The organism is Mesorhizobium jarvisii, from assembly GCF_003601985.1.
In the GTDB taxonomy this organism is placed as follows: Bacteria; Pseudomonadota; Alphaproteobacteria; order Rhizobiales; family Rhizobiaceae; genus Mesorhizobium; species Mesorhizobium jarvisii.
Genome location: NZ_QZXA01000002.1, coordinates 284370 through 397723, shown reverse-complemented (window position 1 = coordinate 397723; position 113354 = coordinate 284370). Strand labels below are relative to the sequence as shown.

Genomic DNA, 113354 nt, shown 5'->3' with positions numbered 1-113354 from the left:
TGCGGCCTGCACACTCTGGATTCCTGCCGCATCGAAAAGGCTTTTCGGCATTTCGGCCACGACATCACTGACGAGGACAATGTGTTGGAAGCCGGCCTCGGCTTCGCTGTGAAGACCGCCAAGGGCGACTTCATCGGCCGCGATGCCGTGATGAAGAAGAAGGAAGCCGGATTGAACCGCCGGCTGATCCAATTCTGGCTGAAAGACCCACAACCCCTGCTCTTCCACAATGAAGCCATCCTGCGCGACGGCAAGATCGTCGGCCCGATCACCTCGGGCAATTACGGCCATCACCTCGGCGGCGCCATTGGGCTCGGCTATGTGCCGTGCCAGGGCGAGAGCGAGGCCGATGTGCTGGCCTCATCCTACGAGATCGAGATCGCCGGCGAGCGTTTTGCGGCGGAAGCCTCGCTGAAGCCGATGTATGACCCGAAGGCGGAACGGACGAAGATGTAGCGCCCTCTTCCTTCTCCCCGTTTCACGGGGAGAAGGTGGCCCGATAGGGTCGGATGAGGGCCGCGCCAGCGCCCCAGAATAAGGCAAACGTCCGCGCCGCCCCTCATCTGCCTGCCGGCATCTTCTCCCCGTTAAACGGGAAGAAGGACGCCTAATTCCTCAAAACCTTTCCAGCTTCATCCGCACCTTCGCCAGAAACGCTGCCCGCGTCTTTGGCGTCGAGGCGTCCATCAGATAATGCGCCAGGAAGAACGTCCTGCAGCGTCTCGCGCACAGCGCCCGCATGCCGCGCAACAAGGTCTTGCGTCCGGGCTGGCCGACGACGACGCTCCACCAGGTCGGCGCGCCGCAGGTGGTGATGACGCCGACCTTGGTGACATGCGTCATCAGCGATTTGATCCGCCCTTTGCCCACCGGCAGTTTGAAGGCGACGTCCGTCGCCCACACCCGGTCGAGCCAGCCCTTCAGCATTGCCGGCAGCCCGTACCACCACGTCGGATAGACGAACAGGATTGCTTCGGCCCAACCGAGCAGTTCGAAATGCGGTTTCAGCGCGGGATCCTGCGGCGCCTGATTGTTGTAAGAGCGCCGCTCGTCGCAGCCCATCACCGGGTCGAATTTCTCGGCATAGAGGTCGAGCAGCCGCACCTCCCAACCCTTGGCCTTGAGCACATCAAGAGCGGTGTCGCGGATCGCGGCGCAAAAGCTTTCCGGCACCGGATGGCAATAGACCACGAGGACCCGCATCAGAATGCATCCATGCTCGCCGCAACCTTCGTCATGAAGGATTTTCGCGTTTGGTCAGTCGACAGGTTCATCGCGTAGTGCGCGAGGTAGGTCACCGGCGCGCCGGGCTTTACGGTGGCGCGCAGCATGCGCTTGATCAGCCTGCGTGGCGGATCGCCCATCACAATGGCACGGAACCGGCTACCGCCATAGGTGGTGACGGCCGCGACCTTACGGATGTTGTGCAGCGACGGCTGCACCTTGCCGTCGACCAGCCTGAACGACACGCCGGGCAGGAAGACGCGGTCGAAAAAACCCTTGAGGATCGCCGGAAAGCCGTAGTTCCAGACCGGATAGGAAAGCACCAGCGCCTCGGCACGCAGCAGTCGCTCGACATAAGGCGCCGCCGGGTCCGCGGCGCCCCGCTGGTTGTGATAATCCAGCCTCTCCTGGCGCATCAGCCGCGGGTCGAAATCCTCGGCGTAGAGGTCGCAATCATCGACATCATGGCCCGCCGCCGTCAGCCGCTCGACGATCAACCGGTGCAGGCCGGCATTGAAGCTGGTCTCGACCGGGTGAGCGTAGAGGACAAGGATGTTCACGGGAGGACATCCCGCAGGTCAACGCCAAGCGACGCGTTCGTCATTGCATCACCCCGCCCTCTGCAGCCCCTTGAACAAGAAAGTGCGGCCCGAGCGATAATCATAGTCCGGATTTTCCCAGGCGATCATCTTGCCGGGATTGAGCAGACCTTGCGGGTCGGTCTCGCGCTTGAAGGCGAGTTGCACGGCATCCGTCTGCTTCATGCCACCCTCCTCCAGCGTGTAGCGATGCGGGTTGAAGATCGGGCAGCCATTTTTCTCATGCAGGCGAACGATCTCGTCGAGCCGCGCCTCGGTGGTGAATTTTACCAGCGGCAGGCCGAAACAGGTGATATTGCCGTCCAGCCGCACGAACTCGAGATGCGAAAACACTTCGCCGGGAAACATCGCGTCCATTTTCTCGACCAGCGCCAGCTGATTGGGAAACGGATAGAGCGACTGCAGATAGGTGATGTCGGGATCGACGCGCAGTCCCCTCAGCGTGGTGTGGTTCCAGGCCAGCTCATAGGCCGGCGGCAGACCCTTTTTCTCTTCGGGCGTCGCGGTCGCGGCGTTGAAGACCACCTCGCCGCCAGCGCGCCGGGTGAAGGCGAGGAACGCATCCAGCCCATGCTGCGCCACCATGACGACGCAAATGCTCTGGCCCTCCCTGAAAAACTTCTGGTGGCGCTTGAAATAAAGCTGCGGCACGGGCGCCGCGATCGGTGTGATCAGCTTGGTCAGGATGCCGTCCTGGCAGGCCAGCGCATTGCCGTAGCGCGCCGCGTCCATGAAGGCATCGAAGCCGACAATGACATCGATCCACTCATAGGCCGCCGTCAGCGGCATCTCGACTTCCGTGATGATGCCGTTGGTGCCGTAAGCGTGGGTCACCTTGTGCAGATCCTCGCCGGTGAGTTCGAGCGCCTTCGGCTCGGCCTCCATCGTCACCACGCGCAGGCGCAGCACATTGCCGAAATCGCGCAACCCGCCGAAATTGATCGAGCCGACGCCGCCAGAGCCGCCGGCGATGAAGCCGCCGATCGAGGCGGTGTTGTAGGTCGAGGGCGAGAGCCTGAGCTCCTGCCCGGAATGCGCGCGTGTAGCCTTGTCGATATCGGCCAGAATAGCACCAGGCCCCGTCACCACGCGCCCCGGCGCGATCGACTTGATCTCGTTCATCTCGGCAAGATTGAGCACCACGCCGCCCGACAATGGCATCGCCTGGCCGTAATTGCCGGTGCCGCTGCCGCGCGGCGTCACCGGCACGCCATGCCGGTGACAGGCGGCGAGCACGCGGATCAGCTCGGCCTCGGTCTTCGGCGTCACGATCAGGTCGCCGGTGACATGGTCGAGCTGCTGTTTCAGCACCGGGCTGTACCAGTAGAAATCGCGGCTCTTCTGCTGGACGATGGCCGGATTGTCGTCGAGTTTCAGCCCGTCGAGATCGCGTTTGAGCGCCGAAACGTCCATCATTCCACCATCAGTTCATCGAGTTCGGCATAGTCGGGCAATTGCCGCTCGATCGCGCGGCCGCCGCGCACGACGATGCGATCCGATTCGGGCCGCGACAGCAATTCCGTCCAGCTTCGACCTTTGAACAGGATGAAATCGGCATCGCCGCCGGCCGCAAGCGTGCCAAAACCATCGAGCCGCATCACCTTGGCCGGCGTGGCAGTGACCGCTTGCGGCCAGTCGGCGACCGGATGATCGAAATGCAGGATGCGCGTGGCCATGCGGTAGACCTCCAGCATGTCGAGATCGCCATAGGCGTAGAAGGGATCACGCGTGTTGTCGGAAGCGACGGCGACAGGAATGCCCCTCGCCTTCATCTCGTGCAGCAGCGTCACGCCACGCCAACGCGGCGTGGTCTGGTCCCCGCGCCGATCCTGCAGATAGAGATTGCACATCGGCAGCGACACCACCGCCAGTCCGGCCTTTGCCACCTTGTCCAGCGTGTCCAGCACCTCGAGGTCGGGCTGCCGCGCCAGCGAGCAGCAATGGCCGACGAGTATCTTGCCTTCGAAACCATTCCATAGTGCTGCCTCGGCGATCTTCTTCAGCGAGATCGCCGCAATGTCGTCGGTCTCATCGGCATGGAAATCGAGATCGAGTCCATGCTTGATCGCTTGCGCGAAGACATGATCGAGCAGTTCTTCCAGGTCCGGCACCATATAGGTGACGACGCCGAGCACGCCCTTGGCGGCGGCCACCCGTTTCGCCAGCCTGTCGAACCACTTCTTGTCGCGCACGCCCTCGATGCCGAGCAGGCACGCGCCCTGCAATTCGATGCGGCCGCGCCAGGCCTCGCGCATCGTCTCGAACACCGGCCAGGAGATTTCCTCCTGCGGCGCGACGCTGTCGAGATGGGTTCGCAGCGCTTTGGTGCCATGCGCATAGGCCGAGCGCAGCGAGAAATCCATGCGCTTGGCCAAATCCTCGGCACTCCAACGCGCGACGCGGTCGGCGCCCGCGGCATTGAGCGCACCCATGAAAGTGCCATCGGGATTGGGCTTTCGCGGCCAGATATGGCCCTTGTCGATGTGGGTGTGGCAGTCGACGAAGCACGGCAGCACGATACGACCGGCAAGATCGATAGCCTCCGTCGGTGCCTTCGATTTGCCATGCGCCGCAATGCTGGAGATCTTGCCGTCGGCAATAGCAATGTCGACCAGCGTGAAACCGTCATTGTCGTAAGTCGCGGCAAGACCCGACGTCAGTGACCGGTGAACGCGGGCATTGGCAAGCCGGTATGAAGCTGAGTCCGGAATCAAGGCACTACCGCTCCTGCTTCAGCGCGCTTTCGTGCCAGCGCCTGAGAATAAGATGCGAAATCAGTGACAGCACGAGGAAGATGAGAATGCCGGTCAGCGAGATCAGGAACAGCGCCGCGAACAGTCTTGGCGCGTTCAGCCGGTAGCCGGCCTCGATGATGCGCGAGGCGAGCCCCGACGACTGGCCGGTGGCGCCGGCGACGAACTCGGCCACCACGGCGCCGATCAGCGACAGGCCGCCGGCGATCTTCAACCCGCCGAGAAAATACGGCATCGCCGCCGGCAGCCTGAGATAGCGCAACTGCTGCCAGCGCGTCGCGCCATTGAGCTTGAACAGATCGCGCAGATTGCGGTCGACCGAATTCAGGCCGAGCGTGGTGTTGGACAGGATCGGGAAGAAGGCGACGATCCAGGCGCACAGCAGAAGCTTGGTCGTCTGGTTGTTCACATAGATGTTGATCAGCGGAAAGATCGCCACGATCGGCGTCACCTGCAGCACGATAGCGAACGGGAAGAACGACATCTCCACCCATTTCGATTGCGCGAACAGCACCGACAGGCCGACGCCGCCGATGACCGCCAAGGCCAGGCTGAGAAAGGTGATGCGCAAGGTGACCAGCAGCGAGGAGAACAGCAGGCCGGCATCGTTGTAGAGCGTCTGCAGCACCACGCCGGGGCGCGGCAGGATATATTGCGGGATCTCGTTCCACACGCAGATGCGGTCCCACAGCCAGATCGCCAGGATCATTATCGCCAGCGGCAGCAGCCAGCGGCCGACCCGCTCGAGCCGCTCCTGGCGCACACGGCGCGCTTCCTCGGGGTCGAGTTTCAACGTGCCGTCAATGACCGTCATGATGCGGGCCCGCTGTTGAATTGATGGCATTGACCAGCACGTCGGAGGCCTGACGGCAAAGGGCTGCATAGTCCGGCGAGGTGCGAAACGCCTCGTCGCGCGGATAGGCCGCCTCGATGGCGAGTTCGTCGAACACCCGGCCCGGCCGCGCCGCCATGACGACGACCCGGTTGGACAAAAACACGCTTTCGAAAACGCTGTGGGTGACGAAGACGACGGTGAAGCGTTCGTCCTGCCACAGCTCCAGAAGGTCGTTGTTGAGCTTGAAACGGGTGATCTCGTCGAGTGCCGCGAACGGTTCGTCCATCAGCAGCACGCGCGGCTTGGTCACCATGGCGCGCGCGATCGAGACGCGCATCTTCATGCCGCCCGACAGTTCGCGCGGCACGGCGTTCTCGAAGCCGGTCAGGTGAACCCGCGCCAGCATTTGCGTGATCGCCGGGGCGGCCTTGCCGCGGGAAACGCCTTTCAGCCTGAGCGGCAGCCAGACATTGTCGAAGACGCTGGCCCAGGGCAGCAGCGTCGGCTCCTGGAAAACGAAGCCGATATTGGCGCGGTCGAGCGAGCCGCCGCCGCGCCAGTCAAGCACGCCGGAGGTCGGCGTCGACAGGCCGGCGATCAGCCGTAGCGCCGTCGACTTGCCGCAACCGGACGGCCCGAGCAGGCTGAGGAAATCGCCTTCCCGGATCGTCAGGTCGACATTGCTCAGCGCCGTCACGCCGTTGGAAAACACCTTGCCGACGCCGCGCAGCGCCAGCAAGGTCGGAGCGACGTCCGATGCCGGCGCTCGCGCCACCTTTTCCCCTATCATGCTCAGGCTGGCCTATTTCTTCAGGTCGAGCCCGACGCCCTTGTTGACGAAGGCCAGCGTGTAGGCCTTCGTAATGTCGATGCCTTCCGGCGTAACCTTGGCTTTGACCATCTTGTCATAGAAACTCTTGATGCGCGCGTCGGTCATGGCGCCGATGCCGAGTTTCTCGGTATCACCGGAATCGGCAAGGCCGAACTTCTTCATCTGCTCGATCGAGAAAGCGATCTGCTCGTCGCTCATGTCAGGATTGTCTTTCTTGATCATGTCGTTGGCGGCCTTGTTGTCGCCGTAGAGGTACTTGTACCAGCCCTTGGCCGAGCCATCGACGAAGCACTGGACCACCTCCGGCTTCTTGTCGATCGTGTCCTGCATCACCTCGATCGTCGTCGAATACGTGTCCCAGCCATAGTCGGCGAGCAGAAACTGGTTCGGAACGAAGCCGCCTTCCTTCTTGACCGCGAACGGTTCCGAGGTGACGTAGCCCTGCTGGATCGACTTCTTGTTGGCGAGGAAGGGAGCGGTGTTGTAGGTGTAGGGCGCGCGCTTGGCGGCGTCGAAGCCGAGTGCGGTGACCATCCACTGGAAGAAGGTCTGCACGCCTTCGTCACCCAGTATGTACTGGTCGGCGTTCTTCAGGTCCTCCCATTTGTCCAGCCCCTCGCCGGGATGGGACATGATGACCTGTGGGTCCTTCTGGAAATCGGCCGCCACCACGCGCATCGGAATGCCTTGCTGGACGGCGTCGAAAGCCGACAGCAAGTTGCCGCCCATGTAGAAATCGATCTTGCCGGCAAGCAGCATCGGCCGGCCGCTGACCTGCGGTCCGCCCTGCATGATGGTGACATCGAGGCCGCAGGCGGCATAGGTGCCGTCCGCCACGGCCTGATAGTAACCGCCATGTTCCGGCTCGGCCAACCAGTTGGTGCCGAAGGTGACTTTTTCATTCGCCGCGGCCCCCAGCGTGCCGGCCGCCAGCAGGGCCGCCGCCGCTACCGAGATCTTCCGTTTTGCATACATCGACAACCACCCTCTGTTTGCTCCGGCGCCACGCGCCAGGCTCGACACCAAAGATTCAAGAAGCAAGACACATGCCACCGGCGGCTCGCGCCGGAACCCGCCCGCCTGCACCACAGCCATCTGCGAAAGCCGGAAAGGTCGTGCTGCACCGAAGGCATCGTGCCTATTTTTTGAACGCCTGTCCACAATCGCACCAGCGACATCCCAAGCCATCTTGAAGCTGTAGTGAATACGGCCTTAGGCTGACGGCATCCAGGAGATTGCCATGTTCAGATTCCTCACCCCGAAGTCGATCAAGCCACCCTTTGCCCGCTACAGCCACGGCGTCGAAGTGCCGGCGGGCAAGCGGCTGGTGCTGTGCTCGGGCCAGGTGGCGATCACGGCGGACGACCAGATTCCCGAGGACGCCGGCGCCCAGGCCGAACTCTGCTTCCGCAACATCGAGGCAATCCTCGGCGAGGCCGGGCTGGGGCTCGGGGACATCGTGCGCATCAACGCCTATGTCACCGACCGCGCCCATTTGCGCCCCTATATGGATGTCCGTGACCGGCTGTTTTCGAGCCCGGCGCCGGCCTCGACGCTGATGATCGTTTCCGGCTTTGCCCGTCCGCAATTCAAGGTCGAGGTCGAGGTCATCGCTGCCGGGTGATCGACAGCAGGCCTGTGCCGCGCTAGGTCTCACCGTTCATCGAAGAGGCATGACATGACCGCTGCAAAAAGACGCGTCTGGTGGGGCGACTACCGGACAACCGAATACGCCTCGATCGATCCGGAGGCGACGATCGCCGTTCTGCCGGTGGCCGCGATCGAGCAGCATGGACCGCATCTGCCTGTCTCGACCGACACCTCGATCATGAACGGCATGCTCGACACGGTGATCGCCCGCCTGCCCGACGATCTCGACATCCGCATCCTGCCGGTCCAGGCGGTGGGCAAGTCGAACGAGCACCTGCATGCGCCGGGCACGCTCACTCTGCCGGCAACGACGCTGGTCGAGGCCTGGACCGAGCTTGGCATGTCGATTGCGCGCGCCGGGGTGCGCAAACTCATCGTCGTCAATTCGCATGGCGGCAATGAAGAGATCATGGGCATCATCACGCGCGAATTGCGGGTACGCGAAAAGATGCTGGCGGTGAAGACGAGCTGGCAGCGCTTTGGCCGCCCGGCCGGCATGTACACCGAACTCGAGGACCGCCACGGCATCCATGGCGGCGATGTCGAGACCTCGCTGATGCTGCATTTCCGGCCGGACCTCGTCGACATGGCCAAGGCCGACAATTTCGTTTCCAATGTCGCCAAGGCCGAGAAGGAATTTTCGCTGCTGCGCCACACCGGCACCCACGCCTTCGCCTGGATCGCCACCGATCTCAACCCGAACGGCGTGGTCGGCGACGCCAGCATCGCCACGGCGGAAAAGGGCCGGCTGACGGCAGAGCATCAGGCCGACGGTTTCATCAGCCTGCTCAGGGATGTGCGCAAGGCGAAGCTCGCCGACTGGCTGAAATAGGCGCCTAAGTCACAATCGCGCCTTCGCAAAACACTCCCGCATCAGTAGTGTCTCAGTTTGAATTTCAGCGACGCTTTCGAGACTCGGCAGTCCGCCTTGAACTGAGACACTACCCCCGCATCTGAGATTTTGACAAACTTTGCCAAAATGGATCATACTGCGCGGGATATGGAGGCCGATATGGCAACAATGAACGTATCATTGCCTGATCCGATGAAGGATTGGGTTGAGGCGCAAACCGAAACGGGTCGCTACGCCAACGCGAGCGACTATGTCCGCGATTTGATCCGTCGGGATCAGGAGCGCAACGACAACATTGCCGCCATGCAACGCTTTGTCGATGACGGATTGAAGAGTGGCATCGGCAATCGATCCAGGGACGCGCTCTTTACTGAGGCAGTCAAGCGCGCTGGAAAGTCACCCGGCAACGGGTAATGGGATTTCGCCTTTCTTTAGCCGCGGAAGAGGACATCATCGGTATTGCCGAGCAAGGGGTGCGCCTGTTCGGTGCTGTGCAGGCTAGACAGTATCATGACGAGTTGTTCGCGATCTTTGATCTGATCGCTGCCAGTCCCCGAATGGTACGGGAGCGGCTTGAATTGTCGCCACCAATGCGTATCCATCCCTTCAAAGCCCATCTTGTCGTCTACCGGATAGAAGTCGACGGCGACGTGTTCATTGTGCGGGTACGCCACGGGCACGAAGATTGGGCGAATGAAGGCACTCGATAGTCCTACAGCGATGTATGGGCACCGCTAGCCCATGATCTTCAGCTCGAACGGCGTGCCTTCGAACGCGTCGGCGCCGCGCCCGATCGACTGGATCGCCTCGATCATCCGGCCATTGCGCTCCAGCAGCGCGTCGGCCACGGCAATGAGCCGCGGATTGGGCGTCGCCGAGGGCGACAGCGCCCGCAACGTCTGGGCCAGTTCGGCTTCGTCGCGTTTCGGCGCCAGTGCGGCGGCGATGATGTAGGCCGAAGCGGTCGAGCGGCTGATGCCGGCATAGCAATGCACGACCATCGGCTTCGCCCGATCCCAGCGGCGGGCGAAATCGAGCACGTCGCGGACATGCTCCTCGCCCGGCATGGTCATGCCGTCCTGCGCCACCACAATGTCGTGCATGACCAGATGCAGATGGTTTTCCCGGGCGATCGAGGCCGGTCGCACCACCTCGGTTCCGGCGGCGAGCAGCGACAGCATGCGGTCGGCGCCGGTCCTTGCCACCGTTTCCGCGACCTTTGCCAGCGAGCAGACATGGATCATTGTTTCGAGCCCTTCGATTGATCCTCGCGCCGCGACGCCCATTCGGCAAGAGCGGATTCGAGCCGCTGCCATTCCACCTCGCTCCCCGGCAGGCCGGCCCGCAACACAAACGGCCGGTCGTTGAAGTGGCGAAGCAGAATGCCCCTCTCGCCAAGCGCCGAAAACAGGCAGGCGGCATCCGGAAGGCTGATATAGCGGAACAGCGTGGTACCGCCCGCTACAGGCACGCCGAAACGGCCGAAGAGTGCGTCGAGCCGCGCCGCACCCTCGGCGAGTGATGCCCGCATTGCGTCCTGCCAGCCAATATCGGCAAGCGCGCGAATGCCGTATTCCAGCGCTGGGCCAGCGACGGCCCATGGCCCGAATTGCATTTCCAGCCGTTCGACGGTCGCGCTATCGGAAAGCGCGAAGCCAAGCCGCAGGCCGGCTAGCCCAAAGAATTTGCCGAACGAGCGCAGCACGACGAGGCCGCCTTGATCTGCATCTCCGGCGAGGCTGTGTTGGCGCGGCCCGACATCCATGAACGCCTCGTCGACGACCAGCAGCCCGCCTCTGGCGCGCAGCCCGGCGGCCAGTGCCAGCAGCCGGTCGCGCCCGATGACGCGCCCATCCGGGTTGTTCGGATTGACGATGACGGCAAGGTCGGCCTGCGCCAGCGCCGCAAAATCGCTGACTTCGCTCACCTGATGCCCCGCGATCGCCGCTGCGCGCGCATGTTCGGCATAGGTCGGCCCCAGCACCAGAGCCTCGCGGGGCCTGACCAGCGATGCCACGCGCGGCAGCAGGATCTGCGTGCCGGGCGCCGCGACGACATTGGCCGGCGACGGCGCGCCATAAGTGCTGGCCGCGATCTCCATCAGCTCACGCGCCCGTGCCTCTTCCGGCAATCGCCACAGCGAGGTGGCGGGCAGGTCGAAAAGCGGGTAGGAGTGCGGGTTGATACCGGTCGAAAGGTCGACGAAAGGCAGAGGAGCGTTGGGGAAAAGCGCCCTCGCCCTGCCAAGACTCCCACCATGGTCCACCGCTCCATCAAGAAGCTTCATGTCTGTCCTGATCGCTTTCCTGTCACTGGCCGTCGAATTTGTCCTGGGTTACCCGGACTGGCTCTTCCGCGCCATCGGCCATCCGGTGACGTGGTTCGGCAGGCTGATATCCTTTCTCGACTTGAGGCTCAACCGCGCCACCGATCCCGACGCGTTGCGTCGCCAACGTGGCGTCCAGGCGCTGCTGATCATCGTGCTGGTACCGGCGGTGATCGGCCTCTGCGTCCAGCTTGTCCTGCTCTGGTTCGTGCCCCTGGGGTTCTTCATCGCCGCGCTTCTGGCGACATCGCTGCTGTCGCAGAGGAGCCTCTACGAACATGTGGAGGCCGTGGCTGACTCGCTCGAATCGGGCGGCCTCGCAATGGGCCGTGTCGCCGTCTCGCGCATCGTCGGCCGCGATCCCGATGCGCTCGACCGTGCCGCCGTCTGCCGCGCGGCGATCGAGAGCCTGGCCGAGAATTTTTCCGACGGCATCGTCGCCCCCGCCTTCTGGACAGGTGTTGGCGGGCTCGCCGGCGGCGCTGCCTACAAGGCCGCCAACACCGCCGATTCGATGATCGGCCACCGCACCCCCCGCCACGAGGCTTTCGGCTGGGCGGCGGCGCGCTTCGACGACTGGATCAACCTGCCGGCATCGCGGCTGACGGCGCTGCTGATCGTGCTGGCGGCTTTCCTGGTCAAGGACGCCGATCCCCGCAATGCCTGGCAGGCGGTGCGGCGCGATGCCAAAAAGCACCGCTCTCCCAATGCCGGCTGGCCGGAAGCGGCCATGGCCGGCGCGCTTGGCCTGGCGCTTGCAGGCCCGCGCAGCTATGGCGGCATCGTGGTCGACGACGTCTTCATGGGCGAAGGCGGCCTCCGCGACGTCGACAGCGGCGACATCAGGCGGGCGCTGAAACTCTACCGCGTCGCCGATTATTTGCTGATCGCGTTGTTCGCCGTGGTTTCGGTCATCGCCGTTCTTGCGTTCTAGAACTCGATCCCCTGCTGCGCCTTCACGCCTGCCGAGAAGTGGTGTTTGGTCACGCCCATCTCGGTGACCAGATCGGCCGCCTCGACCAGCGCCGGCTTGGCGTTGCGGCCGGTGACGACGACATGCAGGCCCTCGCGGCGCGCCTTCAGCGCCGCAACCACCTTGTCGAGATCGAGATAATCGTAGCGCAGGGCGATGTTGAGCTCGTCAAGCACGACAAGGCTGATCGAGGGATCGGCGATCAACTCCAGTGCCTTGGCCCAGGCGGCCTCGGCGGCGGCGATGTCGCGCTTCAGATCCTGCGTCTCCCAGGTAAAGCCCTCGCCCATCGCATGCCAGACGACGCGGTCGCCGAAAGCGGCAAACGCATCCTTCTCGCCGGTGTGCCACTTGCCCTTGATGAACTGGACGACGCCGACGCGCTTGCCATAGCCGAGCATCCGCAGCGCCAGGCCGAAGGCGGCCGTGGTCTTGCCCTTGCCCGGACCGGTGTTGACGATCAGCAGTCCCTTTTCGACCGTCTTGCTCGCCACCTCGGCATCCTGCACCGCCTTGCGCTTGGCCATCTTGGCGCGATGGCGTTCTTCGTCCCGGTCCTCGGTGGGCTTGTTGTCGATGTCGGTCATGTCACTTCACCTTGAGCGGTAGCCCCGCCACCATCAGCAGCACCGTATCGGCGATCGCCGCGACCTGCTGGTTGAGCCGGCCGGCGTCATCGCGAAAACGGCGCGCCAGGGCATTGTCCGGCACGATGCCTTGCCCGACTTCGTTGGAGACTACGAACCAGGGGCCGCGCGGCCGCGACAGCACATCCGCCAGCCGCCGGCACTCGGCGCCGACGTCGTGATCGGCCAGCATGTGATTGGTCAGCCACAGCGTCAGGCAGTCGATGAGCACCGGCTGGTTGTCCGGCAAGGCCTCGAGCGCGCCGGCAAGGTCGAGCGGCGCGTCGATGGTCGTCCAGCCCTCGCCGCGCCGCGAGCGGTGCAGCGCGATGCGCTCGCGCATTTCGTCGTCATAGGCTTGCGCGGTGGCAATATAGGTCCACGGTGACGGCAACGCCGTCGCCAGGATTTCGGCATGCGCGCTCTTGCCGGAGCGCGCACCGCCGATGATGAAGGTCAGCTTGTTGCGATCAGGCAAAGCTGTCGCGCAGGCTGGTCGCCGTGCCAGTGAAGCGTCCGCGCACCACGCCGACGACGGCGCCGAGGACCAGCCAGAACACCAGATTGGTCAGCGTCACCGCCACCACGAACTGGTGGTGCAGGCCCTCCGGGATCGGCGTCTCGAAGCTGTCGGGCTGCGGCGCGCCGACAATGTGCGGAGCAACGATCAGCGCCACCGCAAGGATGGCCAGCGGTAGCGACTTGCGGAATGCGATCAGGCCGAGCCCGATAGCGGTCGCGATCACGGTTGCCACCCACCAGATCTGGCGCTGCGTCAGGTCGGCGGCCGGCATGGCCGGCAGTTCCGGAGGCAGGCCGAGACCGGGCGCCAGTGTGAAGATGGCAAAGCCGGCCAGACCCCAGAACACGCCCTGGCGCCAATTGCCGATGCCGCCGGCGAATTCCGAAACCGCGACCAGGATCAGCGCGAAGCCTATGCCGGTGACAACATTGGACACCACGTTGAAGGCAAAGCGCTCGAAGCCGTCGGCCGGTGCCCAGCCTTGGTCTTCGGCCGGAGCGGCGGCTGCGGCCGGTGCCGGGGTCGCGGCGCTCATCGAATTTGCCGCCGGTGCGGCCGAACTCATCGCGTTGCCACTGGCGGCCCCAGTCGGCGCCGCGGCATGGTCATGGCTATAGCCGCCTTCGGCCTGTTCGTAGACTTCCGCCTTGAGGATCAGCGGTACGGTGGCATAGGCCTGCATGCAGGCAAGAACGACGCCGGCCACGAGCCCTGCGATCGCCGCGATGAACACGACGTTGCGAAACAGATTCATGATGTCAGATCCTCGTCAGTGGCAGGGAAACGCCATCGAATGCCGGTTGTCATGACCGGCATTGTGGACCGCTTCGATATGCGAGAAGCCGACAAAGCCGATGATGAAGGTGCCGAGCAGTGCGGCGAGCGCCAGCTGCATGAAGCGCGACTGCGAGGAGACGGAGGCGCCGAGGGAGACGGAAGCGGTATTCATATCTTGTCCTTTCACCCTCCACCCGAGGGCCTGTCAGTTTTGCCGTCGTCGGCAGGTCTCCTGGCTCACGGATCAGCGCCCTTCCCCACCTTCCCGAAGACGAACCTTCAGTGGCATATGGAGAGGACTACCGCACACAGTTGCGGGGGCAGCCACGGCATTGGGCAAGAATTTCGCCCGCACCGCATTCCCTCTTGGCTCCAAAACGGAACCGACGACTGCATGACTATAGGGAAAATCGCGACACGCGGCAAACCAAATTCCGCCGGCAAACAGCGCGATTGCGCCATGCCGTTTCCAGGCACGAGAATTGACAATTCTTCCTGCCGGGTGTCGGCTGGCCGCTTCACAGGAAGCCAGCCATGCAGCCCACTGCCAGCGAGCGCGCCCCTTACAATGGCCTGACCCAGGCCGAACCGACCCTGCCCTCATCGGCCTATTGGGATGGTGAGAAGTACCAGCGCGACCTCGATGCCATTTGGTACAAGAACTGGCTGCTCATCTGCCGCGAGGCCGATCTGGCCCAGCCGCTGGCCTTCCGCCGATTCCGCATCGGCACGCAGGACATCGTCGTGCTGCGCGACGACACCGGCGCGCTGCGCGCCTTCCACAACACCTGCCGCCACCGCGGCTCGCAGCTTTGCCAGGAGAGCGAGGGCCGGCTGAAGGCGCGACTGATCACTTGCCCCTACCACGCCTGGTCCTATTCGCTGCGCGGCGACCTCGTGCGCGTGCCGTCGAAATCCTTGCCCGTTGGCTTCGACAAGGCCGACCATCCGCTCTACCGCGTCGCGCTCTCGGTGTGGCGCGGTTTCGTGTTCATCAATCTGCAGGATGATGCGGCGGGCTCAGCGCAGGCATCCTTCGACCCGGCCTCCGGCAATCTCGGCAACTGGCCGCTGGAAACGCTGGTATCAGGCCATGTGCTGCGCAAGGTAATGCACTGCAACTGGAAGATCTTTTGGGAAAACTTCAACGAGTGCCTGCACTGCCCGGGCGTCCACAAGGACCTCTCGCGGCTGGTGCCGATCTATGGCCGCGGGCTGATGAGCCGGCACGACGATCCCGAATGGACGCGCCATGCCGACAATGACGCACCGGAATTTTCCGGCGGCCTGCGCGCCGGCGCCGAGACCTGGTCGCGCGACGGCCAGGCGCACGGGCCGGTCTTCTCCGGATTGACGCCAGCCGAACGCGCCGCCGGCCAGACCTACGCCACCAGCCTGCCCTCGATGTTCATCGTCGGTCATGTCGACTATGTCAGGACCGTACGCCTGGTGCCGCTCGGCCCGGAAGAGACCGAACTTGTCGCCGAGTGGCTGTTCGCGCCCGAGGCGCTGGCCGCGACCGATATCGACAACATCGTCGCCTTCGGCACACAGGTGCTGGAAGAGGACGCCGCCATCTGCGAGGTCAACCAGAGGGGCCTGCGCTCGATGCGCCACCAGGCCGGCGTGCTCATGCCCGAGGAGTATGAACTGCACCGCTTCCACAACTGGGTGCGCGAGCGGCATGCGGCACTTTCACCGTGATCCTCACAGAGACTTCGGCAGGTAACGCCAGGTCACGAACCCGCAAACCGCCGCCAGCAGGCCGAGCGTGACGAACACCGAGCCCAGTCCGAAGAAGGCCAGCACCACCGAATAGACCAGCGGCGGCGTCAGCTCGGAAAAATCGAGATAGGTGCGGTAGACCGCCGCCATCTGCGCCCGCTCATAGGAGCGCACCGAACGCATGAAGGCGGTCGAGCCCAACGCATCGAGCGCTATGGTGAAAAAGGCGCCGCACAACAGGAAGGCGCCGGTGAGCAGCGGCACGGTTTCGCCGACCGTGCCCGCCGCCAGAAGCATCGCCGACATGGCGAAATAGGCAAATGTCATGGTGCGCCGGCCGCCAAAGCGTTTTCCGGCCTTGCCCCAGAAGATCGCCATGAACAAAAGCGCGTTGCCGGCCGAAACCAGCAGACCGCCGGCCAGCTTGCCCTCGCCGGTGATCACCATGAACAGTGGCCCATAGACGAAGAACGTCGTCCAGAAGCAGGAGCGACCGAAGGCGATCAGCCAGGCAAGCCTCAATCTGGGCTGCGCGACGAAGCGGCCGATATTGGCGAGCGGATTGGCCGGCCGTGTCTTGCCGGGCCGGATCGACGGGTTGTCGCCCAGCCGATAGGTCCAGAACAGTGCGAGCAGGGCCAGCGCGAACACCGCCACCGCACCATGCGCGGCGTAGATGCCGAATCGCGTGTAGAGGAAGATGCCGAGCGTCGGCCCACCGGTCCAGGCGAGCATCGACCACGCCATGCGCAGCGATTCGGCCTGCATGAAGTCGGTCTTGCGGATGTGGTCCATGATGTAGAGATTGAGCGTGATCGAAAGTGCACTGGCGCCCATCACCCGGCACAGCATGCCCGCCAATTGCCCGGCCAGCGTATGGGTGACGAAGAACAGCGAGCCGATGGCGAGCAGGCAGGCGCCTGCGGTGTAGACCCAGCGCCGGGCAAAACGGCGGATCAGCATCGGCATGAACAGGGTCACCGACAGGCCGAGCAGCGCCACGATGGTGTAGAGGATCGAGACGATCTGCTCGTTGTGCAGGATCTCGTAGGCCTGGATTGGGATGACGCTCGACACCGTGGCGCGAGCGAAGGATTCGACAGCATAGAGCGAGGCGAAGGTGCGCGCATCCGCGGCCCTGAGGGCCGGAAGCCAGATCGGATGGCGCACATGGGTGGACATTGCTTCCCCAAAGCAGAATCACCGGTCAAATCTGCCTTGGCCGTTCCCGGACGATTAAGAGGAAACCGACGCATAGGCCGTGAAAAGCGAAGTCGGTCAACGACTTCCCGGCGCTGGCCCAAGGTGTGTTGAGATTCAGGTCAGGCCGAGCCGAAAAATGGCGGTTTTCGAGAACTGGAGCGGAGCGGACATTCAGGTCCGTGAGCACCGGAAGCGCAGAAAGCCGCCGTTTGCAGGCCGGCATCACCTGAATATCGGCACACCTCAAAGCGTCGCTTGATCCGGTGCCCCGGCCTTCTTCTGTCCGGTCCAACCGTGATAGTTCTCACGCAGGGCTGAATCAGATCGCGAGACCATGACCATCCATACGCCGACCGCACCCGTTCCGGAGCCTTCGAAGCGCATCATCGCCATAGACATCGTGCGCGGCGTCGCGCTGCTGGCCATGGCGAGCTACCATTTCACCTGGGACCTGGAATTCTTCGGCTATACCGATCCAGGCCTCACCGCCTTCGGCTGGTGGAAGATCTACGCGCGCTGCATCGCTTCGACCTTCCTGTTCCTGGTCGGCGTCAGCCTCTACCTCGCGCATGGCCAGCAAATCCGCTGGAACGGTTTCTGGAAGCGTTTCGCCATGGTCGCCGGAGCGGCGATCGCCATTTCGGTGGTCACCCGCATCGCGACGCCGGACGGATTCATCTTCTTCGGCATCCTGCACGAGATCGCGCTCGCCAGCCTGCTCGGCCTCGCCTTCCTGCGGCTGCCGGCCCTGCTGACGCTTGTCGTTGCGGCGCTGGTCATCGCCGCGCCCGTCTATCTGCGCTTCGAAGCCCTGGACCATCCCTGGCTGTGGTGGATCGGCCTGTCGGCGATCAATCCACGCTCCAACGACTATGTGCCGCTGTTTCCATGGTTCGGCGCGGTGCTTGTCGGCATTGGGGTGGCGAAACTCGTTTCAGCCTCCGGCCTGCGAGCTCGCCTGGCGAGCCTCATGCCCGGCCGCCGGGCCAATCCGCTGGTCTTCATCGGCCGCCACAGCCTCGCTTTCTACCTGATCCACCAGCCGCTGCTGATCGGCTGCGTCTGGCTGTTCTCGCAAGTCATGCCGGCCCAGGTCGAAACCGTGCAGGTCAATTTCCTCAAAACCTGCCAGCGCTCATGCGAGCAGACGCGCAACGCGACCTTCTGTTCGAGCTATTGCGGTTGCATGCTGACGACGCTCGAGGGCGAGGCCGCGCTTGATCGGCTCGAGAACAACGACCAGACTGCGGAATTCCGAGCGCATCTGGGCGATCTGGCCGCCAGCTGCACGGGCCAGACCGAGGACAAGATGGACGAGGGAGGAACGCAATGACCGAAACCCAGCCGAAGCCGGGTGTGATACCGTGGCCGCCGGTGATCTACGTCGCGGCAATCGCCATCAGCGTGATCCTTGGCCTGCTCTATCCGCTGCCCTGGATCGGCGACCTCCTGGGCGACCTGCTGTTTGCGGCCGGCTGGGTGGCGCTGTTCGGCGTCGCGGCACTGTGGTTCACCGCCATCCGCACCATGGTCCGGGCCAGGACGACGCTCAACCCCAATGCGGTGCCGGACCACCTCGTCACCACAGGTCCATTCGGCATTACCCGCAACCCGATGTATCTGGCCAACACGCTGCTTTTGATCGGCGTCGCCTTTGTCACGGGGATCGTCTGGTTCCTGCCGCTGGCGTTCATCGCCGCCTTCGCCACGCAGAAGGTCGCCATCGAGCGTGAGGAAAAGATGCTGGCGGCGAAGTTCGGCAAGAAATACCGGGATTACGCAAAAAGGGTGCGGCGCTGGATCTGAGCGGCGTTACGTATTGACGCCGAGCTCCACCAGCCGCTCGACGCAGGATTCCTCGGCCTGGTCGAGCTCGGCCAGCGTCTCCTCGAGGTCGCGGCGCTTCTGGCGCAGATCCTCACGCTTTTCCTCGATGCGCTTGATCATCAGCTTCAGCTGTCCGACCTCGCCCGGCGGCTCCTTGTACATCTGGATGATTTCGCGGATCTCGTTGATAGAGAAACCGAGCCGCTTTCCGCGCATGATCTGCCGGATGAGATGGCGGTCGGACGGGCGAAACAGCCGCGTGCGACCCCGCCGCACCGGTTGCACCAGCCCCTCGTCTTCATAGAAACGCAGCGTCCGCGTCGACACGTCGAATTCGCGGGTCAGTTCGGTGATTGAATAATATTCCCGCATTGTCGCTCCATGCCCGAACCCCGGGCAACGCCACGCGGCGCTGCCTCCCGTCCCGAACCAAACCCTTGCCCGCCGGAATCGACATGGCCCCCGCGCGAGCCTCGCACGGCATTTACGTAAAAGTCAATTGAGGCTACCTGACGCCGAACCACCAGCTTGCAAGGCCGAGGAAGGCGAAAAAGCCGACGCAGTCGGTGACGGTGGTGACGAAAACCGCCGACGCCACGGCCGGATCGATCTTGAACCGGTCGAGCATGAGCGGGATCAGGATGCCGGCAAGGGCGGCCGCGAACATGTTGATGATCATCGCCGCGCCGATGATCCCGCCCAGATTGGGATCGCGAAACCACAGCGCCGCGACGATGCCGATCAGAACGGCAAAGACAATGCCGTTGATGAAGCCCACACCCATTTCGCGGCGGATGATGCGGGCGGCATTGTAGATATCGAGATCCTTCGTCGCCAGCGCCCGCACGGTGACGGTCATGGTCTGCGAACCGGCATTGCCGCCCATGCCGGCCACGATCGGCATCAGCACGGCGAGCGCCACGATCCGCTCGATCGTGTGGTCGAACAGCCCGATGACCGATGCCGCCAGAAATGCGGTGACAAGGTTTACCAGCAACCAGGGAACGCGCGAGCGCGAGGTTGCAAACACCGTGTCGGAGAGTTCCTCGTCGCCGACGCCGCCCATGCGCAGCAGATCTTCCTCGGCTTCCTGCTGGATGACGTCGACGACATCGTCGATGGTCAGCACGCCGACCAGCCGCTCGTTCTCGTCGACGACGGCGGCCGACAAAAGATCGTACTGCTCGAATTCCCGCGCCGCCTCTTCCTGATCCATGGTCGCCGGAATGGCGTGCCGCGTCTCATGCATGACATCCTCGACCTTGACAGCGCGCTTGGTGCGCAGGATCTGGTCGAGATCGATGGCGCCGACGAGCTTGAAGGTCGGGTCGATGACGAAGATCTGGCTGAAGCGGTCGGGTAGGTTCTTGTCCTCGCGCATGTAGTCGATGGTCTGGCCGATGGTCCAGAACGGCGGCACCGCGACGAACTCCGTCTGCATGCGCCGCCCGGCGGTCTCTTCCGGATAGTCGAGCGAGCGGCGCAGCCTGATCCGTTCGGTGAACGGCAGCTGCGACAGGATCTCGTCCTGGTCTTCCTTTTCAAGGTCTTCGAGAATGTAGACCGCGTCGTCGGAATCGAGTTCCTGCACCGCCTGTGCGATCTGCGCATTGGGCAGATGATCGACGATCTCCATGCGGATCGCTTCATCGACCTCGGTCAGCGCGGAGAAGTCGAAATCGGCGCCTAGCAGTTCGACCAGGGCTCGCCGCTGTTCGGGATGCAGCGCCTCGATCAGGTCGCCCAGTTCCGACTGGTGCAGATGGTCGACTTCATGCTTGAGGGTCGGCGTATCGCGGTCGGCGATCGCGGCGCCGATCTGCGCAAGGAAGGATGAAAGGACCGCACCGTCCTCGCCATAGATATCGGCGTAGGCGTCGTCAGCCGCCTTGGCGGAGATCGTCTGCTTGTCCTCCACCAGCGCCTCCCGCCATCCCGGAAAAATTGTGTCTCAGGTCTAGAGCATCGCAGCTTAAAGCGGAAACCGGTTTCACGGAAATCCGATGCATCTCGCCCGCAGACGCGATTCGGTTTGAGAACTTATCGCTCTAAGGCACGGAATATCAAACGAAACGCGCGCTCCACGCCACCCGGTGAGCATATCGCTGATGCCTGACCTGGCAATGCCTTTCCCGTCAGCAACCAGCCAATCCCGGCTTCAGACGGCGCGACAGCCGATGTCGCTGGGGAAAGAGCACCCCGGCGCGATTGGGGCAGAATTGTCATGACACGGGTCCAGGCCTGAAGCCTGGCCTTTGAGTTGCGGCACGACCAGCCCAGGACAAAGACGGCCCTTGAACAGCAAGCCCGGGAAAACGAGCAAGGCAATTGGCGACCGGCGCATGCGCATTGTCGTCGCCGAGCGCAACCCATTCGTCATATCGGCGCTGCGTGAAATGCTCGAATGCGACGGCCGTTTCGAATTGCTGAGCAGCGTTCAGAGCGGCAGGCAATTCCTGGATCTGGCGACGACGGGCGGGTTCGACGTCGCAATCATCGGCTGGAAGCTCGCCGACATGGACGGCGCGGATGTGCTGGCCGAGGTCCAGAGCCGCAAGCTCGACGTGCGCATCACCGTCTTTTCCAACGACCATGACATCGGCATCCTGAAGCAATGCGTGCGGCTGGGAGCGCAGGGTTACTGTTTCCAGTTCGACGATCCGGCGATTATCTTCGACACGATCCTGGCTGTCGCGCATGGCCGCATCTGCATCCCTTATATCGACATCAACAAGGTCAACGACACGCCGCTCGCGCAGCTCACGGTGCGTGAGCGCGAGCTGCTGGCGGTGCTTTCCGACGGCTGGACCAATCTGCAAATCGCCACGCGCACCGGCATTTCCGAGAACACGGTGAAGTACCACCTCAAGAATCTCTACGACAAGCTCGACGTCCGCAACCGGGCGATGGCCGTCGCGCTCTATGCGCGCGAGAGGCGTACCCAGAAGCAGCCTTTCGGGTAGGCCAACAGGGTAGGCTTTCCCCACCCGCGCGCGGCGAGATCTTACCCGCTGAGGTGTTGTTGGCTTTAGCCGTCGAAACGAAACTCCCCCCACCGCTTTGCTGGATCAGGAGGAGTTCGCACCATGGCCGGTTTCACCCATCTTTTCATTCCCGGACCGACCAACATCCCCGAACAGGTCCGGCAGGCGATGAACCTGCCGATGGAGGATATGCGCGCCGCGTCCTTCCCCGATCTCACTCTGCCGCTGTTCGAGGACATCAAAAAAGTCTTCAAGAACGAGACCGGCCGCGTCTTCATCTACCCGTCCTCGGGCACCGGCGCCTGGGAAGCGGCGATGACCAATGTGCTCAGCCCCGGCGACCGCGTACTGATGTCGCGCTTCGGCCAGTTCTCGCATCTGTGGGTCGACATGGCCGAGCGCCTCGGCCTCGAGGTCGATGCCATCGACTGCGAATGGGGCACCGGCGTGCCGCTCGAGCTCTATGCCGAGCGGCTGAAGGCGGACAAGGCGCACCGCATCAAGGCCGTCTTCTGCACGCAGAACGAGACGGCGACCGGCGTGACCAGCGATGTCGCTGGCTGCCGCGCCGCGCTCGACGATGCCAACCACCCTGCCCTGCTCTTCGTCGACGGTGTGTCGTCGATCGGCTCGATCGATTTCCGCCAGGAGGAATGGGGCGTCGACTGCGCCGTCAGCGGCTCACAGAAAGGTTTCATGCTGCCCGCCGGCCTCGGTTTCCTTTCGGTGAGCAAGAAGGCGCTCGTCGCTTCACGGACCGCCACCCATCGGCGCTGCTTCTTCTCCTTCGAGGACATGATCCGCGCCAACGATGCCGGCTATTTCCCCTACACGCCGGCGACGCAGCTCTTACGCGGCCTGCGCGCCTCGCTCGACCTGATCGCCGAGGAAGGGCTGGACAATATCTTCGCCCGCCATCATCGCCTGGCCGAAGGCGTGCGCAAGGCGGTCGACGCCTGGGGCCTGAAACTCTGCGCCAAGGCGCCGAAATGGCACTCCGATACGGTCAGCGCCATTCTGGTGCCGGAAGGCATCGACAGCGCCGACATCGTCAAGCGCGCCTACCGCACCTACCAGACCTCGCTCGGCGGCGGCCTCAACAAGGTGATGGGCAAGGTCTTCCGCATCGGCCATCTCGGCTGGCTGAACGAGGTGATGGTGCTCGCCTCGCTGTCGGCGGCCGAAATGGCGCTGCTCGATTGCGGCGTGCGGCTGGCGCCGGGCTCCGGCGTCGGCGCCGCCATCCAGCATTTCCGCGCCTCGGCCGCCGTGCCGGTCGCCGAAGCCGCCTGAGGGAAACCGACGATGAGCCACACCATCAACCATTTGAAGAAGCTGCGGCTGCAGCGCAGCGAGCTGGCGGTTCCCGGCTCCAGCCCGGAAATGATCGACAAGGCGGCCAACAGCGCCGCCGACTTCGTCTTCCTCGACATCGAGGATGCGGTCGCCCCGCCCGACAAGGAACGCGCCCGCAAGAACATCATCCAGGCACTCAACGACATCGACTGGCGCGCCAACGGCAAGACCGTCTCGGTGCGCATCAACGGGCTGGACACCCACTACATGTACCGCGACGTGGTCGACGTCATGGAACAGGCCGGCGACCGGCTCGACACGATCCTGGTGCCGAAGGTCGGCGTGCCGGCCGACCTCTATATGGTCGAAGCCATGGTCAACCAGATCGAGATGGCCAAGGGTTACAAGACCCGGGTCGGCCTCGAAGCGCTGATCGAGACCGCGCTCGGCATGGCCAATGTCGAGGCGATCGCCGCGACGCCAGGCCGGCTGGAAGCGATGCATTTCGGCGTCGCCGACTATGCGGCGAGCTGCAAGGCGCGCACCGTCAACATTGGCGGCCTCAACCCCGACTATCCCGGCGACCAGTGGCATTTCGCGCTGTCGCGCATGACGGTTGCCTGCCGCGCCTATGGCCTGCGCGCCATTGACGGGCCGTTCGGCGATTTCTCCGATCCGGAAGGTTACATCGCCGGCGCCAGGCGCGCCGCGGCGCTGGGCATCGAAGGCAAATGGGCGATCCATCCCTCGCAGATCGCGCTCGCCAACGACGTCTTCTCCCCGCCCGAAAAAGAGGTCACGCGCGCCAGGCGCATCCTTGAGGTGCTCAAGGAAGCCGAGGCTCAGGGCAAGGGAGCCGCCGCCCTCGACGGCAAGATGATCGACGCCGCGTCGGAACGCATGGCGAGGAACGTTCTGGTGGTCAACGAGGCCATCGAACGCGCCGGCCAACCCGCCACGCATTGACTGTTCAGGGAGGACAACAATGGACATCCACGAATATCAGGCCAAGGAACTGCTCGCCCGCCACGGCGTGCATGTGCCGCGCGGCGGGCTGGCCTACAGCCCCGAACAGGCGACCTATAGGGCGCGCGAGATCGGCGGCGGCAAATGGGTCTTGAAGGCGCAGGTTCATTCCGGCGCCCGCGGCAAGGCCGGCGGCATAAAACTGTGCGCTAATGACGAGGAGATATCGAGCGCCGCCGAAGCCATGCTCGGGCGCAAGCTGGTGACCCAGCAGACCGGACCGCGTGGCAAGCTGATCTCCCGGCTCTATCTCGAGGAAGCCGTCGACATCGCCCAGGAGCTCTATGTCGGCTTCGTGCTCGACCGCAAGGAAGAGCGCGTCATGATCGTGGCCTCGGCGGCCGGCGGCATGGAGATCGAGGATATTGTCGAGAAAGAACCCAATTCCATCCTGCGCACATCGGTCGACCCCGGCGTCGGCATGCAGCGCTTTCAGGCACGCGAGATCGCCTTCGGGCTCGGCCTCGATCACAATCTGATCGGCAAGGCGACCGAAACCATCTTCAGCTGCTACCAGGTGTTCCGCGACTACGACGCCTCGATGCTGGAGATCAATCCGCTGGTGGTGACGCGCGACGGCAATCTGATCGCGCTCGACGCCAAGATGTCGTTCGACGAGAACGCGCTGTTCCGGCGGCCTGAAATCTCCGAACTGCGCGACAAGAGCCAGGAAGACCCGCGCGAAACTTTCGCCAGCGACCGCGGCCTCTCCTATGTCGGCCTCGACGGCAATATCGGCTGCATCATCAATGGCGCGGGCCTGGCCATGGCGACGATGGACATGATCAAGATCGCCGGCGGCGAGCCGGCCAACTTCCTCGACATTGGCGGCGGCGCCTCGCCCGAGCGGGTGGCGAAATCCTTCCGCGCCGTGCTCGGCGACAAGAATGTCGAGACCATCCTGGTCAACATCTTCGCCGGCATCAACCGCTGCGACTGGGTCGCCGAGGGCGTTATCAAGGCGATCCGCGAGGTCGGCGTCACCGTGCCGCTGGTGGTGCGGCTCTCCGGCACCAAAGCCGAGGAAGGCCGCCGCATCCTGGCCGATTCCGGCGAGGCGGTGATAGTCGCCGACACGCTGGCAGAAGCCGCCGAAAAAGCCGTCGCCGCCTGGCGCGCGGCCGCCAAGAAAAAAGCAGCCTGAGAGAGGTCGAGAAAATGGCAATCCTGCTCAACCGCAGCACCCGCGTCATCGTCCAGGGTTTCACCGGCAAGATCGGCAGCTTCCATGCCGAGGACATGAAACGCTACGGCACCAAGCTGGTCGGCGGCGTCACCCCCGGCAAGGGCGGCCAGACGCATCTCGGCCTGCCCGTCTTTAACACGGTCAAGGGCGCCGTGCGCGAGACCCGCGCGGAGGCAAGCATCGTCTTCGTGCCGCCGCCCTTCGCCGCCGATTCGATCATGGAAGCCGCGGACGCCGGCATTAAACTGTGCATCTGCATCACCGACGGCATCCCCTCGCAGGACATGATGCAGGTCAAGCGCTATATGCGCCGCTACCGCTTCGAGGACCGCATGCGGCTGATCGGCCCGAACTGCGCCGGCATGATCACGCCGGGACAGGCGCTGATGGGCATCATGCCCGGCAACATCTACCTGCCCGGCCGCGTCGGCATTGTCGGCCGCTCCGGCACGCTCGGCTACGAGGCGGCCTCGCAGATGAAGGCGCTCGGCATCGGCGTGTCGACCAGCGTCGGCATCGGCGGCGACCCGATCAACGGCTCCTCCTTCAAGGACATGCTGAAACTGTTCGAGCAGGACGACGAGACCGACGCCGTGGTGATGATCGGCGAGATCGGCGGACCGCAGGAGGCGGAAGCCGCGATCTGGGCGCGTGACAACATGCGCAAGCCGCTGATCGCCTACATTGCCGGCCTCTCCGCCCCGAAAGGCCGCCGCATGGGCCACGCCGGCGCCATCATCTCGGCCTTCGGCGAGTCGGCGCAGGAGAAGGTCGAGATCCTGAAGGAGGCAGGCGTGATCATCGTGCCGACGCCGTCGTCGTTTGGCGAGGTGGTTGCGGATACACTGGCGCGGATGAAGAAGGCGGCGTGATTTCCGCGCCTCTCCACGCTGGGGGGCTCTCACATACGCCCGCGCGAGCCTCCCGGAGAGTCGGCGATCACCCTTGCCAGGCACCGCCCGCCGAGAATTGAAACCTCCAGCGCCGTGCCGGACGTGCCAAGCCCCAGCGGCAGCAGCGCCAACGCCATGTCATGGCCAAACGCGTGGGAGTAATCTGCCGCCGGAAGCGTCACCATGAGCTTAGTTTGCGCATTCGCGTAGCAAGGTTGTGATTTTCGCATCAAGATCGCGAGCGACGGCAAGAGCCTCCAAACTACCATAAGGGAGCAGACAACTCTCCATTTTGTCGTAGGAGACGTGCACGCCATCGGGACGTTCATCAACAAGGATTGTGACTGGAGCGTAAGATCCAGCATCGGGAACGTGCTTGACCATTTCTTTCATGATGAGTGGATTGCCCACCAGGAACCGCATGCTCTTGGGAGTCTCGGTTCCAGTTTCGCGGCGCAGAATGGCGCCCAAGTCGAATTCCGCGAAAAGCATGAGACCTGTGCGGCCCAGGCCGCTTTGCACAACGCGCTCCAAATCCGAGAAGGAATTTGCAGCCCCCGTCGCCTTGAAAAATTCGACAATGTCAGGTTGCCCGACCGCTGACTTGAGCGCGGCCACAACGGCGTCGAATGGTTTGGAACACGTCAGGCTGAAACGCTCAACCTCGACCTTTGCGATTGTCATTTCTTTCTCCGTAACAGCTCTCAAGAATAAAGGTGCGACCGATCGCGCCGGGATTATGCAGCGGCCGATTACGCTTCCAGGAAGGTCCGGACGTGGCTGACGAACAATTCGTGGTGCTGAAACAGGGCGCCGTGGCCGGAATCGGGATAGAGGACCAGCTGGGCGTTGCTTAGAGCCTTGAACATTGCATAGGCGTTGTCCGCCGGCAGCATGGTGTCGTGGCTGCCGCTGACCACAAGGGCGGGCTGGCGGATGGCGCGCAGAATGGCGTGCTCGGGATCAGGTGTGGCGCACCAGGTAATAAGCGCCTTGGCCTGCGGATCCGTCACCGCGCCGCCGTTGTCGGTGTCCCGATCCTCCTTACGCGCCTTCGCCCGCTTCAGGAAAGCCAGGCCGGCCGACTGGCTGGCGGACGACTTCGTGAAGAATAGTGGCAGGCGGACGTCCGGCGCGTCGGTTTGGGAAAACGCGTCCTGGAGAACCGTCAACAGATGCTCTTCTCCGCCTCTCGGAGCCGTGCCGACGAGGATGAGCTTGCGCACCAGCCGTCCGTGCTCGGCAGCGATCTGCTGGGCGACACAGCCGCCGAGGGAAAAGCCAAGAAGGTCGACTTCGGAGAGGCCGAGCAGTTTGATAAAAGCGACCGCGTCTTGGGCCATCGCCGCGATATTGTCGGGCGTTTGGCCTGTCGAGCGGCCGACCCCGGCGTTATCGAAAGCGATCACCGGTCGATCGGTGGCCAGGACATTCACGACGGCGGGGTCCCACGCGTCGATGTTGCCCGAGAAATGCTGCAGGAGAATCAGCGCAGTTCCGGTCGATGGGCCGAGGCGGCGATAGGCGAAGCGGATTCCGCCGCCTTCGATGTAACGGGTGGGCGCTGTTTCTAGCGTTGCGGCGTCCTGGCTCGAGGTGTCGAACTCAGTCATGTCATCCTCCGGATGCTTGGCACAGATAATCGAGTGGGAGTAGCTGGTGCGGTTTTGGCTAGGTTTGAGCCGCTCGCGGACCAAGGCATTCCGTAGTCCGCCGAGCACGCATGGTGCTCCCGGCACGAAGGCGCCGGGAGCACAATCGTCACTTCACGAGCGCGGCCTTTTCAATCACCGCGGCGACTTCCTTCGCGTGGACGACCAGGGATGCATGGCTGCCGGCGACATCCGTCGTCTGGGCCTTCATCCTTTCGGCGAAAAGCTTCTGGACCTCGGGTGCGATGACCTTGTCCTTCGTGCTGATCACATAGAACGTCGGTTTGTCGTGCCAGGCCGCCTTATCGACGGGAGCCTCGAACGCCGTGTGGTTCAACGGGAGCTGATGGTTTGCCAAGGATTCGGCGATCTCCGCGGGAAGGTCAGCCGCGACTGCAGAGGGAAACACTTTGGGATCGATGTAGAGGTTGCCCTTTTCGTCGGGATGAATCGCCGCGGCGCCTTCGGTTGCCGGACCGCTCTTGGATAAGCTCGCCAGAGATTCTCCCACGTCGGGCGCGAATGCGGAGACGTAGACGAGCGCCGAGACGTTGGGATCGTCACCTGCCTGCGTGATGACCACACCGCCCCAGGAGTGGCCAACGAGGACGGTCTTGCCGTTCTGTTTCGCAAGCGCCTGTTTGGTGGCATCGACGTCCGCCGCGAGGGAGGTGAGCGGGTTTTCGACGAGCGTTACATTGTAGCCCTTCTTCGTGAGGATATCGGCGACCGGCTTCCAACTCGTCTGGTCGACGAAAGCGCCATGGACGAGCACGATATTGTGGGCCGCCCCCTTGGGCAGTTGAGCTGATTGGGCGGGGGCGGCGACTGTTGCTCCGGCCATAAGGACGGTAGCGACTGAGAGTAGAAGATTTCGCATTGGTTGCTCCTGTTGAGATAACGGACGACGCGGGTCCGAGGAAAGGCAGGCGTGCCGGCAACAGTCGCGGTTCTCCCATCTGCCGCTCGGGTGATCGTTGCGGCGCGACCTGTTGGCTCGACTTGCGATCAACTAATACGTGGAGCACTTGGACGTTAGGCCTCAATCGTCCGAATATTGTGTCCTACCGTCCGTCGTATTAACATCGGAAGATGGACATCCTCGCTGAAGTGCTCGACCGCGTTCGCCTTGGCGGAACCTTGCTGTTCCACTTCGAGCTCGGCCATCCCTGGAATCTGGCGTTGCCAGCGCGCCCATACGCCCTGTTCCATTATCTCAGCCGTGGCTCGGCTACCCTCGCGCTCGAAAATGGACGAGAACTTCACATGACCGAGGGCGACTTTGTTGTCGTCACGCGCGGCGAGCCCCATGTGATCTACTCGGATCGTCGGACAGAGCCGTTACCGATTCTCGACATCGATCGACTGGCTGGGCGTCTTGGCCTCATTCGTCACGGAGGCGGCGAGCAGCCGCTCGCGACGATGATCTGTGGCAATTTCACCGTGGCGCGGCCCTCGCGCGGCAGCGTGTTGGAATTGCTTCCGCCCCTGCTTCTCCTGAAGCCGACGGAAGACGGCGGATGGCTCGATGCGATTCTGCAACGCATGGTGAGCGAGGCGGCGCACGCGCGTCCCGGCCAAGGCGTTGCACTCTCACGACTGACAGAAGTGCTCTTTGTCGAGGTGCTGCGAAGCTGGATCAAGTCGCTCGACCCCGGGGAAGGCGGTTGGCTGGGGGCGATGGCGGACCCGCACATAGGACCGGCACTTCAGTTGATCCACGAACGACCGGATCGACCCTGGACGCTTGGCGAGCTCGGGCAAAGCGTGGGACTTGGTCGTTCGGCGTTTTCGGCTCGCTTCACCAAGCTCGTCGGGGAGTCCATGTACCGTTATCTGATCTCACGCCGGATGTCGGAGGCCGCATTTCTGCTCGAAACGAGCGACGAGGGGATTGCACGGATTGCGGCCCGTGTCGGCTATGAGACCGCGGCCGCGTTTTCGAAGCTATTCCATCGACATCACGGCCTTTCGCCTGGCCGTTATCGAGCAGCTCGCCGCTCTGACGGTGGCCGGAGGCAAGAGGACGTTCTGGAAGCAGAAGTCGTCGATTGACCTCCCGCGCTTGTGGTAGCGCGCTTCTACAGGAGCCAAGATCAGGCCAAGATTGCGCAACAAAACTTAACATCACTTCACGCATGCAGCCATTTTCACCTGAAATAGTCCGGAGCATCGGGGGCTCTTACTGCCTCCCTGCTCTGGAGCATGCATGTTCAAATTGGTTTCTGGGACCTTCGCCGGCCGGGCCCCTCTCGCGGCGATGGCAATCGTGTTTTCAACGCATTCTGAGATCGTGCAGGCGGCGGACGCCATTGCCGTCGACACCGATGCCGACGATACCGGGGATCTGACCCCGCCGCCCGATCCTTCGCGTTTCGGGCGCTTCGAACAGAAACTGGCCGGCTGGCATGTCGTCCTGGGCGGCGGCGCCATCATCGTTCCCAAATATGAGGGCAGCAACGAGTTCAAGGTCATGCCGGTCCCTTTCGTATCGGCGACATTCCTCGACACGGTGAGGGTAGATCCGACGGGCGCCAACATCGCCGTCTATGAACACGGGCCGTTCGAACTCAGCGCGCGGCTTGGCTATGACATGGGCCGCAAGGAGGACGATGCCGATCGTCTGCGCGGCCTGGGGGATGTCGACATGGGCGCGGTCGTCGGGGCCAAGGCGGCGGTGAAGTTCGGCCCGGCGAAAATCTACGCGCAATTGGACAAGACCATCGGCGGCAGCGACGGCATGCAGGGCACGCTTGGCATCGAGGTGACCCAGCCTCTGTCCCAGTCATGGATGGTCGGCGCGGGCGCATCGGTCGTCTTCGCTGACGAAAAATACATGCAGGCCTATTTCGGCGTCACGCCGGAGCAATCGGCTCGCTCGGGATTGACCCAGTATGATGCCCGCGCCGGGTTGAAGCGCGCCGATTTTTCGATTTCCGCCACATATACGCTCAATCACAACTGGATGGTGCGTGGCCAGGCGGGGGTGGGCATTCTCATGGGGGACGCTGCCGACAGCCCTGTTGTCGTCGACAAGGTCCAGCCCTCGGGGATGCTTCTCGTCGGATATCGGTTTTGATGCCCACACATAATGCAATGCAGGCCGCGGTAAGCTCCAGCCGGATCGATCTGAACGCCGAGTTCAAATCGCCGAGGCAAGGCCCGCAGATCCTCATTGTCGAAGACGACATCGAGATCGCCCGCATGCTGGGCGAGACGCTGACGGAAAACGGCATGATCGTCGAAATCGCCGGCAACGGCGTCCGCATGAACGCCGCGCTTCGCAACCAGAAATTCGATCTCATCGTGCTCGATATCATGCTGCCTGGCGAGAACGGCCTCAGCATATGCCGCCGGCTTCGCGCGCAAACGAACGTTCCGATCCTGATGCTGACGGCGCTTGGCGAGGAAATCGACCGCATCTTCGGACTGGAGATCGGCGCCGACGATTACGTGACCAAACCGTTCAGCGCGCGCGAACTGACCGCAAGGATAAGGGCGTTGCTGCGCCGCACGGCTTACGCTCCCGACGAACGGGACCGCACAAGGGTGCTTCGCTTCAACGGCTGGCGCCTCGATCCCGTTCGCCGGCAATTGCATGATCCCAGCAATGCGCGGGTTGCGACCACGACGCATGAATTCGATCTTTTGCTGGCGTTCTGCCGCAATGCAGGCCGGGTTCTGTCGCGCGAGGAGCTTCTCAGCGTCACCCATGCCGGGCTTGCCGGCCCGATCGAGCGAAGCGTCGATGTCCATGTCAGCCGGATTCGCCAGAAGATCGAAAAGGATGCGCGCGATCCCGTTCTCCTCAAGACTGTCCGGCTGGGTGGCTACATCTTCACCGCCACGGTGGAGGAAGCGTGAGGCGCTTGGTCCGCCGCTTCCTGCCCCAGTCGGTGCGTGGGCAGTTCGCGGCAATTATTTTCATGGCGGTGATCGCGATCATGTCCGTCGGATCGGTCGTCGAGGGTTTGATAGCGAATGTCGACCTTCCCGTGGTGGAAGACAGCGCCAGGCGGGCTGGCGTTGTCGCTGCCTTGTTGCGCGAAACGCCAACCGAAGCCCGCGGCGCTGTTCTGGCTGCGGCGACACGCGCCGGCTTTGATTTCAAGATCCTGCCCAGGGAGCAGATCAGCACTATTCCAGATTCCTATCTGCAATGGCGAAGCACCGGATGGCTTCTTCAGATCGAGAGCGGCTCGATCCCTGGGCGCTGGATAAGGATCGGCCGCCAATATGCGTTTGTCATCGACCTGGACCAGCAGAGCGTCCTGGCGCATTTCGGCATGCCCGATTCCTGGCTGACATCAGGCTTCGTCCGTGTCTCGTTCTACAGGTTCATGGCTTTCGTCGCCCTGCCTGTGTTGATCTGGCTATTTGCGGTCTGGGCCGTGACGGAGCCATTGAAGCGCATCTCGAACGCAGTGGGGGAAGCCGAGATCGAGAATGGCAACGAACTTTTCGCCGAACGCGGCTCCATCGAAATGGTCGGCCTGGCGCGCGCGCTGAACAGGATGAGAACGCGTATCCGCACCATGATCGAGAACCGCACCCGCATGCTGCGCAGCGTCAGTCATGATCTGCGCACGCCGTTGACGCGGCTGCGCCTTCGCGCCGAGCGCATGGATGACGGCCCCGTTCGAGCCGCCATATTGTCCGACGTCCGGCACATCGAGGATCTGATCGACGAGACCCTGACCTATCTGCGCAACGACGTCTCGACCGAAAAGCTGCAGCGGGCCGACATTGCCAGCGTGCTGCAGACCGTCTGTGCCGAATTCTCCGATGTCGGGTTTTCGGTTTCCTATTCCGGACCGGACAGGCTTCTGGGCTGGTGCAAACCCAATGCGCTGGCGCGCGCCATCACCAATTTATGCGACAACGGGGTCAAATTTGCCGGCAACGTCACCGTCGCCTTGACGCAGACCGACTCGGCGGCGCGTATCGCGGTGGGCGACGATGGGCCGGGAATTTCGATGACGGCGCGCTCGCGCGTTTTCGAACCCTTCTTCAAGGAGGATATGTCGCGCGGCGTTGCGTCGAAACACGGTTTCGGTCTCGGCCTCTCGATCGTGGCAGATATCATCCAGGGTCACGGCGGCAGGATCGAGTTGCACGACAACCAGCCAAGCGGCCTTGTCGTGACCGTCGATCTGCCGAATGGACCCGAGGTCCGGCCCTTATAGAGCGGCCGGCACCGTGCTCAGGGTCTGATGATCGCCAGATTGCCGGAGGTTATTGCAAGGCGTCCGAAGGCTTGCTTCAGGAAATTTGGTGCGGTCGAGAAGACTCGAACTTCCACGGGTTGCCCCACAGCGACCTCAACGCTGCGCGTCTACCAATTCCGCCACGACCGCACGTGGTAGGAGCCGGAACCGACCGGCTCGCGGCGTGTAGCAAATCGTTTCCGGCGAAACAAGTGCGCGATGCGCAATAATCTCAACCGATTGGCATATCGGTCCACAGGATCGGAATGAGCATGCGGAACTGGACGTTTGCGTCCGATATCGCCATATGGGAGGCGGATGCATGTTGCCCGAAAGCGCGAGGCGGTTTTGGGATCGCGGCATGCATGAACAAAAACGAAGAACCATGACAGAACGCAGCCAGATCGCCACGTCGTTCCTGCCGCTCCCCGGTTCGGCACCGGTGGAGTGGCGCATCGAGCCCGGCCTTACCGCCTACCCCGAGGCACTGGCCTTCATGGAAGCGCGGGCCGAGGCGATCCGCAGCGGGGCCGCCGGCGAAATGGTCTGGCTGGTCGAGCATCCCCCGCTCTACACTGCCGGCACCAGCGCCCGCATCGAGGACCTGATCGAGCCTGATCGCTTTCCCGTCTTTGCCGCCGGACGTGGCGGCGAATACACCTATCATGGGCCGGGCCAGCGGGTCGCCTATGTCATGCTCGACCTGAAACGGCGGCGCGAGGATGTGCGCGCTTTCGTCGCCGCGCTCGAACAATGGATCATCGGCACGCTCGCCGCCTTCAACGTGCGCGGCGAACGCCGCGAGGACCGGGTAGGCGTGTGGGTGGTGCGGCCTGATCGCCCTGCCCTGCCGGACGGCTCGCCGGCGGAGGATAAGATCGCCGCGATCGGTATCCGGCTGCGGCGCTGGGTGAGCTTTCACGGCATCGCCATCAATGTCGAACCGGAGCTTGAGCATTTCGGCGGCATCGTTCCCTGCGGCGTCCAGGACCATGGCGTCACCAGCCTCGTCGACCTCGGCCTGCCCGTCGGCATGGCCGATCTGGATCTGGCGCTGAAATCAGCCTTCGAGGATGTTTTTGGTCCCGTGGCGGCCTTGTCGGCCGAGGCTGCCCGCAAGACGGGTTGATCCTTTCCAGCTCAAAGCAATTGCGCCGACGCCCACAGAACGCCGCAGCCATGGATGACGAACACCGCCAGCAGTGCGCCGGCGATGGCGAAGCGGTCGACGGTACGGATAGGCTTCAGCTCGTAACGCGGCTTCACCCCGCTGCCCATCGTCAGCAGGCTTAGGATTGAAAAGACCGCTCCCGTCGCCAGCAGAAAGCCGGAGGAAAAGCCGGCCCGCCAGCCCACCGCCAAAAATGCCGAGAGCAGGAAGAACGAGGCCAGCGCCAGCGCGACCGGCCCCGGGCAGATCTGGCGCAGCACCTGGCCGCCATCGAACTTCCACACCGGCACCAGATTGGCGATGTTGAACAGGGCCGCACAGCCTGCCAGCGCCGCCAGCAGCGCGGCCGCGCCCTTATGCCCCTCGCTGCCGGCCAGCGCACTGGCGGCGATGACGATCGGCACCAGGAAGGCAGAAAAACCCGCCCCCATCAGCGCCACGAAGGCCACTTCGAAACGGCTGTTGTAGGGCCGGCCGCCAATGGCGATGCCGCCGAGCAGCGGGATGAAGATCATCCGCGCCTTGCGGTGGCCCATCAGCCGGAATGCCGCCATGTGGCCAAGCTCGTGCAGGGCAACGACCGACGTCAGGATGGCGGCCAGCGCCAGCCCCCCGAGGTGAAGGCCGAAGAACGGCCACAAGATCAATGCCGACAGCACGGCAAAGCCGACCTGGCTCAGCGGATGCTCGAACCAACCGCCCTTGCGGTACTGCCCGGTCATCGCCCAACGCTGCAGCTTGGACAGTTCGCGGCGCATGGCGAAATAACGGAACACCAGAAAGGCAACACCGCGGTAACGATCCGTCCGGCCGAGCGTTACCCGCGTGCCGCTGCCTTCGGAGACGAGCTCGGCGGTTTCGCGATAGTCTTTCCAGAACGAAGCATCGAGCGCCGTATCCTCAAGCACGCGCATCGAGAAGCGGCTGCCCTCGACGACATCGTCAAACCGCGCCCTGCGCTCGATCGGCTTGCCGTCGCGGCCTTCCCACGACAGCATGATGCGGGACACACCCTCCCCGTCCAGCGGCTCGGCCGACAGGATCTCGCCGGACCAGCCGGCATCGCTGCCAAGCGGCCATAGCGCCTGCCAGAGTCGCTGGCGGTCCATCGCAATCACGCGGCTGACCCTGACCGTGCGCGAACCAAGCGGCACGGTCATCAAGAGAAAGATCAGCCCGAGATTGCTGGCCACCAGAATGGCCGTGACGATGGGCGACACCTGAATGTTGCTCCCTGCCTGAGAGGCGCACCCTAGCGCCGCGGCGGCAAGAAAGGCTTAACGGGGAAGCGGACTTCATCCGCCAGGAACGACGGCGGCGAGAGCCGCCAGATCACATGGCGCCGATCCAGATCGCCATGGAAATGAGGAAAGTGCTCATGCAAACCAGTGAGATGACATCCTGAACCAGATCGGTCATAACTCTCTCCTGTTGTTGATATGTTCGCAATTTGTTCTAATTTTGTTTCAATGTCAACGCGCAGAATCCGGTCCCGCCAAGAATCTCCGGGCGATCAGATCGGCAGGGTTAAGGAAAGGTTGATGGCGAGACGCCTATCAACAGGTCGCGATAGTGAATGGCGACAGGCCCTCGGCGAGGTCTAGAAAGCCATATGAAGATTCGGCCAAACCCATCTTCGCGGATGTGTCGATATTCGGTCAATTCGCCTGATATCGGCACAGCCTAAAGCGGCACGACCTTGCCGTCGGCGAGCGTGACGCGCCGGTCCATGCGCGATGCCAGCTCGTGATTGTGGGTGGCGATCAGCGCCGCCAGGCCCGATTGCTTGACCAGCGCGCCCAGCGCCTCGAAGACATAGGAGGCGGTGACCGGGTCGAGATTACCGGTCGGCTCGTCGGCCAGCAGCACCAGCGGAGCATTGGCGACGGCGCGGGCAATGGCGACGCGCTGCTGCTCGCCGCCGGAGAGTTCGGACGGCCGGTGCGAGGCGCGCTTGCCGATCTGCATATAGTCGAGCAGTTGCGCGGCGCGCTCGGCCGCTTCCTTGCGCGGCAGGCCCTTGATCAGCTGCGGCATCATGATGTTTTCCAGCGCGGAAAACTCCGGCAGCAGATGGTGGAACTGGTAGACGAAGCCGACATCGTTGCGGCGGATTGACGTGCGTTCGTCGTCGGAGAGCCGCCCGCAGGCCCGGCCGGCCAGGATCACGTCGCCTGCGTCGGGGCGTTCCAGCAGGCCGGCCGTATGCAGCAGCGTCGACTTGCCGGTGCCGGATGGCGCCACCAGCGCCACCATCTCGCCGCGCTTCAGCGAGAAATCGGCGCCGTTCAAAATGGTGAGCTTGCGCGGCCCCTGGACATAGTGCCGCTCGACGCTCTTCAGCTCGATAATGATCTCGGCCACTACTCGTACCTCAAGGCTTCGACCGGATCGAGGCGGGCGGCCCGCCATGCCGGAAACACCGTTGCCAGGAAGGACAGCCCAAGCGCCATGATGATGACATAGGTCGTCTCGCGCGGATCCATCTTCGCCGGCAGCTGGCTGAGGAAATAGAGCTCCGGGTTGAACAGCACCTTGCCGGTCATCCAGGAGAAGAACTGGCGGATCGATTCGATGTTGGTGCAGATGACGACGCCGAGCAGCACGCCGGCGAGCGTACCGGTGACGCCGATCGCCGCCCCCGTCATCAGGAAGATGCGCAGGATGGCGCCGCGCGAGGCGCCCATGGTGCGCAGGATGGCGATGTCGTGCCCCTTGTCCTTCACCAGCATGATCAGTCCCGAAATGATGTTGAGCGCGGCCACCAGCACGATCAGCGTCAGGATCATGAACATGACGTTGCGCTCGACCTGCAGGGCGGAAAAGAAGGTCTCGTTGCGCTGGCGCCAGTCGACCATGTCGATCGGCCGCTGCGCTGCCTCTTCCACCTTCGGTTTCAGCGCGTCGACATTGTCGGGATTGTCGACATAGATCTCGATCGTCTGTGCGCGGCCATCCATGTTGAAATAGAGCTGCGCTTCGGAGAACGGCATGTAGACGATGGACGTGTCATATTCCGACATGCCGACTTCGAAGATCGCCGCGATCTTGTAGCCTTTCATGCGCGGCGTCGTGCCGATCGGCGTTACGTCGCCATCGGGCGAGATGAGCGTGATGGTGTCGCCCAGCGTCAGGCCGAGATTCTCGGCCATGCGCTTGCCGATGGCGACGCCCTCGCCCGAATCGAAACCGGCGAGCGAACCCTGCTTGATGTTGTTGGCGACGATGGCGATCTTGCCGAGATCTTCGCCCCTGATACCGCGCACCAGTGCGCCCGTGCCGCCGCCGACATTGCCTTGCGCCAGCACCTGGCCGTCGATCAGCGGAATGGCGTATTTGACGCCGGGCACGCCGTTGATGCGGCCGGCAACCTGGGCGTAGTCCTCAAGCGGCGAGTCGAGCGGCTGCACGATCAGATGGCCGTTGACGCCAAGGATGCGCGTCAAAAGCTCGGCGCGGAACCCGTTCATCACAGCCATGACGACGATCAGCGTCGCCACCCCCAGCATGATGCCGAGGAAGGAGATCGAGGCGATGACCGAGATCACCGTCTCCTTGCGCCGCGAGCGCAAATAGCGCCAGGCAACCGTGCGCTCGAAGAAGGAGAACGGGCCGGCGCCCGCTGATCTTGCCGCCGCCGCCTCGCTCATGCGGCGGCACCGAAGCGTTTTTTCGCATCGGCGATCGGCAGCGTTTCGCGCTCGCCGGTCCTGCGATTCTTGATCTCGACCTCGCCGGCGGCCACGCCGCGCGGTCCGACGATCACTTGCCAGGGTAGACCGATCAGGTCGGCGGTGGCGAACTTGCCGCCCGGCCGCTGGTCGGTGTCGTCATAGAGCACGTCCTTGCCGGCGGCGGTGAAGGCGGCATTCAGCTCTTCGCTGACACGGTCGCAATCGGCGTCGCCCACCTTCATGTTGATCAGGCCGATGTCGAACGGCGCCACGGCGTCGGGCCAGATGATGCCGTTCTCGTCATGGCTGGCTTCGATGATCGCCGCGACCAGGCGCGACGGGCCGATGCCGTAGGAACCGCCGGAGGCGAAATGGTCCTTGCCGTCCGGTCCGGTCACCTTGGCGCCCATCGGCTTGGAATACTTCTCGCCGAAATGGAAGATGTGACCAACCTCGATGCCGCGCGCCGAAACCTTGTCGCTCTCGGGCACCCTTTCCCAAGCTGCTTCGTCATGCATCTCGTCGGTGGCGGCGTAGGGCGTCGTCCATGTCTTGACGATATCTGATATCTCGCCGTCATTGGCGAAGTCGGTTTCGGCGCCCGGCACGGCAAGCGAAAGATAGTCGCGATGGCAGAAAACCTGGCTTTCGCCGGTATCGGCCAGGATGATGAATTCGTGGCTGAGGTCGCCGCCGATCGGCCCGGTGTCGGCGCGCATCGGAATCGCCTGCAGGCCCATGCGCGTAAACGTCCTGAGGTAGGAGACGAACATCCTGTTGTAGGCAGCCCTCGCGCCCTCGAAGTCGAGGTCGAAGGAATAGGCGTCCTTCATCAGGAACTCGCGCGAGCGCATGACGCCGAAGCGTGGCCGCACCTCGTCGCGGAACTTCCACTGGATGTGGTAGAGGTTGAGCGGCAAATCCTTGTAGGACTTCACATAGGCGCGGAAGATCTCGGTGACCATTTCCTCGTTGGTCGGGCCGTAGAGCATGTCGCGGTCCTGGCGGTCCTTGATGCGCAGCATCTCCTTGCCATAGTCGTTGTAGCGGCCGCTTTCGCGCCACAGATCGGCCGACTGGATGGTCGGCATCAGGATTTCCAGCGCGCCGGCGCGGTTCTGCTCCTCGCGGATGATCTGGCAGACCTTGTCCAACACCCGCTTGCCAAGTGGCAACCAGGAAAAACTGCCCTGCCCCTGCTGGCGGATCATGCCGGCACGCAGCATCAGCCGATGCGAGACGATCTCGGCCTCGCGCGGATTTTCTTTGAGGATAGGCAGGAAATAGCGCGACAAACGCATGGACTGGTCCGTGAATGAGAACGGCCACGCCAGAATCGGCGCGACGCAGGCTTGCTTGCCCCGGCTTCATAGCCATTTCATGACGGAATGGAAACCCGGGCATGGCGGCACATTAGCGCGCCACGGCCCGGAATCCTCCGGTTTCCGGACCAGGACGTGCCGGCATCGGGCATGCCGAACCTCTTCGGTTTTGGCCGCCAATTCTTTGCGCGCGTCAATCCAGAACATGCCGCAAAGGCTCCGCCGAGCCTTGCTGGTCGTTTCCCAAGCAAAGCATGCCATACTATTGTGCAGTGCAGCACGAGAATGCCTGTTTCGAGGCAAAATTCTTCGTGACATTTTCATTCGGCTTAGGCTAGTGTGCCGCGATAACCGAGAGGGCGGAGAAAAATCTGCTCTCCTACGCGGTCAAAGTCTTGGGAGGATGCGATCTAGGCGCGGTTACTCGCTGCCGCCGGAAACCGGAAACAGATCGGACGCGTTTAATTGCAAGGCCTCGTGCCTTGCATTTTTTTTGTGCAATCATCTGGTTAGCGTGGCGTGCTGTCAGAACACATGACTTAGCGTCAGCAAGCGGTCAGCCGTGAAGCATGGCAGCGTCTCGACCCTCATCCGCGGCGCATCGACGTCGTCGTCGCACTCTCGCCGGGCGATCTATTTCGCCGGGGTCTGGCCGAAATCCGGCACGATATGCGGGATGTCGTTGAGGCTGTAGCCCAGCCCGTGCGTCAGCCCATAGAAAATGCCCATGAGGATCGCCGTGGCGATGGTGGTGCGGATCACCGCGCGCAGCATGTGCGGCCCGCGCGGCGCGCTTGGAACCGTGCCCAGTGTCACGTCATGATCGTCGTCCTGCGTCCTGACGCTAAACGGCAGTACGGCGAACAGCACCACCCACCAGGTCGCGAAAAAAAGGGCGGTGAACGAAACCCAGCTCATGATTGCTCCAGTTCGATCAGCGTGCCGAAGAAATCCTTCGGATGCAGGAACAGCACCGGCTTGCCATGCGCGCCGGTCTTCGGATTGCCGTCGCCCAGCACGCGCGCGCCGGCGCCCTTGAGCTGGTCCCGCGCGGCCAGGATGTCGTCGACCTCGTAGCAGAGATGATGCATGCCGCCTGACGGGTTCTTCGCCAGGAACGCGGCGATCGGCGAGCCCTCGCCCAGTGGTTCCAGCAATTCGATCTTGGTGTTGCCGACATTGACGAACACCACCGTGACGCCATGCTCCGGCAAAGCCTGCGGCTCCGTCACTTCGGCGCCAAGCGTGTTGCGGTAGGCGGCAACGGCGGCAGCCAGATCCGGCACCGCAAGCGCGACATGGTTCAGCCGTCCGAGCATGTACGAGCTATCTCTCTTCTGTCACTGGCTGGCGTCATACGTCAAATCAGCTGAGATCAACAGCCATTCACGAGGCGCGCACTGTCGCACTTTGGTGAACATTCGGCCGAATCACGATCGAGGCTATTCCGGCCCACAACCGCAAAGTACAAACGGCAATGTCTTACATCCGCCCTGCCCGCGCCCGCGTTTTCACCTTCGATCTCGGCTCATTCAAGATTGCCGCCTTGCTCGACGCTGTCGATATCAGAGACAATCTTGCAGCAGCCTTCGCGGCCGGACAGCCGCCAACCGCGGTGCAGCAACTCGCGGTCTCGAACTTCATCGACCGGGATCGATTCGAGCACTGCTTCATCCCGACGCTGATCGACACCGGATCCGAAAGGATCCTGTTCGACACCGGATGCGGCGATGAGGGCAGTTCACTCTTGGAGTGCTTGCAGGACCTTGGGCTTGATCCTGACGATATCGACGTGGTGGTCATCACCCACGGCCATCCGGACCACATCGGTGGGCTTGTCAGCAACGGCAAACCCGTCTTCGGCCAGGCCCGCTATGTTTTTGGCGCGGCTGAATTCGCTTTCTGGACCGAGGCAACAGCGGTGCGCGCGGCCAGGTTGGCCAACCGTGATCTGTTCCGGCGGATTTGCACCGGGCTGGCCGACCGGGCAACGTTCATAGCGCCTGGAGATGAGGTGCTGCCGGGCATTACCGCCATCGACGCGTCAGGCCATTCCCCCGGCCTGCTGGCATTTCTCGTCGAAAGCGGCGGCCAGCGATTGCTGATCTGGTCGGATGCGTTCCTGCACTATGTCGTGTCCATCCAGCATCCGGAATGGCATGCGGATTTCGATGATGACAAGGAACGGGCGATCGAGACCCGCAAGCGTTTGCTGAAGATGGCGGCGGACCAGCGCCTGCTGGTCGCCGGCCATCACATGCCGTTTCCAGGCCTGGGCTACATCGAAGCGGTGAACGGCTCTTTTCGCTGGCTCCCGGTCAGCTATCAGCTGAACGTCTAGAGCCGCGAACCAGCGCTACCCTCATCTGGTGACGAACACCGTCACCAGCGGCTTCTTGCCCCAGGCTTCGTTGGCGGCGCCGCGCACCGCGCGCCGCACCGCTTCCTGTACCAGGTCGAGGTCCTTGCGCCGCTGGCGGGGAATCGAATCGACCGCACCGACGGCCGCATCGATCATCAAATCCTCCAGCGTCTCGCCGCTGGCGTCGGCCTCGGCGACCCCGATGGCGACCAGATCGGGATCGCCGGCCAGCTCGTATTTGTCGTCGAGCACGACATTGACCGCGACATGGCCGGCAAAGGACAGTTTGCGCCGGTCGCGAATGCCCATCGCCTGGTCGGTGCCGATCAGATTGCCGTCCTTGTAGATGCGGCCGAACGGCACCTGGTCGATGATGGTGGCGGGGCCGGGAGCGAGCCGCAGCATGTCGCCGTCGCGCACCTGCGCCACCTGGCCGATGCCGGAGGTCGACATCAGCGAGCCCTGCGCCACCAGATGCGCCGCCTCGCCATGCACGGGAACGCCGATCTTTGGGCGCACCCACTCATACATCTTGCGCAACTCGCTGCGCCGGGGATGGCCGGAGACGTGCACCAGCGCGTCGCCGTCCTCGATGATCTTGATGCCGAGATCGATCAGGCGGTTCTTGATCTCGAGGATCGCCTTCTCATTGCCGGGGATGGTGCGTGAGGAGAACACCACCGTATCGCCCGCCGTCAGCGACACCGATTTCATCTCGTCGCGCGACAGTTTTGCCAGCGCCGCCAGCGGCTCGCCCTGGCTGCCGGTGCAGATGATGACAAGGTTTTCGCGCGGGATGAAGCCGAAGTCCTCCTCGGCAATGAATTCCGGCAGGCCGTCCATATAGCCAAGCTCGTCGGCAACGTCGATAACGCGCTTCAACGAGCGGCCGAGCACCAGGCACTGGCGGCCGGCATCGCGCGCCGCCTTGGCGATGGAAACGATACGCCCGACATTGGAGGAGAAGGTCGTCACGGCGACACGGCCGACGGCACTCTGGATGACGCCCTTGAGCCCCTCGCCAACCGCCACTTCCGACGGCGATTCCCCTTCCCGCAGCGCATTGGTCGAATCGCAGATCAGCGCCAGCACGCCCATGTCGCCATAGGCACGGAAGCGCGCCTCGTCGGTCTTCGGCCCGATCGTCGGTTCCGGATCGATCTTCCAGTCGCCGGTGTGGATGACCGTGCCGGCTGGCGTGGTGATGGCCAGCGACATCGGCTCGGGGATGGAGTGCGCCACCGGAATGGCTTCGATCTCGAACGGACCGACGGTGAATTTCTCCCCGGCCCGGTAGATCGTCAGCGGAATCTTCGGCGCCCCCTGCTCGCCCTGCCGCTTGGCTTCCAGCAGCCCGGCACTGAACGGCGTCATCCACACGGGGGCCTTCAGCCTCGGCCAGATGTCGAGCAGCGCGCCATAATGGTCCTCATGCGCGTGGGTGATGATGATGCCGCGCAGATTAGCGAGGTTCTCCTCGATGAAGCGCGTGTCGGGCAGGATCAGGTCGACGCCCGGATGCGCCGCGTCGGGAAAGGTGACGCCGACATCGATGACGATCCATTCGCGCGCGCTCGGCGGGCCGTAGCCGTAGAGGGCGAAGTTCATGCCGATCTCGCCGACGCCGCCGAGCGGCACGAAGACGAGTTCGGCGTTTTCCGCTTTCGCCATGATTTTTCCCTTCCTGACCCTCGGGCCAAGCCGTTAAAGCAATTCCAGGAAAAGTGTCTAACGGTTTTCCGTCCGGAATTGCGCAGAAACAAACTATACTTGAGCGGACGCGACCGCGCCGAAATGCACGTCGCCGGCCGCGATCGTCAGGACAGTCCCCTCATCGTCGCGGATCACGAAACGGCAGTCCTCGTCAATGGTCTCGAACACCCCACGCACCACATTACCGTCAATTCTGACGGCAACCTCGCCGCCAAGTCCCGCCGCGCGCGCCAGCCAGCGCCGCCTGACGGCGGCAAGGCCGCGGCCTTCATCCCACAGCCGGGCATTCTCGCTCCAGGCATCGGATAGCGCCAGGAACAGCGTTTCGGCATCGCATGTCGCGCCGAGAGCTTGCAGCGATGTCGCGGGATAAGGCAAATCCCTGGGGTGCGCCACGACATTGACGCCGATGCCGACCGCCACCGCGAAACGGCCGCCCTCCAGTATCGCCGACTCCAGCAAGATGCCGGCGAGCTTGGCGCCCGAAGCAAGCACATCGTTCGGCCATTTCAACTCGAAACGGTTTTGTCCCTGGCTTGCGCCATCGAGTCCTACGGCGATGCGGCCCTTCGGCACCGCGGCGTCGAGTGCATCGGCAAGCGAAAGGCCCGCGACGAAGCCCAGCGTCGCGGCCAGCCGTAGTTCACCACCGGTGATGACGAGCAAGGTCGCCGCCAGGTTGCCATCGGGCGACACCCACGCGCGGCCGCGCCGGCCACGCCCGCTTTCCTGCTTCTTGGAAACAACCCACAGCCTGCCCGGGTCACCTGCCCGGGCGTGGTCCAGCGCCACCGTGTTGGTGGAGCCGACGCTGTCATGGGCCTCGAGCCGGAACCCTTCCGACGCCGAGGTTGGGGCCAGCCGAAATGCCATCCCGTCAGAAAAATGTCTTGGCGGCGGCTTCGGCATAGGTGCCGATCGGTCCGCCGATCAGCACATAGAACAGCACGAAGGCGCCACAGACGCCGAGCACGACACGCAATTCACTGGCCATCGGCACGAAGCCGCCGACCGGTTCGTCGAACCACATGATCTTGATGATGCGCAGATAGTAATAGGCGCCCACCACCGAGGCCAGCACGCCGATGATCGCCAGCGCGTAGAGGTTGGCGTTGATGGCGGCGAGGAAGACGTACCACTTCCCCCAGAAGCCGGCGAGCGGCGGAATGCCGGCCAGCGAGAACATCAGGATGGTGAGGATAGTGGCCATGATCGGGTTGGTCGATGACAGCCCGGCCAGGTCGCTGATCTGTTCGACATTGCCTTCCTTGCGCCGCATGGCGAGGATGAAGGCGAAGGTGCCGAGCGTCATCATCAGATAGATCAGCATGTAAATGGCAACACCACGCACGCCGGCCTGGCTGTTGGCGGCAAGGCCGACCAGCGCGTAGCCCATGTGACCGATCGAGGAATAGGCCATCAGGCGCTTGATATTGGTCTGGCCGATCGCGGCAAAGGCGCCGAGCGCCATCGAGGCGATCGAGATGAAGACGATGATCTGCTGCCAATCGGCGGCGATCGGCTTAAACGCGCCCATAGTGACGCGCACGATCAGCGCCATCGCCGCCATCTTGGGGGCCGCCGCCAGGAAGGCCGTCACCGGCGTCGGTGCGCCTTCATAGACGTCGGGCGTCCACATATGGAACGGCACCGCCGAGATCTTGAAGGCAAGGCCGGCAAGCACGAAGACCAGGCCGAAAACGAGACCGAGTTGGCGCGGGCCACTGCCGAGCGCCGAGGCGATTTCCTGGAAGCCGGTGTTGCCGGTGTAGCCATAGACCAGGCTGATGCCGTAGAGCAGCATGCCCGACGACAGCGCGCCGAGGACGAAGTATTTCAGGCCGGCCTCTGTCGAACGCAGATTGTCGCGGTTGATCGCCGCCAGCACGTAGATCGCCAACGACTGCAGCTCGAGGCCGAGATAGAGCCCGATCATGCCGTTGGCCGAGATCATCAGCATCATGCCGAGCGTGCACAGCAGGATCAGCACCGGATATTCGAACTTGTCGAAACGCTCCGCCTTGGCAAAGCGCATCGACATGACGAGCGTCACCGCCGAGCCGACCAGCGCCAGCACCTTCATGAAGCGGGAGAAGGGATCCTGGATGAAGGCGTTGCCATAGGCGCTGCCCTGCCCCGTGGAAAAGACCAGCCAGACGCCGGCGACCACCAGCACGGCAACGGCAAGGCCGGTCACCGTATTGGCGGTGTTGGCGCGCGAATAGGCCCCGACCATCAGCAGCGCGAGCGCGCCGATGGCAAGGATCAGCTCGGGCGTCGAGAGCGACAGGCTGGAGAGAAGGTCCGGCGTCATGGTTCGCAAAACCCCTGGGTCAGTTCGCCGCCGCGGTTTGCGCGGCGCCGATGGATGCGGTGACATTGGTGACGAGCGACTTGACCGACTGGGCCGTCGCGTCGAAGACGGGAGCGGGATAGACGCCGAAGAAGATCACCAGCGCGACCAGCGGGTAGATGATCACCTTCTCGCGCAACGACAGGTCGAGCAGCCCCTTCAGACTGTCCTTGGTCAGCGCGCCGAAGATCACCCGGCGGTAGAGCCAGAGCGCGTAGGCCGCCGACAGGATGACGCCCGTAGCGGCGAAGAACGCCACCCAGGTGTTGACCCGGAACACGCCGAGCATGGTCAGGAACTCGCCGACGAAACCACTGGTGCCGGGCAGGCCGACATTGGCCATGGTGAAGACCATGAACACGGTGGCGTATTTCGGCATGTTGTTGACCAGCCCGCCATAGGCAGCGATCTCACGCGTGTGCATGCGGTCATAGATGACGCCGACGCACAGGAACAGCGCGCCCGAGACCAGGCCGTGGCTGAGCATCTGGAAGATGGCGCCCTGCACGCCTTCCTGGTTCATGGCGAAGATGCCCATGGTGACGAAGCCCATATGGGCGACCGAGGAATAGGCGATCAGCTTCTTCATGTCGTCCTGCATCAGCGCCACCAGCGAGGTGTAGATGATGGCGACGACCGACAGCGTGAACACCAGCGGCGCGAACATTTCCGACGCCAGCGGGAACATCGGCAGCGAGAAGCGCAGGAAGCCGTACCCACCCATCTTAAGCAGAATTGCGGCCAGGATCACCGAGCCCGCCGTCGGCGCCTCGACGTGCGCGTCGGGCAGCCAGGTGTGCACCGGCCACATCGGCATCTTCACCGCGAAGGAGGCGAAGAAGGCGAGCCATAGCCAGGTCTGCATATTGGCAGGGAAGCTGTGCGTCAGAAGCGTCGGAATGTCGGTCGTGCCCGACTGATAGAACATCGCCATGATGGCGAGCAGCATCAGCACCGAACCGGCGAGCGTGTAGAGGAAGAACTTGAACGAGGCGTAGACGCGCCGCTTGCCGCCCCAGACGCCGATGATGATGAACATCGGGATCAGGCCGGCTTCGAAAAAGACGTAGAACAGCACGATATCCAGCGCGCAGAACACGCCGATCATCAGCGTTTCGAGCAACAGGAAGGCGATCATGTAGGCCTTGACGCGCTTCTCGATCGCTTCCCACGAGGCCAGGATACAGAGCGGCATCAGGAACGTCGTCAGGATGACGAACAGCATGGAAATGCCGTCGACACCCATATGGTAGGAAATGCCGGAGTCGAGCCAGGCGGCCTTCTCGACGAACTGGAAGCCTGACTGAGAATTGTCGAAGCCGGTCCAGATGAACACCGAGATGATGAAGGTGAATGTCGTCGTCAACAGCGCGATGGCGCGGATGTTGCGGCGCGCATTTTCGCTGTCATCCTTGATGAACAGGATAAGCAGCACACCAACCAGCGGCAGGAAGGTGACCAGCGAGAGGATTGGCCAGGCGGTCATCAGAGCATCATCCAGGTGACGAGTGCGGCAACGCCGATCAGCATGGCGAAGGCATAGTGATAGAGGTAGCCGGTCTGCAGCTTGACGACGCGGTTGGTGACATCGACGACGCGCGCCGAAATGCCATCCGGCCCGAGCCCGTCGATGACGGTGCCGTCACCGGTCTTCCACAGGAAATGGCCAAGGCGCTTGGCGGGCCGCACGAACAGGAAGTCGTACAGCTCGTCGAAATACCACTTGTTGAGCAGGAAGGCGTAGAGCAAGCGATGGTTGGCGGCGACGCTTCGGGGCAATTCCGGTGAGCGGATGTAGAACTTCCAGGCCACCGCGAAGCCGATCAGCATGGCGATGAAGGGCGACAGTTCGACCCACAGCGGCAGTTCGTGGATTTCGTGCAGGATGTGATTGTCCGGCAGCGTGAACAGCGACGCCTTCCAGAACTCGGCATAGCCTTCGCCGATGAAGGAATTGTGGAAGATGATGCCGGCAAACAGTGCACCCGCAGCCAGGATGAACAGCGGCACCAGCATCACCGGCGGCGATTCATGCACGTGGTGCATCACCTCATGGCTCGCCCGCGGCTGGCCGTGGAAGGTCATGAAGATCAGCCGCCAGGAGTAGAAGGAGGTGAAGCAGGCGGCAATGACCAAAAGCACGAAGGCGAGGCCGGCAACCGAATTGTGGCTGGCAAAGGCGCTCTCGATGATGGCGTCCTTGGAGAAGAAACCGGCGGTGCCGATGACGGTCACCGGAATGCCGACGCCGGTCAGCGCCAGCGTCCCGATCACCATCATCCAGTAGGTGGTCGGGATCAGCTTGCGCAGACCGCCCATCTTGCGCATGTCCTGCTCGTCGGAGACGGCATGGATGACCGAGCCCGAGCCGAGGAACAGCAGCGCCTTGAAGAAGGCGTGCGTGAACAGGTGGAAGATCGCCGCGCCATAGGCGCCGACGCCGAGCGCCACGAACATGTAGCCGAGCTGCGAGCAGGTCGAATAGGCGATGACGCGCTTGATGTCGTTCTGAACGAGACCGACGGTGGCCGCGAAGAAGGCGGTGAAGGCGCCGATGAAGGTCACCACGGTCAGCGCCGAATGCGACAGTTCGAACAGCGGCGACAGCCGCGCCAGCATGAACACGCCGGCGGTCACCATGGTGGCAGCATGGATGAGAGCCGAGACCGGCGTCGGGCCTTCCATGGCGTCCGGCAGCCAGGTGTGCAGCGGCACCTGCGCCGACTTGCCCATGGCGCCCATGAACAGCAGCAGGCAGACGACGGTCATCGCCGCCTGCTTGTCCAGCGCATGGCCGAGGAAGGTCAGCACGGCAGCACCTTGCGGCGCGCCTTCGGCTGGAACGAACGTCGCCGCATTGGCGAAGATGGTGCCGAGATTGACCGAGCCGAACAGCACGAACACACCGAAAATGCCGAGCGCGAAACCGAAATCGCCGACGCGGTTGACGACGAAGGCCTTGATGGCCGCGGCGTTGGCCGACGGCTTCTTGTACCAGAAACCGATCAGCAGGTAGGAGGCGAGACCGACCCCTTCCCAGCCGAAGAACATCTGCACGAGGTTGTCGGCCGTCACCAACATCAGCATGGCGAAGGTGAACAGCGATAGATAGGCGAAGAAGCGCGGCCGGTTCGGATCGTGGTGCATGTAGCCGATCGAATAGATATGGACCAGCGCCGAAACGGTGTTGACCACCACCAGCATCACCACCGTCAGCGTGTCGATGCGCAGTGCCCAGGACACGTCCAGCCCGCCGGACTGGATCCAGTGCAGCACCGGCACGGTGAACACTTCGCCATGGCCGAAGCCGACGCTGAAGAAGGCGACCCACGACAGCACCGCGGAGATCACCAGGAAGCCGGAGGTGATGTATTCGGACGCCTTGGCGCCGAGCGACGTGCCGAACAGGCCGACGATCAGGAAGCCGAGCAGTGGAAGGAAGACGATGGCCTGATACATGGTGGTTCCGTCAACCCTTCATCATGTTCACGTCTTCGACCGCGATCGAGCCGCGGTTGCGGAAGAAGACGACGAGAATGGCAAGTCCGATGGCGGCTTCAGCCGCCGCGACCGTCAGCACGAACAGCGCGAACACCTGGCCGACCAGATCGCCGAGCGCCGCCGAAAAGGCGACGAAGTTGATGTTGACCGCAAGCAGGATCAGCTCGACCGACATCAGGATGACGATGACGTTCTTGCGGTTCAGGAAGATGCCGAACACGCCGAGCGTGAACAGGATCGCCGATACGGTCAGATAATGTGCGATGCCGACGACCATCTCAGACTCCTTCGCCCGACTTGACCTTGCGGATTTCCATGCCGGTGGCCGGCGTGCGGCCGACCTGGGCTGCGATCGACTGCCGCTTGATCCCTTCCTTGTGACGCAGCGTCAGCACGATGGCGCCGATCATGGCAACCAGCAGGATGAGGCCCGAAATCTGGAAGTAGTAGAGGTAGTCGGTATAGAGGATGTCGCCGAGCGCGGCCGTGTTCGAGCGCGTGGCGAGATCGGGGATCGGTTTGGACACTGTCGCGGCCAGCTTCGGCGCGAATGTGTAGCCGCCGAGCACGACGATCAGCTCCGCCGCCAGGATCAGCCCGACCAGCGCGCCGATCGGCGCGTATTGCAGCGCGCCCTCTTTCATTTCAGCGAAGTCGACGTCGAGCATCATGACGACGAACAGGAACAGCACCATGACCGCGCCGACATAGACGACGAGCAGGATCATCGCCAGGAACTCGGCGCCGGTCAGCATGAACAGGCCGGCGGCGTTGAAGAAGGTCAGGATCAGGAACAGCACCGAATGCACGGGGTTGCGCGATGAAATGACCATGAACGCCGACGCCACGGCGACAAAGGCGAAGAGGTAGAAAAAGGCCGCCTCTAGTCCACTCAGCATTGGGGTTCCCCCGGGTTCCTATCCCAAACAGGACATTCGTCGTGTTTGATTTTTGCGACCGCCTCCGGTCGGCAAGTTTCGTTGTGTCCTTAGACGAGGCCCCTCGCCTCGTCCATGCGTCAAATATCAGCGGTACAGCGCATCCAATGAGATGTTGCGCGCCAGTTCGCGCTCCCACCGGTCGCCATTGGCCAGCAGCTTGTCCTTGTCGTAGTAGAGCTCCTCGCGCGTTTCAGTCGCGAATTCGAAATTCGGCCCCTCGACGATGGCATCGACCGGGCAGGCTTCCTGGCAGAAGCCGCAATAGATGCACTTCACCATATCGATGTCGTAGCGCACCGTGCGGCGCGTGCCGTCATTGCGGCGCGGGCCGGCCTCGATGGTGATGGCCTGCGCCGGGCAGATCGCCTCGCACAATTTGCAGGCGATGCAGCGTTCCTCGCCATTGGGATAGCGGCGCAGCGCATGCTCGCCCCGGAAGCGCGGGCTGGTCGGCCCCTTCTCGTGCGGATAGTTGATCGTCTCCTTCGGCGCGAAGAACTGGCGCATCGACAGGAAGAAGGCGCTGACGAAATCCTGCAGAAGCAGCGATTTTGCGGCCTGGGACAAAGCGGACATCACGCAAACCCCGTGATCTTGAGGAAGGCTGCGGTGGCGACAACCATGAACAGCGAGATCGGCAGGAACACTTTCCAGCCCAGCCGCATCAGTTGGTCGTAGCGGTAGCGCGGCACGAAGGCCTTCACCATCGAGATGCCGAAGAACACGAAGCACACCTTCAGCACGAACCAGATGACGCCGGGCACCCAGGTGAAGGGCGCGAAGTCGAAGGGCGGCAGCCAACCGCCGAGGAACAAGATGGTCGCCAGCGCGCACATCAGGACGATGGCGACATACTCGCCGAGGAAGAACAGCAGGAACGGCGTCGACGAATATTCGACCATATGGCCGGCGACCAGTTCCGATTCGGCCTCGACCAGGTCGAAAGGCGGCCGGTTCGTCTCGGCCAGCGCCGAGATGAAGAAGATGATGAACATCGGGAACAGCGCCAGCCAGTTCCAGTCGAGGAAGGTGTTGGGCAGGCCGAGTCTGGTGCCAAGCCCACCCTGCTGCGACATCACGATATCGCTGAGGTTGAGCGAGCCGGCGGTGAGCAGCACGGTGACGATGACGAAGCCGATCGAGACTTCGTAGGAGACCATCTGCGCGGCCGAACGCAGCGCGCCGAGGAACGGATATTTCGAGTTCGACGCCCAGCCGCCCATGATCACGCCGTAGACCTCGAGCGAGGAGATGGCGAAGACATAGAGGATGCCGACATTGACGTTGGCGATCGCCCAACCCTGGTTGACTGGAATGACCGCCCAGGCCGAAATCGCAAGCACCGCCGATACCAGCGGCGCCAGAAGGAACACGCCCTTGTTGGCGCCGGACGGGATGACCGGTTCCTTGAAGACGAATTTCAACAGGTCGGCGAAGGCCTGCAGCGTGCCCCAGGGGCCGACGACGTTCGGGCCACGGCGCAACTGCACCGCCGCCCAGATCTTGCGGTCGGCGTAGAGGATGTAGGCCACGAAGATCAGCAGCACCACGATCAGCACGACTGACTTCAGAAGGATCAGCAGCGCCGGCAGCACGTAGAAGGAGAAGAAGGTGTCCATGCTTATTCCGCCGCCTGCTTGAAGCCGCTCTTGGCCAGTGCCGAGCATTCCGCCATCACGGCCGATGCCCGCGCGATCGGGTTGGTCAGGTAGAAATCCTTGACCGGCGAGGTGAAGGTGCCCTTGTTCAGTCGCCCGCCGAGCTTCGCCACGCCGGCAATGTCCTCGGCATTGCCGGCCGCGACCTGATCGATGCGGGCCAGATGCGGATACTCGCCATAGAGCTTGGCGCGCAGTTGCGGCAGTGAATCGAACGGCAGCTTCTTGCCCAGCACGTCGGACAGGGCCCGCAGAATCGCCCAGTCCTCGCGCGCATCGCCAGGCGCGAAACCGGCGCGGTTGGTCTGCTGCACGCGCCCTTCGGTGTTGACGAAGGTGCCTGACTTTTCCGTGTAGGCAGCCGCCGGCAGGATGACATTGGCGCGATGCGCGCCGTGGTCGCCATGGGTGCCGATATAGACGACGAAGGCGCCGCCGGTCTTGCCCATATCGATCTCGTCGGCGCCGAGCAGAAACAGCACGTCCGTTTCGCCGAGCATACCGGCGACATCCTTGCCACCCTCGCCCGGCACAAAGCCGAGATCGAGGCCGCCGACCCTGGCCGCCGCATTGTGCAGCACGGCAAAGCCGTTCCAGTCGGCGCGAGCGGCATTGACAGCAGCGGCGAGCTTCGCCGCCTGGCCGAGCACGGCCGCGCCGTCGGCGCGCGCCAACGCGCCCTGGCCGATAATGATCAGCGGATGCGTCGCCTTCTTCAGCGTCTGGAAGAACGTGCCATTGCCGTCGGCCAGATCCTTCAGCGAATCCGGCCCGGCACCGAGCAGTTCATACTCGTAGCGCGTGTCGCCGACATCGCCGATGACGCCGACCGGCAGATTGCCGACCCGCCAGCGCTTGCGGATGCGGGCGTTGAGCACCGAAGCCTCGAATCGCGGATTGGCGCCGATGATCAGCACCGCATCGGCCTGCTCGATGCCTTCGATGGTCGGGTTGAAAATGTAGCTGGCACGGCCGAGCGCCGGATCGAGTGCGGCGCCATCCTGGCGGCAGTCGACATTCTTCGAGCCGAGCGAAGCCATCAGCAGCTTCAGCGCGTAGATTTCCTCGACCGCCGCGAGATCGCCAGCGATGGCGCCAATCTTCTCGGGCGTGATCTTCGACACCGCGTCCTTGATCGTCGCGAACGCTTCGGCCCAGCTTGCCGCAACCAGCCTGCCGTCCTTGCGCACATAGGGACGGTCGAGGCGCTGCGTGCGCAACCCGTCCCAGATGAAGCGGGTCTTGTCGGAAATCCACTCCTCGTTCACCTGCTCGTTGACGCGCGGCAGGATGCGCATCACTTCGCGGCCACGGCTGTCGATGCGGATCGCCGAGCCGACCGCATCCATCACGTCGATGGATTCGGTCTTGGTCAGTTCCCACGGCCGCGCCTGGAAGGCGAAGGGCTTGGAGGTCAGCGCGCCGACCGGGCACAGATCGATGACATTGCCCTGCAATTCCGAGGTCATCGCCTGTTCGAGATAGGTGGTGATCTCGGCGTCCTCGCCGCGGCCGATCAGGCCGAGTTCGGAAATGCCGGCGACTTCCGTGGTGAAGCGGACGCAGCGCGTGCAATGGATGCAGCGGTTCATCACCGTCTTGACCAGCGGGCCGATATACTTGTCTTCGACCGCGCGCTTGTTCTCGTGGTAGCGCGAGGAATCGACGCCGAAGGCCATGGCCTGGTCCTGCAGGTCGCATTCGCCGCCCTGGTCGCAGATCGGGCAATCAAGCGGATGGTTGATCAGCAGGAACTCCATCACGCCTTCCCGGGCCTTCTTGACCATCGGGGTGTTGGTGAAGATTTCCGGCGGCTCGCCATTGGGGCCGGGGCGCAAATCGCGCACGCCCATGGCGCAGGAGGCCTGCGGCTTGGGCGGCCCGCCCTTCACCTCGATCAGGCACATGCGGCAATTGCCGGCGATCGACAGCCGCTCATGGAAGCAGAAGCGCGGCACTTCCGCGCCCGCGTCTTCCGCCGCCTGCAGCAGCGTGTAGTGGTCGGGTACAGTGATCTCTTTCCCGTCGACCTTGAGCTTTGCCATTCGCTTCAAACCCCTGCGGATTTCCCGCAATCTCATTTCCCGGGCGCGACAGACGCAGCACCCGGCATTTCATTCATTTCTTCGCGGCCAGCACAGCCGCCTGGGCAGTCCAGTCGTCGCGGCCGATACGGCCGTTGAACGACAGATAGTCGTCGACCCAGGCGATCTCCTGCGGCGACCAGGCGGCGATCTGGGCATAGGTCCAGATGCCGAGCCCGTTCAGCACCCTTTCCAGCTTCGGACCGATGCCCGATATCGCCTTGAGGTCGGACGGTTTCGCCGGCTTGTCCATAGCCTTGGGCTGCCTGAAATCCTCGGGCAGCAGAACGTCGGCGGCCTCGCTCGTTGCAGGAGCGACATTTACCGCAGGCACCGTGGTGGCGGCTTCCTTGGCGGCGATGTCGGTGACTTCCTGCGCGAAGGACTGCGCCTCGGCAATCATGGTTTTGGCCGTCGCCCGCGCCTTGATGGACGACGAGCTCGCGTCCTCGAATTGCTCGACGCGCGCCTCGAAATCCTCGATCAGCGGCTGCATCAGGCGCTGTGATGCCTCGGCGGCTCCTGTGAGTGCCCCCAGCCAGACGCCGAACGCATGATTGGCAAGCCCGATGCCAAGCGCCGACATTGCCGCCGCACCAGCGACAGGGTGCACGAAAAGGTTGACGGCGCTGGCCATCTCCTTCGGCATCATCCTGGTCAGGTCCTGGTTCATCTTCTCGATCTGGTCCAAATTAGGCATCAATGGGTAGGGTGTCGAATACGGCGCCATAGAGTTCTCCTGGTCGTTTCTTCGTTCGCCCCGCCCCGTTATTCCAGCATTCAAAAATCTTCTATTCCGCCGCCACCATCACCGGTTCGGCTCGATGCGCGTTGCGCGAAAACTCGTCGATGCGCCGCTCCACCTCGCCGCGGAAATGCCGCATCAGGCCCTGGATCGGCCATGCCGCCGCATCGCCCAGCGCGCAGATCGTGTGGCCCTCGACCTGCTTGGTGACGTCGAGCAGCATGTCGATCTCGCGCTTCTGCGCCTCGCCGCGCACCAGCCGCTCCATCACCCGCCACATCCAGCCTGTGCCTTCGCGGCACGGCGTGCACTGGCCGCAGCTCTCGTGCTTGTAGAAGTAGGACAGCCGCGCGATCGCCTTCACGACATCGGTCGACTTGTCCATGACGATGACGGCCGCCGTACCGAGGCCGGATTTGAGGTCGCGCAGCGCGTCGAAATCCATCGGCGTGTCGATGATCTGCTCGGCCGGCACCAGCGGCACCGAGGCGCCGCCCGGGATGACCGCGAGCAGATTGTCCCAGCCGCCGCGGATGCCACCGCAATGCGTCTCGATCAGTTCGCGGAACGGGATCGACATCGCCTCTTCGACGGTGCACGGATTGTTGACGTGGCCGGAGACACAGAACAGCTTGGTGCCGACATTGTTGGGCCGGCCGAAGGACGAGAACCAGGCCGCGCCACGGCGCAGGATGGTCGGCGCCACCGCGATCGATTCGACATTGTTGACGGTGGTCGGGCAGCCATAAAGGCCGACATTGGCCGGGAATGGCGGCTTCAGCCTGGGCTGACCCTTCTTGCCTTCCAGGCTTTCCAGCAGCGCCGTCTCTTCGCCGCAGATATAGGCGCCGGCGCCGTGATGCATGTAGACGTCGAAATCGTAGCCGGACGTGTTGTTCTTGCCGATCAGCTTGGCCTCATAGGCCTCGTCGATGGCGCGCTGCAGCGCCTCGCGCTCGCGGATGAACTCGCCGCGCACATAGATGTAGGCGGCAATCGCGCCCATGGCGAAGCCGGCGAGCAGCGCCCCTTCGACCAGCGTGTGCGGATCGTTGCGCAGGATGTCGCGGTCCTTGCAGGTGCCGGGCTCGGATTCGTCGGCGTTGATGACGAGGTAGCTAGGCCTGCCATCGCTCTGCTTGGGCATGAACGACCATTTGAGGCCCGTCGGGAAGCCGGCGCCGCCACGGCCGCGCAGGCCGGACGCCTTCATCTCATTGACGATCCATTCGCGCCCCTTGGCGACGATGCCGGGCGTGTTGTCCCAGGCGCCACGCGCCATGGCGCCGGCCAGCGACTTGTCGAACAGGCCGTAGATGTTGGTGAAGATGCGGTCTTTATCCTGAAGCATTTTTCGTCCCTCAGACCGGCTTCTTGCCGAAGACGCGGATGTATTCGGCGACGCCGCCCTTGGCGAGCGCCTTGGCCTGCTTGACCCAGTCGTCGCGCTCGATGCGGCCGTGGAAGGAGAGATAGCCGTCCACCCACTCGCGCTCGGCCTTCTTCCAGGAAGCGACCTGCGCGAAGGTGAAGATGCCCAGCGTATGCAGGACGCCCTCGATCTTCGGGCCAACGCCGGAGATCAGCTTGAGATCGTCGACCGCGGCCGGCCTGTCGATACCGGCCGGACGGTTCTTGTCATCCAGCGACGGTTTTGCGGGCTTTGCCGCCGGCGCCTTGGCTTCCGGCGCCTTGAAGGCAGAGGCCGGTTCGGCCTTGGCCTTCGGCCCATTGCGCTGCTTGGAGACCTTCTCGACTTCAGGCGCTGCCTTGTTGGCGTTGGCGGCCGAATGCAGCGGCGCCGAAACACTCGCCGCCTTCTCCGCCGCCGGCGCCACCTTGGTCTTCGAGGGTGTCTTCAACGCCGGGCTGGTTTCAGGCGCGTCGGTCTTCGGCTTGCTGGCGTTGGACGGTGCGACGGGAGCGGGTGCCGGAACGGGTGCGGCAATGATCGCGTCGGGTGCCGCCTTGGCGGCCTTCGCTGCCTCCCTGGCTTCCCGGTCGCGGGTCGACTTGAGGATCGCCTTTTCGCTTTTCAGCGTCGTGAGACCAGAGGCCGGCTCCGAGCCGGTGCGGCCATTCTGCGGTCCCGGCGCCACCGAGGCGCCCTTGCCCGCATCGTAGAGATCGATGATTTCGGCCAGGCGTTCCGGCGTCAAATCCTCGAACGTATCCTTGAAGATCATCACCATCGGCGCGTTGACACAGGCGCCGAGGCACTCGACTTCTTCCCACGACAAGGTGCCCTTGTCGTTGGTGTGGAACTGGTCGTGATGGATTTTCGAGCGGCAGACATCCATCAGCGCTTCCGAGCCGCGCAGCATGCAGGGCGTGGTGCCGCAGACCTGGATGTGCGCGCGGGTGCCGACCGGATTGAGCTGGTACTGCGTGTAGAAGGTCGCGACCTCGAGCCCGCGAATCCTGGGCATGCCGAGCATGTCCGAAATCGTCTCGATCGCCGCCTTGGTGACCCAGCCTTCCTGTTCTTGCGCCAGCATCAGCAGCGGAATGATCGCCGACTGCTCGCGGCCCTTCGGGTACTTCTTGATCCATTGCTTCGCCGCTGCCGCGTTCGCCCGGTTGAAGGCGAAGGATGCTGGCTGGACGCTGGCTTCTGCGAGACGGCGGACTGACATTTAGCGATCGACCTCACCAAACACGATGTCGAGGGAGCCAAGAACGGCGGTGACGTCGGCCAGCATGTGGCCGCGACACAAGAAATCCATGGCTTGCAGATGCGCGAAACCGGGCGCGCGCAGCTTGCAGCGATACGGCTTGTTGGTGCCGTCGGAGACGAGATAGACGCCGAATTCGCCCTTCGGCGCCTCGACGGCCGCATAGACCTCGCCGGCCGGCACGCGATAGCCCTCGGTGTAGAGCTTGAAGTGGTGGATCAGCGCTTCCATCGAACGCTTCATCGCCGCGCGCTTGGGCGGCACGACCTTGCCGTCGAGGTTCGACACCGGGCCGGTGCTTTCCTTGCCGAGTAGAAGATCGACGCACTGGCGCATGATCCTGGCCGACTGGCGCATTTCTTCCATGCGCACGAGGTAACGGTCGTAGCAGTCGCCGTTCTTGCCGATCGGAATGTCGAAATCCATTTCCGAATAGCATTCATAGGGCTGCGACTTGCGCAGATCCCAGGCCGCGCCCGAACCGCGCACCATGACGCCCGAAAAGCCCCAGGCCCAGGCATCGGCCAGCGAAACAATGCCGATATCGACATTGCGCTGCTTGAAGATGCGGTTGCCGGTCAGCAGCTTGTCGAGGTCGTCGATCGACTTCAGGAACGGGTCGATCCACTTGCCGATGTCCTCGACCAGCTGGCGCGGCAGGTCCTGATGGACGCCGCCGGGCCGGAAATAGGCGGCATGCATGCGCGAGCCGGAGGCGCGCTCATAAAACACCATCAGCTTTTCGCGCTCAACGAAACCCCACAGCGGCGGCGTCAGCGCGCCGACGTCCATCGCCTGCGTCGTCACATTGAGGATGTGCGACATGATGCGGCCGATCTCGCAATAGAGCACGCGGATCAGCTGGCCGCGCCTCGGCACTTCGATGCCGAGCAGGCGTTCGGCGGCCAGTGCGAAGGCATGTTCCTGATTCATCGGCGCGCAATAGTCGAGCCGGTCGAGATAAGGCACAGCCTGCAGATAGGTTTTTGCCTCGATCAGCTTTTCGGTGCCGCGATGCAGCAGCCCGATATGCGGATCGACGCGATCGACGACTTCGCCGTCGAGCTCCAGCACGAGGCGCAAAACGCCGTGCGCCGCAGGATGTTGCGGGCCGAAATTGATGTTGAAATTGCGGACGGAGGTCTCAGCCATTCTGGCGCCTCAATTCGTCTTGGCTTTTTCGTCCCCGGGCAGCACGTAGTCGGTGCCTTCCCAAGGGGAAAGAAAATCAAAATTGCGGAATTCCTGCTTGAGCTCGACCGGCTCGTAGATGACGCGCTTGGCTTCGTCGTCGTAGCGCACTTCGACGAAGCCTGTCAGCGGGAAATCCTTGCGCAGCGGATGGCCTTCGAAACCGTAGTCGGTCAGCAGGCGGCGCAGATCGGGATGGCCCGAGAACAGCACGCCATAGAGATCGTAGGTCTCGCGCTCGAACCAGTCGGCGCCGGGGAAAACCCCGGTGATCGACGGCACCATCGTCTCCTCGTCGGCCTGCACCTTGACGCGAATGCGCACATTCTGTTTCGGCGACAGCAGGTGATAGACGACGTCGAAGCGCTTGGCCCGCGACGGATAGTCGGCGCCGCAGACATCGATGATCGAGTTGAACTGGCAGCGCGCATCGTCGCGCAGGAAAGTCACGACTTCGATGAGGTCGCGCGGCTCGACATGAATGGTGAGCTCGCCATAGGCAATGTCAGCGCCATTGACGCGACCGATCAGCCTTTCGCCGAGATAGGTCGACAGTTCGCTAAGGGATGCGGCCATGGATTTACCGTTCGATCGTGCCGGTGCGGCGGATTTTCTTCTGCAGGAGAAGAATGCCGTAGAGCAAAGCTTCGGCGCTCGGCGGGCAGCCGGGCACATAAATGTCGACCGGCACGACGCGGTCGCAGCCGCGCACCACCGAATAGGAATAGTGGTAGTAGCCGCCGCCATTGGCGCAGGAGCCCATCGAGATGACGTAGCGCGGTTCCGGCATCTGGTCGTAGACCTTGCGCAGCGCCGGCGCCATCTTGTTGGTCAGCGTGCCGGCGACGATCATGATGTCGGACTGGCGCGGTGACGCACGCGGCGCGACGCCGAAGCGCTCCGAATCGTAGCGCGGCATCGAGGTGTGGATCATCTCGACGGCGCAGCATGCCAGACCGAAGGTCATGAACATCAGCGAGCCCGAGCGCGCCCAGGTGATCAGCGCCTCGGTCGAGGTGACCAGGAAACCCTTGTCGGCAAGCTCATTGTTGATTTCGAGGAAGAAGGGATCGTCCTCCCCCACCGGCCTGCCGGTGTTGGGATCGATGATGCCCTTCGGCTTCGGCGCGACGAGGGTGCCTGAACTGTCGTTCAATCCCATTCCAGCGCTCCTTTTTTCCATTCATAGGCAAAGCCGATGGTCAGCACTGCCAAAAACACCATCATCGACCAGAAACCCAGCATGCCGATCTTCGAGAAGGACACTGCCCAGGGAAACAGGAAGGCCACTTCGAGGTCGAAGATGATGAACAGGATCGACACCAGGTAGAAGCGGATGTCGAATTTCATGCGGGCATCGTCGAACGAGTTGAAACCGCACTCGTAGGCGGAAAGCTTTTCGGGATCGGGATTGCGGTAGGCCACCAGGAACGGTGCGGCCAGCAGCGCCAGGCCGACGACCAGCGCCACGCCGATGAACAGGACGATGGGCAGGTACGAACTGAGAAGTGCGTTCATGCAGCGGCTTTCCGTTGGCGCCAATCCACTTTGATTACAGCACCGGACCTTAATGCGGAAGCGTGACAGATTAACCGCTGAACCGTTTTAAGGGGCCTATGCTGCAACGCGGCGAGGGTTAGCGCAGCACTTCCAGCGAAGCAAGTCAAACCTTGTTCAAAACGCCGACCTGGACGGCATATCCGGAGAAACTGGTCCGATCCGCTCCTGTTTGATTTCCTTCGTTTTTTACTCCACTTTTCTCTCCTGACAGGGTTGCCGCTAAAACCCTGCTAGCATGGGCTGGAATCACCCGTCAGACCCACAGCAGAAGCGCCCAGAGTGATACCTGCATGAAGGAAAAAATCTCGCTTGCCATGGCCCGGCGCATCGCGCTCGCCGCACAGGGGTTTCTCGATCCCCGCCCAAATGGCACACCCGACCGCCGCCACTTCGCCCGCGTGCTCTCGCGCACCGGCCTGCTGCAGATCGATTCCGTCAGCGCGGTGGTGCGCGCTCACTATATGCCGCTCTATTCGCGCCTTGGCCCCTACCCGCTCGCTCTGCTCGACAACGCCGCCGTGACGCGCAAGCGCACGGTGTTCGAATACTGGGCGCATGAGGCTTCCTTCCTGCCGGTCGAGACCTACCCGCTGATGCGCTGGCGCATGCAGCGAGCCGAGCAGGGCGACGAGATGTATCTGGGCCTGGCCAAATGGGGCCGAGAGCATGCCCCCTATATAGAAGAGATCTACCGCGAGGTCGTCGCGCGCGGTCCGATTGCCGCTTCCGCGCTGGAAGGTCAGAAAGGTTCGGGCGGCTGGTGGGGCTGGAGCCATGCCAAGCATGCCTTCGAATGGCTGTTCTGGGCCGGGCGCATCACCACGGCGCACCGCCGCGGCTTCGAGCGCTTCTATGATTTGCCCGAGCGCGTGCTGCCGCAGGCGATCCTCGACCTGCCCGTGCCGCCAGCCGAGGACGCGCACCGCGAATTGCTGCGCATTTCCGCCCGCGCCCATGGCGTGGCGACATCAGGCGACCTGCGCGACTACTTTCGGCTATCGCCGGCCGACATGAAAGGCCGGCTGGAGGAACTGGTCGAGTTGGGCGAATTGCTGCCGGTGCGTGTCGAGGGCTGGGACAAGCCGGCCTACCTTCATAAGGACGCCCGCCTGCCCCGGAAAATCGAGGCCCGCGCCCTGTTGGCGCCGTTCGACCCGGTCGTCTTCGAGCGCTCGCGCTCGGAGCGGCTGTTCGATTTCCACTACCGCATCGAGATCTACACGCCGGCTGAGAAGCGCCAATACGGCTATTACGTCCTGCCCTTCCTGCTCGGCGACCGGATCGTCGCCCGCGTCGACCTCAAGGCTGACCGGCCGGCCAGCGTCCTGCGCACCCACGCCGCCTACGCCGAACCCGGCGCGCCACCTGAAACCGCCGCGCAACTCTTCGAGGAACTGCAGCAGATGCAGGGCTGGCTTGGCCTTCAACGCATCGAAGTGACGCCGGCCGGCGATCTGGGTCCGGCGCTCGCCGACATGGCCATGTCGTAGCCGCGCGTTGACACCGCTGCCTGCAAAAGCCTAAATCCGCTCCAGACGGTCCCTTGCCCGCAACGGCAGGGGCTAAGAGGGAATGCGGTGCGGGATTTCGATCTCAAATCCGCGGCTGTCCCCGCAACTGTAAGCGAAGAGCCAAGGCCGAAAGCCACTGGGACGTTCCCGGGAAGGCGGCACCCAAGGCGATGACCCGCGAGCCAGGAGACCTGCCGTCTGCGACAAAAGAATCCGATCGCCCGGCGGGTTTCCGGGCAAGGAGCCCGGTTTTTGGACCAGAACAGCAGTTTTTCGGCTGGCACAGCGGACAATTCGTCCGCCGACGGGGATGCCTTGGCCGGCGTCACCGTCATCGTCTGCGCCTCCTGCCGCGACGAGACCGGCTCCGACGCCCATCCCCGCGCCGGCGAACTGCTAGCCGAAGACACGCGCCAAGCCGCTGCGGACGACGACATCCGCATCCGCACGGTCGAGTGCCTCGGCAATTGCAAGCGCCGGCTGAGCGCCGCGATCCTGCGCGACGGTTGCTGGAGCTATGTCTTCGGCGACCTGACCGCGACCAGCGGCGCCGACCTCGTCACCGGCGCCAAACTCTTCGCCACCTCGACCGACGGCCTCATTCCATGGCGCGGTCGGCCCGATTCCCTCAAGCGCGGCCTCGTTGCCCGCATTCCTCCCCTCAACCTGCTGAAGGATTGATCATGAGCGCTTCCGTCACCCGCGTCCCCTGCACCGTCGTCACCGGCTTCCTTGGTGCCGGCAAGACGACGCTGGTCCGCCATCTCCTGGAGAACGCCGGCGGCAAGCGCATTGCCATCATCGTCAACGAGTTCGGCGACATCGGCATCGACGGCGAGATTTTGAAGGGCTGCGGCATCGACACCTGCCCGGAGGAAAACATCGTCGAACTGGCCAATGGCTGCATCTGCTGCACCGTGGCCGACGATTTCGTGCCGGCGCTCGACCAGATCCTGTCGCTCAACCCCAAGGTCGATCACATCCTGATCGAGACCTCGGGCCTGGCCCTGCCCAAGCCGCTGGTCCAGGCATTCCAGTGGCCGACGGTGAAGAGCCGCGTCACCGTCGATGGCGTCATCGCCGTGGTCGACGGTCCCGCACTGGCCGAAGGCCGGGTCGCCAACGACATGGACGCCTTGCAGGCGCAGCGCGCGCAAGATGAGAGCCTCGACCATGACGACCCGGTCGAGGAACTGTTCGAGGACCAGATCGCCTGCGCCGACCTGATCATCCTGTCGAAGAGCGACCTGATGGATGCCGCCGGTTCGGCCCGCGCCAACGCCATCATCGGCGAACACTCCGCCCGTGCCGTGAAGATCGTGCCGACCTCGCATGGCAAGGTCGATCCCTCCGTGCTGCTCGGGCTCGGCCTCGCCGTCGAGGACGACATCGAGAACCGCAAATCCCATCATGACGGCGCCTTCGACCACGAGCATGACGACTTCGACACCTTCATCGTCGACATTCCCTCGATCGCCAATCCGGATGAGCTGGCACAACGCGTCGCCGCCGCCGCCGAACAGGAAAACGTGCTGCGCGTGAAAGGCTTCGTCGAGGTCGGCGGCAAGCCGATGCGGCTCTTGCTGCAGGCCGTCGGCCCGCGCGTCAATCATTACTATGACCGCGCCTGGACCGCCGAGGACAACCGCCGTTCGCGCCTGGTCGTCATTGGCCTCAAGGGGCTGAACCGCCCGGCAATCGAGCGTATACTCGCCGGCTGATTTCAGACACGGGCCGCGATGCATATCCTCACCACGACCTCCGCCTCGCTCGACGATCTCGCCGAGCCGGTCGATCTGCGGCAGACGCCGGCGGATATCGTGGCCCTGTCCTTCACCGACAGCGACCTCGCCGGACTGGCGGCCGCCTGGAAGGCGGATGCCGGCCGTTTGCCCTCGATGCGGCTGGCGGCGCTTCGCGACCTGCGCCACCCTATGTCCGTCGACCTCTGGGTCGACAGCGTCGCCCGCCACGCCAAGATCATCCTGGTACGCATCCTCGGCGGCTACGACTGGTGGCGCTACGGCTGCGACCAGCTGGCCTCGACCGCTCGGGAACGCGGCATAAAACTGGCGCTGCTGCCCGGTGAAAGCCATGACGAGGATATCAGGCTGATCGAAGCCTCGACGCTGCCGCGCTGGGAATTGGACGCCCTGCTCGGCTATTTCCGCGAGGGCGGCCCGGCCAATATGGGCGCGCTGGTGCAGCGGCTGGCCAGGCTGGCTGGGCAGGACGCGGCCGTTGTTGAGCCGGTGGCGGTGCCGAAGGCCGGCTACTACGAGCCAGGCCGCGGCGTCGTCCCCCTCGACCTTGAGGGAGAGGGAAAGGTCGTGCCCATTCTCTTCTACCGCTCGATGCTGCTGGCCGCCGACATCGCACCCATCGACGCCCTTTTCGACGCGCTGCGGCAGCGCGGCATGACGCCTGTCCCCATCTTCGTCTCCGGCCTCAAAGACCCGACATCCCTGGCCTTCGCGGAAACCGCCATCGCCAAGCTCAGACCCGTTGCCATCATCGCCGCGACCGCCTTCGCTTCCGGCGCCGAACCCGGCGTTGAAACCCTGTTCGACCGCGCCGGCGTGCCCGTTTTCCAGGTCATCGTCGCCACCACCCGCCGCGACATCTGGGAGAATAACCAGCGTGGCCTGGCGCCCGCCGACCTCGCCATGCATGTCGTGCTGCCAGAACTGGACGGCCGCATCCTCGCCGGCGCGATTTCCTTCAAGTGTGAAAGCGATGTCGATCCCGCGCTTGGCCACCGCGCCTTCGCCAACCGGTCGGAACCGGATCGCGTCGCGCAGGTCGCTGACCGCGTGGCAGCCTTCATTCGCCTGCAGGAGACGCCCCGCGCGACGCGCAAGCTCGCCATCCTGATCCCGGACTATCCCAGCGCGCCTGGCCGTACCGGCTATGCCGTCGGCCTCGACGTGCCGTCGAGCGTGCTGGCGATGCTGCATGACCTGAAGGAACAGGGCTACGGGGTTGAAGGGATCCCGCAATCGCCTCGAGAATTGCTGGATTTGCTGGAGCGGGGCGATGGTGGGTTGGGATTGGATGAGTATCTCGACCTTTCACGAGACCTGCCTGTCGAGGCAATGACGGCTGTTGAGGCGGCGTGGGGGAAAGCGGAAGACAAGACAGGTTTGCGCCAGGCACCCCCCTCTGTCCTGCCGGATATCTCCCCCGCAAGGGGGGAGATTGGCAGTTTCAGCGCTAAGGCCACTCTTGCAACGTCGGAGATTGGCGAGGGCAGAGATGACAGCGTAATCTCCCCCCCTGCGGGGGAGATATCCGGCAGGACAGAGGGGGGTGTTCAAGCGCCGACCTCGCTGCACTTCCCCTTCCGCGCCACGACCTTCGGCAACATCACCGTCGCCCTCGCCCCCGACCGCGGCCGCTCGGCCGACCGCCGCGCCGACTACCACGACCCGACACTCCCGCCACGCCACGCCCTGCTCGCCTTCGGCCTCTGGCTGCGCAAATCTCTCGGCGTCCACGCCCTGATCCATGTCGGCGCCCACGGCACGCTGGAATGGCTGCCGGGCAAGACTGTCGCGCTGTCGAAGGCCTGCTTCCCCGAGATCGTCACCGGCGCCATGCCCGTCATCTATCCCTTCATCGTCTCCAATCCCGGCGAGGCAGCACAAGCCAAGCGGCGCATCGCCGCCGTCACCCTCGGTCATCTGCCACCGCCGCTGGCCGGTGCGGAACTTGACGAAGATCAGCACAAACTCGAGCGCCTGGTCGATGAATACGCCCAGGCCGACGGCCTCGACCGCCGCCGCCGCGACCGCCTGGCAAAACTGATCGTCGACACCGCGCAGAAAACTGGCCTCGCCGCCGAAGCCGGTGTCGCCAGGACCGACGCGCCCGACGAAGCGCTGCGCCGCATCGATGCCTGGCTCTGTGACCTCAAGGATTTCGCCATCAAGGATGGCCTGCATATCTATGGCCGCGCGGCTGACGACGAGCCCGACGCTATGCGCCGCCAAAGTGCCGAGGCTGAAAGGTCGGCGCTGCTTGCCGCGCTCGATGGCCGCCACGTCAAGGCCGGCCCGGCCGGCGCGCCGGCGCGCGGACGTTCCGACGTGCTGCCCACCGGCCGCAATTTGTTCACGTCGGATCCACGCACCATGCCGACGCCGACCGCCTATGATCTGGGCAAGGCGGCGGCGGAAGAAGTGGTGCGCGGCTATCTGCAATCGCATGGCGACTGGCCGCGTTCGCTGGTCATCGATCTCTGGGGCTCGGCCTCATTGCGCACCGGCGGCGAGGAGATCGCGCAAGGCCTGGCGCTGATGGGCTGCCGGCCGCAATGGGATGCCGCCACCGGCCGCATCACCGGCATCGAAGTGCTGCCGCCGGCGACGCTCGGCCGCCCGCGCGTCGACGTCACCTGGCGCATATCGGGCCTGTTCCGCGACATGTTCCCGACTCAGATCGCGTTGATCGACGCCGCCGCCAACGCCGTTGCCGCCCGCGATGAAGAAGATTCGGAAAACCCGCTCGCGGCCCGGACCCGCGCCGATGGCAAGATCAGCCCGCGCATTTTCGGCACCTCACCCGGCACCTATGGCGCCGGCGTCGAGAATCTCCTGTCGAGCGGCGACTGGGGCGCGCGTGAAGAGATCGGCCGCGCCTATCTCGACGCCACCTCGCACGCCTATGGCGGCGAAGCCGGCGAAGGCGTCTCCGCCCCCGGCGCCTTCGAAACCCGCATCGCCGAGGCCGATCTTCTGGTCCACACCGGCGACGACCCCGGCCGCGACATTCTCGAAGGCTCCGCCGACGTCGCCTTCATCGGCGGCTTTTCAGCCGCGCTTGCGGCGCTTGGCCGGAATGCCGACGTCATCGTGCTCGATACGACGGACCCGCAAATGCCGAAGCCGCGCTCGATCAGTGAGGCCGTATCGCGCGTGGTGCGCGCCCGCGCCGTCAATGCCCGCTTCATCTCAGGCCAGATGCGGCACGGCCCACGCGGCGCCTCTGAATTCGCCGAGACGGTCGACCGGCTGGTCGGCTTCGCCGAAACCACGCATGCCATATCGGGCGCGCTGATCGAGGCCGTGCACGACGCCTATGTCGGCAACGCGGATGTTCGCGCCTTTATCCTTCGGGAAAACCCGGCGGCGGCGAAAGTCATTGCCCAGCGTTTCCTGTCGGCGCGCCGGCGCGGCCTCTGGCATCCCTTGCGCAATTCCATCGACGACGATCTCGCCGCGCTGATTGCAGAGGCCGAGGCGCTGGGAGTGGCGGCATGAACGCCTTCTCACGTCGCGGCGCCTGCCCGGCCCTGTCGGCGCCGATGCAGACCGGCGATGGACTGCTGGTGCGGCTCAACCCGGTTGCTGGAGCATTTTCGCCGAAGCTGTTGATCGGTCTGGCCGAATCCGCCCTGCGGCATGGCAACGGCATCATGGAAGTGACAGCGCGCGGCAGCCTGCAGATTCGCGGGTTGACGGCGGATAGCGCTGCGCTGCTGGCGGCGGAGGTCGACGCGCTGGGCATTGCGGTGCGCACCGGCGTGCCGATCGAGACGGGGCCGCTGGCGGGCATCGATCCGCAGGAGGTTGCCGATCCACGACCACTGGCTGAGCGGGTCAGGGTGGCGGTTGACGAGGCCGGGCTGACGCCAAGGCTCGGGCCGAAGGTGTCTGTCGTGGTGGATGGCGGCGGGCAACTGACGATGGATGCGGTGACGGCCGATGTGCGGCTGAAGGCGGTACGGGCCGACAACGGCATCGTTTGGAGCGTATCAGTTGCCGGCGATGGCCAAAACGCGAAGGTGCTGGCAACGGTCGATGCGGATGCCGCCAGAGACATAGCCGTGGCTGCACTCAGGATGGTCGCTGAAAAAGGCCGTGAGGCGCATGCGCGGGACTTGTCGGAGCGGCAGTTGGTGTCTCTAGCAGGTTGGCTATGCTTGACAGGTTTGCGCGAGGCGTCCGGCAGGACAGAGGGGGGCGCCTCGCGCAAACCTATCGGCCCTTTTCCCTTAGCCGGCGACACTTTCACCCTCGGCATTGCCCTCCCCTACGGCAGCATGCCGGCGGATAAAATCATCGACCTTGCGCAAAGCGCCGTCACCCTCGGCACCACCGAAATCCGCCTCGCCCCAGGCCGCGCTCTGCTCTTCCTTGGCCAGCCGACGGACACCAACCAACCCCTCCAGACTATCGCCGCCACCCTCGGCTTCGTCACCTCCGCCGCCGACCCGCGCACGCGCATCGCCGCCTGCCCCGGCACGCCGGCCTGCGCCTCCGGCCGCATCGCCACCCGCGACATCGCCGAGACGATCGCCACGGAAAACGCCGACATCCTTGACTTCACCCTGCACATTTCCGGCTGCGCCAAGGGCTGCGCGCATCCCGGCCCGGCGGCGCTCACAATCGTCGGCGGCGAAAATGGAGCCGGACTTGTCGTGAACGCGACGGCAAAGGCTCTTCCTGCCGGCTACAGGCCGGGCTATGACGCCGCGCGCGGCTTCAGTCGCGTCGCTGCGCTGATCCGCAGCGCACGATTCCAGGGCGAGACCGCCGCCGCCTGCCTGACAAGGCTCGGGCCGGCGGCAATCGCCGACACTTACCGACAGGCCCAAACTAAAAAACGGAAATGAGCATGGCCGCCTACGACTACATCCACGACGGCACAGCGATCTACGAGCGCTCCTTCGCCATTATCCGTGCCGAGGCCGACCTGTCGCGCTTTTCCGACGCCGAGGCCGATGTGGCGACCCGCATGATCCATGCCTGCGGCCAGGTCGAAGCATCAAGCCATTTCGTCTTTTCGCCCGACTTCGTCTCCGCCGCGCGCAAGGCTCTTGCCGCCGGCGCGCCGATCTTCTGCGACGCGGAGATGGTCTCCCATGGCGTCACCCGCGCCAGGCTACCGGCCGGCAACGAGGTGATCTGCACGCTGCGCGACCCGCGCACGCACGACATCGCCAGGGAGATTGGCAACACCCGCTCCGCCGCCGCGATCGACCTGTGGGGCGAGCGTATGGGCGGTTCGGTCGTCGCCATCGGCAATGCGCCGACCGCACTCTTCTACCTCCTGGAAAAATTGCGCGACGGCGCACCGAAGCCGGCGGCCATCATCGGCATGCCGGTCGGCTTCGTCGGTGCGGCCGAATCGAAGGATGCGCTGGCAGAGAATTCCTATGGCGTACCCTACGCCATCGTGCGCGGCAGGCTTGGCGGCAGCGCCATGACCGCCGCAGCGCTCAATTCGCTGGCGAGGCCCGGCCTGTGAACGCGCTTGCAAAAGGCCGCCTTGTCGGCGTCGGCACCGGTCCCGGCGATCCTGAACTGTTGACGCTGAAGGCCGCGCGGGCCTTGGCCGAGGCCGATGTCGTCGCCTATTTCGCCAAGCGCGGCAACAACAGCAACGCGCGCGCCATCGTCGAGGCGCGCTTCCGGCCGGACATGCTGGAACTGCCGCTGCTCTATCCCGTCACAACCGAGATCGACAAGGATCACGACGACTACCGCTCGCAGATCACCGGTTTCTACGAGGAGTCGGCGCAAAAGGTCGCCGAACATCTCGAAGCCGGCAGGATGGTTGCCGTCCTGTCCGAGGGCGACCCGCTGTTCTACGGCTCCTACATGCATCTGCATGTGCGCCTCGCCCATCGTTTCCCGACCGAGGTCATCCCCGGCGTCACCGCAATGTCCGGCTGCTGGTCGCAGACCGGTGTGCCGATCGTCCAGGGCGACGATGTGCTGACCGTGCTGCCCGGCACGATGAGCGAGTTCGAACTGACGCGCCGGCTGGCCGACACCGATGCCGCCGTCATCATGAAGGTCGGCCGCAATCTGCCCAAGATCAGGCGGGCGCTGGAGGCCACCGGCAAGCTGACGCGCGCCGTCTATGTCGAGCGCGGCACCATGGCCGGCAGCGTCTCGATGAAGCTCGCCGACAAACAGGACGACAAGGCCCCCTACTTCGCCATTGTACTGGTCGCCGGCTGGTCAGGCCGGCCCGGCGCGCTGGGAGCGCAGGCATGAGCGGCCGTCTCACTGTCATCGGCCTCGGGCCTGGCAATACCGACCAGGTCACCCCGGAAGCCAGCCGTGCCGTGGCCGAGGCGAAATTCTTCTACGGCTATAAACCTTATCTCGACCGGCTGGACCTGCGCCCGGACCAGACCCGCGTCGCCTCCGACAATCGCGAGGAACTCGCCCGCTCCAAGGATGCCTTGATCAAGGCCGCCGAGGGCCACGACGTCGCCGTGGTTTCCGGCGGCGATCCCGGCGTCTTTGCCATGGCGGCCGCCGTCTGCGAGGCGATCGAGGCCGGACCGGCCGAATGGCGCGCCGTCGATGTCGCCGTCGTACCCGGCATCACCGCGATGCTCGCCGTCGCCGCCCGCATCGGTGCGCCGCTCGGCCATGATTTCTGCGCCATCTCGCTTTCCGACAATCTGAAACCCTGGGAGCTGATCGAACTGCGCCTTCTGGCAGCTGCCGGCGCTGGCTTCGTCATTGCGCTCTACAACCCGATCAGCAAGGCGCGCCCCTGGCAACTCGGCCGCGCCTTCGAATGCCTGACCGCGATCCTGCCCGGCACCACGCCTGTCATTTTCGGCCGCGCCGCCGGCCGTCCGGACGAGCGCATCGAAGTTTATCTGCTGGCTGACGCCGACGCGCAAAAGGCCGACATGGCGACCTGCATCATCATCGGCTCGCCGGAAACCCGCATCATCAAGCGCGGCGACAAACCGGCGCTGGTCTACACGCCTCGTTCTGCAGCAGGCTCGACAAAATGATCGACCATTGCGGCGAGCTCATCGACGGTTTCAGCCGAAGGCACGTCCGGCAGATCAGGCCTGCGGACCATGACCACGTCGATGCCAAGCGCCCGCGCGGCGGCAATCTTGCCGTAAGTGGCGGCGCCGCCGCTGTTCTTGGACACGACGACTTCGATGCGGTGCTCTTCGAGCAGCGCGCGTTCTTCCGCCTCGCCAAACGGTCCGCGAGCCAGCAGATAGCTCACATCCGGCACGGCCAGCTTCGGCTCGACGGGATCGACGCTGCGAATGAGGTAGTGATGCTGGGGGGCTGCTTCGAAAGCGGCAACCTCTTGCCGGCCAAGCGCCAGGAAGACGCGCCGCGGCGCCAGACCAGCCGTTTGCGCGGCGTCGCTTGTTGTATCGACCTCAGTCCAGCGGTCGCCATCGACCGGCTCCCAGCCCGGACGGCGCAAAGCAAGGATCGGCACGCCGGTCAACCGCGCCGCTTGCGCGGCATTGGCGGAGATTCGCGCCGCGTAAGGATGCGTGGCGTCGATCATCAGGTCGGTGCCGGCCTCCCTGAGATAGGCCGCCAGCCCCTCGGCGCCGCCAAAGCCTCCGCTTCGCACGGGCACGCCTTGCGCGACCGGGCTTTCGGTGCGGCCGGCCAGAGACAGCGTGACCGAAGCGCGTACCGCCAGTTTGCCGGCCAGTTGCCGGGCTTCCGTGGTGCCGCCGAGGATCAGAATGCGGTGGGTCATCATGCCTGCTGAAAGTTCGCGCCGCGCCAGGCCGAAATGGCTGACGGTGATCGGCATCGGCGAGGACGGTTTAGCGGGTCTCGGCGACGAGGCCAAGCAGCGGATTGCCAAGGCCGAGATCATCTTCGGCGGCAAGCGGCATCTGGCGCTGGTCGCGTCCTTCACCAAGGGCGAGCCGCGGCCCTGGCCGGTTCCTTTCGATGCCGGCATGGCCGATGTGCTGGCGCTTGCCGGCAGGAACGTCTGTGTGCTCGCCTCCGGTGATCCTTTTTTTCACGGCGTCGGCGCCACCCTCGCCCGCAAGGTCAAGCCCCGGGAGATGCATGTCATCCCCGCGCCGTCGGCCGTTTCGCTGGCCGCCGCCCGCCTTGGCTGGGCGCTGCAGCATATCGAGATCGTCTCGCTGCATGGCCGGCCGCTCGACCTGATCCGGCCACTGCTGCAGCCCGAAGCACGCATCCTGGCGCTGACGTCGGATGCCGAAATGCCAGCTGCGATTGCCCGCTTGCTCACCGAGCTCGATTTCGGCGCCTCGCGCTTGACGGTTCTGGAAGCTCTGGGCGGTCCAAGGGAGAACCAGCGCTCAACTCGTGCCGATGCCTTCGACCTCGAAAACATCAATCCGCTCAATGTGCTGGCCATAGAAATTGATTCGGATCCGCAAGCCCGCATCCTGCCACTCACGGTTGGTCTTGCCGATCATCTGTTCGACCATGACGGCCAGATCACCAAACGCGAAATCCGCGCCGTCACCCTGTCGTCACTGGCGCCGAGGCGCGGCGAATTGCTGTGGGACATCGGCGCCGGCTCGGGCTCCATCGGCATCGAATGGATGCTCGCCCACCCCTTGATGCGCACGATCGCCATCGAAGCCGATCCGGGCCGCGCCGCCCGCATCCACCGCAACGCCGCCGCCTGTGGCGTTCCCGGCCTTGTCGTGGTGGAAGGCAGCGCACCCAAGGCGCTGGCCAGGCTGGACACGCCGGACGCGATCTTCATCGGCGGCGGCGGCAGCGATACCGGCGTGTTGAACGCTGCCATCAAGGCGCTGCGTTCCGGCGGCCGGCTCGTCGCCAATGCAGTCACGCTGGAGATGGAAGCCCTGCTTCTCGCGCAGCACACAAAGCTTGGTGGTGACCTCATCCGGATAAACATATCGCGTGCCTCGCCGGTCGGCTCGATGCAGGCCTGGCGGCCGGCCATGCCGGTCACCCAATGGAGTTGGGTGAAGCCATGATGGTAGCGGGCATCGGCAGCCGAAAAGGCGTTGGCGTTGAAGACGTGCTTGCCGCGATTGAAACCGCTCTGGAAGCGCATGGGCTGGCCATGACGGCGCTTTCCGCACTGGCCACCGCCGCACTTAAGAAGGATGAAGCAGCTATTGCCGCCGCCGGCCGCGCGTTGAACCTTCCGGTCATCATCGTCGATGACGCGGCTCTTCGGGGCGTCTCGGAGGAAACGCTGAGCCACTCCGACCTGTCGCAAGAAGTCGCCGGCACGCCCTCGGTTTCCGAGGCATCCGCCCTTGCCGTGGCCGGCGCCGGCGCAAAACTGCTTGGCCATCGCATCATGCTTGGCCCGGTCACCTGCGCCATCGCCATCAGCGGAGACGCGCCATGACCGTTCATTTCATCGGCGCCGGTCCGGGTGCCGCCGACCTCATCACGCTGCGCGGCGCCAGGCTGCTGGCAAGCTGCCCGGTCTGCCTGCATGCCGGCTCGATCGTCGCGCCAGAATTGCTGCAGCATTGCGCGCCGGGAACAAAGCTGATCGACACCGCGCCGATGTCGCTCGACGAGATCGAGGCGGCCTATGTCGAGGCCCACAAGGCAGGCCACGACGTCGCCCGCCTGCATTCCGGCGACCTGTCGGTGTGGAGCGCGGTTGCCGAACAGATCCGCCGGCTGGAAAAGCACGGCATACCCTACACGCTGACGCCAGGCGTCCCCTCCTTCGCTGCAGCCGCCGCAGCACTTCGCCGCGAGCTGACCATTCCCGAAGTCGCGCAAAGCCTGGTGCTGACCCGCGTCTCCGGCCGCGCTTCAAAAATGCCGCCCGGCGAAACGCTGGCAGGCTTCGGCCGCACCGGCGCCACGCTCGCCATTCATCTTGCCATCCACGCCATCGACCGCGTCGTCGCCGAATTGACGCCGCATTATGGCGGCGATTGTCCGGTGGCGATCGTCTTCCGCGCCTCCTGGCCGGACGAGCGGGTGCTGACCGGTACGCTGGAAACGATCGAGGCGCAGCTGGCCGCCGATCCGATGGAGCGCACCGCGATCATCTTCGTCGGCCGCTCACTGGCGGCGGAAGGTTTCGGCGAAAGTTCATTGTACGACGCCCACTATCAGCGGCGTTTTCGCGGACGGGACGGATTGTGAGCGGCAGCAGCAAAAACAACGGCGGCAACGCCACGCTCGAACAGGCGCTCGCCCGGCTGAACTTCAAGCCGCGCCCACTGGAGCCGGGCCATGTCTGGCTGGCCGGCGCCGGTCCCGGCGACCCCGGCTGCCTGACGCTGGAAGTGCTGGCGGCTTTGGCCGAGGCGGACGCGCTGGTCTACGACGCGCTGGTCTCGCCGGATGTCGTCGCCGTTGCCGCAAACGCCGAGCTGTTCTTTGCCGGCAAGCGCGGCGGCCAGCCGTCGATGAAGCAGGATGACATCACCGCTCTGCTGGTCCGGCTGGCGCGCGAAGGCCGCCGCGTTATCAGGCTCAAGGGCGGCGATCCCTATATTTTCGGTCGTGGCGGCGAAGAAGCCTTGGCGCTCGCACGCGAAACCATTCCATTCCGCGTGCTGCCGGGCCTGACATCCGGCCTGAGCGCGCTCGCCGCCACCGGCATCCCGGCCACCATGCGCGGCATCAACAAGGCGGTGATCCTGGCGACCGGCCACGCCGCCGGCACCGAAGACGACATCGACTGGGCGGCGATCGCCCGCACCGGCCAGCCAGTCGTGGTCTATATGGGCATGGCCAATTTGCCTTTGATCGCGGCAGCTCTGCTCGACGGCGGGCTGGCTCCATCGACGCCGGCGGCGGTGATCGTCGCCGCCACCACGCCGCAGGAGCGGACCGTCGTCGCTACGCTCGCCACAATCGCCGAGGAAGCGGCCGCAGCAGGGCTGACCTCGCCGGCGCTGATCGTCGTCGGCGGCATCGTCGCCATGCGCGCGGCACTGACGGGGCAGGCATGACCGCCCGCGCCATCATCATCGGCGCGCCGCGCTCCGGCTCGGGCAAGACCAGCGTCACCATCGGCATCTTGCGCGCGCTCACCCGGCGCGGCCTGAAGGTGCGCGGCGCCAAATCCGGCCCCGACTATATCGACCCCGGTTTCCACACCGCCGCCACCGGCCTGTCCGGCGTCAATCTCGACAGCTGGGCCATGCCGCCGTCGCTGCTCAATGCGCTGGCCGCGCAACAGGCCGACGACACCGATTTCGTCATCCTCGAAAGCGCCATGGGCCTGTTCGACGGCATTCCGGCCGCGCCTGGGCGAACCGGTTCTGCCGCCGACCTTGCCCGGCTCTACGGCCTGCCGGTGCTGCTGGTGCTCGACGTGTCGGGCCAGTCGACCACGGCGGCCGCTGTCGCCAAGGGCTTCGCCACCTACGATCCGGATGTGCGCATGGCCGGCGTCGTGCTCAACCGGCTGGGCAGCGAACGCCATCGCAAGCTGTCAGGCGACGCCATCGAGGCGATCGGCCTGCCTGTCGTCGGCGCCATCTTGCGCGATCCCACGCTGAACCTGCCCGAACGGCATCTCGGCCTCGTCCAGGCTGGCGAGTATGATGATCTGATGGCGCATCTCGACCGGCTGGCCGACATGGCGGAGAAGTCGCTCGACCTCGATGCCGTGATGAGGCTGGCGACGCCCCTCGCTCCGGCGGCTGGCGGCTTCGCCGACGCGCTGCAGCCGCCCGGTCAACGCATCGCGCTCGCCGAGGATGGCGCCTTTACTTTCCTTTACCCGCACGTTGCCGCCTATTGGCGCAAGGCCGGCGCGGAGATCGTTCCGTTCTCGCCGCTCGCCGACGAGGCGCCCGACGACAGTTGCGACGTCTGCTGGTTGCCCGGCGGCTACCCCGAGCTTCACGCCGGCAAGCTTGCCGCTGCTGCGAATTTCCATGCCGGAATGGCGCGTTTCGGCGCGACCAGGCCCATCCATGGCGAGTGCGGCGGCTTCATGGTGCTTGGGGAAGCGCTGGAGGATGCCTCCGGCGAGACGCACGGAATGCTTGGCCTGCTCGGCCATGCCACCAGCTTCGCCAAGAGAAAGATGAATCTCGGCTATCGCGAGGCGCGGTTGCGCGCCGATTGCCCGCTGGGCGCGCAAGGCGCGCTGATCCGCGGCCATGAATTCCACTATGCGCAGATGACGGCCACCGGCAATGACGAGCCTCTGGCCGACCTTGCCGACGGCCAGGGCAATCCGATCGGCGCTTCCGGCTACCGGCGTGGTCATGTCAGCGGTACCTTCTTCCATGCGATAGCGAGGGCCAGTGCATGAAGCTCCCGAATTTGACCCTTTCGCCCCGGCAAATCCTCGACGACGTCGCGCTCTGCCTGGTCTTCTTCACCCGCCTGCCTTTGCCCGACCTCGACTTTCGCGGCCGCGGCCTTGCCGCCGCGATCTGGGCCGCACCGGTCGCCGGCCTCCTTGTCGGGCTGATCGGCGCCATCGTCTTTGCCACGGCGGAACGGTTCGGCCTTGCCATGGGGCCGGCGGCGGCACTTGCCCTCGTTGCAACCGTGATCACCACCGGCTGCCTGCACGAGGATGGACTGTCCGACGTCGCGGACGGCTTTGGTGGCGGCAAGTCGCGCGGCCGCAAACTCGACATCATGCGCGACAGCCGCATCGGCGCCTATGGTGCCATGGCGCTGGCGCTGTCGCTGCTGATCCGCTGGAACGTGCTTTCGGAACTGGTGGATCCCACCCAGGCTCTCTTTGCCCTTGTTGCCGCGCATGCGGCCTCGCGCGGCGTGCTGGGCGTCTTCATGCACCTCTTGCCGCCGGCGCGGTCTGACGGCCTCTCGGCCGGCGCCGGTACCGTCTCGCTTGAAACTGCCATCGCCGGGGCCGTGCTCGGCGCGATCCCGCTGCTCCTGCTCGGAGCCGGTGGCGCCATTGCCGCGCTCATCCTGCTTGGCCTGCTCTTTGCCGCCTTCCATGCCCTTTGCCTCAACCAGATCGGTGGCCAGACCGGCGACACGATCGGTGCCCTGCAGCAGGTCAGCGAAATCGCGGTGCTTCTCGTCGCTTCCGTAGCGCTTTCCTCTTGACCTGATTCCCTTTCGGAGACCTTGCCCCCATGCCCTTCAAATCCCTCGATGAATTGCGCGCCGCCTGCCTCGACCTGCCCGCCGGCAGCGATGCCGCGGCAAAGGCCGTTGCCAGCCGCCAGGACACGCTGACCAAGCCGCAAGGCAGCCTCGGCCGGCTGGAAACCATCGCCGCCTGGCTGGCGCGCTGGCAGGGCCGCGACATTCCCAGGCTCGACCGGGTGAAAGTCTTCGTCTTCGCCGGCAATCACGGCGTCACCGCGCAAGGCGTGTCGGCCTATCCCTCAGAAGTCACCGTGCAGATGGTGGCGAACTTCGCCGGCGGCGGTGCCGCCATCAACCAGCTCGCCCGCATCGCCGGCGCCGAGCTCGATGTCATCCCGCTCGACCTCGACCATCCCACCGGCGACTTCACGCAAGTGCCGGCAATGGATGAGAAAGCCTTCCTTGCCGCTGTCTCAGCTGGCTATGATGCGGTGACTAAGGACCTCGATCTGGTCTGCTTCGGCGAAATGGGCATCGGCAACACCACGCCGGCAGCCGCCATTTCGGCGGCGCTGTTCGGCGGTGGCGCGGAAAAATGGACCGGGCGCGGCACCGGCGTCGACGATGCCGGCCTGAAGCGCAAGGTGGTCGCCATCGAAGCCGGCCTGAAGCGCCACGCCGCAGCCCTCGCCGATCCGCTGGGCGTTGCCGCGGCACTCGGCGGCCGCGAACTCGCCGCCATCTTCGGCGCCACGCTGGCCGCCCGTCATCTCGGCATACCCGTGCTGCTCGACGGCTTCGTCTGCACGGCTGCCGCCGCCCCGCTGGCCAGACTACATCCGACCGGCCTCTCCCACACCATCGCGGCCCATGTTTCGGCCGAATCGGGCCATCGCCGCCTGCTCGAAGCGCTTGGCCTGCCCCCCCTGCTCGATCTCGGCATGCGCCTCGGCGAAGGCTCCGGCGCTTGCCTCGCCGTCAACATCGTCCGCTCGGCGCTCGAGTGCCATGCGAGGATGGCAAGCTTTGCCGAGGCCGGGGTGTCGGAAAAGTAGGGCAAATCCGCGAAGCGTGTAACGGTTTTCGTGGGAAAGCGCGTAGCGCTTCCCTCTTGGGAATTGCGTCGAAACAAGAGCTGGAGTGGTTCCCGTTTGCGTGAAACGGTGAACCGCGCAGGTCAAGGACTTTGCTGCACCTGCTCGACGCGGGGCGGACTTCCGCGCCGAAGACCGTCAAAACTTATACGACACACCTATCGTGACAGTGTGCAGGGCCGGGCTAATGTCTTCGACATAGTTGTTGAAGACGACGGTCTTTGAGCCGAAATCTGCGTAGCGGTATTCGCCACGCACCGTGATGTTGTCGGTGAGAGCGTATTCAGCGCCTGCACCTACCGTCCATCCGTTGAATGAAGCCGAGTGACTTTCCTGTCGACCGACGTCTCGAGTGTCTGCTTTTCCGTTGAGGTAGGCGTAACCGCCCGTACCGTAGATCAGCACTCGATCAAATGCGATACCAGCCCTGGCGCGGACGGAAGCAACCCATCTCGCCTTGAAGCCATTAATGTCGCCTCCGCTTCCGCCGTCGTCGCCATCTATGCCGGTTGCGTTGATGTCCGCCTCGCCACCGAACACGAGGGAGCCGGATTGCCAGTTGTAGCCGGCATGCAAGCCGCCGACGACACCGCTTCCATCCGCATTGTCCTGGGTAAAGATGTTCGGACTAGCCTCGGTAAAACCCCAAGGCTGATCGACCTTGCTCCAGCCGCCGCCGATCTGCGCGCCAATGTAGCCGCCCGTCCAGTTGTAGCTCGATGCGACCGGCAACTCGACCGTCGGGTCAGCGGCAAGTGCCGTGCCAGCCGTCAGAGCCGCGAAGAATACAGAACCGATAAAAATGGAAGCCCGCATGCCTTTGATCCCTCGAACGAAGCATCTACCCTGACACCGATAATACTACAGCCAGCTCGCATCAGACGTGATATTTCCGCAACAACTAAAGAAAACAAGCTGTTCAACGCCTGAACCAGGATCGCCTGTGCCACGTCACGGTACCGTGGACGGTGACCAGCCCGGCAAGGCACGGGGTATACCGACGTCTTGCTGTCCCCTCGCGAAACCTGCAAGAACGCCGTCGCTCGATCCCGGCATGCGGCACGCCACGAAGCCATCGCATCTGGAACGGAACCAGGCCGCCGCGTTTCCGATCGCGGCTCGGAGGATGGCTACAGGTCTGCGATCCGGGCAGCGCCACGCGGGATCTGGCCCATTCAATTCGGAACTTTCTCCATGGCCGATGCCCAGGCCGCCATCGGGCCATTCCCTGGCGTGTTTCTGCTGGCGCATGGCTGGGAAAGTGGCGGCATCGTCGCGGTCACGTGCATGGCTCGAGACGCGCCAAACACGTCTCGCTTTCAGGGTCTTTCCACCAAGTCTTCTAGGAATTTGGTGGGTGCGCACAGGATTGAACTGTGGACCCGCTGATTAAGAGTCAGCTGCTCTACCAACTGAGCTACGCACCCACTCGGCCGGCAAAAACCGGCGTTGGCGGGCATATAGCCGCCACCATCGGTCATGTCTAGCCCTGCCGGAATCATTTCCCGACAAATCGACAAACCCTTACCGCGATCAGACGAACAGTCTGCCTTCCGCCACCTTGACCGCATGGCCGCCAATGCGCGCGGAGGCCAGTTTTCCGCCCTGCACGGTCAGTTCCAGGCGGATGCGTGACGGCCGGCCCATCTCCAGCCCCTGCTCGATCCACAGCTGCGAAATGCCATCGGTCGGAGCATCGAAATGCATGATCGCGCCGGCGAAAGCGGCCGCCGCCGAACCGGTCGCCGGATCTTCATAGGAAGGCTTGCCGGGCACGATCATGCGCACATGGAAGGCGCTCTCATGGTTCACCGTCTCGCGGCAATAGACATAGGGGCTGGCGAAGGCCCACTCGCTCTTGCGCGGCGCCAGCTCCGACCAGGCCTGGTTGTCCAGCCGGATGCGGCCCGCCGCTTCGAGATTGGCGACCGGAATGGTCACATAGGGCACGCCCGCCGACCAGAAGGCGACGCGGTGATTCTCGAAGCCGATCTCATGCGGCGCCAGGCCGAGGGCGGCACCGATCGCCTGCGGATCGGCCTCGAGCTTCAACGGCTCGGGCAATTTCGCCAGGTCGAACTCGGCGAAAGCGGCGCCGTCATGCCTGCTGACGGCGCAGCGCACCGGGCCGATGTTTTCCTCCAGCACGAAGATGCCGGCTCCGTCCTCGCCGGCCAGGTCGGCCAGCGCGATTGCCGAACCAACTGTCGGATGGCCGGCGAACGGCATTTCATAGTCCGGCGTGAAGATGCGGATGCGGTTTTTATGCTTGGGGTTGTCCGGCGGCAGCACGAAGACCGTCTCGGACAGGTTGAATTCGCGCGCGATGGCCTGCATCGCTGCCGTGTCCAGACCTTTGCAATCCAACACCACGGCCAGCGGGTTGCCGGCCAGTCGCTCGGTCGTAAACACATCGTAAAGCAAGTAATTCCGGGTTTGCATTCCTGCCTCAATCCCAACATGGGCGAAATTTAATTTGATATTTGGACCGGTAACCCTGATCTGTGCACAGACAGGGACATTACGCATCATAGGGGTCCGACGTGGACCAGATTGTCAATCTGCCAAAGACGGAATCGGATTCCGCCATCGAGACGGCGCTCGGGCTCGATAAGAAGGGGCGGAGCAAGACGCGCCGGCGTGGCTGGCTCTATGCGTTGCTGACCCTGATCGTGCTCGCCGCCGGTCTTGGCCTCTATCAGTGGTATGCTGGCACGCCCGCCAGGATCGATTATACCACCGTGCCGGCCGCCAGGGCCGACCTCACTGTCCAGGTCTCGGCGACGGGCACACTGCAGCCGCTCACCCAGGTCGACATTTCCAGCCAGCTCTCCGGCATCATCCGCTCGGTCTCGGTGAATGAGAACCAGCAGGTGAAGAAGGGCGACGTGCTGGCGGCCCTCGACACCACCAAGCTGCAGGTGCAAATCGAGCGCGCCGAGGCTTCCGCCAAGGGCGCGGCGGCCAATGTCGAGGATGCCACGGTGACGCTCGCCGAGAACGAGAGCGCGCTGGTGCGCGCGGCCGCCTTGACCAAGCGCGGCATGGCGACCGACCAGTCGCTGGAGGCAGCGACGGCGACGCGCGACCGCTCGAAGGCAGCGCTTGATAGCGCGCAGGCCAATCTCGCCATCGCCAATGCCGATCTGAAATCGCAGCAGACCGACCTTGCCAACAGCACCATCTACGCGCCGATCGACGGCATCGTGCTGACGCGCTCGGTCGACCCCGGCCAGACGGTCGCCTCCTCGCTGCAGGCGCCGGTGCTGTTCATCATCGCCGCCGATCTGAGGAACATGGAGCTGGTGGCGGCGGTTGACGAGGCCGATATCGGTGCCGTCAAGACTGGCCAGCATGCCCGCTTCACCGTCGACGCCTTCCCGGAGCGGCCGTTCGACGCCGAGATCCGCGACATCTCCTATGCTTCGGTCACGACGGACGGCGTCGTCACCTACAATGCACGGCTCGAGGTCGACAACAACGAACTGTTGCTGCGCCCCGGCATGACCGCCACGGTTTCGGTCGTCACAAGACAGGCCAAGGATGTGCTGACCGTGCCCGCCAGCGCCTTCCGCTATCGCCCGACGCAGCAAGCAGCCCGCGCATGGAGCTTCAGTGACCTGTTTACCGGCCGCATGGGCCGTCCGGGCGGCAATCGCCAGCGCCAGGCCGCAACGGCCCCCACCGACGGCTCGCGCACACTCTATGTGCTGGAGAACGGCCGGCCGCATGCGGTCAACGTCAAGATCGGCTCGACCGATGGCGAGCTGACCGAGATCACGTCCGGCCTGGAGGAAGGCGCGCAGGTCATCACCACCTCGCAGCTGCGGAGCTGAGGCCGTGGCCGCGGGCGCGCCCCTCATCACCTTCGACAAGGTCTGGAAGAGCTATGGCCAGGGCGAAGCCCGGGTTCACGCGCTGGCCGGCGTCGACTTCGCCATCCGGCGCGGCGAATTCGTCGCCATCATGGGCCCTTCCGGCTCGGGCAAATCGACGGCGATGAACATCATCGGCTGCCTCGACACGCCGACGGCCGGAACCTACTCCTTCATGGGCGTCGATGCCGGCCGGCTCGACCGCAACCGCCGCGCCATGCTGCGCAACCTTTATGTCGGCTTCGTCTTCCAGGGCTACAATCTCCTGGCGCGCACCACGGCGGCCGAAAATGTCGAACTGCCGCTGATCTATCGCGGCGTGGCCAGCCGCGAGCGCCGCGACCTTGCCATGCAGGCGCTCGCCCAGGTCGGCCTGGTCGGCCGCGAGCATCACACGCCGGCCGAACTTTCCGGCGGCCAGCAGCAGCGCGTGGCCATCGCGCGAGCCATCGTCACCCGGCCGACGCTGCTCGTCGCCGACGAGCCGACCGGCAATCTCGACACCGCACGCACGCACGAGATCATGGAGCTGCTGACAAAGCTCAATAAGGAGCTCGGCCTGACCGTCACCATGGTCACTCATGAGGCCGATGTCGCCGACTATGCCGAACGCACCATCCGCTTCCTCGACGGCCACGTCGTCTCCGACACCGCGAATCTGGAGACGGCATAACCATGATCTGGGAAACCGTCCGCCTCTCGCTTCGCTCGATCCGCCGCAACGTGCTGCGCTCGTTCCTCACGCTGCTCGGCATCGTCATCGGCGTCGCCGCCGTCATTGCCATGCTGACCATCGGCTCCGGCACGACGCAGAAGGTCAAGGCCGACATCTCCAAGCTCGGCAGCAATCTTCTGGTCGTTCGTGCCGGACGCCCGGCAGGCCCCGGCGGCCCGGGCGGGCTCGACCAGGTGGTGCGGCCGCTGGCCGAGAAGGACCTCGCGGCGCTGGTTGCGCATCTCACCGGCGCGCGCGCCATCTCGCCGGCCTCGCAAAAACAGGTGCGCGTCATCTTCGGCACTGAAAGCCTGACCTCAGGCGTCACCGGCACCGACAGCGCCTATCTCGATGCGCGCGACTGGAAACTGGTGTCCGGCCGGCCGTTCAGCGATTCCGAAACCCGCTCGGGCACCGGCGTGTGCCTGATCGGCGAGACGGTGCGCCAGCAATTCTTCGGCGCCGGCGATCCCGAAGGCGAGATCATCCGCGTCAACCGCACCTCCTGCAAGATCATCGGGCTGCTCGAACCCAAGGGCTACACCGGCTTCGGCCAAGACCAGGACAACGTCGTCCTGATGCCGCTGCACGCCTATCAGCGCCGCATCGCCGGCAATCGCGACATCGACAACATCTACATCGCCGCCGACGACCGCACCCCGACCAGCGAGTTGCAGCCGCGCGTCGAGGACATTTTGCGCGATATCAGGCGCATCACGCCGGATCGCGAAAGCGATTTCGGCATCCGCGACATGACCCAGATCGCCGACGCCATGGCCAGCGCCACCACCACCATGACCGGCATGCTGGGCGCGGTCGCCGGCGTCAGCCTTCTGGTCGGCGGCATCGGCATCATGAACATCATGCTGGTCTCGGTCACCGAGCGCACGCGCGAGATCGGCATCAGGCTCGCCATCGGCGCGCATGAAAAGCACATCCTGATCCAGTTCCTCGTCGAGGCGACCGTGCTGTCGCTGCTCGGCGGCATCATCGGCATCCTGATCGGCCTGGGGCTCGCCGGCCTCGCCTCGGCGACGCTGACCATCCCCTTCGCGCCAAGCCCGGCGGTCATCCTGCTGGCCGTCGGTTTCTCGGCACTGATCGGCATGGTGTTCGGCTTCTTCCCGGCGCTGCGTGGCGCGCGCCTCGATCCGATCGACGCGCTGCGGCACGAGTAGAAAGCCGGGCCGGCTCCATCACGAGCGACGGCTATTCCCAACCTTGGATGCTTGCCTGCACCGGCAGCACTGTCGCCCTCTGGTCGACGATGCTAAGACATCTCAGGTTGAGGAACGACACATGAGCAAGAAGACACGACTGATCGTGACGATGGTGATCATCGAGGCCGCCCTGGCAGGCATCTGGTGGTATCTCGCCCGCTTCGGCATGGCCAATCCCGATCGCGTCACGTCGGATTTCCAGGCAGTCGTCGGCCAGACCATGGGAATGGCCATGGGTGGGTTGCTGGGCATCGGCTTAATCTTGTTTCTCGTCGCGGCCCGCAACGACCGCAAGGCGGCGCAGGAGAAGGCGCGCCCTTAATCCACGCCGGAAAAGTGCCACTCGATCAGCGGCTTCATATACGATGTCAGCCCGTCCGGCAGGTCGCCGGCATGGCGTATGACCACCGGCCCTTCGATCTCCGGATCGGTTTCGCTATCGACGAAGGCTGAGATTCGCCGCGCGATCTCATCAGCCGGCGCCGGCTCGTGATAACGGCGGAAGATCACCGTGCCGCTGTTCGTCGACAAGGCGTGGTAGCGCTCGCCGCGTTCAGCAGCCGACAGGTCGAGGCCGGTCTCTTCGCGCACCTCGCGGATCATGTTGAAGTCGACATCGACCAGCCCATCGCGGAAATCGACCGGCTCGAACGAACCGGCGGCGAAATAGACGCGGCCGGCATTGACCGTGTGACGTCCCATGCGGATCGCCACCAGCGCATTGTCGCCGGCCACCAGCATGGCATGGGCATAGGCATGCTCGGCTCCGGAATTCTCGCGCTGCTTCCGCCAGAGCATGAAGGTGGAGTAGTTGACCGCATGGCAGCGGCCGATCAGGCTGTTGTCACGCCAGGCAAGCTGCGACAGCAGCACCACCGTGCCGTCGAACAGCGCCGGATTGGCTGCTATCTCGCGCTGCCAGTTCTCGGCGATCGCCTCGGCATTGTCCCTGGCGAAGGGATGCGGGCCGGGATCGAGCCGGACGTCGACGGCATCGACGGGCAGGATGACATTGCGCGGAAGATCGAAACTCATGCGTCTAAGCCCCAATACCGCCTATCGAGCCCCCATCATTCTTATCCAACCATGTCCAGCGTGATCGCCACCGGGCAATGGTCCGACGCTTTCGGCCGGTCCCAGCCGGCGCGCGGAAAGCGCTCGACTTCCTGGCCAGCCGGAAAGATCGTGCGCCAGGGCTGGCCATTGCGGATGATGTCGGGAACGGCGGTGGCGTTCTTCGCCGCCACCCCCCTGGACAGCAGGATATAGTCGAGCTGGCAGAGATGCCGCTCTTCGGGTCCGCGCGTGTGATAGAAGGTCCAGCGGTCCATTTCCGGCCGACGCTCGATGACGTTCTCGCAGAAGCCGCCGGCGGTCAGCACGTCGATGCAGGACTGCGCCTCGTCGACCACCTCGAAACGGTAGCCGTCGAGGTCGTCGCCGGCGATCTTCACGCGCTGGCGGTAATCGTTCATGTCGCCACAGATCGCCCAGCGCTTGTCGGCGGCATGATCCGCACCGAAGCGTTCCTCGATAATCCGGCGCACGGCTTTCGCCTCGGCGATACGCACAGGCATCGTCGCCTCGCGTCCGTCGAGCCCGTTGCGTGGCGAGCCCATCGACTTGAAATGCACGAGATAGAGCGTCAGCGGCACGCCACCCACGGTGATGTCGACTTCCAGGCAGTCGCGCCGGAAGATGCGTTCATTGGCCTCGCTGCCGAGGGCCGCCAGTTCAGGCGTGTGCAGCCCGAACTGCTCGTAGGTGACGTAGGCATGGCTGGTCATGCGCACGAATTCGATCGGCTGTCCCTGCGCGGTCTCGTTGCGCATCATCACGGCGACATCGATGCCGCGCGAGTCGTTGCCTGAGGTGGTGTATTTCTGCCGATAGCCCTGCCCCACCATCTTGAACAGATAGCCGTATTCGAAGGCCTTCAGCGCCTCGATATTGTCGACCTCCTGCATGCAGATGATGTCGGCGCGGGTGGCGGCGATCGCCAGCGCCGTCAGCTGGCGCGTGTCGTCGGACTGCGCGATGGCGCGAGCCTGCTCCAGTATCTTGTATTCGGCTTCGCTCTGGATGTCGAACAGCGCCAGCGTCCGATCCTCGTTGAGCTGGTTGCGATAGCCGGAAAAATCGAACCTGTTCATCAGGTTCTCGACATTGAAGGTGGCAAGGCGCAGCGACATGCCCTGACCTTTGCCTGCAAGAGCGCCGGAACACAAGATCGCAGGACCACAAGCCAAGATCGTTTGGACCTGACGGCATTCGCGCCATGGTTGACGGAACCTTTCCGTTCATCCGCCGTTCAGACGCAAAGATCCACAGTGGACCCATTCCAGGGTAGGCGTGGGGCCTTCAGTTCTTGGAGAGTGTTATGAACTCGCTCTTTTCATCCACCATCAAATCCGGGCTGATTGCGCTCGGCATTGTCTCCGGCATCACGGCGCCATCGGCCGCCGGACCGATCATGCAACCGGATCTGGCGCTTCCCACAAGCACGACAGCACCGGCGGTCACGCCGGTGCGCGACAGCTGGGCTGGTGGCAATAACAATAGCCCGGTTTTCAACAACGACTGGAGATGGCGCCGGTCAGGCCACTGGAACGGTGGCCGGCAATGGAACCGCAACAACTGGGATGGCGGAAACTGGAACCGTGGAAACTGGAACGGCGGCGATGACTGGCGTTGGCGCCGCCATCACCATCGCCGCTACTATGATGACGGTGCGGGTGCCGCGATCCTTGGCCTTGGCCTGGGGCTCGGCCTCGGCAGCATGTACAACAACTACGATTACTATGCGCCGGCACCGCGCCGCTACTACCGCGCCGGGCGGCTTTCGAATGCCCATGTCCGGTGGTGCTACAACCGCTACCGGTCGTATCGTGCCTGGGACAACACGTTCCAGCCCTATGGCGGCCCGCGCCAGCAATGCTGGTCGCCTTACAGCTGAGCTGTAGCGCGCCACGCGGAAATGAAAACGGCGCCCTAGGGCGCCGTTTTTTTGTTTTGATCAAGAAGAACAGATTTCGATCAGTTCTTGGCCTTGTCGACCAGCTTGTTCTTCGAAATCCACGGCATCATCGCGCGCAGCTTGGCGCCGACTTCCTCGATCTGGTGGCTGTCGTTCATGCGGCGGATGCCCTTGAAGCGCGACAGGCCGGCGCGGTATTCCTGCATCCATTCCGAAGTAAACTTGCCGGTCTGGATGTCCTTCAGCACGCGCTTCATCTCGGCCTTGGTCTCGGCGGTGATGATGCGCGGACCCGAGACATACTCGCCCCACTCGGCGGTGTTCGAGATCGAGTAGTTCATGTTGGCGATGCCGCCCTCATAGATCAGGTCGACGATCAGCTTGACCTCGTGCAGGCACTCGAAATAGGCCATTTCCGGTGCGTAGCCGGCTTCCACCAGCGTCTCGAAGCCGGCACGGATCAGTTCGACCAGGCCGCCGCACAGCACGACCTGCTCGCCGAACAGATCGGTCTCGCATTCCTCGCGGAAATTGGTCTCGATGATGCCCGAACGGCCGCCGCCGACGCCGCAGGCGTAGGACAGCGCCAAGTCGAGCGCATTGCCTGAGGCATCCTGGTTGACGGCGACCAGGCACGGCACGCCGCCGCCCTTCTGGTATTCGCCGCGCACCGTGTGGCCCGGGCCCTTCGGCGCGATCATGACGACGTCGACGGTCGACTTCGGCTCGATCAGGCCGAAATGCACGTTGAGGCCGTGCGCGAAGGCGATCGCCGCACCGTCGCGGATGTTCGGCGCGATCTCGTTCTTGTAGATGTCGGCCTGCAGCTCGTCGGGCGTCGCCATCATCATCAGGTCGGCCCATTTGGCGGCGTCCGCCACGCTCATCACCTTGAGCCCGTCGGCCTCGACCTTCTTGGCGGTCGCCGAGCCGGCCTTGAGGCCGATGGCGATTTCCTTGGCGCCGGAATCCTTGAGGTTGAGCGCATGCGCCCTGCCCTGGCTGCCATAGCCGATGATGGCGACCTTCTTGCCCTTGATCAGGTTGAGATCGGCATCACGATCGTAATAGACGCGCATTTTTTACTTCCTTCCCGTTTCTAAGATCAGAGGCCCTGCGGCCCGGTTTTTGCTCCGAAAAGAGCGAGAAACTGCTGCGTCGCCCGTACGGCATCGCCGCCGATCGTCGCCTCAGTCAATTCCAGCCGGTCGCCGAGCAGCAGACGGATCTGCACGTCGCGGGCGACCAGCCCGAAAAAGGTGCGGAACGCCGTCTCGGCATCCGCGAAATCCAGAAGCCCGGCATGGCGCCCGGCCTCCAGCACCGGCTTCAGCCGCCGGGCCAGCGCGAAGCGGCCATTCTCCAGCACGACGGCGCCGAGGTCGTCCTTACCCGAGCCGGCATGCCCGACCGCCACCCGGTTGAGCGCGATCGAAGTATCGCTGGAAATCACCTTCAGCCAGTCGGAAGCGAAACGCTCAAGGCTTGCCGTCAGCGAGGCAAGGTCGAGCCCCTTGGCGTCGACGGGCGCCACACGCACCTTGGAGGCCTGCCACTGCACGGTTGCCGTCAACAGCCCGTCGCGGTCGCCGAACCATTTGTAGAGTGTTTCCTTGGAGCAGCTGGCCCGCCTGGCCACGGCGGTCATGGTCAGCTGATCGCCCTCCTCGACCAACAGCCGCAACGCCGCATCCAGAACGGCCTTCTGCCGCTCCGTCAGCGTCTCGCTGGTGTCGATGTCAGGCACGATGTGCAACACGCTCTTCCCTCGCGGACAGGCAAACCGATTATCCCGGCAAGCCGTACCGTACGTTACGGTTCGGCATATTGCGCAATCCGGCCCGGCGCGCAAGGGGGCGGCGCGGAAAAAGATCGACGGCCGCGAGCGCCAGCGCTGTCATTGAGGCGTCGCGGCACAGCGGCCAAGATCAGTCGAGGACAGCCGGATCACGCAGCCGGCCAAGCAGCGCCGACATCATCTTCAGCTCATCCGCTGAAAGTTTGCCGCCAACCAGGTCGGCGATTGATCGTCCATAGACGGCCCACATCCGCCGGCGCGTCTCGCGCCCCTTGGCCGTGATGCGGATGGTCTGGCCGCGACCATCATCGGCCACCGGCAGCTTCTCGACCAGACCGTCGGCCTCTAGCCGGGCCAGCAGCCGCGAGATGTTGTACTGCGCAAACAAAGTGCGCTCGATCAATTGAAAAGGCCTCAGGCCGCCCTCGCCCGCCTCGGCGAGCTCGTGCAGCACGTCGTACCAAGCGAGCGGCGGCAAGCCGCTCTCCTTCAACGCGTCCTCGGCATTCTCCACCAGCTGACGCGAAACGCGCATCAGGCGGGCCCAGGCGGTGATGGCTTCCGGCGAAGGCGTGGCTTTCTCGGTCATGGCCCACCCTAGACGATAGATGCAAATGCATCAAGCTTGACGATAAATGCATGTGCATCTATATAAATGCAACTGCATCAACATCGAAAGGCAAACCCATGAAACACGAGATCTGCAAGATCGCCGACGTCCCCGAGACAGGCAGCCTGATCGCCCCATTCTTCGGCCGCGAGGTCCATGTCTGGCGCAGCGGCGAACGCATCCGTGCCGCCGCCAATGCCTGTCTGCATTTCGGCGGGCCGTTGAACTGCAAGGATGGCAGGCTGGTCTGTCAATGGCACGGCGCCGCATTCGACATGATGTCGGGCGAACGCATCGACGGTCCGGCACCGAAGAATTCCCGTCTGATGTTCCTGTCGACACGCGTCGAAAACGGCGCGTTGAACTATGTCTGGGGAGAGTGAAATGACCGACAAGCTCATTCTCGTCAGCCACCCTCTCTGCCCCTATGTCCAGCGTGCGGCGATCTCGTTGACCGAGAAGGGCGTGCCGTTCGAGCGCGTCGACATCGACCTCGCCGACAAGCCGGACTGGTTCAAGGCGATCTCGCCACTCGGCAAGGTGCCGCTGTTGCGCGTCCAGCGAAATGGCGACGAAACGACAATCTTCGAATCCGCGGTCATCCTCGAATTCCTCGAGGAGACACAGGCCAATCCCCTCCACCCGGCCGACCCCTACGCCCGTGCCCGGCACCGTGCCTGGATCGAATACGGCTCGGCCGTGCTCAACGCCATCGGCCGGCTCTATTCAGCACCGACCGAGGCCGGTTTCCTTGCCGAGTCCCGCGCGCTGTCGGGAATGTTTGACCGCCTTGAGGCCGAACTGGCGGACGATGCCTTGCGGAGCGCGCCATGGTTCGCCGGCCACCGCTTTTCGCTGGTCGATGCGGTGTACGGGCCTGTCTTCAGATATCTCGACGCTTTCGACCGGATCGGCGATTTCGGCATCCTGGACGGCAAGCCGCACGTCCAGGCCTGGCGGAAGGCGTTGAATGATCGTCCGTCGATCAAGCACGCCGTAGCGCCGGATTATCCGCAGCGTCTGCATGCTTTTCTGCAAGCAAAGGGATCCTTTCTGTCGAGCCTCATCCGCCGAAACGATCAAGCCGGACCATTTGCGTTGGCACGATCGGCTTGAACGCACGGATCGTGAGCAAGTATGCGCTTCGAGCGGCCTCAGTTCTCGAACATGACAAAGGCGGCCCAGACCCGCGGATCCTGGGCGCCTGATATTTTGCGGTCGCGGGCATCGCGGCGGGTCTGGCGCAGCGCTTCCGGATAGGTTTGTCCGGCGGCAAGATGGCCGTAGAACCCAACCATGAAGGCAGCGGTTCCGGCGTCGTCCACAGGCCACAGCGTCAACAGCGAGCGTTTTGCGCCGGCAATGCCGATTGCCGTCGGCAGGCCGCGCAAACCGCCGACGAATGTCTCCTGGCCGCGAGCCGTCTCACAGGCGGACAGGACAAGCAGGTCGAGGCCTGACAAATCCCAGCTCATCAATTCCATGCCATAGAGCCGACCGTCATCGTCATCACGTTTCATCGACTGCCGGTCTCCCGACTGCGACAGCACGACCTGGCTCTGCCAAAGCGCATTCACGGCGCCCACGCCGCCCTCTTTCTCATCACGGTAGGCGCCATGGGTGGCCAGATGCGCAATCGTCGCCTGCTCCATATCCTTGCGCAGCATCCGCTCGCTGGCCGCCGTCCCGGTGAGCATTTCGACCGAATAGTGATCACCGCTCAGGATCGAGGCGATCGCGTCGACCTCCTTGCGGGTGCCGGGCAGCGGCTCCGCCCCTTTTTCCGAACCTCGCGCATGGTCCAACCCGCCGGCCAGCAAGGCTCTGCCCGTCTTGGGAAAACTCTGATCGACGCCGGCATTCAACAGCGATTCCGGCCGCGTCAGCATGCGCACGACGAAACGGTCATCGAGCGACGCGCCCCTGCCGTCCTGCAGCAAGGGGAATGGCACCGAAAACAGTTTTCCGTCCGGCACCACGAAAAGCGTATCGGCGCCACCAAGCGACGGCTCTAACGGCGCGATCAGACCGGCATAAAGCCCGGTGAATGTGGCGCTCAGATCGATCAAGGTCACCGCGCCCCGTTCCTGCGCGGAACGCGTCGACCTCAGGTTCGCCATGCGTGTTTCGCGAGCGGCCGGGATGAGCCGGCGTGGATCGCCGAGATCATAGAGAGACGGCTGCCGATCCTTGCGGGTGACGATCGCATAGAGGCGCTCGTCTTCCAGCGGATCGGCACTCTCACGATCCGCCCGCCACTTGCGGGTAATGAAGTAGTCGATCAGCGCCTCGTTTGGCTTCAGCAGGGCGCCGGCCGACGGCAGCGGCTTGTCCACCACGCTCTGGCTGAAACTGTATTTGGCTATGACTCTGGCCGTGGCCTTTTCGTATGCCGCCTGAACCTGTCCCGGCTGCACCGCCCCTGGATCGTCGGAACTGTCACCGCTGGAGGACGACTCCTGATAAGCCAAGGACAGCCGAATCCCGGTCTGGATCAAATACCGTGTCTCCGTATCGTTCGGATCGATCAAGCGGGACAGTCTGCGCAACAGATCGCGTTTCTCATTTTCAAGCGTCGGCCAGCGACGCACGGCTTCGGCAAAGGCCGGCACCACCGATGCATTGCCTTTAGCGAGGCGCGCATAGTCGTACAGCATGTCGTCGGCCAGGGCGCGGCTGGCCTCGGCCACGATTGGGTTGCCGGCAGTGCTTACCTGGAACCAATTCCAACGCAGCATGTCCTCGTCGAGAGTCGCGAAATCGGCAGCCGCCTTCTCCGGGCTCGTCTTCGCCCTGAGATTGGCCATGGCCTGCCGCGCGGCAAAGGTAAGCGGGTGCACCACCCCGTACGTCGCTTCGGCGATGCTTTGGGCTCGCTCAAGCTGGCTCATGCCGTTTTCCGTGTCGCCCACTGCGATGAAATGCGCGGCGAGCAGGTTGGCGATCTTGATTGCCAGTATTTCGGGATAGTTCGGGTCGGTGGTCAGTTGTTGCAGCCTTGCCATTGTCGGCTGATCGAGCGGCTGCGCACCAGAGAGTGCCCTGGTATAGAGCAGCCAGGCATCCGCCTGTTCGACCAGATTGCCTTCCTGCTTGAGAACGACGGCAATGTCCCGATCCTGCTGGAAATAGCGCAAGGCCTCGTCGTATTTGCCAAGGTCCAGATAGTCCTGCGCCGTGTTGTTGGCGGTGACCAAAACGTTGAAGTGATCTGAGCCGTAGTAGCCGATCCGCTTCTCCAGCACGGCCAGATCGTATTGCAAGGCGCGTGTTGGAGCCCCCATCTGGCGCAGCATGTCGGCCAGATTGTTCTGCAGCTTCCAGATGAAACGATCATCGGTACCGGCTACCTGCGCAGCCAACTTCAGATTGCGCTGCTCGATATTGATGGCCGACGCGATTTGACCGAATGCGGCGACCCCGGTCGCCAACACATCGTTGGCAAACAGGAGTTCCTGGGATTCCTTGCCGTGGTAATGGGCGTATAGATTGGTGGCTGTCGCGCACATGGAAACGAAGCCCTGATAGTCCTTCTCGGCCTGCTTCAACATCGCGTAGTTGAGATAAAAGTCGGCGCGCTTGGCGACATCCTGCTGCATCGCCCTGGTTTTCAGCCCTTCGGCAAAAATCTCTTCGGCATAGTCGAGAATCTGGTTGTTGAGGAACGTCGCGCCGGCATTCGAGTAGCTCTCCACGGTGAAGTCGTAGAGGTCGCTTCTGGCGGCATCGAGCAGCGTGGCCCGCAATTGCGCATAGCCTTCATCGAAGCGTCCTGTGTCCATCATCAGTTTGTAGGCCGCGTCAATGCGGGCCTTCAGCGCCTCTTCAGTGCCAGCCGCCCCCTGCTGGCTGGCTTGGTCCGGCGTCTGGGCTTGCGCCTGCGGTGAGAGAAACGCCGCCGCCAGCATCACCAGGACAGATGCAACAACGCGCATCAGATGTTGCGATTCTCGTGTTCTGAACATGGTGTGCATGCGAACCTGCCGGGGCGAAAAACTCTATGAAGCGGTCCTATCATGACCTAGATTTCGTCCGACATCCCATCGCGTTTCCGTCAATCCTGCCCGCCTGAACGGGTCGATCACCGTGCCGGCGACCATCGAGGCCAGAAACTGCGGCGCCGGCGGAATTTTCGCGACGGTCGCCACCAGCCTGTCGCGGATGAAGGGCAGTGCCACCGAATCCGATTGGTAGAATGGCGTGAATGCCAGCGACAGCGCCTGGAAGACACGCACGTGCCAGCGCCGCGCCTTGGCATAGGCTTCGAGTGCCGCCTCGACACTCTGCGTGCGCGCCAGCGCATGGCTGAGCGCCGCTGCGTCGAGCAGCGCCATATTGGCCCCTTGCCCAAGCTGCGGGCTGGTCGAGTGCGCTGCATCGCCGATGACGGCAAGTCTCCGCGCAACCGGCATCTTCATCGTGTGGTGGCCGTAGCGGGCCAGCGACAGCTGGTCGAAACTGTCGATCTGGCTGGTGAACGCTTCGCTTTGTGGCCACAGCCGCATGACCCTCTCCTTCCAGGCGTCGATGCCGGCAGCGCGCACTGCGTCGGCATCATCGGGCTTCAGGCTCCAGAAGAAGGCCGCCATCTTCTCTGCGCCCGGCTCCGGCCGGCCGATCGGCAGCACCCCGATCATCACGCTGGCCTTGTCATAGCGCTGCGACAGCGCGTGTTCGTCAAAGCCTTCGCCGCGCCAGCCAAGCGACGCCCAGAACGCGCCATAGGTGAGTGACCGTGGCGCGCCTGCATTGGCCACGCTCTGCCGCAGTTTCGAGCGCGAACCGCTGGCGTCGACCACCAGATCGAACGGCCCTGCCTTTGCCCCATTGCCCTGGATCAGCGTCGCCCGTTCGCCGGCTTCCACCGTCTCGATCTCGACGCCGGTCTCGATGGCGATGGCCTCGCGCCGGGCGGCGCGAAAAAGCACGCCGAACAGCGCCGCCCGGTGCACCGCCAGGCCGAACCGGCCGCCGCGCTGGGCGTCGTAGCGGACGTCGAGCACGGTGCGCCCGGTCGAGGCATCGGCGCCATGCAGCCGGTCGATGCGGGCGCCGAGCGCCAGTATGTCGTCGAGCAAGCCGAGATCGGCCAGAACGGTCAGGCCGGTCGGCTGCAGGATCAGCCCGGAACCGACCGGCTTCGGCTCCTCGAAGCGCTCGAAGATGGTGACCCTGTGCCCTGCCCGCTTGAGATAGAGCGCCGCGGCCAGCCCCGCCGGACCGGCGCCTGCAATTGCGATGTCGTAGGAAATACCGATGCCCCCAAGCCGAACTGGCCGGGACAATCCTTCAGCCGCCTGATGAAATCAAGTCGCGCTGCTCAAGCCTGCGTCGCGTCGAAACCGGCACGCGCCTGACGCACCGCATCGTGGTTGAGTTCGGCCCACTGGATCAGATGATGCAGGGCGCCGAACATCGAGCGTCCGAGGTCGGTGAGGCTGTATTCGACGCTGGGCGGCTTGGTCGGGAACACTTTACGATGCACATAGCCGTCACGCTGCAGATCGTGGAGCGTCTGGGTCAGCATGCGCTGCGAGATGTCGGGCACCAGCCGCCGCAATTCGCCAAAGCGATAGGGCTGCTCGGCGAGCGCCGCCATCAGCAGCGAGCTCCATTTGCCGTTGAGCCCCTGGATGACCTCGCGGACCGGACAATCGGCAAGATTTCCACCGCCGGTCATGCCTTTGTAGACGTCGAGTTTGGATCTCAGATTGACGATCCGGCTGTCCATGGCTGGTTCCCTGCGTGTGCCTACCTCCCGAAAAACTGCCTTCTTTACGGCATCGGGTCAATTCCTATTTTAGTGCTGGTCTCATTTTGAGACCGATGTACGCACTCGCCGCTTGGCGCAACGACAGGACCTCCCAATGACCGAAACACTTCTCGTCACCGGTGCTGCCGGCCAGCTTGGCCGCAGCGTCATCCGCTATCTCCTGGACACGCACAAAGTTCCGCCGGCAAAGATCATCGCCACCACCCGCAACCCGGAAAGCGTCGCCGATCTGGCAGCGCGTGGCGTCGTTGTCAGAGCCGCCGACTTCAACGACGCGACCTCGCTGGAAAACGCATTCAAGGGCGCCGACAGGGTGCTGATCATTTCGACCAGCGATCTCGATCTCAAAACCGGCAGGCGTCTGAAGCAGCATGAGGCGGCGGTAGCCGCTGCGAAGAAAGCAGGCGTTTCACATCTGCTCTACACCTCGATGCCCAATCCGGAGCCGGTTTCGCCAGTGCTATTTGCCGGCGACCACTACGGCACTGAGCAGGCGATCAAGGCCAGCGGTATCGCCTATACGATCTTCCGCAACGGCTGGTACCAGGAGAACCTGTTCATGGCCCTGCCGAACGCCATTGCCTCGGGACAGTGGTATACGTCCGCGGGCGACGGCCGCATCGCCCATGGTGCACGCGACGACATGGCCGCGGCAATAGCCGCGGGTCTCGCCTCCGGTTCGACCGACAGCAAGACCTATACGCTAACAGGCCCGCGGGCCTATACGACAGCCGAAATCGCCGCCCTGGTGAGCGAAGTCACCGGTAAGCCGTTGGACGTCATCCAGCTGCCCGACGAGGCCCTGACCGAAGGCGTGAAGGCGGCCGGCGTTCCCGAGGAGTTTGCTCGCGTCATCGTTTCCTTCGATGCCAACACGCGGTCCGGCCGCATCGCCATGGTGACGGACGCGGTCGAAACGCTTTCCGGCAGGAAGCCGCGGACGCTGAAGCAGTTCCTCGAAGCCAATAAGGCCGCACTGGCTGGTTGAAACCAGAGCAATCCCAGGAAAGCTGGAGCGGCGGGAGGTCTCCCTGCCGCCGCGCTACTTCTTGAGCAGTCCGAGCCGGACCAGGCTCTCGCCGGTGGCGGCCAGCGCGTCTTCGCGCGAGCGCGGCGCCCAGCCGAGCACACGCACCGCCTTGGCGTTGGTGGCATTCTTGACCTTGCCAAGCTCCGTCACCAGCTGCGCGGCTTCGGGATTGAACAGCCCCACGATCCGCACCAGCCAATCGGGAAGCTCACGCGTCGTGACGCGCGCCGCCGCGTCGCCGAGCCGCGTCTTCAAGGTCTGCGCGATTTCCCGCACGGTCATGAAATCACCCGATACCGCCAGGAAGCGCTCGCCTTTGGCAGCCGGATTGGTCATGGCGCGCACATGCAGGTCCGCCACGTCGCGTGCGTCGACCACGCCGAAGGACAGACGCGGCAGCCCCGGCATGGCGCCGTTCATCATGCGCTGGACGAATTCGGTGGAGGTCGAATGTTCGGAGCCGAGCACCGGCCCGAAAATACCCACCGGGTTGACGACCGCCAATTCCAGCCTGCCGCCCTCGGTGGCGACGAAATCCCAGGCCGCGCGCTCGGCAAGCGTCTTCGACTTCACATAGGCGCTGACCTTGGCCGTCGGATCGGTCCAGCTTTCCTCGGTGAACGGCCTGCCGTCGGGCGGCATCTTGCCGTAGCCGATGGCCGCGAAGGACGAGGTCAGCACGACGCGTTTGACGCCAGCGTCGCGCGCCGCCCGCAGCACCCGCAGCGCGCCTTCACGAGCCGGGATGATCAGATCATCCTCGTGCTTCGGCATGCCGGGCGGAAATGGCGAGGCGACGTGCAGCACATAGTCACAGCCGGCGACCGCTTGTGGCCAGCCGGCGTCGCTCATGAGGTCGGCCATGGCAAAGGACAGCCGGTCGCCCGGCGCGATGCCACCGGCCTTGAGCATGGCCAGAACATCGGCTTCACGCTTGGCGGAGCGCACCGTGGTGCGCACGCGGTAGCCCGCGTTCAGCAAGGCAAGGACACAGTGCGCGCCGAGGAAGCCAGATCCGCCGGTGACAAGCACCAATTCGCCGCTCATGCCCGCCTCCGCACCGCTTCAAGGTAAGGCGATCGAGCTTTTCAGATCGCCACCTGCGTGCCGATCTCCACCACACGCCCGGTCGGGATCTGGAAATATTCGGTCGCGTCGGCCGCCGTGCGTGCCAGGCCGATGAACAGTCGGTCCTGCCACACCGGCATGCCGGAATTGGGCGAAGCCTTGAGCGAGCGCCGCGACAGGAAGAACGACGTCGTCATGATGTCGAACTTCCAGCCCTGCTTGCGGCAGATCGCCAGCGCGCGCGGAATGTTGGGCTGCTCCATGTAGCCGAAGGTCAGCGTCACGCGCATGAAGAGCTCGTTGACCGTCTCCATCTTGACCCGGTCGCTGTCAGGCACCACCGGCTGCGGTGCCGTCACCACCGAAAGGATGACGTTCTGCTCATGCAGCACCTTGTAGTGCTTGAGGCTGTGCATCAGCGCTGTCGGTGCACTCAAGGGATCGCTGGTCAGGAACACCGCGGTGCCGGATACCAGTTGCGGCTTCTTCTTCAACAGATTGCCGGCGAGGAAATCGAGCGGGATCTCGTTGCGGCGGGTCTTGTCGAACAGATAGCGGCTGCCGCGCACCCAGGTCCACATACCCAGCACGATTGTGAAGGCCACCAGCAGTGACGCCCAGCCGCCTTCGAACACCTTGACGATGTTGGAGGCGAAGAAACCGATATCGATGAAGGCAAACAGCACCGACAAGCTGATCGCAACCCAGAGCCGCCATTTCCAGATGCGGGTCATGACGACATAGAGCAGCACCGTCGTCACCAGCATGTTGCCGGTCACCGAGATGCCATAGGCGGAGGCGAGCTTGCTGGACTCGCCGAAGCCGACCACCAGCATCATCACCACCAATGCCAGCAGAAGGTTGACACGCGGCATGTAGATCTGGCCGGACTGTTTTTCCGAGGTGTGCAGGATTTCGAGGCGCGGCAGCATGTTGAGCTGCACCGCTTGCCTGGTCAGCGAGAAGGCGCCTGATATCACCGCCTGGCTGGCGATGACCGTCGCCGCGGTCGCCAGCACCACCATCGGGATCAGGGCCCAGCCCTCGTTCATCTCGAAGAACGGATGACCGACGACGCCATTCTTGGCCAGCACGAAGGCGCCCTGCCCGGCATAGTTCAGCAGAAGGCAGGGAAACACGATCGACAGCCAGGCAAGCACGATGGGCTTGCGTCCGAAATGGCCGAGATCGGCATAAAGCGCCTCGGCGCCGGTGACAGCCAGGAAGATGGCGCCGATGGTGACGAAGGCAACGTCGGGCGAATGGATCAGGAAGGCGACGATGTAGTGCGGGCTGATCGCCCACAGAATTTCCGGATCGGCGATGATGTGCTTGAGGCCCGAAAGACCGATCGCCAGAAACCATACGGCGGTCACCGGTCCGAAGACCAATCCCACCCCGCCCGTGCCGAAACGTTGCACCGCGAACACCACGGCGAGAATCACAAGTGTCAGCGGCACGACATAGGGCTGGAAGGTGGGGGTGACGACATTCATGCCTTCGACCGCCGACAGCACGGAAATCGCCGGCGTGATGACCGCATCGCCGAAAAACAGCGAGGCGCCGACAATGCCGATGCCGAGGATCACCGCCGAGCGCTTGGGGAAACTGCCGCGCGCCAGCGCCATCAGCGACAGTACGCCGCCTTCGCCGCGGTTGTCGGCCCGCAGCACGAACATGATGTATTTGATGGTGACGATGATCGTCAGCGACCAGATAATCAGCGACAGGACACCAAGAATATCTCCGCGATCGGCGACGGTGCCGTGAGACGACGCCACCAGCGCCTCGCGAAAGGCATAGATCGGGCTGGTGCCGATATCGCCGTAGACAACGCCCAGCGCGCCCAGCATCAGCACCTTGGTGCTATGCTGTTCGATTTCCGGATGGCTCGACTGTTCGACGGGTTCTGCCTCACTACCAGTGTTGGCAAGGGCCATGGACGACACTCCGATAAGCGCGCGGTGCTCTACGCTTGCTGCAATGCAATATCAAGTGCCGTAGCGTGATGGCTCCCATGTTGGCAACGCTAGGCTCCTTGGGAAATGGCCTATAATCCAATGGTCGCGGGCTGAATTCGCGGCCACGGGGCATGGCTGGCGCCCATAAAAGCTGCCGTATCAGCCTTTAAATAGCGACTTGCGTGCCGATTTCCACGACACGTCCGGTCGGGATCTGAAAATATTCGGTTGCATCGGCCGCCGTGCGGGCCAGGCCGATGAACAGCCTGTCCTGCCACACCGGCATGCCGGAATTGGGCGAGGCCTTGAGCGAACGCCGCGACAGGAAGAACGATGTCGTCATGATGTCGAACTTCCAGCCCCGCTTGCGGCAGATCGCCAGCGCGCGCGGAATGTTGGGCTGCTCCATGTAGCCGAAGGTCAGCGTCACGCGCATGAAGAGCTCGTTGACCGTCTCCATCTTGACCCGGTCGCTGTCTGATACCACCGGCTGTGGCGCCGTCACCACCGAAAGGATGACGTTCTGCTCATGCAGCACCTTGTAGTGCTTCAGGCTGTGCATCAGCGCTGTCGGTGCACTCAAGGGATCGCTGGTCAGGAACACAGCCGTGCCTGGCACCAGGTGCGGCTTCTTCTTCAGCAGATTGGCGGCAAGAAAATCGAGCGGGATCTCGTTGCGGCGGGTCTTGTCGAACAGATAGCGCGTGCCGCGTATCCAGGTCCACATGATCAGCCCCATCAGGCAGGCAACCGTGATCGATACCCAGCCGCCTTCGAATATCTTTACGATGTTTGCCAGGAAAAAGCCGCTGTCAATGATGCCGAACAGCAATGTCAGCGGCAGCGCGACCGCCAGCCTCCATTTCCACAGCTTGCGCATGACGACGAACAAAAGGATCGTCGTCATCAGCATTTCGCCGGTTACCGAGATGCCGTAGGCGGAAGCCAGCGAACTCGAACTGCCGAAACCGACGACCAGCAGCATCACCCCCAGGGAGATGAGCAGATTGACGCGGGGCATGTAGATCTGGCCGAGTTGCATTTCGGACGTATGCTGCACTTCTATGCGTGGCAGAAGGTTGAGCTGGACCGCCTGGCGGGTCAGCGAAAAAGCACCTGATATGACTGCCTGGCTAGCGATGACGGTTGCGGCCGTCGCCAGCCCCACCATCGGCATCAGTGCCCAGTCAGGCAGCATCTGGAAGAATGGATTGGTTGGCCTCCCGCCATTGGCCAGCACAAAAGCACCTTGCCCGAAATAGTTGAGCAGCAGGCATGGGAAAACCACGGAAAACCACGCCAACACGATAGGCTTGCGTCCAAAATGGCCGAGATCGACATAAAGTGCCTCGGCCCCGGTCACCGCCAGGAACGCCGCGCCGACAGTGACAAAGGCGGCCGTGGGTGTGCTGGCGAGATAGGCGACCGCGTAATAGGGATTGATGGCCAGCAGGATCGATGGATCGTCCATCAGGTGATAGAGCCCTGCTACGCCGATAGCCAGGAACCACAGTGCGGTCACCGGCCCGAACACCGCCGCCACCTTTCCCGTGCCGAAGCGCTGCACCGAGAACAGGATGGCCAGGATGATCAGCGTGATTGGCACGACGTAGGCGTCCAGTGTCGGCGTCACCACTCTGAGGCCTTCGACCGCCGACAGCACGGAGATGGCCGGCGTTATGATCGAATCGCCGAAAAACAACGCCGCGCCGCAAAGGCCGATCGCCAGAATAAGTCGCGCACCTTTGGGATAGGCGGTTCGCGCCAGCGACATCAGCGATAACGTACCGCCTTCGCCCTTATTGTCGGCGCGAAGTACGAAGGCGACATATTTTATCGTCACGATGATCGTTAGCGCCCAGACGATCAGCGACAGTACACCAAGCACCTGAGCGCGCGTATCGATACCGGGCGAAGCGTGAAGCGCCTCACGGAAAGCGTAGATCGGACTGGTGCCGATATCGCCATAGACAACGCCGAGCGCACCCAGCATAAGAACTTTGGTGCTGTGCTGTTCGGCCCCGGAATGGCTCGATTGCTCGACGGTTTCGGCCTCGCTATCGCGACTGGCAAGGTCCATAGACCACTCCCCGACGAGCGCGCGGTGCTTCACGCATGCTGCGATGCGATGTCAGTTGCACGCTATGGCTGCCATACCTGCAAGGCGAAACTCTACCCCTACCAACCGCAGGCTTTGAGAAACCGACCCACCGTACCGGCCATGCCATACTCCAACGCGTCGGCTGTCAACCCATGTCCGATTGACACTTCGGCCAATGCCGGAATGCGCTTGGCCAGGGCCGGCAGATTGGCCACTGTCAGATCGTGCCCGGCATTGACCTGGAGGCCGGCAGCAAATGCTGCGTCGGCGGTTTTTCCCAATCTTTCCAGCTCTTTGGCGGCCTTTGCGGAGTCGGAATGATAGCTGCCATAAGGGCCGGTATAGAGCTCGATCCGGTCGGCGCCAGTGTCTCGCGCGGCTGTCATGGCGGCGGGATCGGCGTCGGAAAACAGCGACACCCTGAAGCCGCCCTTCTTCAGGCGCCTGACGATCGGCATTAGCAACGCCGCATCGGCAACGAAGTTCCAGCCATGGTCGGAGGTTGCCTGCGCCGGATCATCGGGAACCAGCGTCACCTGCTCGGGCTGATGCTTTTCCACAAGCGCCAGGAAATCCTCGCTCGGGTAGCCTTCGATGTTGAATTCCGCCTGCGGGAACTCATCATCGATCAGCGCCCGGATCTCGGGCAGGTCGGAATGCCGCGTGTGACGTTCATCGGGACGAGGATGCACGGTCAGCCCATGCGCCCCGGCGGCAAGCGCAAGCCGGCCGATGCCGGTGACGCTGGGCCATGGCAGGTCGCGCCGGTTGCGCAGCATGGCGATGGCGTTGAGATTGACGGAAAGCTTTGCGGGCATGTCTGGTGTCCGTGAAATCAGGCGGTTAGCACGCGCCACAGCTATCCGTTCAGCCGCGGCGCGCTTGAGACTGGGCATCTATAGCGCCTTTGATGGGAACAGATAGAGGTTTCCGGTGTTCCAGAAGACCAACGCTGTCTTGCGCAAGGAGGCCCACTCGTGAATTTCCTGCAATCCGTGCCGACGATCCGTCGCATCGACACTGATCGCGACGACCTGTTCGCCATCGACGTGGTCGGTCATGTCTCGGCGGCCGATGCGGAAAACCTGTTCGGCCTGCTGGAGGCGGCCTACGCGCTGCATCAGCGGATCGATGTGGCCGTGCGAATCGTCGATCACGATGGCGTCGACTGGGCCGACGTCTCCGACGAGACCCTGAAGCAGGGCGCCGTCCATGCACTGGAACATATAGGCCGCTGCGCGGCGATCGGCATGCCGGATTGGACATCGGACGCGCGACACGCCTTGCCCACGTCGTCGCCCATCGAATTCCGCCATTTCGACGCTGACGACGAAGCCGAGGCCTGGGAATGGCTTGGGGTCCGGCAGGTCGGCGTGCGAGAGAAGCCGGCGTCGTAACTCTATCGGACAATAGTCAATCGCTCGGCAGCCCGCGTAATCGCGGTGTAAAGCCAGCGCTGGCGCGTTTCCTTGAAGGCCCAGCTTTCGTCGAACAGCACGATTTCGTTCCACTGCGAGCCCTGAGCCTTGTGCACGGTCAAGGCATAGCCGTAGTCGAAATCATCAAAACGCTTCTTCTGCTGCCAGGGGATATCGGCGTCGGGATCCTCGAACGCCGCCTTGAGCAGCTTGATCTTGGCGACGCCGCGATCCGGATCGTCCTCTTCCGGCGACACAAGAAGATTGATCCCCGGCTTCACCGTCTCGCGCGACGAGGTCATCACCTTCCACAGCGAACCGTTGAGCAGGCCCTTGGCCGGGTCGTTGCGCAGGCAAACCAGCTTGTCGCCGGCCTGGGGGTAGTCGGCGTTGAAGCCCTTGAGCTCGCGCAGGCGCTGATTGTAGCGGCGGCGCGTGCGATTGGTGCCGACCAGCACCTGGTCCGCCTTCAGCACCAGTTCCTGGGTGACGTCTTCCTTGCCGATCACCTGCGCCGTACCATAGTCGCCGCGCATGAATTCGCGGCCTTCGCGCACGTCGAGCGCCAGCCGCAGGATCGGATTGTCGCGCGCCTGCCGGTGGATTTCAGTGAGCAGGAAGTCGGGCTCGTGATCGGTGAAGAAGCCGCCGCCCGAGATCGGCGGCAGCTGGCCGGGATCGCCCAGCACCAGGATCGGCGTGCCGAAACTCATCAGGTCGCGGCCGAGCTGCTCGTCGACCATCGAACATTCGTCGATGACGACCAGTTTCGCGCGCGAGATCGGGCTCTGCCGGTTGAGCGAAAAGGTCGGCGACATCGAGGTCTTGCCCGTCACCTCGTCTTCTACCGATTCCTCGCCCTTGGGCCTGTAGATCAGCGAATGGATAGTGCGGGCATTGACCGCACCCTTGGAGCGCAGAACCTGGGCGGCCTTGCCGGTGAAGGCGGCGAACTGCACCTGGCCGTCGACATGTTCGGCGAAATAGCGCGCCAGCGTCGTCTTGCCGGTGCCGGCATAGCCGAACAGCCTGAACAGCTGCGGCTTGCCGGCCTGCAGCCAGCGGGCGACCGCTTGCAGCGCCTCGTCCTGTTGGGGTGAGAATTCCATCTGATCGTGTGACCGGATTCGCGAGGGAAAGACAAGATAGGCGCCACCATCGATACAGACAGCGGCTAACTCCCCGCACCCAGATTATCAGGCGCAAACAGGAACGTAAAGGGAACAACCACAGTTCCGCCCGTGATCACCTCGCGGCATGCGGATCGTTTTCCAGCAGGATCGGCTTGCCGTGCGGCGTGGCGTGCGCGGCGCGTTCCCAGGCCTGCGCCAGCGCATCGACATCGGATTTGTGAGCCAGCCCCTTTGAGGCAAGCAGGCCTTCCAGTGCCGCCAGCCAATGCTCGTAATAGTCATGACCGTCGGCTGCCGCACCTGGCTTCTTCACCTCTGCCGACAGCGCATCCGCCCACTCGCTCCAGGAGAACAGGCCCTTGTCGTGCAGCGCCACCGTCATGGCGAACGCCTCGGCCTGCCAGGGCTCCGCAAAAACCGGCGCATCGCGGCTGGCGGGAGAATCGGTATCGACCGCGTCAGGCAGGCTCAAGATAGCTCTCCCAGGCATCGATCGAGACAACAAGGGTCGGATCCGCCCCCTCGCCCCAGATCTCCGTGCCGTCCAAGACCACGGTATAGACCCATTGCGGGTTTTCGCCTTGCCCATGCGCGTTGCTGTCGGGAAAGACGAAGCCGTCGCGCACCGCCTCGACCCTGCCCCGCTTGTCGCGCGCGTAGCGCGGCAGCCTTGTGTGGCCGGTCGGGTTGAAGTTCTTCGTCCGCACGGCGTCACCGGCCTTGAACCGCGCCGGCTCTGCCATCGGCCGGTTGCAGGGACCGCCCTTGGCCAGCACGGCAGGCACATTTTCCGCCTTCAGCACCCGTTTCGGGATCGCCGCCGCATCGATCGCTTCGCCCGCATCGAGATCGCGTTCGCTGACGAAACCATGGCGCTTGAGCAGGGTTTCCAGCGCCTTGATCCAGATCTGGTAATAGCTGGAGGAATAATAGTCGGCCGGATGCAGCGATTCCCGCGCGTGCCGGCTCTCGTCGATGTTCCAGGCGCCCATGGCGCCGGCGCACAGCGTCACACCCAGCGCCCGCCTTTCCCAGTCGGCGTGGAAATAAGGCTCGTCCTTTTCGGGCGCGACCGGCCCGAACCCCATCTGTCCGCCGAGATCCTGCGGCCCGTTCATGCCGGCTCCCTCGTTTGTTGCGGTTCCTGGGCGAGCGCCGTGCCGATCATGGCGTCGCGGCTCACCAGCTCGGCCAGTCGCTCCTCGCTCCAGCCTTCGGTGCCGGCCGGCCGTATCGGCACGACGAGATAGCGCAGTTCCGCCGTCGAATCCCAGACGCGTATCCTGGTGGCGGCCGGCAGCGTCAGCCCGAATTCCTCGAGCACGCCGCGCGGATCGATCACCGCGCGCGACCGGTAGGGCGGCGCCTTGTACCAGACCGGAGGCAGGCCGAGCACCGACCATGGATAGCAGGAGCACAGCGTGCAGACGACGAGGTTGTGCGTCTCCTCTGTGTTGAACACCGCCTGCATGTGCTCGCCCTGGCGGCCGGTATAGCTCAGCGATTCGATCGCCGCCGTCGCGTCGCGCTTGAGCCAATCCGCATAGGCAGGATCGCTCCAGGCCTTTGCCACCACCCTGGCGCCGTTGCGCGGGCCGATCTTGGTCTCGTAGGTATCGACGATAACGTCGATCGCAGCCGGATCGATCAGCCCCTTGCGGGTCAGGATGGTCTCCAGCGCCCGCACGCGGGCGGCAAACGGATCGAGCTCGTTGTCGTGGTCATGATCATGGGACATGGCCGCAAATTACGGTCCCGACCCGCCGGCCGCAAGCATGACGGCTTGGGCCAGCGAAAATCAGCGCCTGCTGGCCGGCTATTCGGCGGCCGTCTTCTGCGGCTCGGCCGGGATGTCGTCGTTGATCCCGAACAGCGAGGGCTGTTCGGGATTGTCGACCGCATGCAATTCGGCCTTGCGCTTCGGCATGAGCCCGGCGAGCCAGCTCGAGAAATTCTCCATGTAGACGTAGATCACCGGTGTCACGAACAAGGTGAGCGCCTGCGAAGCCAGCAGGCCGCCGACAACGGCGACGCCCAGCGGCTGGCGCAGTTCGGCGCTGGCGCCGGTACCGAGCGCGATCGGGAACGTGCCCATCAGCGCCGCCAGCGTCGTCATCATGATCGGCCTGAAACGCATCAGGCAGGCCTTGTGGATGGAGTCCTTGGCCGACATGCCCTCTCGTCGCAATTCAAGCGCGACGTCGACCATCATGATGCCGTTCTTCTTGACGATGCCGATCAGCATCAGAATGCCGATCACCGCGATGACCGACAGATCCATGCCGGCGAAGCGCAAGGCAACGACGGCGCCCAGCACCGCCGACGGCAGGCCGGTGAGGATGGTGAGCGGGTGGATGAAGCTCTCGTACAGAATGCCGAGCACGATATAGATGGTCAGGATCGCGCCGCCGACCAGCAGGCCCTGATTGGCTAGCGAATCCTGGAAGGTCTTTGCCGTGCCGGCGAAGGAAGTCGAGATCGCCGTTGGCATGCCGATCTGCTCCTTCAGCGCGCTGATGCGAGCCGTACTGTCGCCAAGCGCCACACCTTGCGGCAGATTGTAGGAGATGGTCACGGCCGGAAGCTGGCCGAGCTGGTTGACCGTCAGGGCGCCCGCCGTGCGATCGACGCGGGCGAAGGCGCCAAGCGGAACCAGACTGCCGCTCGCCGTCCGCATCTGGATGGCGAGCATCCGCTCGGGCGACCATTCGATCTTGGGGTCGAGCTCGGTGATCACTTCGTAGCTGTCGGCCGAACCGAAGATCGTCGAGACCTGGTCGGTGCCGAAGCCGCCATAGAGGGCCGAGCGCAGCGTGTCGGTATCGATGCCGAGCTGGGCAGCCTTGTCACGATCCACCACCAGCGATGCCTGCAGCGCATTGTTCTGCAGGTCGCTGGTGACGTCGGTGAAGGTCGCATGGTCGGCCGCCATCGCGTCATTCAGTTTCTGCGCCCAGATATCGGTCTGGACGGTATCGAGGCCCTGAACCACCAACTGGTAAGCGCTGGCCGACGACCGCGAACCCAGCCTCAAATTCTGCACCGGCTGCATGTAGGTTTCGATACCCGCCACGCCGGCCAGCTGCTTGCGCAGATCCGAAAGCACTTTCTCGATATCGGGACGCTGGTCCTTGCCCTTGAGCTGGACGAAGAGCTGCCCCTGGTTGAGCGCGTTGTTGCCGCTGCCCGCCGACCACGCCACATGGTCGACATAGGGCGAGTGCGAAAAGACGCTGGCCACCTGCCCTTGCAACTTCGACATGGCGTCGAACGAGATGTCCTGGCGCGCAATGGTGGTCACCGATATCTGGCCGATATCCTCTTGCGGGAAGAAGCCCTTCGGCGAGATCTCGATCAGCCATACCGACGCTGCCGCGGTGCAGATGAAGACGAGGAACACCAGGAAAGTGTGGCGCAGACAGAAGCTCAGGACCCGGTCGTAGCCGCGTGTGATGAGGTCGTGCTTGTGGCCAGGGGCGTGTGCCTCGCGATCGGCCTTGGTGACCGACAAGAGCCGCGAGCACAACATCGGCGTCAGCGTCAGCGACACGAACATCGATGCCAGGATGGCGACCGTCACCACCACGGCGAACTCGTTGAAGATGCGCCCGATGACACCGCCCATCAGAAGCACGGGGATGAACACGGCCACCAGCGAGATCGAGATCGAGATGATGGTGAAGCCGATTTCACGCGCGCCCTTCAGCGACGCGTCGAAGGCCGACAACCCATCCTCCTCCATATGGCGGAAGATGTTTTCCAGCATGACGATGGCGTCGTCGACGACGAGGCCCACCGCCAGCGTCAGGCCCATCAGCGATATGTTGTCGATGGAAAAGCCGAACAGGAACATCGCAGCGAGCGTGGCGATCAGCGAGATCGGCACCGCCACGGCCGGGATGATGGTCGCCGTCACCCGGCGCAGGAACACGAAGATCACCATCACCACCAGCGCGATGGTCAACAGCAGCGTGAACTGGACGTCGTCGACCGCCTGGCGGATCGAGGTCGAGCGGTCGTTGAGCAGCTTGATCTGGGCAGCGGCCGGCATCTGGTCCTGGAAGGACGGCAGCATCGCCTTGACCTTGTCGACGACGTCGACAGTGTTGGCATCGGGCTGGCGCTGCACGGCCATGATGATCGCGCGCGTGCCGTCATACCAGCTCGCCGTCGTGGTGGTCTGCACCGAATCGACGACACGGGTCACCTCGCCCAGCCGCACCGGATGGCCGTTCTTGGTGGCGATGATGAGGTTGGAGAAGCCCGCGGCGTCGGTCAGCTGGGTGTTGGCGGTGATGGTCAGCTGCTGCTTGTTGTTCTGCAGCACGCCGAGCGGCGTATTGCTGTTGGCCGATGCAACCGCCGCCTGCAACTGATCGATCGAGATACCGCGCGCGGCAAGCGCCGTCGGATCGATCTGGATGCGAACGGCATATTTCTGCTGGCCGAAGATCGAGACCTGCGCCACGCCGTCGATGGTCGACAGCGACGGCGAGATGACGTTCTCGGCAAAGGCATCGAGGTCGGTCAGCGGAACCGTGTCGCTGACCAGCGACATCAAAAGGATCGGCGCATCGGCCGGATTGACCTTGCGATAGCTGGGTGGCGACGTCATCTGCGGCGGCAGCGATTTTTGCGTTCGCGCGATCGCCGCCTGCACATCCGCCGCCGCGGCGTCGATATCCCTGTTGAGCACGAACTGGATGGCGATCGAGGTCTGGCCGAGCGAGTTCGTGGTCGAAATGGAATCAATGCCGGCGATGGTCGCGAACTGCTTGATCAGCGGCGTCGCCACCGATGTCGCCATGGTTTCCGGCGAGGCGCCCGGCAGTGAAGCCGAGACGTTGACCACCGGGAATTCGGCGCTGGGCAGTGCTGCCACCGGCAGGAATTTATAGGCGAAGAGTCCGGCCAGCACCAGGGCGAACGACATCAGGAGGGTGGCGACGGGCCTGCGAATGCAGAATTCGGAAATCATCGGGCCGCCTCGCCGGCGTTGGTTGCTTCGGCCACCTTGGGCGCGGCGGCCGCGGTGCCTTCGTGCACGGCGGCGCCATCCTTCAGCCTGGTCTGGCCTTCTGTGACCACTTTCTCGCCGGCTTTGAGGCCTTGGCTGATGGCGCTGTTTTGGCCTTCGGTCAGCGCGACCTGCACCGGCCGCATCTCGACCGTGTTGTCCGGCTTGACCACATAGACGAACGGGCCCTTCTGACTGGGCTGGACCGCGACGGTGGGAACGGAGGTCATCTGCGGCATGATGCCGGCGTCGAGGACGACATTCACATACTGGCCCGGCCACAGCGAAAGATCCGCGTTCGGTATGCTCGCCCGCGTGGCGATCGTGCCCGAGGCGGTATCGACGCTGGAATCGACGAAATCGAGCGTACCCTTGCCGATCGGCGTCGGCTCGCCGTCCTTGGTCAGCGTCACTGCCCCTTGCTGCGGATTGGCAAGCGCCTTGTGCAACAGCGCAAGATTGCTTTCCGGCAGGTTGAAGTTGACCTGCAACGGGTCCATCTGGGTGATGGTCACCAGCGGTGTCGAGGTGCTGCTGTTGCCATTGCTGGTGGTCACCAGATCACCGACGGCAACGTTGACCGCACCGAGCCTGCCCGCGATCGGCGCCGTGATGGTGGCAAAGCCAAGCTGGACATTGTCCGCGTCGATCGTCGCCTTGTCGGCATCGACGGTCGCCGCCGCTGCCTTCTGTGCGGCTACAGCCTGATCATAGGTCTGCTGCGTTCCGGCCTGCTTGGCGACAAGGTCCTTGGCGCGCTGAAGATCGGAATTCGAACTGGCAAGCAGCGCCTGGTCCTTGGCGAGCGTGGCCTGGTCCTTGGCGAGTTGCGCCTTGAGCGCCCGGTCGTCTAGCGAGAACAGGGTGTCGCCGGCCTTGACCATCTGCCCGTCCTTGACGTCGATCGACACGATCTGGCTGGAGACCCGCGCGTTGATGCTGACCACGGCGGGTGAGGAGACGAAGCCGATGGCGTAGCGCCGGATCGGGAAGTCAGCCGTCGTTGCCGTCGCCGAAACGATCGAGGCCGAACGGGCGCCACCTCCGCCGGCCCCTTGCTTGCCCCCGGCTGCCTGCTTGTCGGTTGCCGCCTTGTTCGACGCCACGACTTGCTTTGCGCCGATGAGTTGCTCAACCTTGCCTAGCGTATTCGGAGACAGATAGAGCCAGGCCGCGCCCGCACAGGCGACGACAAGCAATGAAACAATGACTTTTCCACGCATCGAAAAAAGGCCTCTCCGTCCGACACGCCGTAGTCAGGTGGTCGTATTCTAGCGCAATCCACGGCTCATTGCCGTGATTTCGCCGAATAGATAGGACAGGCATTTGTTGGAAAAGGGCCAAAACACGGCATTACGAAGATTTAATGTGCACTGCACAATGAGTGGGCAGTGCGGTCATTGCCGCGAGCCGAAGCCCGTCGAACAATTGGGGGACCTATTTCAGCATCGGCCACAGCGTCGCCGCCAAGAGCACGCCCATGGCGATGTTGAACCATTTCAGCCGCACAGGATCCGACAGGAATCCCCGCAGTGCCGTGCCGAATCCCGCCCAAATCGAAACGCTCGGCAGGTTGACGATGGTGAAGGCGATCGAGATCAACAACACTGACAGGAACGGGTGCTCGGCATTGGCATAGACAGCCATGGCGGTGATCGCCATCACCCAGGCTTTCGGATTGACCCACTGGAAAGCCGCCGCATCGATGAAGCGCATCGGCCGCGCCTTCGTCTCACCCTTGCCGGCCAGCGAGCGCGACATGGCGATCTTCCAGGCGAGATAGAGCAGATATGCGCCGCCGGCGATCTTCAATCCGATGTGCAACACCGGAAACGCCGTCAGCACAGCGCCAAGGCCAAGGCCGACGGCAAGCAGCAGCACCAGGAAGCCCATACTGATGCCAAGCATGTGCGGAACGGTTCTGGCGATACCGAAATTGACGCCGGAGGCCAAGAGCATGAGGTTGTTCGGCCCCGGCGTGATCGAGGTGACGAGGGCATAGACGAGCAGTGCGAGGAATGCGTCGAGTGACATGTTATCCTCCCAGATACGTCAGCATTATTGTCTCTTATTGCTGGCTGCGCAAAGGCCAGCGCCTGGCCGCCGATCGAACCAGGCGTTGTGAGCGTCGGCCCCCTTGCGCGGTGGCGTGCCTACATGCCCTGCGGGCCGCGGTTCATCGCCGCCACGCCGGTGCGGCAGATCTCGACCAGGCCGAGCGGTTTCATGATGGCGATGAACTGGTCGAGCTTGGAGCCCTTGCCGGTGATCTCGAAGATGAAATGCTCGGTGTTGGCGTCGATGACGCTGGCGCGGAAAGCGTCGGCCAGCCGCAGCGCCTCGACCCGGGCCTCGCCGGTGCCGGCCACCTTGACCAGCGCCAGTTCCCGCTCCAGCGGCCGCTCCTGCCCGAATTCATGGGAGCGCACGGTGAGATCGACCACGCGGTGAACCGGCACGATGCGCTCGAGCTGATGCTTGATCTGCTCCAGCACATGCGGCGTGCCGCGCGTCACGATGGTGATGCGCGACAGATGCTTTTCGTGCTCCGTCTCGGAAACGGTCAGGCTCTCGATGTTGTAGCCGCGTCCGGAGAACAGGCCGATGACCCGGGCGAGTACGCCCGGCTCGTTGTCGACCAGTACGGAGAGCGTGTGGTTTTCCGGCCGCTCCGTTTCCTTGGCGATGAAGTAGGCGGAGCCGGTCGGTTGAAGGTGCTGTGCGTTCATGACATGGATCTCAAATTCTTGGTCTGATTTTTTGTTTGCGCACGGCTTCTTTCGACAAGCCCTGCCTTGGCCCGTCGATTACACCAGTTCCCTGCCCTTGGCGTCGATGGCGTTGGCCACGGCCTCGTCGGTGGCCTCGTCGGGCAACAGCATCTCGTTATGCGCCTTGCCCGACGGGATCATCGGGAAGCAGTTGGCGAGGTTCGCCACGCGGCAATCGAACAGCACGGGTTTCCTGACCGAGATCATCTCCTTGATGGCGTCGTCCAGCTCGTCCGGCTTCTCGCAACGTATGCCATGGCCGCCATAGGCCTCCGCCAGCTTGACGAAGTCCGGCATCGCCTCGGTGTAGGAATGCGACAGCCGGTTGCCGTGCAAGAGCTGCTGCCATTGCCGCACCATGCCCATATACTGGTTGTTGAGGATGAAGATCTTGATCGGCGCCTTGTACTGCACCGCGGCACTCATCTCCTGCATCGTCATCTGCACCGAGGCGTCGCCGGCAATGTCGATGACCAGCGCATCGGGATGCGCGATCTGCACGCCGAGTGCCGCCGGCAGGCCATAGCCCATCGTGCCCAGACCGCCTGAGGTCATCCAGCGGTTCGGCTTTTCGAAATGATAATGCTGCGCGGCCCACATCTGGTGCTGGCCGACCTCGGTGGTGATGTAGGTGTCCTTGTCCTTGGTCAGCTCGTAGAGCCGCTGGATGGCGTATTGCGGCATGATCACCTCGTGGTTCATCTTATAGGCGAGTGAATCGCGACCGCGCCATTTGGCGATCTGCTCCCACCAGGGATAGAGCGCCTTCTTGTCGGCCTTGGCGGTTGCCCGCCACAGCCGCACCATATCCTCCAGCACCCGGCCGACATCGCCGATGATCGGCACCTCGGTGTGTACGTTCTTGTTGATCGAGGACGGGTCGATGTCGATGTGGATCTTCTTCGAGTTCGGCGAGAACGCGTTGAGCCGGCCGGTGATGCGGTCGTCAAAGCGCGCGCCGATGCAGATCATCACGTCGCAGTCATGCATGGCCATGTTGGCCTCGTAGGTGCCATGCATGCCGAGCATGCCGACCCAGTTCTTGCCGGATGCCGGATAGGCGCCCAGACCCATCAGCGTCGAGGTGATCGGGAAACCGGTGAGGTCGACCAGTTCGCGCAGCAGATGGCTCGCTTCCGGACCGGAATTGATGACACCGCCGCCCGAATAGATGATCGGCTTCTTGGCGGTGGCCATCAGGTCGACCGCGGCCTTGATCTTCTCCAGATCGCCCTGAACCTTGGGCTGGTAGCTGGTGCGCGGTGCGATTTGCGGCGGGACGTAGAAACCCTTGGCGAACTGCACGTCCTTGGGGATGTCGACCACAACCGGACCGGGACGGCCCGTGGTCGCGACATGGAAAGCCTCATGGATGGTCGCGGCGAGTTCGTTGACGTCCTTCACCAGCCAGTTGTGCTTGGTGCAGGGGCGCGTGATGCCGACCGTGTCGCATTCCTGGAACGCGTCGGAGCCGATCAAGGAGGTCGGCACCTGACCCGTCAGGCAGACCAGCGGGATCGAATCCATCAGCGCATCCTGCAGCGGCGTCACCGCATTGGTCGCGCCGGGGCCTGACGTCACCAGCATGACGCCGGCCTTGCCGGTCGAACGCGCATAGCCCTCGGCCGCATGGCCGGCACCTTGCTCATGCCGCACGAGAATGTGCTCGACATCGTCCTGCTGGAAGATCTCGTCATAGATCGGGAGAACCGCGCCGCCGGGATAACCGAAGACATGCTTGACGCCATTGTCCTTCAGCGCCTGCACCACCATTTCGGCGCCCGTCATCTCGCGCCGCTCACTCTGTCCGTTGCTCATCGGTCTGGTCCCGTACTGTCGCCACTTGGGCGTTGCCATTTGGGTGTTGTTGGTCGTTTAGTCGTGTTTCGGGCAATAAAAAAGGCCCCCGAGGGAGCCTGTGTGTTGCGCATGGGAGGTTTTCGCCCGGCGGTTACACCGCCTTGCCCACGCGCCTTCCTACGAGAATGAGTGCCTTTTTCATGGTCGCGGACACTACGGGCCGGCAAGGCGCCCTGTCAACGGCAAAAATCGCGCCGGCGATGAAGGCGCTTCCCAATTCGACAAATGGCCCGTCACGATTTCGCGATGGACGCCGCATCGTGCCGACACCACCCCCATCGCCCGTCGCAAGAGCGCTCCAAACCGGCTCGCAAACCGCGTTCTCCAGATAAGTCCTTGAAGCCACGCGAAACTATGGTGGGGCGTGACGAAGGCCGTCCTCTCTGCCGATACTTCATCGTCCGGCTTGCAAGTCGGGAGGAGCCACCATGACGGCCTGGATTTCACGGAGGATAACTTATGCTCGACAAGGCCCCAAGCAAGAAACTGTCCGACCTGCTCGACCAATTCGGCGGCGCCCTGGCCGCCAATGACATCGACAGGGCTGTCGGTTGCTTCCAGGAGGATTGCTACTGGCGCGACCTCGTCACCTTCACCTGGAACATCAAGACCATGGAAGGCCGGGACCAGGTCCGCGACATGCTGAAGAGCCAGCTGTCGAAGACAAAGCCGTCGCATTGGGCACTCGCCAAGGGCGAGGACGCGACCGAGAGCGACGGGCTGATCGAGGGCTGGAT

Annotated in this window: 111 protein-coding genes, 2 tRNA genes and 2 riboswitches (2 of these 115 cut by a window edge); of the genes, 45 read left to right on the top strand and 68 right to left on the bottom strand. The window is 63.8% G+C overall.

Going from position 1 to position 113354, the window contains the following annotated elements; all coding sequences use genetic code 11:
* Positions 1-456 carry the final stretch of a GcvT family protein gene (locus D3242_RS05725; protein ID WP_064983999.1) on the top strand. Its footprint begins 1992 nt before the window's first position, so 456 of the gene's 2448 nt are visible here — the last part of the coding sequence; its start codon lies off the left edge, out of view; the stop codon is at positions 454-456.
* Between the two features lie 159 nt (positions 457-615).
* Here the strand turns inward: D3242_RS05725 and D3242_RS05720 are convergent, their stop codons facing one another.
* Genes D3242_RS05720 through D3242_RS05690 form a run of 7 tightly spaced genes read right to left on the bottom strand, consistent with a single transcriptional unit; the run spans position 616 to position 7218 of the window.
* A complete protein-coding gene (locus D3242_RS05720; RefSeq protein ID WP_019858741.1) occupies positions 616-1203 on the bottom strand; it encodes an NAD(P)H-dependent oxidoreductase in 588 nt (195 codons plus the stop codon).
* Positions 1203-1784 carry an NAD(P)H-dependent oxidoreductase gene (locus tag D3242_RS05715; RefSeq protein ID WP_064983998.1) on the bottom strand — a complete coding sequence of 194 codons (582 nt, stop codon included), beginning with the start codon at positions 1782-1784 and terminating at the stop codon, positions 1203-1205. The genes D3242_RS05720 and D3242_RS05715 overlap by 1 nt, the downstream gene beginning before the upstream one ends.
* A gap of 48 nt (positions 1785-1832) precedes the next feature.
* Positions 1833-3236, bottom strand: a complete 1404-nt coding sequence (locus D3242_RS05710; protein ID WP_064983996.1) for an FAD-binding oxidoreductase — start codon at positions 3234-3236, stop codon at positions 1833-1835.
* Positions 3236-4537: a cytosine deaminase gene (locus D3242_RS05705; protein ID WP_064983995.1), complete on the bottom strand. Its 1302-nt coding sequence runs from the start codon at positions 4535-4537 to the stop codon at positions 3236-3238. Before D3242_RS05705 ends, D3242_RS05710 begins: the two co-directional genes overlap by 1 nt.
* 4 nt (positions 4538-4541) lie before the next feature.
* The gene (locus D3242_RS05700; protein ID WP_038647435.1) at positions 4542-5390 is read right to left on the bottom strand and encodes an ABC transporter permease; all 849 of its coding nucleotides are present in this window, start codon (positions 5388-5390) and stop codon (positions 4542-4544) included.
* Positions 5377-6201: an ABC transporter ATP-binding protein gene (locus D3242_RS05695; RefSeq protein ID WP_064983993.1), complete on the bottom strand. Its 825-nt coding sequence runs from the start codon at positions 6199-6201 to the stop codon at positions 5377-5379. The genes D3242_RS05700 and D3242_RS05695 overlap by 14 nt, the downstream gene beginning before the upstream one ends.
* A gap of 12 nt (positions 6202-6213) precedes the next feature.
* Positions 6214-7218, bottom strand: a complete 1005-nt coding sequence (locus D3242_RS05690) for an ABC transporter substrate-binding protein (RefSeq protein ID WP_064983992.1) — start codon at positions 7216-7218, stop codon at positions 6214-6216.
* 265 nt (positions 7219-7483) lie between these two features.
* Between D3242_RS05690 and D3242_RS05685 the strand changes: the two genes are divergently transcribed.
* The 4 genes from D3242_RS05685 (at position 7484) to D3242_RS05670 (ending at position 9456) form a co-directional block, all read left to right on the top strand.
* The gene (locus tag D3242_RS05685; RefSeq protein ID WP_019858748.1) at positions 7484-7867 is read left to right on the top strand and encodes a RidA family protein; all 384 of its coding nucleotides are present in this window, start codon (positions 7484-7486) and stop codon (positions 7865-7867) included.
* A gap of 54 nt (positions 7868-7921) precedes the next feature.
* Complete coding sequence (locus tag D3242_RS05680; protein WP_064983990.1) at positions 7922-8725, top strand: creatininase family protein; 804 nt, start codon at positions 7922-7924, stop codon at positions 8723-8725.
* A 180-nt stretch (positions 8726-8905) separates the two neighbouring features.
* Positions 8906-9160, top strand: a complete 255-nt coding sequence (locus tag D3242_RS05675; protein WP_027046965.1) for a type II toxin-antitoxin system ParD family antitoxin — start codon at positions 8906-8908, stop codon at positions 9158-9160.
* Entirely contained in the window at positions 9160-9456 is a 297-nt protein-coding gene (locus D3242_RS05670; RefSeq protein ID WP_081296083.1) for a type II toxin-antitoxin system RelE/ParE family toxin, read from the top strand. The genes D3242_RS05675 and D3242_RS05670 overlap by 1 nt, the downstream gene beginning before the upstream one ends.
* 24 nt (positions 9457-9480) lie before the next feature.
* On the opposite strand, the gene D3242_RS05665 is transcribed toward D3242_RS05670, so the two are convergent.
* Both D3242_RS05665 and cobD read right to left on the bottom strand, forming a co-directional pair.
* A complete protein-coding gene (locus D3242_RS05665) occupies positions 9481-9990 on the bottom strand; it encodes a tyrosine phosphatase family protein (RefSeq protein ID WP_064983987.1) in 510 nt (169 codons plus the stop codon).
* Positions 9987-11033 (bottom strand): threonine-phosphate decarboxylase CobD, encoded by a 1047-nt coding sequence (cobD, locus tag D3242_RS05660; protein WP_081296082.1) that lies wholly within the window; start codon positions 11031-11033, stop codon positions 9987-9989. Before cobD ends, D3242_RS05665 begins: the two co-directional genes overlap by 4 nt.
* Between cobD and cbiB the strand changes: the two genes are divergently transcribed.
* Entirely contained in the window at positions 11032-12006 is a 975-nt protein-coding gene (gene cbiB / locus D3242_RS05655; RefSeq protein WP_064983985.1) for an adenosylcobinamide-phosphate synthase CbiB, read from the top strand. The genes cobD and cbiB overlap by 2 nt on opposite strands.
* On the opposite strand, the gene cobO is transcribed toward cbiB, so the two are convergent.
* The 4 genes from cobO to D3242_RS05635 are packed head-to-tail and all read right to left on the bottom strand — an operon-like array spanning position 12003 to position 14143.
* Positions 12003-12632: a cob(I)yrinic acid a,c-diamide adenosyltransferase gene (cobO, locus tag D3242_RS05650; RefSeq protein ID WP_019858756.1), complete on the bottom strand. Its 630-nt coding sequence runs from the start codon at positions 12630-12632 to the stop codon at positions 12003-12005. The two genes, cbiB and cobO, sit on opposite strands and share 4 nt — an antisense overlap.
* Before the next feature lies 1 nt (position 12633).
* Positions 12634-13149 carry a bifunctional adenosylcobinamide kinase/adenosylcobinamide-phosphate guanylyltransferase gene (cobU, locus tag D3242_RS05645; RefSeq protein ID WP_064983983.1) on the bottom strand — a complete coding sequence of 172 codons (516 nt, stop codon included), beginning with the start codon at positions 13147-13149 and terminating at the stop codon, positions 12634-12636.
* On the bottom strand, positions 13142-13948 hold the full coding sequence (locus D3242_RS05640) for a CbtA family protein (protein ID WP_064983981.1): 807 nt from the start codon (positions 13946-13948) through the stop codon (positions 13142-13144). The genes cobU and D3242_RS05640 overlap by 8 nt, the downstream gene beginning before the upstream one ends.
* Positions 13949-13963: 15 nt before the next feature.
* Entirely contained in the window at positions 13964-14143 is a 180-nt protein-coding gene (locus D3242_RS05635; RefSeq protein WP_027046966.1) for a CbtB domain-containing protein, read from the bottom strand.
* A gap of 33 nt (positions 14144-14176) precedes the next feature.
* Positions 14177-14374, bottom strand: a riboswitch (cobalamin riboswitch).
* 131 nt (positions 14375-14505) lie between these two features.
* Between D3242_RS05635 and D3242_RS05630 the strand changes: the two genes are divergently transcribed.
* A complete protein-coding gene (locus D3242_RS05630) occupies positions 14506-15675 on the top strand; it encodes an aromatic ring-hydroxylating oxygenase subunit alpha (RefSeq protein WP_064983979.1) in 1170 nt (389 codons plus the stop codon).
* A gap of 3 nt (positions 15676-15678) precedes the next feature.
* Here the strand turns inward: D3242_RS05630 and D3242_RS05625 are convergent, their stop codons facing one another.
* Positions 15679-16878: an MFS transporter gene (locus D3242_RS05625; RefSeq protein WP_019858762.1), complete on the bottom strand. Its 1200-nt coding sequence runs from the start codon at positions 16876-16878 to the stop codon at positions 15679-15681.
* Between the two features lie 355 nt (positions 16879-17233).
* Between D3242_RS05625 and D3242_RS05620 the strand changes: the two genes are divergently transcribed.
* The gene (locus tag D3242_RS05620; protein ID WP_064983978.1) at positions 17234-18232 is read left to right on the top strand and encodes a heparan-alpha-glucosaminide N-acetyltransferase; all 999 of its coding nucleotides are present in this window, start codon (positions 17234-17236) and stop codon (positions 18230-18232) included.
* Complete coding sequence (locus D3242_RS05615; protein ID WP_064983976.1) at positions 18229-18705, top strand: methyltransferase family protein; 477 nt, start codon at positions 18229-18231, stop codon at positions 18703-18705. The genes D3242_RS05620 and D3242_RS05615 overlap by 4 nt, the downstream gene beginning before the upstream one ends.
* A 6-nt stretch (positions 18706-18711) precedes the next feature.
* Here D3242_RS05615 and D3242_RS05610 read toward each other — a convergent pair whose 3' ends face one another.
* Both D3242_RS05610 and mgtE read right to left on the bottom strand, forming a co-directional pair.
* Positions 18712-19098 carry a MerR family transcriptional regulator gene (locus D3242_RS05610; RefSeq protein ID WP_006203215.1) on the bottom strand — a complete coding sequence of 129 codons (387 nt, stop codon included), beginning with the start codon at positions 19096-19098 and terminating at the stop codon, positions 18712-18714.
* A gap of 133 nt (positions 19099-19231) precedes the next feature.
* The gene (gene mgtE, locus D3242_RS05605; RefSeq protein WP_064983974.1) at positions 19232-20644 is read right to left on the bottom strand and encodes a magnesium transporter; all 1413 of its coding nucleotides are present in this window, start codon (positions 20642-20644) and stop codon (positions 19232-19234) included.
* Positions 20645-21068: 424 nt separating this feature from the next.
* Here mgtE and D3242_RS05600 point away from each other — a divergent pair, with 424 nt between their 5' ends.
* The 5 genes from D3242_RS05600 to sucD all read left to right on the top strand — a co-directional run bounded on the left by D3242_RS05600 (position 21069) and on the right by sucD (position 26090).
* Complete coding sequence (locus D3242_RS05600) at positions 21069-21689, top strand: response regulator transcription factor (RefSeq protein ID WP_019858768.1); 621 nt, start codon at positions 21069-21071, stop codon at positions 21687-21689.
* A 123-nt stretch (positions 21690-21812) separates the two neighbouring features.
* Positions 21813-23003, top strand: coding sequence for an aminotransferase class V-fold PLP-dependent enzyme (locus D3242_RS05595; protein ID WP_064983972.1), 1191 nt, complete (start codon positions 21813-21815; stop codon positions 23001-23003).
* A 12-nt stretch (positions 23004-23015) separates the two neighbouring features.
* The gene (locus tag D3242_RS05590) at positions 23016-23972 is read left to right on the top strand and encodes an HpcH/HpaI aldolase/citrate lyase family protein (protein ID WP_064983970.1); all 957 of its coding nucleotides are present in this window, start codon (positions 23016-23018) and stop codon (positions 23970-23972) included.
* A 19-nt stretch (positions 23973-23991) separates the two neighbouring features.
* Entirely contained in the window at positions 23992-25176 is a 1185-nt protein-coding gene (locus D3242_RS05585) for a malate--CoA ligase subunit beta (RefSeq protein WP_064983969.1), read from the top strand.
* A gap of 14 nt (positions 25177-25190) precedes the next feature.
* Positions 25191-26090 carry a succinate--CoA ligase subunit alpha gene (gene sucD, locus D3242_RS05580; RefSeq protein ID WP_064983967.1) on the top strand — a complete coding sequence of 300 codons (900 nt, stop codon included), beginning with the start codon at positions 25191-25193 and terminating at the stop codon, positions 26088-26090.
* A gap of 210 nt (positions 26091-26300) precedes the next feature.
* Here sucD and D3242_RS05575 read toward each other — a convergent pair whose 3' ends face one another.
* The 3 genes from D3242_RS05575 to D3242_RS05565 form a co-directional block, all read right to left on the bottom strand.
* Positions 26301-26795, bottom strand: coding sequence for a DUF302 domain-containing protein (locus D3242_RS05575; protein ID WP_038647466.1), 495 nt, complete (start codon positions 26793-26795; stop codon positions 26301-26303).
* A gap of 68 nt (positions 26796-26863) precedes the next feature.
* Positions 26864-27724: an alpha/beta fold hydrolase gene (locus tag D3242_RS05570; protein WP_019858776.1), complete on the bottom strand. Its 861-nt coding sequence runs from the start codon at positions 27722-27724 to the stop codon at positions 26864-26866.
* 148 nt (positions 27725-27872) lie between these two features.
* A complete protein-coding gene (locus D3242_RS05565) occupies positions 27873-28643 on the bottom strand; it encodes an alpha/beta fold hydrolase (RefSeq protein WP_064983965.1) in 771 nt (256 codons plus the stop codon).
* A gap of 212 nt (positions 28644-28855) precedes the next feature.
* On the opposite strand from D3242_RS05565, the gene D3242_RS05560 reads away from it, so the two are divergent.
* From D3242_RS05560 to D3242_RS05545, 4 genes are all read left to right on the top strand, one after another.
* Entirely contained in the window at positions 28856-29818 is a 963-nt protein-coding gene (locus tag D3242_RS05560; RefSeq protein ID WP_019858778.1) for an AraC family transcriptional regulator, read from the top strand.
* A gap of 154 nt (positions 29819-29972) precedes the next feature.
* Positions 29973-30842: a MipA/OmpV family protein gene (locus D3242_RS05555; RefSeq protein WP_019858779.1), complete on the top strand. Its 870-nt coding sequence runs from the start codon at positions 29973-29975 to the stop codon at positions 30840-30842.
* A 17-nt stretch (positions 30843-30859) separates the two neighbouring features.
* A complete protein-coding gene (locus tag D3242_RS05550; RefSeq protein WP_019858780.1) occupies positions 30860-31627 on the top strand; it encodes a response regulator in 768 nt (255 codons plus the stop codon).
* Positions 31624-32949: a sensor histidine kinase gene (locus D3242_RS05545; RefSeq protein ID WP_064983962.1), complete on the top strand. Its 1326-nt coding sequence runs from the start codon at positions 31624-31626 to the stop codon at positions 32947-32949. Before D3242_RS05550 ends, D3242_RS05545 begins: the two co-directional genes overlap by 4 nt.
* 86 nt (positions 32950-33035) lie before the next feature.
* On the opposite strand, the gene D3242_RS05540 is transcribed toward D3242_RS05545, so the two are convergent.
* Positions 33036-33120, bottom strand: a tRNA-Leu gene (locus tag D3242_RS05540).
* A gap of 235 nt (positions 33121-33355) precedes the next feature.
* Between D3242_RS05540 and lipB the strand changes: the two genes are divergently transcribed.
* A complete protein-coding gene (gene lipB, locus D3242_RS05535; RefSeq protein ID WP_038647476.1) occupies positions 33356-34099 on the top strand; it encodes a lipoyl(octanoyl) transferase LipB in 744 nt (247 codons plus the stop codon).
* An 11-nt stretch (positions 34100-34110) separates the two neighbouring features.
* Here the strand turns inward: lipB and D3242_RS05530 are convergent, their stop codons facing one another.
* The 6 genes from D3242_RS05530 to mce form a co-directional block, all read right to left on the bottom strand.
* The gene (locus tag D3242_RS05530; protein ID WP_019858917.1) at positions 34111-35361 is read right to left on the bottom strand and encodes a peptidase M50; all 1251 of its coding nucleotides are present in this window, start codon (positions 35359-35361) and stop codon (positions 34111-34113) included.
* A 463-nt stretch (positions 35362-35824) separates the two neighbouring features.
* Positions 35825-36553 carry an ABC transporter ATP-binding protein gene (locus tag D3242_RS05525; protein WP_171880380.1) on the bottom strand — a complete coding sequence of 243 codons (729 nt, stop codon included), beginning with the start codon at positions 36551-36553 and terminating at the stop codon, positions 35825-35827.
* Positions 36505-37791, bottom strand: a complete 1287-nt coding sequence (locus D3242_RS05520; RefSeq protein ID WP_019858920.1) for a lipoprotein-releasing ABC transporter permease subunit — start codon at positions 37789-37791, stop codon at positions 36505-36507. Before D3242_RS05520 ends, D3242_RS05525 begins: the two co-directional genes overlap by 49 nt.
* Positions 37788-39116 carry a proline--tRNA ligase gene (gene proS / locus D3242_RS05515; protein ID WP_064983959.1) on the bottom strand — a complete coding sequence of 443 codons (1329 nt, stop codon included), beginning with the start codon at positions 39114-39116 and terminating at the stop codon, positions 37788-37790. The genes D3242_RS05520 and proS overlap by 4 nt, the downstream gene beginning before the upstream one ends.
* A 654-nt stretch (positions 39117-39770) precedes the next feature.
* Complete coding sequence (locus tag D3242_RS05510) at positions 39771-40055, bottom strand: DUF1467 family protein (protein ID WP_010910093.1); 285 nt, start codon at positions 40053-40055, stop codon at positions 39771-39773.
* Positions 40052-40456 (bottom strand): methylmalonyl-CoA epimerase, encoded by a 405-nt coding sequence (mce, locus tag D3242_RS05505; RefSeq protein WP_064983957.1) that lies wholly within the window; start codon positions 40454-40456, stop codon positions 40052-40054. Before mce ends, D3242_RS05510 begins: the two co-directional genes overlap by 4 nt.
* A 158-nt stretch (positions 40457-40614) precedes the next feature.
* Here mce and D3242_RS05500 point away from each other — a divergent pair, with 158 nt between their 5' ends.
* Complete coding sequence (locus D3242_RS05500) at positions 40615-41478, top strand: MBL fold metallo-hydrolase (RefSeq protein WP_064983955.1); 864 nt, start codon at positions 40615-40617, stop codon at positions 41476-41478.
* Positions 41479-41499: 21 nt separating this feature from the next.
* On the opposite strand, the gene D3242_RS05495 is transcribed toward D3242_RS05500, so the two are convergent.
* From D3242_RS05495 to D3242_RS05415, 17 genes are all read right to left on the bottom strand, one after another.
* Positions 41500-43170: a ribonuclease J gene (locus D3242_RS05495; protein ID WP_064983953.1), complete on the bottom strand. Its 1671-nt coding sequence runs from the start codon at positions 43168-43170 to the stop codon at positions 41500-41502.
* 93 nt (positions 43171-43263) lie between these two features.
* Positions 43264-44085 (bottom strand): biotin--[acetyl-CoA-carboxylase] ligase, encoded by an 822-nt coding sequence (locus D3242_RS05490; RefSeq protein WP_019858926.1) that lies wholly within the window; start codon positions 44083-44085, stop codon positions 43264-43266.
* A gap of 4 nt (positions 44086-44089) precedes the next feature.
* Positions 44090-45526: an NADH-quinone oxidoreductase subunit NuoN gene (gene nuoN / locus D3242_RS05485; protein ID WP_064983952.1), complete on the bottom strand. Its 1437-nt coding sequence runs from the start codon at positions 45524-45526 to the stop codon at positions 44090-44092.
* A 19-nt stretch (positions 45527-45545) separates the two neighbouring features.
* A complete protein-coding gene (locus D3242_RS05480; RefSeq protein ID WP_019858928.1) occupies positions 45546-47051 on the bottom strand; it encodes an NADH-quinone oxidoreductase subunit M in 1506 nt (501 codons plus the stop codon).
* Positions 47051-49024: an NADH-quinone oxidoreductase subunit L gene (gene nuoL / locus D3242_RS05475; RefSeq protein WP_038647492.1), complete on the bottom strand. Its 1974-nt coding sequence runs from the start codon at positions 49022-49024 to the stop codon at positions 47051-47053. Before nuoL ends, D3242_RS05480 begins: the two co-directional genes overlap by 1 nt.
* A 10-nt stretch (positions 49025-49034) precedes the next feature.
* Positions 49035-49343: an NADH-quinone oxidoreductase subunit NuoK gene (nuoK, locus tag D3242_RS05470; RefSeq protein WP_019858930.1), complete on the bottom strand. Its 309-nt coding sequence runs from the start codon at positions 49341-49343 to the stop codon at positions 49035-49037.
* 1 nt (position 49344) lies between these two features.
* Entirely contained in the window at positions 49345-49965 is a 621-nt protein-coding gene (locus D3242_RS05465) for an NADH-quinone oxidoreductase subunit J (RefSeq protein ID WP_019858932.1), read from the bottom strand.
* Between the two features lie 126 nt (positions 49966-50091).
* Positions 50092-50583 (bottom strand): NADH-quinone oxidoreductase subunit NuoI, encoded by a 492-nt coding sequence (nuoI, locus tag D3242_RS05460; protein ID WP_064983950.1) that lies wholly within the window; start codon positions 50581-50583, stop codon positions 50092-50094.
* Complete coding sequence (gene nuoH / locus D3242_RS05455; protein WP_019858935.1) at positions 50583-51626, bottom strand: NADH-quinone oxidoreductase subunit NuoH; 1044 nt, start codon at positions 51624-51626, stop codon at positions 50583-50585. The genes nuoI and nuoH overlap by 1 nt, the downstream gene beginning before the upstream one ends.
* 2 nt (positions 51627-51628) lie before the next feature.
* The gene (nuoG, locus tag D3242_RS05450) at positions 51629-53710 is read right to left on the bottom strand and encodes an NADH-quinone oxidoreductase subunit NuoG (RefSeq protein ID WP_064983948.1); all 2082 of its coding nucleotides are present in this window, start codon (positions 53708-53710) and stop codon (positions 51629-51631) included.
* Between the two features lie 73 nt (positions 53711-53783).
* Positions 53784-54479, bottom strand: coding sequence for an NADH-quinone oxidoreductase subunit E (locus D3242_RS05445; RefSeq protein WP_064983946.1), 696 nt, complete (start codon positions 54477-54479; stop codon positions 53784-53786).
* Between the two features lie 61 nt (positions 54480-54540).
* A complete protein-coding gene (gene nuoF, locus D3242_RS05440; protein ID WP_019858939.1) occupies positions 54541-55845 on the bottom strand; it encodes an NADH-quinone oxidoreductase subunit NuoF in 1305 nt (434 codons plus the stop codon).
* Between the two features lie 10 nt (positions 55846-55855).
* Positions 55856-57130, bottom strand: a complete 1275-nt coding sequence (locus D3242_RS05435) for an NADH-quinone oxidoreductase subunit E (protein ID WP_064983945.1) — start codon at positions 57128-57130, stop codon at positions 55856-55858.
* Positions 57131-58321: an NADH-quinone oxidoreductase subunit D gene (locus D3242_RS05430; RefSeq protein WP_019858941.1), complete on the bottom strand. Its 1191-nt coding sequence runs from the start codon at positions 58319-58321 to the stop codon at positions 57131-57133.
* A 9-nt stretch (positions 58322-58330) separates the two neighbouring features.
* Positions 58331-58936 (bottom strand): NADH-quinone oxidoreductase subunit C, encoded by a 606-nt coding sequence (locus D3242_RS05425; RefSeq protein WP_064983943.1) that lies wholly within the window; start codon positions 58934-58936, stop codon positions 58331-58333.
* Between the two features lie 4 nt (positions 58937-58940).
* Positions 58941-59522, bottom strand: coding sequence for a NuoB/complex I 20 kDa subunit family protein (locus D3242_RS05420; RefSeq protein ID WP_015317338.1), 582 nt, complete (start codon positions 59520-59522; stop codon positions 58941-58943).
* A complete protein-coding gene (locus tag D3242_RS05415) occupies positions 59513-59878 on the bottom strand; it encodes an NADH-quinone oxidoreductase subunit A (protein WP_010910112.1) in 366 nt (121 codons plus the stop codon). The genes D3242_RS05420 and D3242_RS05415 overlap by 10 nt, the downstream gene beginning before the upstream one ends.
* Before the next feature lie 332 nt (positions 59879-60210).
* On the opposite strand from D3242_RS05415, the gene D3242_RS05410 reads away from it, so the two are divergent.
* The 8 genes from D3242_RS05410 to D3242_RS05375 all read left to right on the top strand — a co-directional run bounded on the left by D3242_RS05410 (position 60211) and on the right by D3242_RS05375 (position 70198).
* A complete protein-coding gene (locus tag D3242_RS05410) occupies positions 60211-61410 on the top strand; it encodes a winged helix-turn-helix domain-containing protein (RefSeq protein WP_064983942.1) in 1200 nt (399 codons plus the stop codon).
* Positions 61411-61439: 29 nt separating this feature from the next.
* Positions 61440-61644, top strand: a riboswitch (cobalamin riboswitch).
* A 39-nt stretch (positions 61645-61683) separates the two neighbouring features.
* A complete protein-coding gene (locus tag D3242_RS05405) occupies positions 61684-62112 on the top strand; it encodes a DUF1636 family protein (protein ID WP_019858945.1) in 429 nt (142 codons plus the stop codon).
* A gap of 2 nt (positions 62113-62114) precedes the next feature.
* Positions 62115-63152 carry a cobalamin biosynthesis protein CobW gene (gene cobW, locus D3242_RS05400; protein WP_064983940.1) on the top strand — a complete coding sequence of 346 codons (1038 nt, stop codon included), beginning with the start codon at positions 62115-62117 and terminating at the stop codon, positions 63150-63152.
* Between the two features lie 18 nt (positions 63153-63170).
* Complete coding sequence (gene cobN / locus D3242_RS05395; protein ID WP_064983938.1) at positions 63171-66692, top strand: cobaltochelatase subunit CobN; 3522 nt, start codon at positions 63171-63173, stop codon at positions 66690-66692.
* A complete protein-coding gene (gene cobG / locus D3242_RS05390; protein WP_064983937.1) occupies positions 66689-68047 on the top strand; it encodes a precorrin-3B synthase in 1359 nt (452 codons plus the stop codon). Before cobN ends, cobG begins: the two co-directional genes overlap by 4 nt.
* Positions 68048-68049: 2 nt before the next feature.
* Positions 68050-68682 (top strand): precorrin-8X methylmutase, encoded by a 633-nt coding sequence (locus D3242_RS05385; RefSeq protein ID WP_064983935.1) that lies wholly within the window; start codon positions 68050-68052, stop codon positions 68680-68682.
* Positions 68679-69437 (top strand): precorrin-2 C(20)-methyltransferase, encoded by a 759-nt coding sequence (locus D3242_RS05380; protein ID WP_064983934.1) that lies wholly within the window; start codon positions 68679-68681, stop codon positions 69435-69437. The genes D3242_RS05385 and D3242_RS05380 overlap by 4 nt, the downstream gene beginning before the upstream one ends.
* Complete coding sequence (locus D3242_RS05375) at positions 69434-70198, top strand: precorrin-3B C(17)-methyltransferase (RefSeq protein ID WP_064983932.1); 765 nt, start codon at positions 69434-69436, stop codon at positions 70196-70198. Before D3242_RS05380 ends, D3242_RS05375 begins: the two co-directional genes overlap by 4 nt.
* Here D3242_RS05375 and D3242_RS05370 read toward each other — a convergent pair.
* A complete protein-coding gene (locus D3242_RS05370) occupies positions 70162-70923 on the bottom strand; it encodes a cobalt-precorrin-6A reductase (RefSeq protein ID WP_064984307.1) in 762 nt (253 codons plus the stop codon). The two genes, D3242_RS05375 and D3242_RS05370, sit on opposite strands and share 37 nt — an antisense overlap.
* Position 70924: 1 nt before the next feature.
* On the opposite strand from D3242_RS05370, the gene D3242_RS05365 reads away from it, so the two are divergent.
* The 7 genes from D3242_RS05365 to cobT are packed head-to-tail and all read left to right on the top strand — an operon-like array spanning position 70925 to position 77251.
* A complete protein-coding gene (locus tag D3242_RS05365; RefSeq protein ID WP_064984306.1) occupies positions 70925-72160 on the top strand; it encodes a bifunctional cobalt-precorrin-7 (C(5))-methyltransferase/cobalt-precorrin-6B (C(15))-methyltransferase in 1236 nt (411 codons plus the stop codon).
* A complete protein-coding gene (locus D3242_RS05360; RefSeq protein ID WP_019858957.1) occupies positions 72157-72543 on the top strand; it encodes a cobalamin biosynthesis protein in 387 nt (128 codons plus the stop codon). The genes D3242_RS05365 and D3242_RS05360 overlap by 4 nt, the downstream gene beginning before the upstream one ends.
* Positions 72540-73304, top strand: a complete 765-nt coding sequence (cobM, locus tag D3242_RS05355) for a precorrin-4 C(11)-methyltransferase (protein WP_038647521.1) — start codon at positions 72540-72542, stop codon at positions 73302-73304. The genes D3242_RS05360 and cobM overlap by 4 nt, the downstream gene beginning before the upstream one ends.
* Complete coding sequence (gene cobA / locus D3242_RS05350; protein WP_064983931.1) at positions 73301-74119, top strand: uroporphyrinogen-III C-methyltransferase; 819 nt, start codon at positions 73301-73303, stop codon at positions 74117-74119. Before cobM ends, cobA begins: the two co-directional genes overlap by 4 nt.
* A complete protein-coding gene (locus D3242_RS05345; protein ID WP_019858960.1) occupies positions 74116-75435 on the top strand; it encodes a cobyrinic acid a,c-diamide synthase CobB in 1320 nt (439 codons plus the stop codon). Before cobA ends, D3242_RS05345 begins: the two co-directional genes overlap by 4 nt.
* The gene (gene cobS / locus D3242_RS05340; protein WP_064983930.1) at positions 75432-76211 is read left to right on the top strand and encodes an adenosylcobinamide-GDP ribazoletransferase; all 780 of its coding nucleotides are present in this window, start codon (positions 75432-75434) and stop codon (positions 76209-76211) included. Before D3242_RS05345 ends, cobS begins: the two co-directional genes overlap by 4 nt.
* Positions 76212-76240: 29 nt before the next feature.
* Entirely contained in the window at positions 76241-77251 is a 1011-nt protein-coding gene (gene cobT / locus D3242_RS05335) for a nicotinate-nucleotide--dimethylbenzimidazole phosphoribosyltransferase (RefSeq protein WP_064983926.1), read from the top strand.
* A gap of 177 nt (positions 77252-77428) precedes the next feature.
* Here the strand turns inward: cobT and D3242_RS05330 are convergent, their stop codons facing one another.
* The 3 genes from D3242_RS05330 to D3242_RS05315 form a co-directional block, all read right to left on the bottom strand.
* Positions 77429-78106, bottom strand: a complete 678-nt coding sequence (locus tag D3242_RS05330) for an outer membrane protein (protein ID WP_064983924.1) — start codon at positions 78104-78106, stop codon at positions 77429-77431.
* 535 nt (positions 78107-78641) lie between these two features.
* A tRNA-Lys gene (locus D3242_RS05320) sits at positions 78642-78717 on the bottom strand.
* Positions 78718-78823: 106 nt separating this feature from the next.
* Positions 78824-79732 carry a PhzF family phenazine biosynthesis protein gene (locus tag D3242_RS05315; protein WP_064983923.1) on the bottom strand — a complete coding sequence of 303 codons (909 nt, stop codon included), beginning with the start codon at positions 79730-79732 and terminating at the stop codon, positions 78824-78826.
* A gap of 101 nt (positions 79733-79833) precedes the next feature.
* Between D3242_RS05315 and D3242_RS05310 the strand changes: the two genes are divergently transcribed.
* From D3242_RS05310 to D3242_RS05295, 4 genes are all read left to right on the top strand, one after another.
* A complete protein-coding gene (locus D3242_RS05310; protein ID WP_019858964.1) occupies positions 79834-81126 on the top strand; it encodes an efflux RND transporter periplasmic adaptor subunit in 1293 nt (430 codons plus the stop codon).
* Between the two features lie 4 nt (positions 81127-81130).
* Positions 81131-81838: an ABC transporter ATP-binding protein gene (locus tag D3242_RS05305; protein WP_064983921.1), complete on the top strand. Its 708-nt coding sequence runs from the start codon at positions 81131-81133 to the stop codon at positions 81836-81838.
* A gap of 2 nt (positions 81839-81840) precedes the next feature.
* Positions 81841-83058 (top strand): ABC transporter permease, encoded by a 1218-nt coding sequence (locus D3242_RS05300; RefSeq protein ID WP_019858966.1) that lies wholly within the window; start codon positions 81841-81843, stop codon positions 83056-83058.
* 121 nt (positions 83059-83179) lie between these two features.
* On the top strand, positions 83180-83422 hold the full coding sequence (locus D3242_RS05295) for a hypothetical protein (RefSeq protein ID WP_019858967.1): 243 nt from the start codon (positions 83180-83182) through the stop codon (positions 83420-83422).
* Here D3242_RS05295 and D3242_RS05290 read toward each other — a convergent pair.
* Both D3242_RS05290 and D3242_RS05285 read right to left on the bottom strand, forming a co-directional pair.
* The gene (locus D3242_RS05290; RefSeq protein ID WP_064983919.1) at positions 83419-84135 is read right to left on the bottom strand and encodes a hypothetical protein; all 717 of its coding nucleotides are present in this window, start codon (positions 84133-84135) and stop codon (positions 83419-83421) included. The two genes, D3242_RS05295 and D3242_RS05290, sit on opposite strands and share 4 nt — an antisense overlap.
* Before the next feature lie 41 nt (positions 84136-84176).
* On the bottom strand, positions 84177-85292 hold the full coding sequence (locus tag D3242_RS05285; RefSeq protein ID WP_064983917.1) for an endonuclease/exonuclease/phosphatase family protein: 1116 nt from the start codon (positions 85290-85292) through the stop codon (positions 84177-84179).
* Positions 85293-85480: 188 nt separating this feature from the next.
* On the opposite strand from D3242_RS05285, the gene D3242_RS05280 reads away from it, so the two are divergent.
* A complete protein-coding gene (locus D3242_RS05280) occupies positions 85481-86056 on the top strand; it encodes a BA14K family protein (protein ID WP_064983913.1) in 576 nt (191 codons plus the stop codon).
* An 80-nt stretch (positions 86057-86136) separates the two neighbouring features.
* Here the strand turns inward: D3242_RS05280 and ilvC are convergent, their stop codons facing one another.
* The 3 genes from ilvC to D3242_RS05265 all read right to left on the bottom strand — a co-directional run bounded on the left by ilvC (position 86137) and on the right by D3242_RS05265 (position 88464).
* The gene (ilvC, locus tag D3242_RS05275; protein ID WP_010910140.1) at positions 86137-87156 is read right to left on the bottom strand and encodes a ketol-acid reductoisomerase; all 1020 of its coding nucleotides are present in this window, start codon (positions 87154-87156) and stop codon (positions 86137-86139) included.
* Between the two features lie 26 nt (positions 87157-87182).
* Complete coding sequence (locus D3242_RS05270) at positions 87183-87836, bottom strand: TetR/AcrR family transcriptional regulator (RefSeq protein WP_064983910.1); 654 nt, start codon at positions 87834-87836, stop codon at positions 87183-87185.
* Between the two features lie 169 nt (positions 87837-88005).
* Positions 88006-88464: a MarR family winged helix-turn-helix transcriptional regulator gene (locus D3242_RS05265; protein WP_019858973.1), complete on the bottom strand. Its 459-nt coding sequence runs from the start codon at positions 88462-88464 to the stop codon at positions 88006-88008.
* A 98-nt stretch (positions 88465-88562) separates the two neighbouring features.
* Here D3242_RS05265 and D3242_RS05260 point away from each other — a divergent pair, with 98 nt between their 5' ends.
* Both D3242_RS05260 and D3242_RS05255 read left to right on the top strand, forming a co-directional pair.
* Positions 88563-88868: a Rieske (2Fe-2S) protein gene (locus tag D3242_RS05260; RefSeq protein ID WP_019858974.1), complete on the top strand. Its 306-nt coding sequence runs from the start codon at positions 88563-88565 to the stop codon at positions 88866-88868.
* A gap of 1 nt (position 88869) precedes the next feature.
* Entirely contained in the window at positions 88870-89601 is a 732-nt protein-coding gene (locus D3242_RS05255; protein ID WP_064983908.1) for a glutathione S-transferase family protein, read from the top strand.
* 38 nt (positions 89602-89639) lie between these two features.
* Here D3242_RS05255 and D3242_RS05250 read toward each other — a convergent pair whose 3' ends face one another.
* The 3 genes from D3242_RS05250 to D3242_RS05240 all read right to left on the bottom strand — a co-directional run bounded on the left by D3242_RS05250 (position 89640) and on the right by D3242_RS05240 (position 94216).
* Positions 89640-92420, bottom strand: a complete 2781-nt coding sequence (locus D3242_RS05250) for a CHAT domain-containing protein (RefSeq protein WP_064983906.1) — start codon at positions 92418-92420, stop codon at positions 89640-89642.
* 63 nt (positions 92421-92483) lie between these two features.
* The gene (locus tag D3242_RS05245; RefSeq protein WP_064983904.1) at positions 92484-93770 is read right to left on the bottom strand and encodes an FAD-dependent oxidoreductase; all 1287 of its coding nucleotides are present in this window, start codon (positions 93768-93770) and stop codon (positions 92484-92486) included.
* A 35-nt stretch (positions 93771-93805) separates the two neighbouring features.
* Positions 93806-94216 carry a winged helix-turn-helix transcriptional regulator gene (locus tag D3242_RS05240; protein ID WP_064983902.1) on the bottom strand — a complete coding sequence of 137 codons (411 nt, stop codon included), beginning with the start codon at positions 94214-94216 and terminating at the stop codon, positions 93806-93808.
* A gap of 136 nt (positions 94217-94352) precedes the next feature.
* Between D3242_RS05240 and D3242_RS05235 the strand changes: the two genes are divergently transcribed.
* A complete protein-coding gene (locus tag D3242_RS05235; protein ID WP_064983900.1) occupies positions 94353-95246 on the top strand; it encodes an SDR family oxidoreductase in 894 nt (297 codons plus the stop codon).
* Positions 95247-95300: 54 nt separating this feature from the next.
* Here the strand turns inward: D3242_RS05235 and D3242_RS05230 are convergent, their stop codons facing one another.
* The 4 genes from D3242_RS05230 to D3242_RS05215 all read right to left on the bottom strand — a co-directional run bounded on the left by D3242_RS05230 (position 95301) and on the right by D3242_RS05215 (position 101236).
* A complete protein-coding gene (locus tag D3242_RS05230; RefSeq protein ID WP_064983899.1) occupies positions 95301-96335 on the bottom strand; it encodes an SDR family oxidoreductase in 1035 nt (344 codons plus the stop codon).
* Between the two features lie 41 nt (positions 96336-96376).
* A complete protein-coding gene (locus D3242_RS05225; RefSeq protein WP_064984304.1) occupies positions 96377-98296 on the bottom strand; it encodes a potassium transporter Kup in 1920 nt (639 codons plus the stop codon).
* Positions 98297-98483: 187 nt separating this feature from the next.
* Positions 98484-100397 carry a potassium transporter Kup gene (locus D3242_RS05220; RefSeq protein WP_064983897.1) on the bottom strand — a complete coding sequence of 638 codons (1914 nt, stop codon included), beginning with the start codon at positions 100395-100397 and terminating at the stop codon, positions 98484-98486.
* A gap of 98 nt (positions 100398-100495) precedes the next feature.
* The gene (locus D3242_RS05215) at positions 100496-101236 is read right to left on the bottom strand and encodes a pyridoxine 5'-phosphate synthase (RefSeq protein WP_064983895.1); all 741 of its coding nucleotides are present in this window, start codon (positions 101234-101236) and stop codon (positions 100496-100498) included.
* Positions 101237-101395: 159 nt separating this feature from the next.
* Between D3242_RS05215 and D3242_RS05210 the strand changes: the two genes are divergently transcribed.
* Positions 101396-101815, top strand: coding sequence for a SpoIIAA family protein (locus tag D3242_RS05210; protein WP_064983893.1), 420 nt, complete (start codon positions 101396-101398; stop codon positions 101813-101815).
* 2 nt (positions 101816-101817) lie between these two features.
* On the opposite strand, the gene D3242_RS05205 is transcribed toward D3242_RS05210, so the two are convergent.
* From D3242_RS05205 to D3242_RS05165, 9 genes are all read right to left on the bottom strand, one after another.
* Positions 101818-102945, bottom strand: a complete 1128-nt coding sequence (locus tag D3242_RS05205; RefSeq protein ID WP_010910153.1) for an ATP-dependent DNA helicase — start codon at positions 102943-102945, stop codon at positions 101818-101820.
* Positions 102946-103081: 136 nt separating this feature from the next.
* Positions 103082-103459 carry a nitrile hydratase accessory protein gene (locus D3242_RS05200; RefSeq protein ID WP_394811811.1) on the bottom strand — a complete coding sequence of 126 codons (378 nt, stop codon included), beginning with the start codon at positions 103457-103459 and terminating at the stop codon, positions 103082-103084.
* Complete coding sequence (gene nthB / locus D3242_RS05195) at positions 103428-104087, bottom strand: nitrile hydratase subunit beta (RefSeq protein ID WP_064983890.1); 660 nt, start codon at positions 104085-104087, stop codon at positions 103428-103430. Before nthB ends, D3242_RS05200 begins: the two co-directional genes overlap by 32 nt.
* Positions 104084-104707, bottom strand: coding sequence for a nitrile hydratase subunit alpha (nthA, locus tag D3242_RS05190; RefSeq protein ID WP_064983888.1), 624 nt, complete (start codon positions 104705-104707; stop codon positions 104084-104086). The genes nthB and nthA overlap by 4 nt, the downstream gene beginning before the upstream one ends.
* A gap of 78 nt (positions 104708-104785) precedes the next feature.
* The gene (locus D3242_RS05185) at positions 104786-107947 is read right to left on the bottom strand and encodes an efflux RND transporter permease subunit (protein WP_064983887.1); all 3162 of its coding nucleotides are present in this window, start codon (positions 107945-107947) and stop codon (positions 104786-104788) included.
* The gene (locus tag D3242_RS05180) at positions 107944-109209 is read right to left on the bottom strand and encodes an efflux RND transporter periplasmic adaptor subunit (RefSeq protein WP_064983885.1); all 1266 of its coding nucleotides are present in this window, start codon (positions 109207-109209) and stop codon (positions 107944-107946) included. Before D3242_RS05180 ends, D3242_RS05185 begins: the two co-directional genes overlap by 4 nt.
* A 214-nt stretch (positions 109210-109423) precedes the next feature.
* Complete coding sequence (locus tag D3242_RS05175) at positions 109424-110020, bottom strand: LysE family translocator (protein ID WP_038647636.1); 597 nt, start codon at positions 110018-110020, stop codon at positions 109424-109426.
* A gap of 119 nt (positions 110021-110139) precedes the next feature.
* The gene (gene ilvN, locus D3242_RS05170) at positions 110140-110715 is read right to left on the bottom strand and encodes an acetolactate synthase small subunit (protein ID WP_013894763.1); all 576 of its coding nucleotides are present in this window, start codon (positions 110713-110715) and stop codon (positions 110140-110142) included.
* A gap of 78 nt (positions 110716-110793) precedes the next feature.
* Complete coding sequence (locus D3242_RS05165) at positions 110794-112575, bottom strand: acetolactate synthase 3 large subunit (protein ID WP_081296079.1); 1782 nt, start codon at positions 112573-112575, stop codon at positions 110794-110796.
* 501 nt (positions 112576-113076) lie between these two features.
* On the opposite strand from D3242_RS05165, the gene D3242_RS05160 reads away from it, so the two are divergent.
* On the top strand, positions 113077-113354 hold the 5' portion of the coding sequence (locus D3242_RS05160; protein WP_064983881.1) for an NAD(P)/FAD-dependent oxidoreductase. It continues 1525 nt past the right edge of the window; 278 of the gene's 1803 nt are visible here — the first part of the coding sequence; it begins with the start codon at positions 113077-113079; its stop codon lies off the right edge, out of view.

Coding starts and splice junctions, on each gene's coding strand:
- D3242_RS05665 (WP_064983987.1), bottom strand. CDS start 9,990: ATGATCCATGTCTGCTCGCTGGCAAAGGTCGCGGAAACGGTGGCAAGG.
- D3242_RS05615 (WP_064983976.1), top strand. CDS start 18,229: ATGACCGAAACCCAGCCGAAGCCGGGTGTGATACCGTGGCCGCCGGTG.
- D3242_RS05490 (WP_019858926.1), bottom strand. CDS start 44,085: ATGGCATTTCGGCTGGCCCCAACCTCGGCGTCGGAAGGGTTCCGGCTC.
- ilvN (WP_013894763.1), bottom strand. CDS start 110,715: ATGAACGCACAGCACCTTCAACCGACCGGCTCCGCCTACTTCATCGCC.
- proS (WP_064983959.1), bottom strand. CDS start 39,116: ATGCGTTTGTCGCGCTATTTCCTGCCTATCCTCAAAGAAAATCCGCGC.
- D3242_RS05495 (WP_064983953.1), bottom strand. CDS start 43,170: ATGGCGAAAGCGGAAAACGCCGAACTCGTCTTCGTGCCGCTCGGCGGC.
- D3242_RS05625 (WP_019858762.1), bottom strand. CDS start 16,878: ATGTCCACCCATGTGCGCCATCCGATCTGGCTTCCGGCCCTCAGGGCC.
- D3242_RS05200 (WP_394811811.1), bottom strand. CDS start 103,459: ATGCCTGGGAGAGCTATCTTGAGCCTGCCTGACGCGGTCGATACCGAT.
- D3242_RS05290 (WP_064983919.1), bottom strand. CDS start 84,135: ATGAGTTTCGATCTTCCGCGCAATGTCATCCTGCCCGTCGATGCCGTC.
- D3242_RS05570 (WP_019858776.1), bottom strand. CDS start 27,724: ATGACTGAGTTCGACACCTCGAGCCAGGACGCCGCAACGCTAGAAACA.
- nthB (WP_064983890.1), bottom strand. CDS start 104,087: ATGAACGGGCCGCAGGATCTCGGCGGACAGATGGGGTTCGGGCCGGTC.
- lipB (WP_038647476.1), top strand. CDS start 33,356: ATGACAGAACGCAGCCAGATCGCCACGTCGTTCCTGCCGCTCCCCGGT.
- D3242_RS05205 (WP_010910153.1), bottom strand. CDS start 102,945: ATGGAATTCTCACCCCAACAGGACGAGGCGCTGCAAGCGGTCGCCCGC.
- D3242_RS05565 (WP_064983965.1), bottom strand. CDS start 28,643: ATGCGAAATCTTCTACTCTCAGTCGCTACCGTCCTTATGGCCGGAGCA.
- D3242_RS05165 (WP_081296079.1), bottom strand. CDS start 112,575: ATGAGCAACGGACAGAGTGAGCGGCGCGAGATGACGGGCGCCGAAATG.
- D3242_RS05230 (WP_064983899.1), bottom strand. CDS start 96,335: ATGAGCGGCGAATTGGTGCTTGTCACCGGCGGATCTGGCTTCCTCGGC.
- D3242_RS05260 (WP_019858974.1), top strand. CDS start 88,563: ATGAAACACGAGATCTGCAAGATCGCCGACGTCCCCGAGACAGGCAGC.
- D3242_RS05255 (WP_064983908.1), top strand. CDS start 88,870: ATGACCGACAAGCTCATTCTCGTCAGCCACCCTCTCTGCCCCTATGTC.
- D3242_RS05285 (WP_064983917.1), bottom strand. CDS start 85,292: ATGTCGCTGCGCCTTGCCACCTTCAATGTCGAGAACCTGATGAACAGG.
- cobM (WP_038647521.1), top strand. CDS start 72,540: ATGACCGTTCATTTCATCGGCGCCGGTCCGGGTGCCGCCGACCTCATC.
- D3242_RS05280 (WP_064983913.1), top strand. CDS start 85,481: ATGAACTCGCTCTTTTCATCCACCATCAAATCCGGGCTGATTGCGCTC.
- D3242_RS05220 (WP_064983897.1), bottom strand. CDS start 100,397: ATGGACCTTGCCAGTCGCGATAGCGAGGCCGAAACCGTCGAGCAATCG.
- cobS (WP_064983930.1), top strand. CDS start 75,432: ATGAAGCTCCCGAATTTGACCCTTTCGCCCCGGCAAATCCTCGACGAC.
- cobW (WP_064983940.1), top strand. CDS start 62,115: ATGAGCGCTTCCGTCACCCGCGTCCCCTGCACCGTCGTCACCGGCTTC.
- D3242_RS05555 (WP_019858779.1), top strand. CDS start 29,973: ATGTTCAAATTGGTTTCTGGGACCTTCGCCGGCCGGGCCCCTCTCGCG.
- D3242_RS05315 (WP_064983923.1), bottom strand. CDS start 79,732: ATGCAAACCCGGAATTACTTGCTTTACGATGTGTTTACGACCGAGCGA.
- D3242_RS05175 (WP_038647636.1), bottom strand. CDS start 110,020: ATGTCACTCGACGCATTCCTCGCACTGCTCGTCTATGCCCTCGTCACC.
- nuoI (WP_064983950.1), bottom strand. CDS start 50,583: ATGTCCGCTTTGTCCCAGGCCGCAAAATCGCTGCTTCTGCAGGATTTC.
- D3242_RS05415 (WP_010910112.1), bottom strand. CDS start 59,878: ATGAACGCACTTCTCAGTTCGTACCTGCCCATCGTCCTGTTCATCGGC.
- D3242_RS05295 (WP_019858967.1), top strand. CDS start 83,180: ATGAGCAAGAAGACACGACTGATCGTGACGATGGTGATCATCGAGGCC.
- D3242_RS05265 (WP_019858973.1), bottom strand. CDS start 88,464: ATGACCGAGAAAGCCACGCCTTCGCCGGAAGCCATCACCGCCTGGGCC.
- cobT (WP_064983926.1), top strand. CDS start 76,241: ATGCCCTTCAAATCCCTCGATGAATTGCGCGCCGCCTGCCTCGACCTG.
- D3242_RS05690 (WP_064983992.1), bottom strand. CDS start 7,218: ATGTATGCAAAACGGAAGATCTCGGTAGCGGCGGCGGCCCTGCTGGCG.
- D3242_RS05600 (WP_019858768.1), top strand. CDS start 21,069: ATGCGCATTGTCGTCGCCGAGCGCAACCCATTCGTCATATCGGCGCTG.
- nuoH (WP_019858935.1), bottom strand. CDS start 51,626: ATGGACACCTTCTTCTCCTTCTACGTGCTGCCGGCGCTGCTGATCCTT.
- cobN (WP_064983938.1), top strand. CDS start 63,171: ATGCATATCCTCACCACGACCTCCGCCTCGCTCGACGATCTCGCCGAG.
- D3242_RS05180 (WP_064983885.1), bottom strand. CDS start 109,209: ATGCGTGGAAAAGTCATTGTTTCATTGCTTGTCGTCGCCTGTGCGGGC.
- D3242_RS05330 (WP_064983924.1), bottom strand. CDS start 78,106: ATGCGGGCTTCCATTTTTATCGGTTCTGTATTCTTCGCGGCTCTGACG.
- D3242_RS05425 (WP_064983943.1), bottom strand. CDS start 58,936: ATGGCCGCATCCCTTAGCGAACTGTCGACCTATCTCGGCGAAAGGCTG.
- cobO (WP_019858756.1), bottom strand. CDS start 12,632: ATGACCGACATCGACAACAAGCCCACCGAGGACCGGGACGAAGAACGC.
- nuoL (WP_038647492.1), bottom strand. CDS start 49,024: ATGTATCAGGCCATCGTCTTCCTTCCACTGCTCGGCTTCCTGATCGTC.
- nthA (WP_064983888.1), bottom strand. CDS start 104,707: ATGTCCCATGATCATGACCACGACAACGAGCTCGATCCGTTTGCCGCC.
- D3242_RS05365 (WP_064984306.1), top strand. CDS start 70,925: ATGCCTGCTGAAAGTTCGCGCCGCGCCAGGCCGAAATGGCTGACGGTG.
- D3242_RS05435 (WP_064983945.1), bottom strand. CDS start 57,130: ATGTCAGTCCGCCGTCTCGCAGAAGCCAGCGTCCAGCCAGCATCCTTC.
- D3242_RS05710 (WP_064983996.1), bottom strand. CDS start 3,236: ATGGACGTTTCGGCGCTCAAACGCGATCTCGACGGGCTGAAACTCGAC.
- D3242_RS05480 (WP_019858928.1), bottom strand. CDS start 47,051: ATGACCGCCTGGCCAATCCTCTCGCTGGTCACCTTCCTGCCGCTGGTT.
- D3242_RS05670 (WP_081296083.1), top strand. CDS start 9,160: ATGGGATTTCGCCTTTCTTTAGCCGCGGAAGAGGACATCATCGGTATT.
- mce (WP_064983957.1), bottom strand. CDS start 40,456: ATGCTCGGACGGCTGAACCATGTCGCGCTTGCGGTGCCGGATCTGGCT.
- D3242_RS05680 (WP_064983990.1), top strand. CDS start 7,922: ATGACCGCTGCAAAAAGACGCGTCTGGTGGGGCGACTACCGGACAACC.
- sucD (WP_064983967.1), top strand. CDS start 25,191: ATGGCAATCCTGCTCAACCGCAGCACCCGCGTCATCGTCCAGGGTTTC.
- D3242_RS05595 (WP_064983972.1), top strand. CDS start 21,813: ATGGCCGGTTTCACCCATCTTTTCATTCCCGGACCGACCAACATCCCC.
- D3242_RS05235 (WP_064983900.1), top strand. CDS start 94,353: ATGACCGAAACACTTCTCGTCACCGGTGCTGCCGGCCAGCTTGGCCGC.
- D3242_RS05620 (WP_064983978.1), top strand. CDS start 17,234: ATGACCATCCATACGCCGACCGCACCCGTTCCGGAGCCTTCGAAGCGC.
- D3242_RS05185 (WP_064983887.1), bottom strand. CDS start 107,947: ATGATTTCCGAATTCTGCATTCGCAGGCCCGTCGCCACCCTCCTGATG.
- cbiB (WP_064983985.1), top strand. CDS start 11,032: ATGTCTGTCCTGATCGCTTTCCTGTCACTGGCCGTCGAATTTGTCCTG.
- D3242_RS05370 (WP_064984307.1), bottom strand. CDS start 70,923: ATGACCCACCGCATTCTGATCCTCGGCGGCACCACGGAAGCCCGGCAA.
- nuoN (WP_064983952.1), bottom strand. CDS start 45,526: ATGACGCCGGACCTTCTCTCCAGCCTGTCGCTCTCGACGCCCGAGCTG.
- nuoG (WP_064983948.1), bottom strand. CDS start 53,710: ATGGCAAAGCTCAAGGTCGACGGGAAAGAGATCACTGTACCCGACCAC.
- D3242_RS05640 (WP_064983981.1), bottom strand. CDS start 13,948: ATGAATCTGTTTCGCAACGTCGTGTTCATCGCGGCGATCGCAGGGCTC.
- D3242_RS05590 (WP_064983970.1), top strand. CDS start 23,016: ATGAGCCACACCATCAACCATTTGAAGAAGCTGCGGCTGCAGCGCAGC.
- D3242_RS05575 (WP_038647466.1), bottom strand. CDS start 26,795: ATGACAATCGCAAAGGTCGAGGTTGAGCGTTTCAGCCTGACGTGTTCC.
- D3242_RS05420 (WP_015317338.1), bottom strand. CDS start 59,522: ATGGGATTGAACGACAGTTCAGGCACCCTCGTCGCGCCGAAGCCGAAG.
- D3242_RS05700 (WP_038647435.1), bottom strand. CDS start 5,390: ATGACGGTCATTGACGGCACGTTGAAACTCGACCCCGAGGAAGCGCGC.
- nuoF (WP_019858939.1), bottom strand. CDS start 55,845: ATGCTTCAGGATAAAGACCGCATCTTCACCAACATCTACGGCCTGTTC.
- cobG (WP_064983937.1), top strand. CDS start 66,689: ATGAACGCCTTCTCACGTCGCGGCGCCTGCCCGGCCCTGTCGGCGCCG.
- D3242_RS05520 (WP_019858920.1), bottom strand. CDS start 37,791: ATGAGCGAGGCGGCGGCGGCAAGATCAGCGGGCGCCGGCCCGTTCTCC.
- D3242_RS05215 (WP_064983895.1), bottom strand. CDS start 101,236: ATGCCCGCAAAGCTTTCCGTCAATCTCAACGCCATCGCCATGCTGCGC.
- D3242_RS05525 (WP_171880380.1), bottom strand. CDS start 36,553: ATGGCGGGCCGCCCGCCTCGATCCGGTCGAAGCCTTGAGGTACGAGTA.
- D3242_RS05510 (WP_010910093.1), bottom strand. CDS start 40,055: ATGAGCTGGGTTTCGTTCACCGCCCTTTTTTTCGCGACCTGGTGGGTG.
- D3242_RS05225 (WP_064984304.1), bottom strand. CDS start 98,296: ATGGCCCTTGCCAACACTGGTAGTGAGGCAGAACCCGTCGAACAGTCG.
- D3242_RS05635 (WP_027046966.1), bottom strand. CDS start 14,143: ATGAATACCGCTTCCGTCTCCCTCGGCGCCTCCGTCTCCTCGCAGTCG.
- cobD (WP_081296082.1), bottom strand. CDS start 11,033: ATGAAGCTTCTTGATGGAGCGGTGGACCATGGTGGGAGTCTTGGCAGG.
- D3242_RS05240 (WP_064983902.1), bottom strand. CDS start 94,216: ATGGACAGCCGGATCGTCAATCTGAGATCCAAACTCGACGTCTACAAA.
- D3242_RS05630 (WP_064983979.1), top strand. CDS start 14,506: ATGCAGCCCACTGCCAGCGAGCGCGCCCCTTACAATGGCCTGACCCAG.
- D3242_RS05465 (WP_019858932.1), bottom strand. CDS start 49,965: ATGCTGAGTGGACTAGAGGCGGCCTTTTTCTACCTCTTCGCCTTTGTC.
- nuoK (WP_019858930.1), bottom strand. CDS start 49,343: ATGGTCGTCGGCATCGCACATTATCTGACCGTATCGGCGATCCTGTTC.
- D3242_RS05430 (WP_019858941.1), bottom strand. CDS start 58,321: ATGGCTGAGACCTCCGTCCGCAATTTCAACATCAATTTCGGCCCGCAA.
- D3242_RS05500 (WP_064983955.1), top strand. CDS start 40,615: ATGTCTTACATCCGCCCTGCCCGCGCCCGCGTTTTCACCTTCGATCTC.
- D3242_RS05550 (WP_019858780.1), top strand. CDS start 30,860: ATGCAGGCCGCGGTAAGCTCCAGCCGGATCGATCTGAACGCCGAGTTC.
- D3242_RS05360 (WP_019858957.1), top strand. CDS start 72,157: ATGATGGTAGCGGGCATCGGCAGCCGAAAAGGCGTTGGCGTTGAAGAC.
- D3242_RS05345 (WP_019858960.1), top strand. CDS start 74,116: ATGACCGCCCGCGCCATCATCATCGGCGCGCCGCGCTCCGGCTCGGGC.
- ilvC (WP_010910140.1), bottom strand. CDS start 87,156: ATGCGCGTCTATTACGATCGTGATGCCGATCTCAACCTGATCAAGGGC.
- D3242_RS05410 (WP_064983942.1), top strand. CDS start 60,211: ATGAAGGAAAAAATCTCGCTTGCCATGGCCCGGCGCATCGCGCTCGCC.
- D3242_RS05560 (WP_019858778.1), top strand. CDS start 28,856: ATGGACATCCTCGCTGAAGTGCTCGACCGCGTTCGCCTTGGCGGAACC.
- D3242_RS05720 (WP_019858741.1), bottom strand. CDS start 1,203: ATGCGGGTCCTCGTGGTCTATTGCCATCCGGTGCCGGAAAGCTTTTGC.
- D3242_RS05695 (WP_064983993.1), bottom strand. CDS start 6,201: ATGATAGGGGAAAAGGTGGCGCGAGCGCCGGCATCGGACGTCGCTCCG.
- D3242_RS05300 (WP_019858966.1), top strand. CDS start 81,841: ATGATCTGGGAAACCGTCCGCCTCTCGCTTCGCTCGATCCGCCGCAAC.
- D3242_RS05685 (WP_019858748.1), top strand. CDS start 7,484: ATGTTCAGATTCCTCACCCCGAAGTCGATCAAGCCACCCTTTGCCCGC.
- D3242_RS05610 (WP_006203215.1), bottom strand. CDS start 19,098: ATGCGGGAATATTATTCAATCACCGAACTGACCCGCGAATTCGACGTG.
- D3242_RS05375 (WP_064983932.1), top strand. CDS start 69,434: ATGAGCGGCCGTCTCACTGTCATCGGCCTCGGGCCTGGCAATACCGAC.
- D3242_RS05675 (WP_027046965.1), top strand. CDS start 8,906: ATGGCAACAATGAACGTATCATTGCCTGATCCGATGAAGGATTGGGTT.
- D3242_RS05585 (WP_064983969.1), top strand. CDS start 23,992: ATGGACATCCACGAATATCAGGCCAAGGAACTGCTCGCCCGCCACGGC.
- D3242_RS05385 (WP_064983935.1), top strand. CDS start 68,050: ATGGCCGCCTACGACTACATCCACGACGGCACAGCGATCTACGAGCGC.
- D3242_RS05445 (WP_064983946.1), bottom strand. CDS start 54,479: ATGGCGCCGTATTCGACACCCTACCCATTGATGCCTAATTTGGACCAG.
- D3242_RS05250 (WP_064983906.1), bottom strand. CDS start 92,420: ATGCGCGTTGTTGCATCTGTCCTGGTGATGCTGGCGGCGGCGTTTCTC.